This window comes from Nocardia stercoris, assembly GCF_003696265.1.
Classification (GTDB): domain Bacteria; phylum Actinomycetota; class Actinomycetes; order Mycobacteriales; family Mycobacteriaceae; genus Nocardia; species Nocardia stercoris.
On sequence record NZ_RFFH01000004.1, the window covers coordinates 515,985 to 613,345 of the forward strand.

General features: G+C 70.0%; 79 protein-coding genes and 1 pseudogene. 52 read left to right on the forward strand and 28 right to left on the reverse strand.

What is annotated here, in order from left to right; all coding sequences use genetic code 11:
- Positions 1–558: 558 nt before the first annotated feature.
- Entirely contained in the window at positions 559–1,278 is a 720-nt protein-coding gene (locus EBN03_RS13380; protein ID WP_122188290.1) for an SDR family oxidoreductase, read from the reverse strand.
- Between the two features lie 65 nt (positions 1,279–1,343).
- Here EBN03_RS13380 and EBN03_RS13385 point away from each other — a divergent pair, with 65 nt between their 5' ends.
- The 3 genes from EBN03_RS13385 (at position 1,344) to EBN03_RS13395 (ending at position 4,411) form a co-directional block, all read left to right on the forward strand.
- Positions 1,344–1,922, forward strand: a complete 579-nt coding sequence (locus EBN03_RS13385) for a TetR/AcrR family transcriptional regulator (protein WP_122188291.1) — start codon at positions 1,344–1,346, stop codon at positions 1,920–1,922.
- Between the two features lie 117 nt (positions 1,923–2,039).
- On the forward strand, positions 2,040–2,840 hold the full coding sequence (locus EBN03_RS13390; RefSeq protein ID WP_233608351.1) for an HAD family hydrolase: 801 nt from the start codon (positions 2,040–2,042) through the stop codon (positions 2,838–2,840).
- 215 nt (positions 2,841–3,055) lie between these two features.
- Positions 3,056–4,411, forward strand: a complete 1,356-nt coding sequence (locus EBN03_RS13395) for a hypothetical protein (RefSeq protein ID WP_122188293.1) — start codon at positions 3,056–3,058, stop codon at positions 4,409–4,411.
- A gap of 11 nt (positions 4,412–4,422) precedes the next feature.
- On the opposite strand, the gene EBN03_RS13400 is transcribed toward EBN03_RS13395, so the two are convergent.
- From EBN03_RS13400 to EBN03_RS35830, 7 genes are all read right to left on the reverse strand, one after another.
- Complete coding sequence (locus tag EBN03_RS13400; RefSeq protein WP_233608352.1) at positions 4,423–5,037, reverse strand: PDDEXK family nuclease; 615 nt, start codon at positions 5,035–5,037, stop codon at positions 4,423–4,425.
- Positions 5,038–5,050: 13 nt separating this feature from the next.
- Complete coding sequence (locus tag EBN03_RS13405; RefSeq protein ID WP_122188294.1) at positions 5,051–5,656, reverse strand: Uma2 family endonuclease; 606 nt, start codon at positions 5,654–5,656, stop codon at positions 5,051–5,053.
- A 281-nt stretch (positions 5,657–5,937) separates the two neighbouring features.
- Positions 5,938–7,227: a sulfate adenylyltransferase subunit 1 gene (locus EBN03_RS13410; protein ID WP_122188295.1), complete on the reverse strand. Its 1,290-nt coding sequence runs from the start codon at positions 7,225–7,227 to the stop codon at positions 5,938–5,940.
- Positions 7,227–8,135 carry a sulfate adenylyltransferase subunit CysD gene (cysD, locus tag EBN03_RS13415; protein ID WP_407671137.1) on the reverse strand — a complete coding sequence of 303 codons (909 nt, stop codon included), beginning with the start codon at positions 8,133–8,135 and terminating at the stop codon, positions 7,227–7,229. The genes EBN03_RS13410 and cysD overlap by 1 nt, the downstream gene beginning before the upstream one ends.
- The gene (locus EBN03_RS13420; RefSeq protein WP_122188297.1) at positions 8,132–8,848 is read right to left on the reverse strand and encodes a phosphoadenylyl-sulfate reductase; all 717 of its coding nucleotides are present in this window, start codon (positions 8,846–8,848) and stop codon (positions 8,132–8,134) included. The genes cysD and EBN03_RS13420 overlap by 4 nt, the downstream gene beginning before the upstream one ends.
- A gap of 16 nt (positions 8,849–8,864) precedes the next feature.
- Entirely contained in the window at positions 8,865–10,643 is a 1,779-nt protein-coding gene (locus EBN03_RS13425) for a nitrite/sulfite reductase (RefSeq protein ID WP_233608353.1), read from the reverse strand.
- Positions 10,644–10,776: 133 nt separating this feature from the next.
- Positions 10,777–10,869 carry an Ms4527A family Cys-rich leader peptide gene (locus EBN03_RS35830; RefSeq protein ID WP_407671138.1) on the reverse strand — a complete coding sequence of 31 codons (93 nt, stop codon included), beginning with the start codon at positions 10,867–10,869 and terminating at the stop codon, positions 10,777–10,779.
- Between the two features lie 175 nt (positions 10,870–11,044).
- On the opposite strand from EBN03_RS35830, the gene hemW reads away from it, so the two are divergent.
- The 11 genes from hemW to EBN03_RS13480 all read left to right on the forward strand — a co-directional run bounded on the left by hemW (position 11,045) and on the right by EBN03_RS13480 (position 28,202).
- Entirely contained in the window at positions 11,045–12,256 is a 1,212-nt protein-coding gene (hemW, locus tag EBN03_RS13430; protein WP_122188298.1) for a radical SAM family heme chaperone HemW, read from the forward strand.
- A 266-nt stretch (positions 12,257–12,522) separates the two neighbouring features.
- The gene (gene hrcA / locus EBN03_RS13435; protein WP_122188299.1) at positions 12,523–13,554 is read left to right on the forward strand and encodes a heat-inducible transcriptional repressor HrcA; all 1,032 of its coding nucleotides are present in this window, start codon (positions 12,523–12,525) and stop codon (positions 13,552–13,554) included.
- Positions 13,555–13,617: 63 nt separating this feature from the next.
- A complete protein-coding gene (gene dnaJ, locus EBN03_RS13440) occupies positions 13,618–14,766 on the forward strand; it encodes a molecular chaperone DnaJ (RefSeq protein WP_122188300.1) in 1,149 nt (382 codons plus the stop codon).
- A 6-nt stretch (positions 14,767–14,772) separates the two neighbouring features.
- A complete protein-coding gene (locus EBN03_RS13445; protein ID WP_122188301.1) occupies positions 14,773–15,513 on the forward strand; it encodes a 16S rRNA (uracil(1498)-N(3))-methyltransferase in 741 nt (246 codons plus the stop codon).
- Positions 15,514–15,678: 165 nt separating this feature from the next.
- Complete coding sequence (locus tag EBN03_RS13450; RefSeq protein WP_122188302.1) at positions 15,679–17,376, forward strand: LCP family protein; 1,698 nt, start codon at positions 15,679–15,681, stop codon at positions 17,374–17,376.
- Positions 17,377–17,597: 221 nt separating this feature from the next.
- Positions 17,598–19,322, forward strand: coding sequence for an LCP family protein (locus tag EBN03_RS13455; RefSeq protein WP_407671139.1), 1,725 nt, complete (start codon positions 17,598–17,600; stop codon positions 19,320–19,322).
- A gap of 187 nt (positions 19,323–19,509) precedes the next feature.
- Positions 19,510–20,565 (forward strand): PhoH family protein, encoded by a 1,056-nt coding sequence (locus EBN03_RS13460; RefSeq protein WP_233608374.1) that lies wholly within the window; start codon positions 19,510–19,512, stop codon positions 20,563–20,565.
- On the forward strand, positions 20,558–21,877 hold the full coding sequence (locus tag EBN03_RS13465) for a serine hydrolase domain-containing protein (protein ID WP_233608354.1): 1,320 nt from the start codon (positions 20,558–20,560) through the stop codon (positions 21,875–21,877). The genes EBN03_RS13460 and EBN03_RS13465 overlap by 8 nt, the downstream gene beginning before the upstream one ends.
- Positions 21,878–21,975: 98 nt before the next feature.
- The gene (locus EBN03_RS13470) at positions 21,976–22,683 is read left to right on the forward strand and encodes an aquaporin (protein WP_122188304.1); all 708 of its coding nucleotides are present in this window, start codon (positions 21,976–21,978) and stop codon (positions 22,681–22,683) included.
- A gap of 249 nt (positions 22,684–22,932) precedes the next feature.
- Positions 22,933–26,847 carry a Pls/PosA family non-ribosomal peptide synthetase gene (locus tag EBN03_RS13475; RefSeq protein WP_122188305.1) on the forward strand — a complete coding sequence of 1,305 codons (3,915 nt, stop codon included), beginning with the start codon at positions 22,933–22,935 and terminating at the stop codon, positions 26,845–26,847.
- On the forward strand, positions 26,778–28,202 hold the full coding sequence (locus EBN03_RS13480; protein WP_407671140.1) for a M1 family metallopeptidase: 1,425 nt from the start codon (positions 26,778–26,780) through the stop codon (positions 28,200–28,202). Before EBN03_RS13475 ends, EBN03_RS13480 begins: the two co-directional genes overlap by 70 nt.
- An 8-nt stretch (positions 28,203–28,210) precedes the next feature.
- Here EBN03_RS13480 and EBN03_RS13485 read toward each other — a convergent pair whose 3' ends face one another.
- Positions 28,211–29,434, reverse strand: coding sequence for a sensor domain-containing protein (locus EBN03_RS13485; RefSeq protein ID WP_158675613.1), 1,224 nt, complete (start codon positions 29,432–29,434; stop codon positions 28,211–28,213).
- A 276-nt stretch (positions 29,435–29,710) separates the two neighbouring features.
- Here EBN03_RS13485 and EBN03_RS13490 point away from each other — a divergent pair, with 276 nt between their 5' ends.
- The 7 genes from EBN03_RS13490 to EBN03_RS13520 all read left to right on the forward strand — a co-directional run bounded on the left by EBN03_RS13490 (position 29,711) and on the right by EBN03_RS13520 (position 35,514).
- Positions 29,711–30,730 carry an NADP-dependent oxidoreductase gene (locus EBN03_RS13490; RefSeq protein ID WP_122188307.1) on the forward strand — a complete coding sequence of 340 codons (1,020 nt, stop codon included), beginning with the start codon at positions 29,711–29,713 and terminating at the stop codon, positions 30,728–30,730.
- Positions 30,731–30,836: 106 nt separating this feature from the next.
- On the forward strand, positions 30,837–31,394 hold the full coding sequence (ybeY, locus tag EBN03_RS13495) for an rRNA maturation RNase YbeY (RefSeq protein ID WP_122188308.1): 558 nt from the start codon (positions 30,837–30,839) through the stop codon (positions 31,392–31,394).
- A 50-nt stretch (positions 31,395–31,444) separates the two neighbouring features.
- A complete protein-coding gene (locus EBN03_RS13500; RefSeq protein WP_407671146.1) occupies positions 31,445–32,725 on the forward strand; it encodes a hemolysin family protein in 1,281 nt (426 codons plus the stop codon).
- On the forward strand, positions 32,718–33,062 hold the full coding sequence (locus EBN03_RS13505) for a cytidine deaminase (protein ID WP_122188310.1): 345 nt from the start codon (positions 32,718–32,720) through the stop codon (positions 33,060–33,062). Before EBN03_RS13500 ends, EBN03_RS13505 begins: the two co-directional genes overlap by 8 nt.
- Positions 33,059–33,958, forward strand: coding sequence for a GTPase Era (gene era / locus EBN03_RS13510; RefSeq protein WP_122188311.1), 900 nt, complete (start codon positions 33,059–33,061; stop codon positions 33,956–33,958). Before EBN03_RS13505 ends, era begins: the two co-directional genes overlap by 4 nt.
- 103 nt (positions 33,959–34,061) lie before the next feature.
- Entirely contained in the window at positions 34,062–34,928 is an 867-nt protein-coding gene (locus tag EBN03_RS13515; protein ID WP_122188312.1) for an alpha/beta fold hydrolase, read from the forward strand.
- Positions 34,915–35,514: a TetR/AcrR family transcriptional regulator gene (locus EBN03_RS13520; protein ID WP_122188313.1), complete on the forward strand. Its 600-nt coding sequence runs from the start codon at positions 34,915–34,917 to the stop codon at positions 35,512–35,514. Before EBN03_RS13515 ends, EBN03_RS13520 begins: the two co-directional genes overlap by 14 nt.
- 6 nt (positions 35,515–35,520) lie before the next feature.
- Here the strand turns inward: EBN03_RS13520 and EBN03_RS13525 are convergent, their stop codons facing one another.
- The gene (locus EBN03_RS13525) at positions 35,521–36,936 is read right to left on the reverse strand and encodes an amidase (protein ID WP_122188314.1); all 1,416 of its coding nucleotides are present in this window, start codon (positions 36,934–36,936) and stop codon (positions 35,521–35,523) included.
- Between the two features lie 171 nt (positions 36,937–37,107).
- On the opposite strand from EBN03_RS13525, the gene EBN03_RS13530 reads away from it, so the two are divergent.
- Positions 37,108–37,665 carry a hypothetical protein gene (locus EBN03_RS13530; protein ID WP_122188315.1) on the forward strand — a complete coding sequence of 186 codons (558 nt, stop codon included), beginning with the start codon at positions 37,108–37,110 and terminating at the stop codon, positions 37,663–37,665.
- A 163-nt stretch (positions 37,666–37,828) separates the two neighbouring features.
- On the opposite strand, the gene EBN03_RS13535 is transcribed toward EBN03_RS13530, so the two are convergent.
- Together EBN03_RS13535 and EBN03_RS13540 are read right to left on the reverse strand one after the other, a co-directional pair.
- A complete protein-coding gene (locus tag EBN03_RS13535) occupies positions 37,829–38,683 on the reverse strand; it encodes an MBL fold metallo-hydrolase (protein ID WP_122188316.1) in 855 nt (284 codons plus the stop codon).
- Positions 38,683–39,237 carry a TetR/AcrR family transcriptional regulator gene (locus tag EBN03_RS13540; protein WP_122188317.1) on the reverse strand — a complete coding sequence of 185 codons (555 nt, stop codon included), beginning with the start codon at positions 39,235–39,237 and terminating at the stop codon, positions 38,683–38,685. The genes EBN03_RS13535 and EBN03_RS13540 overlap by 1 nt, the downstream gene beginning before the upstream one ends.
- Before the next feature lie 316 nt (positions 39,238–39,553).
- On the opposite strand from EBN03_RS13540, the gene recO reads away from it, so the two are divergent.
- From recO to EBN03_RS13555, 3 genes are all read left to right on the forward strand, one after another.
- Positions 39,554–40,324: a DNA repair protein RecO gene (gene recO, locus EBN03_RS13545; protein ID WP_122188318.1), complete on the forward strand. Its 771-nt coding sequence runs from the start codon at positions 39,554–39,556 to the stop codon at positions 40,322–40,324.
- Positions 40,325–40,507: 183 nt separating this feature from the next.
- Complete coding sequence (locus EBN03_RS13550) at positions 40,508–41,308, forward strand: isoprenyl transferase (RefSeq protein ID WP_122188319.1); 801 nt, start codon at positions 40,508–40,510, stop codon at positions 41,306–41,308.
- Positions 41,309–41,409: 101 nt separating this feature from the next.
- Positions 41,410–41,793, forward strand: a complete 384-nt coding sequence (locus EBN03_RS13555) for a YbjN domain-containing protein (RefSeq protein ID WP_122188420.1) — start codon at positions 41,410–41,412, stop codon at positions 41,791–41,793.
- 3 nt (positions 41,794–41,796) lie between these two features.
- On the opposite strand, the gene EBN03_RS13560 is transcribed toward EBN03_RS13555, so the two are convergent.
- Both EBN03_RS13560 and EBN03_RS13565 read right to left on the reverse strand, forming a co-directional pair.
- A complete protein-coding gene (locus tag EBN03_RS13560) occupies positions 41,797–42,213 on the reverse strand; it encodes a Fur family transcriptional regulator (protein ID WP_122188421.1) in 417 nt (138 codons plus the stop codon).
- Positions 42,214–42,232: 19 nt separating this feature from the next.
- On the reverse strand, positions 42,233–42,625 hold the full coding sequence (locus EBN03_RS13565) for an ArsR/SmtB family transcription factor (RefSeq protein ID WP_233608355.1): 393 nt from the start codon (positions 42,623–42,625) through the stop codon (positions 42,233–42,235).
- A gap of 169 nt (positions 42,626–42,794) precedes the next feature.
- On the opposite strand from EBN03_RS13565, the gene EBN03_RS13570 reads away from it, so the two are divergent.
- The 3 genes from EBN03_RS13570 to EBN03_RS13580 all read left to right on the forward strand — a co-directional run bounded on the left by EBN03_RS13570 (position 42,795) and on the right by EBN03_RS13580 (position 55,462).
- Positions 42,795–44,186, forward strand: a complete 1,392-nt coding sequence (locus tag EBN03_RS13570) for a glycine--tRNA ligase (RefSeq protein WP_122188320.1) — start codon at positions 42,795–42,797, stop codon at positions 44,184–44,186.
- 279 nt (positions 44,187–44,465) lie between these two features.
- Entirely contained in the window at positions 44,466–45,185 is a 720-nt protein-coding gene (locus tag EBN03_RS13575; protein WP_407671141.1) for a DUF6875 domain-containing protein, read from the forward strand.
- Positions 45,182–55,462 carry a non-ribosomal peptide synthetase gene (locus EBN03_RS13580; RefSeq protein WP_158675614.1) on the forward strand — a complete coding sequence of 3,427 codons (10,281 nt, stop codon included), beginning with the start codon at positions 45,182–45,184 and terminating at the stop codon, positions 55,460–55,462. The genes EBN03_RS13575 and EBN03_RS13580 overlap by 4 nt, the downstream gene beginning before the upstream one ends.
- 123 nt (positions 55,463–55,585) lie before the next feature.
- Here the strand turns inward: EBN03_RS13580 and EBN03_RS13585 are convergent, their stop codons facing one another.
- Positions 55,586–57,031, reverse strand: a complete 1,446-nt coding sequence (locus EBN03_RS13585; RefSeq protein WP_122188322.1) for an ATP-binding protein — start codon at positions 57,029–57,031, stop codon at positions 55,586–55,588.
- Positions 57,032–57,117: 86 nt separating this feature from the next.
- Positions 57,118–57,738 carry a YbhB/YbcL family Raf kinase inhibitor-like protein gene (locus EBN03_RS13590; protein WP_122188323.1) on the reverse strand — a complete coding sequence of 207 codons (621 nt, stop codon included), beginning with the start codon at positions 57,736–57,738 and terminating at the stop codon, positions 57,118–57,120.
- A gap of 138 nt (positions 57,739–57,876) precedes the next feature.
- Between EBN03_RS13590 and EBN03_RS13595 the strand changes: the two genes are divergently transcribed.
- The 5 genes from EBN03_RS13595 (at position 57,877) to EBN03_RS13615 (ending at position 62,189) form a co-directional block, all read left to right on the forward strand.
- Positions 57,877–58,740: a helix-turn-helix transcriptional regulator gene (locus EBN03_RS13595; RefSeq protein WP_122188324.1), complete on the forward strand. Its 864-nt coding sequence runs from the start codon at positions 57,877–57,879 to the stop codon at positions 58,738–58,740.
- A gap of 89 nt (positions 58,741–58,829) precedes the next feature.
- Positions 58,830–59,762, forward strand: coding sequence for an ABC transporter ATP-binding protein (locus EBN03_RS13600; RefSeq protein ID WP_122188325.1), 933 nt, complete (start codon positions 58,830–58,832; stop codon positions 59,760–59,762).
- 1 nt (position 59,763) lies between these two features.
- Positions 59,764–60,540, forward strand: coding sequence for an ABC transporter permease (locus EBN03_RS13605; protein ID WP_122188326.1), 777 nt, complete (start codon positions 59,764–59,766; stop codon positions 60,538–60,540).
- A gap of 117 nt (positions 60,541–60,657) precedes the next feature.
- Positions 60,658–61,842, forward strand: a complete 1,185-nt coding sequence (locus tag EBN03_RS13610) for a sensor histidine kinase (protein WP_122188327.1) — start codon at positions 60,658–60,660, stop codon at positions 61,840–61,842.
- 11 nt (positions 61,843–61,853) lie between these two features.
- Complete coding sequence (locus EBN03_RS13615; RefSeq protein WP_122188328.1) at positions 61,854–62,189, forward strand: hypothetical protein; 336 nt, start codon at positions 61,854–61,856, stop codon at positions 62,187–62,189.
- A 49-nt stretch (positions 62,190–62,238) separates the two neighbouring features.
- Here the strand turns inward: EBN03_RS13615 and EBN03_RS13620 are convergent, their stop codons facing one another.
- Positions 62,239–63,678 (reverse strand): MFS transporter, encoded by a 1,440-nt coding sequence (locus tag EBN03_RS13620; RefSeq protein ID WP_233608357.1) that lies wholly within the window; start codon positions 63,676–63,678, stop codon positions 62,239–62,241.
- A gap of 97 nt (positions 63,679–63,775) precedes the next feature.
- Between EBN03_RS13620 and EBN03_RS13625 the strand changes: the two genes are divergently transcribed.
- The 5 genes from EBN03_RS13625 (at position 63,776) to dnaG (ending at position 69,248) form a co-directional block, all read left to right on the forward strand.
- Positions 63,776–64,381: a response regulator transcription factor gene (locus EBN03_RS13625; RefSeq protein WP_122188329.1), complete on the forward strand. Its 606-nt coding sequence runs from the start codon at positions 63,776–63,778 to the stop codon at positions 64,379–64,381.
- Positions 64,382–64,442: 61 nt separating this feature from the next.
- Positions 64,443–65,117 carry an MBL fold metallo-hydrolase gene (locus tag EBN03_RS13630; protein ID WP_122188330.1) on the forward strand — a complete coding sequence of 225 codons (675 nt, stop codon included), beginning with the start codon at positions 64,443–64,445 and terminating at the stop codon, positions 65,115–65,117.
- A gap of 44 nt (positions 65,118–65,161) precedes the next feature.
- Positions 65,162–65,854 carry a YdcF family protein gene (locus EBN03_RS13635; RefSeq protein WP_122188331.1) on the forward strand — a complete coding sequence of 231 codons (693 nt, stop codon included), beginning with the start codon at positions 65,162–65,164 and terminating at the stop codon, positions 65,852–65,854.
- Positions 65,855–65,917: 63 nt separating this feature from the next.
- The gene (locus tag EBN03_RS13640) at positions 65,918–67,219 is read left to right on the forward strand and encodes a deoxyguanosinetriphosphate triphosphohydrolase (protein WP_267899286.1); all 1,302 of its coding nucleotides are present in this window, start codon (positions 65,918–65,920) and stop codon (positions 67,217–67,219) included.
- A 118-nt stretch (positions 67,220–67,337) separates the two neighbouring features.
- On the forward strand, positions 67,338–69,248 hold the full coding sequence (dnaG, locus tag EBN03_RS13645) for a DNA primase (RefSeq protein WP_122188333.1): 1,911 nt from the start codon (positions 67,338–67,340) through the stop codon (positions 69,246–69,248).
- A 158-nt stretch (positions 69,249–69,406) separates the two neighbouring features.
- On the opposite strand, the gene EBN03_RS13650 is transcribed toward dnaG, so the two are convergent.
- Positions 69,407–69,652, reverse strand: coding sequence for a hypothetical protein (locus EBN03_RS13650; RefSeq protein ID WP_122188425.1), 246 nt, complete (start codon positions 69,650–69,652; stop codon positions 69,407–69,409).
- Between the two features lie 1,951 nt (positions 69,653–71,603).
- Here EBN03_RS13650 and EBN03_RS13655 point away from each other — a divergent pair.
- Complete coding sequence (locus tag EBN03_RS13655) at positions 71,604–74,141, forward strand: MFS transporter (protein ID WP_158675615.1); 2,538 nt, start codon at positions 71,604–71,606, stop codon at positions 74,139–74,141.
- A 44-nt stretch (positions 74,142–74,185) separates the two neighbouring features.
- Here EBN03_RS13655 and EBN03_RS13660 read toward each other — a convergent pair whose 3' ends face one another.
- The 3 genes from EBN03_RS13660 to EBN03_RS13670 all read right to left on the reverse strand — a co-directional run bounded on the left by EBN03_RS13660 (position 74,186) and on the right by EBN03_RS13670 (position 76,177).
- Entirely contained in the window at positions 74,186–74,983 is a 798-nt protein-coding gene (locus EBN03_RS13660) for a hypothetical protein (RefSeq protein WP_122188335.1), read from the reverse strand.
- Positions 74,980–75,195, reverse strand: coding sequence for a hypothetical protein (locus EBN03_RS13665; protein WP_122188336.1), 216 nt, complete (start codon positions 75,193–75,195; stop codon positions 74,980–74,982). Before EBN03_RS13665 ends, EBN03_RS13660 begins: the two co-directional genes overlap by 4 nt.
- 118 nt (positions 75,196–75,313) lie before the next feature.
- Positions 75,314–76,177, reverse strand: coding sequence for a hypothetical protein (locus tag EBN03_RS13670; RefSeq protein ID WP_122188337.1), 864 nt, complete (start codon positions 76,175–76,177; stop codon positions 75,314–75,316).
- Between the two features lie 230 nt (positions 76,178–76,407).
- On the opposite strand from EBN03_RS13670, the gene EBN03_RS13675 reads away from it, so the two are divergent.
- From EBN03_RS13675 to EBN03_RS34105, 3 genes are all read left to right on the forward strand, one after another.
- Positions 76,408–78,891, forward strand: a complete 2,484-nt coding sequence (locus EBN03_RS13675) for an ATP-dependent Clp protease ATP-binding subunit (protein WP_122188338.1) — start codon at positions 76,408–76,410, stop codon at positions 78,889–78,891.
- Positions 78,892–78,951: 60 nt separating this feature from the next.
- The gene (locus EBN03_RS13680; protein WP_122188426.1) at positions 78,952–79,923 is read left to right on the forward strand and encodes an alpha/beta hydrolase family protein; all 972 of its coding nucleotides are present in this window, start codon (positions 78,952–78,954) and stop codon (positions 79,921–79,923) included.
- Between the two features lie 317 nt (positions 79,924–80,240).
- Positions 80,241–80,405, forward strand: a complete 165-nt coding sequence (locus EBN03_RS34105) for a hypothetical protein (protein ID WP_158675616.1) — start codon at positions 80,241–80,243, stop codon at positions 80,403–80,405.
- 142 nt (positions 80,406–80,547) lie between these two features.
- On the opposite strand, the gene EBN03_RS13685 is transcribed toward EBN03_RS34105, so the two are convergent.
- The 7 genes from EBN03_RS13685 to EBN03_RS13710 all read right to left on the reverse strand — a co-directional run bounded on the left by EBN03_RS13685 (position 80,548) and on the right by EBN03_RS13710 (position 86,216).
- Positions 80,548–82,206: an alkaline phosphatase family protein gene (locus EBN03_RS13685; protein WP_199742757.1), complete on the reverse strand. Its 1,659-nt coding sequence runs from the start codon at positions 82,204–82,206 to the stop codon at positions 80,548–80,550.
- 251 nt (positions 82,207–82,457) lie between these two features.
- Positions 82,458–83,093, reverse strand: coding sequence for a TetR/AcrR family transcriptional regulator (locus EBN03_RS13690; protein ID WP_122188339.1), 636 nt, complete (start codon positions 83,091–83,093; stop codon positions 82,458–82,460).
- A 124-nt stretch (positions 83,094–83,217) separates the two neighbouring features.
- Positions 83,218–83,640 carry a hypothetical protein gene (locus tag EBN03_RS13695; RefSeq protein WP_122188340.1) on the reverse strand — a complete coding sequence of 141 codons (423 nt, stop codon included), beginning with the start codon at positions 83,638–83,640 and terminating at the stop codon, positions 83,218–83,220.
- The gene (locus tag EBN03_RS13700) at positions 83,637–84,188 is read right to left on the reverse strand and encodes a hypothetical protein (RefSeq protein ID WP_122188341.1); all 552 of its coding nucleotides are present in this window, start codon (positions 84,186–84,188) and stop codon (positions 83,637–83,639) included. The genes EBN03_RS13695 and EBN03_RS13700 overlap by 4 nt, the downstream gene beginning before the upstream one ends.
- 34 nt (positions 84,189–84,222) lie before the next feature.
- Positions 84,223–84,930, reverse strand: a complete 708-nt coding sequence (locus EBN03_RS34545; protein WP_199742758.1) for a hypothetical protein — start codon at positions 84,928–84,930, stop codon at positions 84,223–84,225.
- A gap of 131 nt (positions 84,931–85,061) precedes the next feature.
- Positions 85,062–85,238 carry a hypothetical protein gene (locus EBN03_RS34110; RefSeq protein WP_158675617.1) on the reverse strand — a complete coding sequence of 59 codons (177 nt, stop codon included), beginning with the start codon at positions 85,236–85,238 and terminating at the stop codon, positions 85,062–85,064.
- A gap of 411 nt (positions 85,239–85,649) precedes the next feature.
- A complete protein-coding gene (locus tag EBN03_RS13710) occupies positions 85,650–86,216 on the reverse strand; it encodes a MerR family transcriptional regulator (protein ID WP_233608358.1) in 567 nt (188 codons plus the stop codon).
- Positions 86,217–86,467: 251 nt separating this feature from the next.
- On the opposite strand from EBN03_RS13710, the gene EBN03_RS13715 reads away from it, so the two are divergent.
- From EBN03_RS13715 to EBN03_RS34115, 10 genes and pseudogenes are all read left to right on the forward strand, one after another.
- A complete protein-coding gene (locus tag EBN03_RS13715; RefSeq protein ID WP_122188343.1) occupies positions 86,468–86,917 on the forward strand; it encodes a hypothetical protein in 450 nt (149 codons plus the stop codon).
- Between the two features lie 49 nt (positions 86,918–86,966).
- Positions 86,967–87,860 (forward strand): ROK family protein, encoded by an 894-nt coding sequence (locus tag EBN03_RS13720; RefSeq protein WP_122188344.1) that lies wholly within the window; start codon positions 86,967–86,969, stop codon positions 87,858–87,860.
- 53 nt (positions 87,861–87,913) lie between these two features.
- Positions 87,914–88,945 (forward strand): GAF domain-containing protein, encoded by a 1,032-nt coding sequence (locus tag EBN03_RS13725; protein ID WP_147471575.1) that lies wholly within the window; start codon positions 87,914–87,916, stop codon positions 88,943–88,945.
- Positions 88,946–89,073: 128 nt separating this feature from the next.
- Positions 89,074–90,111: a conjugal transfer protein gene (locus EBN03_RS13730; RefSeq protein ID WP_122188428.1), complete on the forward strand. Its 1,038-nt coding sequence runs from the start codon at positions 89,074–89,076 to the stop codon at positions 90,109–90,111.
- A 19-nt stretch (positions 90,112–90,130) separates the two neighbouring features.
- Entirely contained in the window at positions 90,131–90,406 is a 276-nt protein-coding gene (locus tag EBN03_RS13735) for a hypothetical protein (RefSeq protein ID WP_199742759.1), read from the forward strand.
- Positions 90,403–90,885 (forward strand): hypothetical protein, encoded by a 483-nt coding sequence (locus tag EBN03_RS13740; protein WP_199742760.1) that lies wholly within the window; start codon positions 90,403–90,405, stop codon positions 90,883–90,885. Before EBN03_RS13735 ends, EBN03_RS13740 begins: the two co-directional genes overlap by 4 nt.
- Positions 90,885–93,407, forward strand: a complete 2,523-nt coding sequence (locus tag EBN03_RS13745) for an ATP-binding protein (protein ID WP_122188346.1) — start codon at positions 90,885–90,887, stop codon at positions 93,405–93,407. Before EBN03_RS13740 ends, EBN03_RS13745 begins: the two co-directional genes overlap by 1 nt.
- A complete protein-coding gene (locus tag EBN03_RS13750) occupies positions 93,404–96,025 on the forward strand; it encodes a hypothetical protein (protein ID WP_122188347.1) in 2,622 nt (873 codons plus the stop codon). Before EBN03_RS13745 ends, EBN03_RS13750 begins: the two co-directional genes overlap by 4 nt.
- 9 nt (positions 96,026–96,034) lie before the next feature.
- On the forward strand, positions 96,035–96,985 hold the full coding sequence (locus EBN03_RS13755) for a hypothetical protein (protein WP_122188348.1): 951 nt from the start codon (positions 96,035–96,037) through the stop codon (positions 96,983–96,985).
- Positions 96,982–97,361: pseudogene (locus EBN03_RS34115) on the forward strand (hypothetical protein); the annotation flags it as partial. The gene EBN03_RS13755 and the pseudogene EBN03_RS34115, both read left to right, overlap by 4 nt.

A 97,361-nucleotide genomic window follows, 5' to 3' on the forward strand; every position in this document is an offset into this window, starting at 1 on the left:
GGCCGGTGGATGGGTGCGGTCGCGAAACAGACGCGACCGCACCCTATCCGCACCCCCGGACTCCCCGTCCGCCGAAGTGAAGCCGGGCGGCAACGGAAGCTGCTGTGCTTCAGGGTTTGCCGCACCCTTGCCGGCCAGTACTGCAACGCTGGTCAGCTGGCCCGCGGTGGCCCAGGTCAGGTCGCGCGGGTCGCGGTGCTCACGTGTTTGCCACCCAGCCGAATTCGGTACACACCTTTTGCCATCGGCCCGGGTTGGCGCGGCCTGCCAGCGGTTTCACCGGTGATACCGGATCGGCGTTCGGTCAGGAACCCGATGATCGCCGCGCTTGGCCACCCTGAACCGGGTATCGGCTCGGACCTTGATCGCCACCACCGAACTTCTGGTCGAGCGTGCCGGATACGTCGGCAAGGACGCCGACATCGCCGGCGCCGGCACTACGACGACCGGACAGCGCGGTGAGTTCGGACGTGATCGACGAACCCGGGTGAGCATCGCGAATACGCCACTGGGAGTGGGGATTCGGTGGTTCTCGCGTCTGCGGGCGATCGTCGGTTCTCAGGGCATCGAGACCAGGCGCGCCCCGCCGTCGGCTTCGATGATCGTGCCGGTGATGTTGGGGTTGGTGGCCGCGAGTGCCACTACCTCGGCCACGTCTTCGGCGGTGGCGATCCGGCGGGCCGGAAGTGCCTGTGCCGCTTGCTCGAAGTACGGCTGCTTGATCTCGGCCGGGAGTCCGCTCCACCACGGGGTGTCGACGAAGCCGGGGGAGATCGCGTTGACCCGGATCGGTGCCAGTTCGGCGGCGAGCGGGCGCACCAGGGCCTCGACGGCGCCGTTCACGGCTGCGATGCCGGCCGTGCCGGGCATGCCGGCTCGGGCGGTGACCGCGCCCAGCAGGGTGATCGAACCGGTGGGGCTCAGGTGGGGCAGAACCGCCTGGACGGTGGTGAGGTGGCCCCAGAACTTGGCCTCGAACGCGTTGCGCAGCATGGTCAGGTCCAGGTCGGCGATGGGGCCCGCGCCGTCGCTGCCGGCCAGCGTCACCACCAGCCAGTCGATGCCGCCGAGTTCGGTGGCCAGGGCCGTCATCGCGGCCCGGTCGCCGCCGTCGGCACAGTGGCCGATCAAGTCGGGATCGGTGGTCGCGACCGCGTCGAGTCGCTGCTTGTCGCGCCCGGCGATGTGGACGGTCGCGCCCCGGGCCCGCAGCTGCCGGGCGGTGGCCAGGCCGATGCCGGAAGTGCCGCCGACGACGAGGGCAGTGGGGTTGCTCATGACGAGTTCCTTCCGCTAATTCGAACCGGTACGTCTCGGTTCGAATTCAAGGTAGCATCGAAGCCGTGGACAGCCAACCCCCGCGGCCCGGCCGCAAACGCAGCGAGGAGTCCCGGCTCGCGATCCTGACCGCGGCCTTCGAACTCACCGCCGAACTCGGCTATGCCGGCCTGACCGTCGAGGGCATCGCCGCCCGCTCCGGAACCGGCAAGCAGACCGTCTACCGCTGGTGGCCGTCGAAGGCGGACGTCCTGCTCGACGCCCTGGCCACCAAGGCGGAGCTCTACGTCCCCGTCGACGACCACGGCAGCTATGCGGCCGACCTGCGCGCCTTCTTGCGGGCCAGCATTGCGTTGGGGCGCAACGAGACTGTCGTGGCGGCGCTGCGCGCGCTCATGGCGCAGGCGCAGGTGGACGCCGACTTCGGCGCCCGCTTTCGGGCCGATTTCCTGCAGCGCCGGCGGGACGCGCTCGCGGTGATCGTCGACCGGGCCCGCGCCCGCGGCGACCTGCCGCCGCTGATCGCACCGGATACCGTGGCCGACATCGTGTTCGGGGTCGCTTGGTACCGGATGCTCGCCACCGACCGGCCGCTGGCGGACTCCGTGGTGGACGAACTCGTCACCGTGCTGGTGCCCCGATAGCGCTGTGCCGCAGCCGGATTCGCCGGTAATGGCGGGTCGCGAACCGATTGCCCGGCTACCGAACGGTAGCGGCCGGACGATGATCGTGATCGGATAGCCGGCATGAACAATGGCCGCGTGGCGATCACCGTTGGCGCACCGCAGCTCATCGCGCTCGATGTCGACGGCACCCTGCTGGAGACCGGGGCATCGGTGTCGCCGCGCGTGCGGGCGGCGGTCCTGGCCGCGGCCGCGTCCGGCGCGCACGTCGTGATCGCCACCGGCCGCACCCTGGTGGCGACGCGGCAGGTGGTCGGTGAGCTGGGCTTGTCCGCGGGGCACGTGATCTGCTCGAACGGCGCGGTGCGCGCCGACCTCGCGACCTGGGCGCCGCTCGACGTCCACACCTTCGATCCGAAAGCCGCTGCGGTAGTGCTGCGTTCGCTGTTCCCGGAGATGGTGCTCGCGGTGGAGAAGGTCGGGGTCGGGGTGTGGGCGACCGACTTCTTCCCGGGCAGCATCCGCGGCGGCGAATTCCACCTGGTCACCGACGAGCAACTGGTCGCGGAACCGACTGCGCGCCTGAGTGGTTGGTGGCCGGCCGGTGACCTGGACCAGATGATCGCCCGGATGGCCGAGGTCGACCTGCCCGACGCCGGCTGGATCCAGGGCGACAACGAACCCTGGCTGGTCGCGACCAAGCCGGGCGTGAGCAAGAGTGCGGCCCTGGAACGGCTGCGCCGGCAACTCGGCGTGCCGCGGGAGGCCACCCTCGCCATCGGGGACGGCTACAACGATGTCGACATGATCGAGTGGGCGGCTCGCTCGGTGGCCATGGGTAATGCCGTACCGGAGGTCAAGGCGGCCGCGGACGAGGTCACGGCCGAGGTGAGCGCCGACGGAGTGGCTCAGGTGCTGGAGCGCTGGTTCACGCCGTAAGCCCCCGCGCGCCGTAAGCTCCCGTGCGCCGGAAGCTCCACCGCGTGCGGTAAGCCCCGCCGCGTGCGGTAAGCCCCGCCGCGTGCGGTAAGCCCCGCCGCGTGCGGTAAGCCCCGCCGCGCATTCTCACGGACGCCGCGAGCTGTCCCGCACAGCCGGATCATTCACCCGCGCCGATCGGTTCCATCGCAGGTCACAGGCCATACGATGACTGCGTGACGCAGGGTGCCGGTGTCCCGTCGGTCTCCGTAGCACCGGCTGCCGCCGGTCGGTGGCGGCGCGCCGCCGGATCCCGCCGCAATCGCGTGCTGGAGGCTTTCGCCTGTTTCTTCATCGCCGCCGCGGCCGGAACCGCCGTCTTCGTGCCGACCGACTTCCGCTGGGCGGGTCCCGACGTCTATGCCGGCTACGGGGCCCGGATGAACTCGGTGACCGAGGCGCCGTCGATCGGGGTGGTGGTCGCGGTACTGACTGCCGCGTCGCTGTCCGCGATGGCGGGGAGGCGGGCCGCGTGGACCACCGTCGCGGTCGCCACAACCGGACTGTTGCTCGATCACGTCGTCGCCGACTACCTGGTCCGGCCCGAATCCGGCACCTACGTCACCTACAACGCGGTCGAGGCCGTGCTCGGCGGTGTCGCGCTGGGTGCGTTGGGCGTGGCCGTGCTCGACCGGGGGATCGTGGCCGTCGGGTACGGACTCGGCGCGGTCGGGTTCTGGATCTTCGGTGATTTGAACCAGATCGTCGACCTGATGGCCGGTACCACCGACCACGATGCGGACATGCCGTCCCTGCTGCTCGTCGGCCCGGCGGCGATCCTGTCGATCCTGTGCCTGCTGCGCCATCGCCGGGACCCGCGGCCACTGTTGATCGAATATCCGCAGTCGCCGCGCGGGTCGACTCTCATCTCGGCCGCGATCCTGTCCGCGGCGATGCTGATCCTGAGCAGCTGGGTCGACGAGCACGCGCACGTGCCGAACGACCGCCACCTGAACACCATCGTCGTGACCGCGGTCGTCCTGACGGTCGGCGCCGCCCTGCTGTCGGCGCTGTTGCTGCCCGGCCGGGACGGGGTGGCGATCCTGCTCGTGGTGGCGCTGATCTCGGTCTGCGATTCGGTGGGGTACCGGTCCCTGTCGGAGTGGGGCGTCCTGCTGCTGTTCGCCGCGACCGCGTTCGGACTGTGGGCCGCAATCCGTTACCCGTCACCGCGATTCGCAATCCTCGCCCTGCTGGTGTTCGCCGCGATCCTGCCGATCATGGCCGGTGCCGACCTCCCGCGCAACGGCCTGCTCCACCTCCCGATCGCATTTCTGGTCGGCTACTACCTGTTCACCCTCCGCCCGGTCGACAACGCCGCCGCGGTCCTCGCCCTGGGCACCCTCTACCTGCCCTCCATCACCCACCCCCTGCACCCCCAAAGCCGCACAGCGCAATTCACCGAACCGTTCCGCGCCTACCCGGCCCTGGTCGCCCTGGCGATCACGGTCGGCTGCGTCACCGGAGTCGTAGCGCTGCTGGCCCTGCGCCCGGCACGGTCCGATCGAATGCCGGGGACCGCAGTCGGCTGAACCTACGCCGGTCAGAATTCGAGCTCGGTCCACGGGATGTGGATGGGGAACGGTTGGTCGACGGCGATGCCGTGCTCGTCGGCGGAGGTCCATTCGCCGACGAGCTTGTAGGTCAGGGTTGTTCGCTCGTATGCCTTTACCGCGGTGATCGATTCGCCGCTCGGTGCGATGACGATCTCCCAGTACCAGTGGATACCGGCATGCGCGTAGCGGGCCTTCTTGGCTTCGATGTAGCACGGGTTCGATCGGAACCGGACCTCTCCGACGAGGAGAGTGTCTGCGGCCCGAACGTATTCAGTGAGCGGCATGCGCCGGGTGACCACGATGTCGGGAGTCAGGAAATCGGACATCTGCTCGAGATCTGGGAACACGTCTACCCGGTGGCACACAAGCCAGCCTGCGATAGATGGGTTGAGCATTGTCGTCTCGTCCGCGCATCGCTCGATGGCATTGGTCGCACGGCGAATGAAGCGCGAATGTGCGCGCTGACCGCGTGGGTTCCAGACGACCTTCCCTTCCCACAGCTCGATTTCGCGGCCGATCTCTTGTGGGAGTAGCTCCAGTTCTGCCCAGGTCATGAATTCCGGCAGGCCGGTATGGCGCTCGCGTTCGACGGGGCAGTTCACAGTCGGTCCCGTGTCAGAGTTCGAGGTCGGTCCAGGGGATGCGGATCGGGAATGGATGATCGATGTCTACGCCGACCTCGTCGGCGGGCGTCCACCGTGCGACTTCGAAGTACCTGTCGGGATGCAATGCCTGTACGCCCGTGCGCATCTCGGCCGCGCGGCAGTGGACGTGGGCGACGATCGAGGTGATGGCCTGGCGGTCGTCGTCGAGTTCGACTTCCCAGTACCAGGGAATTCCCGCCTCGGCGTAGCGCTGCAACTTGGCGTCCTGGAGCTTCGGCGTATTACAGGGTGACAATACCTCGCCGACCATCAGAACGTCTTCGGCCCATATCTTTTCGGCTAGCGACTTACACCGGTACACATGGAAGTCCGGCTTGAGGAAGTCCGACAGGTTGTTCTTGTCGAGGTGGACGGCGTGGTCGGTGATCACGCGCCAGCATTCCTCGGGCTGTGGCGATTTCAGCAGCCGTGTCGCATGTTCGAGACTGTTCGCCATCCGCCGGAGGCACGTGTCGTGACCGGCCGAGGCGCTGGCCATCCACATTACTCGGCCGTCCCACAGCTCGATCCGGTCGGCGATCTCCTCGGGGAGCTGCTCCAGTTCCTCCCAGGTCATGGACCCCGGCAGGTCGGTGGGGCGGTCATAGGGGCCAGACACACCCCCAGAGTAACCGTCTGGGAATCTTACTGCACTCGACACGACACGCCCCTTCGATCGGAATAGATATTCTATGACTCATAGACTTAAAAGTCGTCTATGATTGGACTGCCCTCTGATCAAAGAGATACCCTCGTCGCATCGAGATGTCAACGCGCAGTGTGGAATGCCAGGATCTACCCCGGAAACGGCAACGGGGACGGATGCTTTCGCATCCGTCCCCGGTCAGGGCCGAAATGTCAGGCGGCGGTGCCGACCTCGACCGCGGTGAGGGCGTCGCCCACCAGGCCCGCGGCCAGCGTGTTGCCGCCGGCCGGGTCGATCAGCAGGAAGCTGCCGGTGTGGCGGTTCACGCTGTAGTCGTCGGCCACGATCGGGTCGGCGACCCGGATCGAGATGCGGCCGATGTCGTTGAGCGACAGCGACTCCGGGCTCGGATCCGAGGCCATGTGCTGCTCGTCGAAGCGCTCGACCAGGGCACCCACGATGGCCTGGGTGGTCTTGGTGCCGTGCTTGAGCAGCAGCCGGGCGCCGGGGCGCAGCGGCTTGTCACCCAGCCAGCAGACCGTGGCGTCGAAGGCGTCGATCGGTTCCGGGGCGTCGGCGGCCGCGACGATGGTGTCGCCGCGCGAGATGTCGACGTCGTCGGTGAGCAGCAGGGTCACGCTGCGGCCGGGCTGCGCGGACACCAGCTCCCCGTCCGGGGTGTCGATCTTCTCGACCGTGGTGCGGGTGCCCGAGGGCAGCACCACGACCTCGTCGCCCTTGGTCACCGTGCCGGCCGCGACCTGACCGGCGTAACCGCGGTAGTCGGGGTAATCGGCGGTGCGCGGGCGGATCACGTACTGCACCGGGAAGCGCAGCCCGACCTCGCGGCCGCGCTCGGCGTCGACCGGCACCGACTCCAGATACTCGATCAGCGACGGGCCGTCGTAGTACGGCGTGTTCGCCGAGCGCGACGCGACATTGTCGCCGTGCAGCGCGGAGACCGGGATCTCCACGACATCCTCCGGCGCCCAGCCGAGTTTCGCGGTGAGCGTGGAGAATTCGGCGACGATAGTCGCGAAGACCGAGGCCGGGTCGTCGACCAGGTCGATCTTGTTCACGGCGAGCACCAGCTTCGGCACGCCCAGCAGCGCCATCACCGCGGCATGCCGGCGGGTCTGCTCGATGACACCCTTGCGGGCGTCGACCAGCAGGATCACCAGGTTCGCGGTCGACGCGCCGGACACCGTGTTGCGGGTGTACTGCACGTGGCCGGGGGTGTCGGCCAGCACGAAAGTCCGGTTGGGCGTGGCGAAGTAGCGGTACGCCACGTCGATGGTGATGCCCTGCTCGCGCTCGGCGCGCAGGCCGTCGACCAGCAGCGACAGGTCCGGCGTGGCCAGACCGCGGTCGACCGAGGCGCGGGTCACCGCGTCGATCTGGTCCGCCAGAACGGATTTCGTGTCGTAGAGCAGGCGGCCGACGAGGGTGGACTTACCGTCGTCGACGCTACCGGCCGTAGCCAGGCGTAGTAGGTCGGACATCAGAAGTAACCCTCTCGCTTGCGGTCTTCCATGGCGGCCTCCGACACACGGTCGTCACCGCGAGTCGCGCCACGTTCGGTGAGGCGGGACGCGGCGACTTCGGCGAGGATGTCCTCGTTGGTCGCGGCCTCGGAAAGCACTGCGCCGGTAGTGGATCCGTCGCCGACGGTGCGGTAGCGCACCGACTTGGTCTCCAGCACCTCGTTGTCGGCGGGGCCGCCCCAGACGCCCGGGGTCATCCACATGCCGTCGCGCTGGTAGACCGGGCGCTGGTGGGCGTAGTAGATGCTCGCCAGTTCCACGTCCTCGCGGGCGATGTAGCGCCAGATGTCCAGCTCGGTCCAGTTGGACAGCGGGAACACCCGCACGTGCTCACCCGGCGCGTGCTTGCCGTTGTACAGGTTCCACAGCTCGGGCCGCTGCCGCTTCGGGTCCCAGCGGCCGAACGCGTCCCGCAGCGAGAAGATCCGCTCCTTGGCGCGGGCACGTTCCTCGTCGCGGCGGGCACCACCGAAGACCGCGTCGAAGCGGTGCTCGGCGATGGCGTCCAGCAGCGGCACGGTCTGCAGCGGGTTGCGGATACCGTCCGGGCGCTCCTGCAGCCGGCCGTCGGCCAGGTACTCCTCGACCGAGGCGACGTGCAGGCGCAGGCCGTACTTCGCGACCACGTGATCGCGGAAGGCCAGCACCTCGGGCAGGTTGTGCCCGGTGTCGACGTGCAGCAGCGCGAACGGCAGCGGCGCCGGCCAGAAGGCCTTGAGCGCCAGGTGCAGCAGCACCGTCGAGTCCTTGCCGCCGGAGAACAGGATCACCGGCCGCTCGAACTCGCCCGCGACCTCACGGAAGATGTGGATGGACTCGCTCTCGAGGGCCGAGAGGGTGTCGAATTCCGTTTCGAGAGATGTCATGACTGGTGCAACCCGCATTCGGTCTTGGCGAGGCCGGCCCAGCGGCCGCTTCGCGGATCGGATCCCGGTTCCGGCTTCCGCGTGCACGGAGCGCAACCGATGGACGGATATCCCTCTTCCACAAGGGGATTCACGAGGATGCCGTTGGCCTCGATGTAGGCCGCCATCTCGTCGTCGGACCAGGGCGCGATCGGGTTGATCTTCACCAGGCCGAACGCCTCGTCGAAGGAAATCAGGGGCGCGTTGGCGCGGGTCGGCGCCTCCACGCGGCGGATGCCGGTCACCCAGGCGTTGTAGCCGGCCAGCGATTTCTTCAGCGGCGCGACCTTCCGCAGGGCGCAGCACTGGTTGGCGTCGCGGGCGAACAGGTCCTTGCCGAGCAGCTGGTCCTGCTCGGCGACCGTGTGCTCGGGGGTCGCGTTGACGATGTTGACGCCGTAGACCATCTCGACGGCGTCGCGGGTGCCGATGGTCTCGGCGAAGTGGTAGCCGGTGTCCAGGAACAGCACGTCCACGCCGGGGTGGACCTGCGCGGCCAGCTGCACCAGCACCGCGTCCTGCATGTTGGAGGCGACGATGTAGCCGGAGCCGAAGGTGTCCTCGGTCCACTGCAGCAGCTCGAGCGCGGTGGCGTCGGGGCCCAGCTGTGCGGCGCCGTCGGTCGCGATCCGCCGGAGCTCGTCCTCGGACAGCTTTTCCAAAGTGGTTGCCATGCTTGATCTCTCCCGGTTACCTGAGGTCTGCCTCGTCGGCGCGGACCGCCCACTGCGCGAAACGCTCACCCTCGTTGCGGTTCTTGGCGAAGTTGCGCACCACACGCTCGATGTAGTCGCCCAGCTCGGTGCTGTTCACCTTGTGCTGGCGCAGTTTCCGGCCGAACGCGCTGTCCAGGCCGAGGCTGCCACCCAGGTGAACCTGGAAGCCCTCGATCTGATTCCCCTCACCGTCGTCCACCAGCTGGCCCTTGAACCCGATGTCGGCGATCTGGGACCGGCCGCAGGAGTTCGGGCAGCCGTTGATGTTGACGGTGATCGGCACGTCGAGCTGCGCGTTGATGTCGGCCAAGCGCTCCTCGAGCTCCGGCACGAGCACCTGGGAGCGCTTGCGGGTTTCGGTGAACGACAGCTTGCAGAACTCGATTCCGCTGCAGGCCAGCAGATTCCGCCGCCACGCCGAGGCGCGGGCGTGCAGGCCCAGCGGGCGCAGCGTGTCGATCAGCTCCTCGACCTTGTCGTCGGGGACGTCGAGCACGATCAGCTTCTGGTACGGGGTGAACCGGATCCGGTCGGAGCCGACCGCCGCCACCGCGTCCGCGACCTGGGTCAGGATGGTGCCCGACACCCGGCCGGCGATGGGGGAGAAGCCGACGGCGTTGAGCCCGTTGCGCAGTCGCTGCACCCCGACGTGGTCGATGGGTCGCTGCGGCTGTTCGGGGGCGGGGCCGTCGATCAGCTTCCGCTTCAGGTACTCGGTCTCGAGCACCTCGCGGAACTTCGCCACACCCCAGTCCTTGACCAGGAACTTCAGCCGCGCCTTGCTGCGCAGGCGGCGGTAGCCGTAGTCGCGGAACAGCGCGACGACGCCCTCCCACACATCCGGCACCTCGTCCAGCGGGACGAACGCGCCCAGGCGCTGGGCCAGCATCGGGTTGGTGGACAGCCCGCCGCCGACCCAAAGGTCGAGTCCCGGACCGTGTTCGGGGTGCACGACGCCGATGAAGGCGACGTCGTTGATCTCGTGCACCACGTCCTGCTGACCGGAGATGGCGGTCTTGAACTTGCGCGGCAGGTTCGAGTAGCGCTTGTCGCCGATGTAGCGCTTCACGATCTCGTCGATCGCGGGCGTCGGGTCGATGACCTCGTCGAGCGACTCGCCGGCCAGCGGGGAGCCGAGGATCACACGCGGGCAGTCACCGCAGGCCTCGGTGGTCTTGAGCCCGACCTCTTCGAGGCGGCGCCAGATCTCCGGGACGTTCTCGACCTCGATCCAGTGGTACTGGACGTTCTCGCGGTCGGACAGGTCGGCGGTGTCGCGGCCGAACTCGGTGGAGATGCCGGCGATGGTGCGCAGCTGCGCGACGTTGAGCGCGCCGGCGTCGCAGCGCACCCGCATCATGAAGTACTTGGCCTCGAGCAGGTCGATGTTCTCGTCGCCGGTGAACGTGCCGTCGTAGCCCTGTTCCCGCTGGGTGTAGAGGCCCCACCAGCGGAATCGGCCGCGCAGGTCGGCCTTGTCGATCGAGTCGAAGCCGCCCTTCGAGTAGATGTTCTCGATCCGGGCCCGGACGTTGAGCGGGTTGTCGTCCTTCTTGCTCTGCTCGTTCGGGTTCAGCGGCTCGCGGTAGCCGAGTGCCCACTGGCCCTCGGACCGCTTGCGGACCGGCTTGCCGGTGCGCTCGCGCGGACCGGTCACCTCGGCGCGCGGCCGGGCGCGGCGCTCGCGCGCCGCCTGTTCGCGGGCCGCGGCGACGGATTCACGACTGGAGTCGGCGTCGGTGCTCGACGTCATGAGAGGGTTGCTCCTGCACTGTTTTATGTTCGAACCGTTCCGGGCAGGAGGTACTGATCTCCAGCCAAATCGGTAGCGGTGGGATCGTTGAAGTCGGCGTCGCTCCGGCGACGCGGGACCAGGACAGACCGAACTACCGGACGATTCCTGGCAGACAGCAGGCGCTGCAGACGCGCTTGAAGTCGACGTGGCGGCGTGCCACCAATCGGACTCCGGATGCGCTCATGCTGCTTATTGTGCCATGTCAGAACGGGCATACCGACCCGGTCTCGGATATTTTCCGGAACTGTGGGGGAAATTACCTGGACGGACGACCCGGTGTGTGAGATGAGTCATAGCAATCGGCTTCCTTGCCCCGGACCCGCCCGCGCTCGGTCCGCGCGACAGGTCAGACTGGAAGGATGACCGCGATCGTCTCCCCGAGTTCCGCCGCACCCGACGCCGATCGGCCGGTGCTGCGCGACTTCGGCGGCGGGCCGTTCGGGATCTACGTGCACGTGCCGTTCTGCGCCACGCGCTGCGGCTACTGCGACTTCAACACCTATACGGCCGGCGAGCTGGGCACCTCGGCCTCGCCGCAGTCCTGGTTGACGGCCCTGAAAGGTGAGCTGGCCACGGCGGCGGCCGCGTTCGCCGCGCTGCCGACCGCGCAACCGGCGGTCGACACGGTGTTCGTCGGCGGCGGCACGCCCTCGCTGCTCGGCGGTGACGGGTTGGCCCAGGTCCTCGACGCGATTCGCGACACGTTCCCGCTCGCGCCGGGCGCCGAGGTGACCACCGAATCGAATCCGGAGTCGACCTCGCCCGAGTTCTTCGCCCGGCTGCTCGACGCCGGCTACACCCGGATCTCGCTCGGCATGCAGTCCGCGGCCGAACACGTGCTGAAGGTGCTCGACCGCACCCACACTCCCGGCCGGGCCGTGGCCGCGGCCGTGGAGGCCCGCGCCGCCGGATTCGAGCACCTGAACCTCGATCTGATCTACGGCACGCCGGGGGAGACCGACGCCGATCTGGATGCCAGCCTCGACGCGGTGCTCGCCGCCGGAGTCGACCATGTGTCGGCCTACTCGCTGATCGTGGAGGACGGCACGGCCCTGGCCCGCAAGGTGCGCCGCGGGGAACTGCCCGCACCCGACGAGGACGTGCTGGCCGACCGCTACCACCGCATCGACACCCGCCTGACCGCCGCGGGCCTGGGCTGGTACGAGGTGTCGAACTGGGCCGCAACCGATTCCGCGCGCTGCCGGCACAACCTGGGCTATTGGGATCGCGGTGACTGGCTCGGCGCCGGGCCCGGTGCGCATTCGCACGTCGGCGGCGTGCGCTGGTGGAACGTGAAACATCCGGCGCGCTACGCGGATCGGGTGGCCGGCGGCGGCCTGCCCGCGGCCGGCTGGGAGGCGCTGACCGCCGACGAGGCCTACACCGAACGGGTGATGCTGACCGTGCGCCTGCGCACCGGCCTGCCGCTCGCCGAACTGACCCCGGCCGGCCGGCGTGCGGCCGATCGGGTGATCGCCGACGGGCTGGCGGCGATCGACGCGGACCGTCTGGTGCTCACCGATCGGGGCCGGTTGTTGGCCGACGGTGTGGTCCGCACGCTGCTGGACTGAGCGGCGCCACGCCCGAGCCGCCGGGAGTCCGCTGTGCGTGAATGTGTGTCGTGTATCACGTGATCCGGTGGGTGTCGCCTGGTTCCCGGTACGCGCGGTACCGAATTGCCGGGTCTGTCGCGGCCGATCGCCCGAGTGCGCGGCGATCGCTGTCGCACCTGGCGGGACTGGGAAACCCTGAGCCGACCACACTCACCTAGAATGGATCCAAGAATGGCCCGTTTCTCCGCGCGGTGGGCCGAGCGCGATCACGAGGAGGTGGGCCGATGTCGACTACCGAAGAGCGACGGCTCGAGGTCCTGCGCGCCATCGTGGCCGACTACATTGCCACCAAGGAGCCGATCGGCTCGAAATCACTGGTCGAGCGGCACAATCTCGGCGTCTCCAGCGCCACCGTTCGCAACGACATGGCCGTGCTCGAGGCCGAGGGCTATATCGCCCAGCCCCACACCTCGTCCGGCCGCATCCCGACCGACAAGGGCTACCGGGAATTCGTCGACAACATCGCCGAGGTCAAGCCGCTGTCGCCGGCCGAACGCAAGGCGATCATGCAGTTCCTGGAGAGCGGGGTCGACCTCGACGACGTGCTGCGACGCGGTGTGCGGCTGCTCGCCCAGCTCACCCGCCAGGTCGCCATGGTGCAGTACCCGACCGTGTCCGCGTCCACCGTGCGCCACCTGGAAGTGGTGGCGCTCAACCCCGCCCGGCTGCTGCTGGTCGTGATCACCGACACCGGCCGGGTCGATCAGCGCCTGGTCGACCTCGGCGCGGTCGTGGACGACGACGACGTGAGCGCGCTGCGCGGCATGCTCGGCAAGGCCATGGACGGCAAGCGGCTGTCCGCCGCGTCCGCGGCGGTGTCCAGCCTGCCCGAAACGGTGCAGGGCCCGCTGCGTGACGTGCTGGTCCGGGTGTCGACCGTGCTGGTCGAAACCCTGGTCGAGCACCCCGAGGACCGGCTGGTCCTGGGCGGCACCGCCAACCTCACCCGCAATGTCGGCGACTTCGGCTTCCCGGGCTCGCTGCGGCAGGTACTCGAGGCGCTCGAAGAGCAGGTCGTGGTACTGAAACTGCTGGCCGCCGCGCAGCATCCGGGGACGGTCACCGTGCAGATCGGTGAGGAGACCCGGGTCGAGCAGATGCGCGGAACCTCCGTCGTCTCGACCGGGTACGGTGTGCCGGGTGCCGTCCTCGGCGGTATGGGAGTACTGGGGCCGACACGGATGGACTACCCCGGAACCATCGCGTCGGTCGCCGCGGTCGCGCGATACATCGGTGAAGTGCTCGCTGAACGATGAGCCTGCCGCAGCGGCGGCAGCTTTCGGCACCAAATTCGATTCGGAACAGGACTAGAGACAGAAGTGGCACGGGACTACTACGGAATTCTCGGCGTCGGCCGCTCGGCGACCGACCAGGAACTCAAGCGCGCCTACCGGAAGCTCGCCCGGGAACTGCATCCCGACGTCAACCCGGATCCGCAGGCCCAGGAGCGTTTCCGCGAGGTGTCCACCGCCTACGAGGTTCTCACCGACCCGGAGAAGCGGCGCATCGTGGACCTCGGCGGCGACCCGATGGAATCCGGTGGCGGGGGCGGCTTCTCGGGGGCCGGCTTCGGCGGTCTCGGCGACGTCTTCGAAGCCTTCTTCGGCGGCATGGGCAATGCCGCCAACCCGCGCAAGCCGCGCGGCCGCGTCCAGGCCGGCGCGGACTCGCTGCTGCGCACCCGGCTGTCGCTGGCCGAATGCGCGGTCGGCGTCACCAAGCACCTGACGGTCGACACCGCCGTGCTGTGCGACCTGTGCCAGGGCGCCGGCACCAACGGTGACTCCAAGCCGGTCCGCTGCGACACCTGTGGTGGTGCCGGTGAGGTGCAGTCGGTGCAGCGCTCGTTCCTGGGCCAGGTCATGACCTCGCGGCCCTGCCCGACCTGCCGCGGTGCCGGTGAGGTCATTCCCGACCCCTGCCGTAAGTGCGGTGGCGACGGCCGGGTGCGCGCCCGGCGCGAGATCGCGGCGCCCATCCCGGCCGGTGTGGCCAACGGCATGCGGGTGCGGCTGGCCGCCCAGGGCGAGGTCGGCCCCGGTGGCGGCCCGGCCGGCGACCTGTACGTCGAGATCGTCGAGCAGCCGCACGACACCTTCGTCCGCGACGCCGACGACCTGCACTGCACCATCCGGGTCCCGATGGTGGACGCGGCGCTGGGCACGACCGTGGTCGTCGACACCATCCTGGACGGCCCCACCGAGCTGACCATCCCGGCCGGCACCCAGCCGGGCGAGGTGTCGGTACTGCGCGGACACGGCATGCCGAAGCTGCGCAGCAACGCCCGCGGCGACCTGATCGCGCACCTCGACATCGTGGTGCCGACCAAGCTGGACTCCAAGCAGACCGGAATGTTGCGGCAGTACAAGGCCACTCGCAACGGCGAGCGCACCGAGGTGCTGACCGCGTCGTCGGAGCACAACAGCGGCCTGTTCGCCCGGCTCCGCGCGTCGTTCAGCGGGCGCTGAGATCCGTTGGCCGCCACCGTCTTCTATTGCGACCATATTCCGGAGCCGGGGCAGATCGCGGTGCTCGACGGCCCGGAGGGCCGGCACGCCGCGACGGTCCGGCGCACCCGCGTCGGTGAGCTGATCACGTTGTCCGACGGCGCCGGTCTGCTGGCGCCGTCGGAAGTGGTTGCCGCGCAGAAGGACCGGTTGGAGCTCCGGGTGCTGGACCGGCAGCCGGCAACGGCTCCGGCGCCGGCGGTCACGGTGGTGCAGGCGCTGCCCAAGTCCGATCGTTCCGAGCTTGCCGTCGAGCTGATGACCGAGGCCGGCGCCGACGTGATCGTGCCCTGGCAGGCGTCGCGTTGCGTGTCGAACTGGGAAGCCAAGGCGGGCAAGGGCGTCGAGAAGTGGCGTGCCGCGGCCCGCGGTGCGGCGCGGCAGTCCCGGCGGGCCTGGATCCCGGAGGTCACCGGCCTGCACCGCACCGCCGACCTGCTCGATCTGGTGCGAACGGTCAAGGCGGACAACGGGATCGTGGCGGCCTTGCACGAGTCGGGTACGTCCCGGTTCACCGAGCTGCCGTTCGCTCGGGCCGACCGCATCGTGCTGATCGTCGGCCCCGAGGGCGGCCTGGCCGATGCCGAGCTGGACGCGCTGCGGGACGCGGGCGCGGACATCGTCCTGCTGGGTCCGACCGTGCTGCGGACCTCGACGGCCGCCGCTGTGGCGCTCGGCGCGCTGGGAGCGCTCACGCCCCGCTGGTGAAACGGCCGCCCGGAGCGCACTCGTGGTGGCCATACTCACACCCCGGCGAGAACGCTTGCCGCGCTGGGACCGCGGTCCGGTCCACGCCGGGACCCACCGCTGGTAGACGGTGTGGGGCGGATACCGACTCGCCTCGACCGACGGCTGTGCCTATATTGAATTGTTATGAAGTACGCAGGGGACAGCCGTCAGGGCCGTCCGGTAGATCCGGATCCGGTCACGACTCGGTTACCTCCGCACCGGGGCGGGCGCGCGACCGGGCGGCGGGCGGCGCGGCAGCAGCAGGAGAAGCGGACGCTGTGGGCGGTCGGCCGGTCCCTGGTCGCGTTGTCGGCGGTGACCGTGCTGGTCGGTACCGGGGCCGCCTGGGAGGGCTACCGGCAGGCGGTGTCCGGGGTCACCAAGTCCAACGCCCTCGGTGACGGCCCGAAGTCGACGGGCGCGGCGCAGAACATTCTCATCATGGGGCTGGACAGCCGCCTGGACGAGAAGGGCAATCCGCTCCCGCAGGAGATGTACGACGCGCTGCACGCCGGTGACGACAGTGTCGGCGGTTACAACTCCAATGTGCTGATCCTGCTGCACATTCCGGGCGACGGATCGAAGGCCACGGCCATCTCCATCCCGCGCGACGACTACGTGACCCTGGCCCCGGCGTCCTGTGTCGGTGGCACCTCGCCGTGCAAGGACAAGATCAAGACGGCCTACGGCTGGGCCTACGTCGGCGCCAAGGACCGGCTGGCCAAGACGATCTCCGATCCGCAGGCTCTGGAACAGGCGGCCCGCGAAGAGGGACGCAAGGCGGAGATCGCGACGATCAAGTCCTTCCTCGGCAACAACGTTCCGATCGACCATTTCGTCGAGGTCACGCTGGTCGCGTTCTTCCAGATCGCCCAGGCCGTGCAGCCGATCACCGTCTGCCTCAACGAGCGCACCCAGGACGACTTCTCCGGCGCCGACTTCCAGAAGGGCGTGCAGGACATCGACGCCTCGCAGGCCATGGCGTTTGTCCGGCAGCGCCGCGACCCCGACGAATCGCTGAACTTCACCGACCTGGACCGCACCCGGCGCCAGCAGGCGTTCATTGTGGCGCTCGCCCACAAGCTCGCGCAGAGCGGCGCGGTCAGCAGCCCGAGCACCCTGCGCAACCTGCTCGACGTCGCCAAACAGAACATCGCCATCGACGACAAGCTGGACATGCTGCAGTTCGTGCAGCACGCCTCCACGCTGGTGTCGGGCGGCATCACCATGTACACGCTGCCGGTGCAGGACTTCGGTGACGCGCCGAACGTCAACGGCGACCTGGAGTCGATCAACATCGTCGACATGAACCAGATCCACGGCATCGTGAAGGACATCATGGCGGGCAGCGGTCCGCCGTCGCCGACCACCACCGCGGCGCCGACCTCGGTTCCCGCCGCGGCCGGTGTGACGGTGAACGTGATCAACGGTTCCGGTGAGCAGGGCCTGGCGGCCCGGCTCGAGACCGCCTTGGCCGGTAAGGGTTTCACGCCGGGGAAGCCCACGTCCGACGAGGCGCGCGCCACGAGTTCGCTGACCTACGGGGCCGGCGCGGAACAGGCGGCCACGGCGCTGGCGACCCAGCTGGGTCTCACCGCCAAAGCGTCCGCCGCCCGCGAGGACAACACGATCCAGCTGATCGTCGGCACGGAGGACGCGACCTCGGGTCCGATCGCGGATCTGGCCGGGCCCGCCCCGGATTCGAGTTCGTCCAGTGCCGCCACCACGACCGCTCCGCCGCCGCCCCCGGTGAACGCGACCGCCACGGGCGCCAACGCCCCCGCGCCGACGGACCTGTCGAGCATGGACGGCAACGCCAACGGCGTCCCCTGCGTGAAGTAGCGTCCGGCAACGACATTCGCCGGTGCGGCCGGTTTGCGGCCGCGCCGGCGGGCCACGGTGTGCGGCTGTAGGCCCCCTGACGAATCCGTGCCGGCCCGCGGAGAACGTGATTTTTCGGGCGCCTACCAGCGCTTTCGGCGGGCTCGGCCGGGAGCGGATCGCACGGGAGGCGCGCCGGTCAATTCTCGGATCGGCGTCGCCGGGTGCCTATATTCGGTCACATGACGTACGCAGGGGACAGCGGACGCTCCGAGCCGGGGGACCCGGATCCGGCCACCATGCCATTGCGCCCGCAGCAGGCGCAGACCGTGCCCGGCGCCACCGCGGGTGGGTGGCCGACCGCGGCCCGGCCGGTATCGGGTGGTCCGAGCGGCCCTCGCCGCACGCTGCTGACAGCGGGCCGGACGTTGATGGCCCTGCTGGCCGTGACGGTTCTGGTCGGCACGGGCGCGGCGTACAAGGGGTATCACGACGTGCTGGCGGGAGTCACCACCTCGCAGGCACTCGACGACGGCCCCAAATCCGCGAACGCCGACCAGAACATCCTCGTCATGGGGCTCGACAGCCGCCTGGACGAGAAGGGCAATCCGCTCCCGCAGGACATATACGACGCGCTGCACGCCGGCGACGACAGCGTCGGCGGTTACAACTCGAATGTGCTCATCCTGCTGCACATCCCGGGTGACGGATCCAAATCGACCGCGATCTCCATCCCGCGCGACGACTACGTCGCGCTGGACCCCTCGGCCTGTGACGTCGCGCCCTGCAAGGGCAAGATCAAGCAGGCCTACGGCTATGCCTACGAGCGGGCCAAGGTGAAGCTGGAGAACGCGAAGACGGTCACCGATCCGGTCACCATCGAACAGAAGTCGCGCGACGCCGGCCGCAAGGCCGAGATCGCGACCGTGCGCACCTTCCTCGGTGGCAACGTGCCGATCGACCACTTCGTCGAGGTCACGCTGGTGGCGTTCTTCCAGATCGCGCAGGCGGTCCAGCCGCTCACGGTGTGCCTGAACGAGCGGACCCAGGACGATTTCTCCGGCGCCGACTTCAAGAAGGGCCGTCAAGAGATCGACGCCGCGCAGGCCATGGCGTTCGTCCGGCAGCGCCGCGACCCCGACCCGTCGCTGAACTTCACCGACCTCGATCGCACCCGGCGCCAGCAGGCGTTCATCGTGTCGCTGGCCCGCAAGCTGAGCAACACCGGCGCCGTCGCGAGCCCGTCCACTCTGCACAGCCTGCTCGACGTGGCCAAACAGAACATCGCCGTCGACAGCACACTCGACCTGGTGGCCTTCGCGCAGCGCGCCTCGCAGCTGATGTCGGGCGGGATCACCCTCTACACCTTGCCGGTCAAGGACTTCGGCACCGACGATCTCGGTGAGGACATCAACCTGGTCGACCTGAGCCAGATCCACGCGATCGCCAAGAGCCTGCTCTCGGGCGGTTCGGTGCCGACCACCGCGGTCGCGCCGACCACGGTCTTCTCCGCTGCCGGGGTCGTGGTCAACGTGATCAACGGGTCCGGGCAGACCGGGCTCGCCGCCCGCCTCGAACAGGCGCTCACCGGAAAGGGATTCACGCAGGGCACGGTCGGCACCGGCACCATCCGCAGCGTCACCACCCTGAGCTACGGTTCCGGCGCCGACGCGGCCGCCACCTCGCTGGCCGAGACCCTGGGCCTGACCGCGACCAAGTCGGCCGCGCTGGACCCCGACACCATCCAGCTCATCGTCGGTACCGACGGCGCGTCCTCCGGTCCGATCGCCGAGCTGGCCGCCTCGATCCCCGACACCACGTACGCCGCCACCACGACCAGCGGCGGTTCGGCCGCCACCAGTACCGAGCCGCCGGCGCCGGTCTCGGCCACCGCCACCGGGGTGAATGCCCCCGAACCGACCGACCTGTCGAGCATGGACGGCGGCGACATCCCCTGCGTCAAATAGGTCCGCCGGACCGTGCGGACGGGTGGCCGGAATCCGGTCCGTGACCTGGTGGTAGCCCCTTATTCACTGGGCGTGGCCGAGCCCGCGAGCTAAACTTTGTGCACACAGACGTTCGAGAACGGAAAGCAGGCTCAGGCACCTATTGCGAACCCACGATGAATTCGGCGATCAGACCTCTACGTCAGGGATCGGCAACGGCGCGGGACCGGCCGCGCGGACCGTCCGTTCCAACATCGAACTCGCACCCGAATCCGTGTTCGGCTTTCTCGGTTCGGCGGACGAGAACCTCCGTGAACTCGAGCGCCTGCTCGACGCCGACATCCACGTTCGCGGCAATGCCGTCACCCTGACCGGCCTGGCGGCCGAGGTGGCGCTCGCCGAGCGGGTGGTCGAGCAGCTGGTGGCGCTCACCGCGCGCAACCGCGTGGTCACGGCGGAGGCCGTCCGGCACACCGTGCGCATGCTCACCGAGGGTTCGTCGGATTCGCCGGCCGAGGTGCTGAGCCTGGACATCCTGTCCCGCCGGGGCAAGACCATCCGCCCGAAGACGCTCAACCAGAAGCACTACGTCGACGCCATCGACAAGAACACCATCGTGTTCGGCATCGGCCCGGCCGGTACCGGTAAGACGTACCTGGCCGTGGCCAAGGCCGTGCAGGCGCTGCAGACCAAGCAGGTCAACCGCATCATCCTGACCCGGCCGGCGGTCGAGGCGGGCGAGCGGCTGGGCTTCCTGCCGGGCACGCTGAACGAGAAGATCGACCCGTATCTGCGCCCGCTGTACGACTCGCTGCACGACATGATGGACCCGGAGGCGATCCCGAAGCTCATGGCCTCGGGTGTCATCGAGGTGGCGCCGCTGGCCTACATGCGCGGCCGGTCGCTCAACGACTCGTTCATCATCCTGGACGAGGCGCAGAACACCACGCCCGAGCAGATGAAGATGTTCCTGACCCGGCTCGGCTTCGGCTCGAAGATCGTCGTCACCGGTGACGTCACCCAGGTCGACCTGCCCGGCGGCACTCAGTCGGGGCTGCGGGTGGTCAGCGAGATCCTGTCCGGTGTGGAGGACATCCACTTCGCGCAGCTCACCTCCAGTGACGTGGTGCGGCACCGGCTGGTGGCCGACATCGTCGACGCCTACGGGCGCTACGAGGCGGAGACCCGGCCGGTGGTGCAGGCGCACTACACCGGTAACCGGGCGCAGCGGCGGGCGGCGGATCGCGCCTCCGGGCGTGGCTGAGCCGCGATTCGTGTCCACGTTCGCCCCGGTGTTCTCGGGTCTCGCCATGCTTCCCGATCCAATTCGCCGGGTGCCGATCCCGCGCGATCTCGACTCGGTCGCCTCGATCGGCGCCGAGGTGGATGCCACCGACGTCGGGCTGCCGGCCGACTATCCGCAGCGGATCTGGCGCCGGATGCGCTGGTTGTATCGCAGCGGTGTGCATCCGGCGATCCAGGTGTGCATCCGCCGCCGGGGCGCGGTCGTGTTCGATCGGGCGCTCGGGCACGCGCGCGGGAACGGGCCCGGCGAGGCTCCCGGGACGCCGGTCGTGCCGGTCACGACCGATACCCGGTTCGCCGCGTATTCGGCGTCCAAGGGCGTGATGGCGTTCGTGGTGCATCTGCTGGTCGAGCGTGGCCTGGTCGAGCTGGACGCGCCGGTGGCCCGCTACATTCCCGAATACGGTTGTCTCGGTAAGGAATCCATCACCATCGGCCAGGTGCTGTCGCACCGGGCCGGGGTCGCCTGGCTGCCACGGCATGCTCTGGAACCCGCCGCGGTGGGGGACCGGGACCTGTTGGTACGCAACCTGTGTGCGGTGCGCCCGGCCACCACCCCGGGCAAATATCAGGCCTACCACGCGCTTTCGGGCGGGTTCATCCTCGGCGAGGTCGTGCACCGGGTGACCGGCAAGGATCTGCGCACGGTGCTGATCGAGGAGATCCTGGACCCGCTCGGGTTCACCGCCACGAACTACGGTGCGACCCCGGACGAGATCCCCGCCCTGGCCCGCAACTATCTGACCGGCCTGAACGTGCCACCCATGACGACCATGGTCGAACGGATCATCGGTGTCTCGCTGGCCGACGCGGTGGAGGCCGGTAACGGTCCCGCCCACCTCGGTATCCTGGCGCCGGCCGCGAACCTGGTCACCACCGCGCACGAGCTGTCCCGGTTCTACGAGATCTTCCGGCGCGGTGGCGAACTCGACGGCGTCCGGATCATGCGCCCGGAAACCGTTGCGGCCGCGCTGGTTCCGCAGTCCCGCATCGAACCCGACCTGATGCTCGGGGTGAACGCCGGCTTCGGCTACGGCCACATGCTCGGCGGCCGCCTGGTGAACCTGTTCGGTCCCGACACCCGGCTCGCCTTCGGGCATCACGGCTTCACCAGCATCGCCGCGTGGGCCGATCCCGAGCGCGCGCTCTCGGTGGCGGTCATGACCAGCGGAAAGGTGATCCTGCATCCGGAGCTCAACCGCTTCTTCGGCCTGCTGTGGGGAATCACCGCGGAGACACCGAAGGTGCCGGAGTCCGAGCTGTACTTCTAGATTGCGGTGCGGGTTCCGCCCCGGCGATTCGCTGCGGCCCTCGGGTCCGGACAACTTATACATTCTGGTTATCACTGGATAGACGACCAGGAGGAAGCATGTCCGATTCGCAGACCGATGCTCCGACCAAGTTCCCATCCACGGCCGCACGTCTGGGAGCCGAGACCCTGGGCACGTTCTGGCTGGTCCTCGGCGGCTGCGGCGCGGTCGTGTTCTTCGGTGGCGCCGAGCGGGTGGCGGTCTCGCTCGCCTTCGGTCTGACCGTGCTGACGGGTGCGTATGCCCTGGGCCACATTTCGGGCGCGCACTTCAATCCGGCCGTGACGGTCGGGCTCGCGACGGCCCGCCGGTTCGGCTGGCAGAACGTCCCGGGCTATGTCGCGGCGCAGGTCGTCGGCGCGACGTTGGGCGGCTTGGCGATCCTGATCATCGCCAAGGGGCAGAGCGGCTTCGTCGCCAAGGGGCACATGGCCACCAACGGCTGGGGCGGGGACAACTACTCGCTGTGGGCAGTGATCATCGCCGAGATCCTGCTCACCGCCATGTTCCTGTACGTGATCCTGGGCGTGACCTCGCCGCGCGCCACCCCGGCGACGGCCGGTGTGACCATCGGTCTCGCCCTGACGCTCATCCACTTGGTCTCGATCCCGATCGACGGCACCTCGGTGAACCCGGCCCGCTCGCTCGGTGTCGCCTGGTTCGGTGGCGGGCACGCCCTGGCGCAGGTGTGGGTGTTCCTCGTCGCGCCGCTGGTCGGCGCGATCCTCGCCGGTGTCACACACAAGTTGATCACCGGCGAGGACTGATCCGCCGGTACACGAGTGTCTTCGGGGCACCGCCCGGCGGCCCCTGCGGTCGTGCCGGCGGTGCCCGGGTCGGTACCGGTGACCGCGCGGCGCGAAGGTCATGGTGAACATCACGGCCGTGGGCGGCGGGGGCGCGGTTGTTCGGCGGGTACGGTTAACGGTCGAATCCGCGGGGTTCGCCGGGCGTTAACCCTGCTGTGAAACAACCTCTGACGAAGGGTCGGTGGGCAATCGAGAGGTGGGCCGGACATGTCTCCGCAAGCGCAGGCCGGTGACACGGTGCTCGACGCTCCGATGTGGCGCGCCGAGTTCGCACCGTCCGCCCGCACGTTGCCCGACATTCTGGCGGCGACCACCGCGGCCCATCCGGACGCGCCGGCCGTCGACGACGGCGAGATCGTCCTCTCCTACGCCGAGCTCCGCGACGAGATCGACGCCGGCGTGCGGGCGCTGGCCGCCGCCGGGGTGCGGCCCGGCGACCGGGTGGGTGTCCGCATGCCGTCGGGATCGTGCGCGCTCTATGTGACGATCCTCGCGGTGCTGCACGCGGGCGCCGCCTACGTCCCGGTGGACGCCGACGATCCCGACGAGCGGGCTCGGCTGGTCTTCGGTGAGGCGCGGGTCACCGCGGTGGTCACGGCGGCCGGGATCGAGCCGGTCGAGCGGGCCGAGCCGGCCGCGCCGGACGAGCCGCGCCTGCCCACACCCGCCGACGACGCGTGGATCATCTTCACCTCCGGTTCCACCGGCACCCCGAAGGGTGTCGCGGTGACCCACCGCAACGCGGCCGCATTCGTCGACGCCGAGTCCCGGCTGTTCCTGGCCGACGATCCGATCCGGCCGGGTGACCGGGTGCTGGCCGGGCTGTCGGTCGCCTTCGACGCCTCGTGCGAGGAGATGTGGCTGGCCTGGCGGCACGGCGCCTGCCTGGTGCCCGCGCCGCGTGCCCTGGTCCGCACCGGCGCCGACCTGGGTCCCTGGCTGATCCGGCGCGAGATCACCGTCGTGTCCACCGTGCCGACGCTCGCCGCGACCTGGCCGGTGGAGGCGCTGGAAGCGGTGCGGCTGTTGATCTTCGGCGGTGAGGCGGTGCCGCCGGAACTGGCCGAGCGGCTGGCCGGTGACCGGCAGGTGGGTCGCGAGGTGTGGAACACCTACGGCCCCACCGAGGCCACGGTGGTCGCCTGTGCCGCGCTGCTGGACGGTTCCTTCCCGGTCCGGATCGGCCTGCCGCTGGACGGCTGGGACCTGGTGGTGGTCGACCCGGCCGGAAATCCGGTGGGGGAGGGCGAATCCGGGGAATTGGTGATCGGCGGGGTCGGTCTGGCCCGCTATCTGGACCCGGCCAAGGACGCGGAGAAGTACGCCCCGCTGGAGTCCGTGGGCTGGGAACGCGCTTATCGCAGTGGGGATCTGGTCCGCAACGACGCGGCCGGCCTGGTGTTCCTGGGCCGCGCCGACGATCAGATCAAGATCGGTGGGCGCCGGATCGAACTGGGCGAGATCGACACCGCGCTACAGCACCTGCCCGGGGTGACCGGCGCGGCGGCGGCGATCCGAACCACCAAGGCGGGCAACAAGATTCTGGTCGGCTACCTCACCGGTCCCGAGCCCGGCAGTGATCTGTCGGCGGCCCGGGCCCGCTTGGCGGAGCAGCTGCCCAAGCCGCTGGTGCCACGTCTGGTGGCGGTGGAGCGGCTGCCGACCCGGACCTCCGGGAAGGTGGACCGCGACGCCCTGCCCTGGCCGCTGCCCAAGGCTGTCGACGCCGATCCCGGACTGTCCCCGACCGCGCAATGGGTTGCCGGACTGTGGGATTCGATCCTGGGTGCCGAAGTGACCGACCCCGGTGCCGATTTCTTCGATCTCGGCGGAACATCCTTGGCCGCAGCGCAATTGGTGGCCGCGCTGCGGGAACGGTACCCGCGCATCGCCGTCGCCGACCTCTACGACCAGCCGCGGCTCGGCGCGCTGGCCGACTTCCTCGACCTCAGCACACCCGCCGCGGCGGTCACCGAGCGCGCGGTGCGCCCGGTGGCGCGCCGGGCGCAGCTGGTCCAGATCCTGGCGACCGTGCCGCTGACCACCATGACCGGCCTGCAATGGTTCACCTGGCTGGCCGTCGTCGGCAATATCGCGGCTCGGTCGGGGAGGTTGCCGTGGCTGCCGCACCTGTCGTGGTGGTGGGTGCTGGTCGCGTTCGTGCTGTTCATTTCGCCGCCGGGCCGGATGGCGTTGTGCGTCATCGGCTCCCGGCTGCTGCTCGGCGGCGTGCGGCCCGGGACCTACCCGCGGGGCGGGGCCGTACACCTGCGATTGTGGGCGGCGGTGCGGCTGTCGGAGGCCAGCGGTGCCGAGAACCTGTCCGGCGCACCGTGGATGGTGCCGTTCGCGCGAGCGCTCGGCGCCCGCATCGGCCGCGGCGTCGACCTGCACACACTGCCGCCGGTCACCGGCATGCTCGAGCTCGGCGACGGATGCAGTGTGGAGCCCGAGGTGGACCTGTCCGGGTACTGGATCGACGGCGACCGGGTGCACCTCGGGCCGATCGAGATCGGGCCCGGCGCGGTCGTAGGTGCGCGGTCGATCCTGTTGCCCGGCACCAAGATCGGCCGCAATGCCGAGATCGCGCCCGGTTCGGCGGTCGCGGGCAAGGTGAAGGCCGAGCAGGAATGGGCGGGCTCGCCCGCGGTCAAGGTCGGCAAGGCGCGCCACCGCTGGCCCGACCAGTCGCCGCCGCGCGCCCGGCACTGGATCGCGATCTTCGGGATCAGCTCGATGCTGCTGGCCGCGGTGCCGGTCCTGGGCCTGGCCGCGGGCGGCGCCTGCGTCGCCTGGTGGATCCGCGACACCGCCACCCTCGGCGCCGGGCTCGGCCGCGCGTTCGTGATCCTGCCGGTCGCGTCGCTGGTGAGCCTCGGGGTGTACGCGGCCGTCACCATCGTCGCGGTGCGGGCACTGAGCATCGGGTTGACCACGGGACATCACCCGGTGCGCAGCCGGGTCGGCTGGCAGGCGTGGGCGACCGAACGCCTGCTGGATTCCGCGCGGACCTTCCTGTTCCCCATGTACGCCGGCCTGCTGACGCCGATCTGGCTGCGGCTGCTGGGCGCCAAGGTCGGCAAGCAGGTGGAGGCTTCCACCGTGCTGATGCTGCCCAAGTTCACCACCGTCGCCGACGGCGCGTTCCTGGCTGACAACACCATGATCGCCGGGTACGAGCTCGGCGGCGGCTGGATGCGGATCGGTGAATCCAAGGTCGGTAAGCGAGCCTTCCTCGGTAACTCGGGCATGACCGCGCCGGGCCGCCGGGTCCCGAAGAACGGGCTGGTCGCGGTGCTGTCGGCGGCGCCGTCGAAGGCGAAGGCGGGTTCGTCGTGGCTGGGCAGCCCGCCGGTGCGGTTGCGGCGGGCCGCGGGCGGCGGCGACCTCGAGCGCACCTTCCGCCCGCCGCTGCGGCTGCGAATCGCGCGGGCCGTCGTCGAGACCTGCCGGCTGGTCCCGGTGCTGGTGACCTTCGCGATCGGGCTCGGGGTGCTGTTCGCACTGGCCTGGCTCGCGCGCACACTGGGCCACCTGCCGGCGGCGCTGCTCAGCGGCGTGGTGCTGATGGCCGCCGGGGCGGTCGCGGGCGCGAGTTCGGTTGTGGCGAAATGGATTCTGGTCGGCCGGATCCGGGCCGGGGACCATCCGTTGTGGAGTTCGTTCGTGTGGCGGAACGAGGTCGCCGACACGTTCGTCGAGCATGTGGCCGCGCCCTGGTTCGCGCGTGCGGCCACCGGGACGCCTGTCCTGAACGTCTGGTTGCGGGGACTCGGCGCCACCATCGGCCGCGGGGTATGGTGCGAGTCCTATTGGCTTCCGGAGGCGGACCTGGTGACTCTCGGCGACGGCGCGACCGTGGAGCGTGGCTGCGTGGTGCAGACCCATCTGTTCCACGATCGGATCATGGCCATCGACACGGTGGTGCTGGAAGCGGGTGCCACGCTCGGACCGCACTGTGTCGCACTGCCGGCCGCGGTGGTCGGGGCCGGCGCCACCATCGGTCCCGCCTCGCTGGTGATGCGCGGCGACCGGGTTCCGGGCTCCACGCGATGGTGGGGCAATCCGATCGCGCCCTGGCCGGGCCACGCGGGATCGGGGCAGCCCGGATCGGGGACGTGATGCCGGGCAAGTTCTACGAGGACCCGATCGACGACTACCTGCCGCAGAACGGGAACCGGGGTTACCGGGTGTCGCGGTACGAGCTGGAGCTCGAGTACAAGGTGTCGAGCAACCGGCTCGCCGGGCGCGCCGAGATCGTCGCGGTCACGACGGGGACCCGGGATCGGTTCGCGCTGGACCTGTCTCAGGCGCTGACGGTGTCGAAGGTGTTCGTCAACGGCGCCAAGGCGGCCAAGTACACCCATCAGCGGGGCAAGCTGACGATCACGCCGCGGGACAAGGTGCCGGCGGGCGGGGTGTTGCGAATGGTGGTGCAGTACAACGGAACTCCGACGCCCACCCGGGGAGTGTGGGGTGAGGTCGGCTGGGAGGAGCTCGCCGAGGGCGCGCTGGTGGCCAGCCAGCCCAACGGCGCCGCCTCCTGGTTCCCCTGCGACGACCACCCGAGTTCCAAAGCCAGCTACCGCATTTCGATCACCACCGACAGCCCGTACTACGCGCTGGCCAACGGCACCCTGATGCGCAAGCAGGTGAAGGCCGCGCAGACCACCTGGGTGTACGAGATGCCGGAGCCGATGGCGAGCTACCTGGCCACCGTCCAGATCGGCCACTACGGCAAGCACCGCATCGAGGCGCCCCGCGCGACGCTGCCCATGCAAGCCGTTCTGCCGCAACGACTCCGGGCCGCCTTCGACCACGACTTCGCCCGGCAGCCGCAGATGCTGGCGGTGTTCACCGAGGCGTTCGGCCCGTACCCCTTCGAGGGGTACACCGTCGTGGTCACCGACGACGAACTCGAGATTCCGATCGAGGCCCAAGGCATCTCGGTCTTCGGTGCCAACCACTGCGACGGCAAGCGCGGCCACGAACGCCTGATCGCGCACGAGCTGGCGCACCAGTGGTTCGGCAACAGCGTCACCATCGCGAAGTGGCGCGACATCTGGCTGCACGAGGGCTTCGCCTGCTACGCCGAATGGATCTGGTCGGAAGCCTCCGGCGGCCCCAGCGCCGACCACCTGGCCCGCACCGCCCACCGCATGCTGTCGGTGCTGCCCCAGGACATCGTCATCGGCGACCCGGGGCCGGAGAAGATGTTCGACGACCGCGTCTACAAGCGCGGCGCCCTCACCCTGCACACCCTGCGCCTGCGCCTCGGCGATCCGTCCTTCTTCGACCTGCTGCGCGCCTGGACCACCCGGTTCCGCCACGCGTCGGTGACGACGGACGAATTCACCGATCTGGCCGGGCATTACAGCGAGGCGCCGCTGCGGGACCTGTGGGCGGACTGGTTGTACGGCATGCCGCTGCCGGCGCTGCCCGCGGCGGGAGTCGTTGCCGCAAAGGGTGATTCGTAGCGACCGGATCACTCGGCTCGGTCGGCCAGCAACTGCATCGCCTGCGGTGCGAGCTCCGGTCCGAACAATTCGGTTTTGACCTGCAATACGGTGGCGCCGACGCGGCGCAGTTCCCAGGAGTCCGCCGGCGCCGAGCCCGGATCGTATACGGGTCCGTGCCACTCGAGTCGTGCTGGAGCGTCGGTCGCCACCGTGACGCTCTTCCCGGTTGCGGCGCATTGCTTTACGGCCGCCGCGAGCCGGTCGTAGGCCGCCTGCGCGGACTGCTCGTCCCCGTACACCGCGACCACCTGGTGAAACGCGCTGTGCGGGCTGGCGAAGAACCCGCCGGCCCGGAAGGCCTGCCAGCCGGTGCCGTAGGTCGCCTTCTGGCTCAGTGCGGCGCCGCGGCTGCAGTCGGCTCCCGCGCCGTCCTGCGGCGCGGCGGTGAAGATCATCTGCGGGTCGATCCGGTGTCCGGTCAGGTCCGATACGTCTGAGCCGGTCAGGACAATGGCGTCGGCCTTCGCCGCGACCGCGCGCGGCGGTGCGGACCCGACCTTGCCGACCAGCCGTCGCGCCATTTCCGCGACGTACTTCTCGTCGCGGTCCGGCAGCGCCGCCCGCGCCTCGACCACCGTGCTGCCGACCCGGCGCACCTCCGCGACACAGCCGTTGTTCGCCCGGCCGTACCGATCACGCGGTGGGGCGGCGAAATCGGAGCATTGCCAACGGAATTGATCGGCGGCAGGCACGGTGACCGTCGCCGCGGCGCAGCCGCGCACCGCGGCCTCGATGCGGTCGACCACCGCGGCCGCCGCATCCTGGTCGGGATACACCGCCGCCACTTGCGTGGCCGCGGTGTCCGCGCCCTTCACGCTCGGACCGACCACCAGCAGCCGCTTCCGATACGACGCCGCACCGGTGCCGTACAGCCAACTGTCGTGATCGCGTCCCGCCCCTGTCGCGAACCCGCACGGACGCTGCGGAACGAACTGCGGGTCGCCCCGCCCGGTGTCGGCGAACGCGTCGTCGGGATCGGGCGCATACGTCACCTGGACGGAGGTGTTCCAGGTCAGCCCGGTGATCTGATCCAGCTCAGCGGGCGAGAGTCCGGTCCCGATATCCAGTTGCGCGTCCGTCGGATCACCCGGCGGCGGGACGGGCGACCCGACCGTGTCGCGCCCGCACCCCGCCGAACACAGTGCCACGATCGCCAAAATTGTTGCCGCACACCGCCGATAGCTGTTCACGCGCGCCCTCCCCGTCGTTGCGGACACGGTACGGGCGCCCGCGTTGCCGTTCGCTCAACGAACACTTGGACCCGGTGCGCGCCACGCTCGCCACCGGGGGCGTAGTCCACGGGTAGGTTCCGGGGGCGCGGGTGAACACGACTCGAAGGCGTTTCGCCGTACCGGCCGACCAGCTGGGCCTTCGACGGCGGCATCGGTCCGACGACGGGGGCCCGGACGGTCCTGTGGCAGACTCGGGAGCAGTCGTTCCGCAGGTTCGCCGACCGAGGAGGTTCGATGGTGCAGTCCACTCGTATCGTGCTGGCGTCGCGGCCGGTGGGGATGCCGGAGCCGGTGAACTTCCGGACCGAGACCGTCGAGTTGAAGGATCCGGTACCCGGCCAGGTGCTGCTGGAGACCCTGTACCTCTCGCTGGACCCGTACATGCGCGGGCGGATGAGCGACGCGAAATCATATGCGGCGCCGGTGCCGGTCGGCGGGGTGATGGTCGGCGCCACCGTCGGCCGGGTGCTCGAATCCGCCGATCCGGCGCTGTCGGCCGGGGATATCGTGCTCGGCTACGGCGGCTGGCAGACCCATTCGGTGGAATCGGTGTCCTACCTGCGGCGGCTCGATCCGTCCGTGGTGCCCGTCACCACCGCGCTCGGCGTGCTGGGCATGCCGGGCTTCACCGCGTACGCGGGCATGCGCAATATCGGCAGGCCGCGGCCGGGGGAGACCGTCGTAGTGGCCGCGGCGACCGGGCCGGTGGGCTCGATGGTCGGGCAGCTGGCGAAACTGTCCGGCGCCCGCGCGGTCGGGATCGCCGGTGGCCCGCGCAAGGTGGCCCTGCTGACCGACACCTTCGGCTTCGACGCCGGAATCGACCACCGCGCACCCGATTTCGCCGAACAGCTCGCGGCGGCCACCCCCGACGGGATCGATGTCTACTTCGAGAACGTCGGCGGCGCGGTATTCGACGCGGTGCTACCGCGATTGAACTCGTTCGCCCGAATTCCGGTGTGCGGCTTGATCGCCGGCTACAACCAGACCGAACTGCCGCCCGGCCCGGACCGGCTCGGCCTGCTGATGGGCATGATCCTCAAGCAGAGCCTGACCGTGCGCGGGTTCATCCAGGGCGAGTTCGCGCCGACCCAGACCGGCGAGTTCCTCACCGAGATCCAGCCCATGGTCGCCGACGGCCGCATCACCTATCTGGAGGACATCGTCGATGGCCTCGACCAGGCGGTCCCCGCCTTCCAGGGGTTGCTGACCGGCCGCAACCTCGGCAAGCTGATCGTCCGAGTCGCCGGCTGAATTCCGGCGGCCGGACACCCGGGCGCGGTAAACCGTGCGGTAAACCACGTGCTCAACGTGTCTGACCGGTGCCGGATCGGGGGCGCGACCCGTATAGGATTAGGCAGTGAGTATCGAGATCGCCAACGAGTCGGGTATCGACGTATCCGAGGAAGAGCTGGTCAGCGTCGCGCGCTTCGCCATCGGCAAGATGGACGTGCACCCCGCTGCCGAGCTGTCGATGGTGCTGGTGGATCTCGACACCATGGCCGATCTGCACATGCGGTGGATGGACCTACCCGGCCCCACCGACGTCATGTCCTTCCCGATGGACGAGCTGGAGCCCGGCGGTCGCCCCGACGGCGCCGAACCGGGCCCGTCCATGCTCGGTGACATCGTGCTCTGCCCCGAGTTCGCCGCCGGTCAGGCGGAGAAGGCGGGCCATCCCCTGGCCTACGAGCTGGCGTTGCTGACGGTGCACGGTGTGCTGCACCTGCTCGGCTACGACCACGCCGAGCCGGAGGAGGAGAAGGAGATGTTCGCGCTGCAGAACCAGCTCCTCGCGGCCTGGTACGAGAGCCAGCTCGAGGCCGAGCGCCGCGCCGCCGCCGCCGAACGGGACCGCAGCCTGCTGGGCAAGACCGGTTTCGACCCTTCCGCAGGTGACCCGCTGGGCCTGGCGTGAGTTCTCCGGTCCTGTTCGTCCTGGCGTGCGCGCTGGTTCCGATCGGCGGGATGCTGGCCGCCACCGATGCCGCCCTGATGACGATTTCGCCTGCGCGCGTGGAGGATCTGGTGCGGGCCGACCGGGCCGGTGCCCGCCGGCTGCTGCGGGTGACGGCCGACCGGCCCACCTACATCAATCTGGTCGTGCTGCTGCGGCTGGTCTGCGAGATCTCGGCCACGGTGCTGCTGGCGGCGGCGCTGAACGGGCCGCTCGGCTCGGGCTGGGCGCTGGCGGTGACCGCGGTCGCCATGGTGCTGATCGACTATCTGGTCATCGGTGTCGGGCCGCGCACGCTGGGCCGCCAGCACGCGTATTCGATCGCCCTGCTGGCGGCGTTGCCGCTGCAGGTGATCGGCACGCTGCTCAGCCCGCTGAGCCGGCTGCTGATCCTGATCGGTAATGCCATCACGCCCGGTAAGGGATTTCGCAACGGCCCCTTCGCTTCCGAGATCGAGTTGCGCGAAATCGTCGACATGGCACAGAAATCCGGTGTGGTCGACTCCGAGGAGCGCCGGATGATCCAGTCGGTCTTCGAACTCGGCGACACTCCCGCCCGCGCGGTGATGGTGCCGCGGACCGAGATGGTGTGGATCGAGGACGACAAGACCGCGAATCAGGCCATGTCGCTTGCGGTTCGGTCCGGGCATTCGCGAATTCCGGTGATCGGGGAGAACGTCGACGACATCCTGGGCGTCGTCTACCTGAAAGACCTTGTGCCCTACGCGGATCGGGGTAAGAAGGTGCAGGTGCGCGAGGTGATGCGCCCGGCGGTGTTCGTGCCCGACTCCAAACCACTGGATCACCTGCTGGACGAGATGCAGCGGCACCGCAACCACATGGCGTTGCTGGTCGACGAATACGGCGGCATCGCCGGCCTGGTCACCATCGAGGACGTCCTCGAGGAGATCGTCGGCGAGATCGCCGACGAATACGACACCGACGAGACCGCACCGGTCGAGGATCTGGGGAACGGCAAGTTCCGGGTCTCCGCGCGGCTCGAGGTGGAGGATCTCGGGGAGCTGTTCGGGCTCGACATCGAGGACGAGGACGTCGACACCGTCGGCGGCCTGCTGGCCCACGCCCTGGGCCGGGTGCCGCTGCCGGGGTCGAAGGCGGTCGTGCACGGCCTGCAACTGCGGGGCGAGGGCGGGGCCGATGCGCGCGGCCGGGTCCGGGTGCACACGGTGGTGGTGCGGCGAGCCAAGGACGCGGGCGACAAGACGGAGAACTACACCGGACAGGAACTCGACCCAGAGCTCCTGGAGGACGAGGGAGACAACGATGACTGAACTGGACGCCGAGGACACCAAGCTGGTCGTGCTGGCCCGGGGCGCGATGGGCCGCACCGGTGGCACCAGCGGTGCCGCCGTCCGCGACACCGACGGCCGCACCTACGCCGCCGGCCCGGTCGATCTGCCCTCGCTGCAGCTGACCGCCCTGCAGGCCGCCGTCGCGGCCGCGATCTCCAGTGGCGCAGAGGGATTCGAGGCGGCCGTGGTGGTCGAGGGCTCCTTCCGCGACGCCGGCGTGAGCGCCGTGCGCGAGGTGAGCGCGGGCGCCAAGCTGGTGTTCGCCGACCGCAGCGGCAACGTGTTCGACGCCGTTCGCAGCGAGGCCGCTCGATGACCGAATTCCGTTCGGGATTCGTCTGTTTCGTCGGCCGGCCGAACACCGGCAAGTCGACGCTCACCAATGCCATGGTGGGCCAGAAGATCGCGATCACGTCCTCGCGGCCGCAGACCACCCGCCACACCATCCGCGGCATCGTGCACCGGGAGCACTGCCAGCTGATCCTGGTCGACACCCCCGGTCTGCACCGGCCGCGCACCCTGCTGGGGCAGCGCCTCAACGATCTGGTGCGCGACACCTACTCCGAGGTCGACGTCATCGCGATCTGCATTCCGGCCGACGAGAAGATCGGTCCCGGTGACCGCTGGATCGTCGAGCAGATCCGGCAGATGGCGCCCAAGACGACCCTGATCGGCGTGGTCACCAAGATCGACAAGGTCGGCCGGGACGCCATCGCCCACCAGTTGATGGCGGTCTCCACGCTGCTCGGTCCCGAGGCCGAGGTGGTTCCGGTCTCGGCGGTCGCCGGTGAGCAGGTGGAAGTGCTGGTCGACGTGATCGCGTCGAAGATGCCCGAGGGCCCGGCCTTCTACCCCGACGGAGAGCTGACCGACGAGCCCGAGGAGACGCTCATGGCCGAGCTGATCCGTGAGGCCGCGCTCGAGGGCGTTCGCGACGAGCTGCCGCACTCGCTGGCGGTGGTGATCGAGGAGGTGCTCGAACGCGAGGAGAACGAGGACATGCTCGATGTCCACGCCATCCTCTACGTCGAGCGTCCGAGCCAGAAGGCCATCGTCATCGGTAAGAGCGGTGGGCGGCTGAAAGAGGTCGGCACCAATGCTCGGCACCAGATCGAGCGCATCCTGGGCAACCGGATCTACCTGCACCTGCACGTGAAGGTCGCCAAGGATTGGCAGCGCGACCCGAAGCAGCTGCGCAAGCTCGGGTTCTGACGTCGCGGAATCGCCTGCTCGACGCGGGTGGTTCCACGTCTCCCATAGACATACATTCGGTATGTATGTAAAACTGGGATGACCGCGCCACTCAGGAGGAACCATGGGAACCAGTGCAGAACTCGGTCCTACTCGCGACATCACCCTGCCCGGCGGCCGGATCCGCTACCACGAGACCGGCGACGGGGCCACGGTCGTCTTCGTGCACGGGCTGCTCGTCAATGCCGACGTCTGGCGCAAGGTCGTTCCCGCGATGGCGGCGGCCGGGTACCGCTGCCTCACGCCGGACTGGCCTCTGGGCGCGCACTCGATTCCGGTGCCCGAAGCGGACCTGACGCCCGCCGGTGTGGCCGACCTGGTCGCCGACTTCCTCGCAGAGCTCGACCTCGACGATGTCACCGTGGTCGCCAACGACACCGGCGGTGCCATCACACAGGTATTGCTGACCCGCAGGCCGCAACGGATCGGGCGCGTCGTGCTGGCCTCGGTCGACTGTTACGAGGCCTTCCTGCCGCAACCGTTCACCATGCTGTCCGCCCTGGCCCGAATTCCGGGATCGCTGCGGCCGATGACCGAGGCCCTGCGACTCCGCGCGCTGCACCGGCTGCCGATGGTGCTCGGCTGGGTCGCCAAATACCCTGTGCCGCCTCATATCACCGACTCCTACCTGCTGCCGAGCCGGCGGTCCGCCGCCATCCGCCGGGACCTGCGCCGGTTCCTGCGAGCCGCACGGCGGCGAGTGACCCTGGAGGCCGCGACCCGCTTCGGATCCGTCGACATTCCGGTGCTGGTGGTCTGGGCGCGCGAGGAGAAGCTGTTCCCGATCCGGCTCGCGGAGCGGCTGGTTCGCGACCTGCCGCGGGCGAGTCTCGAGTTCGTCGACGACTCGTACACCTTCCTGCCCGAGGACCAGCCCGAGTTGCTCACCGCGAAGATCTTGGAGTTCACTCGCATGCATGCCACGTCGTAGTCAGGAGGATCGCTCGCGTACCACGCGAGCCGCGCTCGAGCAGGCCGGTCGGCGGCTGTTCGTCGAGCACGGCTTCGCTGGGACCTCGGCCGAGTCGCTGGTGGCCCAGGCCGGCGTCACCCGGGGGGCGCTGCACCACCACTACGGCGACAAGCGCGGCCTGTTCCTGGAGGTGCTCGAACAGATCGAGGCCGAGGTCACCGCCGAGATCGAGGCCGCTGTCGCCACGGTCGGTCCCGACGATGTCCTCGGCGCGATGACGGCGGGGCTGGCCGCCTTCCTGGACATCTGCCGCCGCCCGGAGATGGTGCGCATCGTCCTCGTCGACGCCCCCACCGTCCTGGGCTGGCAGGCGTGGCGCGAACTCGAGGCCCGCCACGGCCTGGGGTTGTTGACCACACAGTTGGAGCGTGCGCGGGCTGCCGGCCTGATCGCCGACGCGCCCGTCCCCGTGCTGGCGCAGTTGCTGCTCAGCGCGATCGCCGAGGCCTCGCTGATCGTCGCGCACGCCGACGACCCGGTGGCCGCGCAGGCGCAGACCCAGCAGTCACTGTTGCAGCTGGTGGCGGGGCTGCTCAGAACCTGATCGGAGCTACTGTTCCCACCACGGGAGCGGGCGCAGCCGCTCCCAGTGCAGTTCGGACTCCAGTTGCGCGGCGAGCGCGACCAGCCGCGGTTCGGTGTTCGCGGCGCCCATCAGCTGGGCGCCCACCGGCAGGCCGGTGTCGGTGAATCCGGCGGGGACGTTGATCGACGGCCAGCCCAGCACGTTCCACGCGAAGGTGTAGGGGCAGGCCGCGGTGATCAGGGCGTCGGTGGCGGCGTGGCTCAGGCCGTCCATGGCGTGCACCCGTTCCGGCGGGCGGGCAGTGGTCGGGGCCAGGATCACGTCGAAATCCTGCAGGAAGGCGCCGATTCGCTTGTGCAGCAACGCTTCCAGGCTGCGGGCCACCGAGAGGACCGGGCCGCCGAGCAGGCTGCCGATCCGGGCATTGGCGCGGGTGCGGGGGTCGACGACGGCACCGGGCATGGCGGCCAGGGCTTTTCGCACACCGGCCAGGGAGCGGGGCAGGAAGCTGGCGCCGGTGGCCAGGCCGTAGGGCACGGGCGTCACTGTGACGGCGTGACCCAGCTCGGTCAGGACGGTGGCGATCGAGCGGACCCGCGCCTCGACCCTCGGGTCCAGTTTCGCCGGCACGGCGGTGAACGGAATGTTCAGGGCCACCGCGATGCGCAGCCTGCCCGGGTCGCGGCCGACATGGTCGGACAGGGTCACCGGCGGGGGAGTGTGCAGGTCGCCGGGGTGCGGTCCGGCCGCCACGTCCAAGAGCAGCGCGGCGTCGGCGACCGTGCGGGCCAGGGTGCCGTTGACGGTCAGGCCGTAGAACGACTCCGGCGGCGGCCAGGTCGAGATGCGTCCGCGCTGCGGCTTGATGCCGACCAGATTGGTCCAGCTCGCCGGGATGCGCACCGAGCCGGCGCCGTCGGAACCGATTGCGGCCGGGACCAATCCGGCGGCGACGGCCGCGGCGGACCCGCCCGAGGAGCCGCCGGGGGTGTGGTCGCGGTGCCAGGGATTGCGGGTGTAGCCGAAGGCGGCGCCGTCGGTGAACGGGTACTGGCCGATCTCGCAGGTATTGGTCTTGCCGACGACGATCGCGCCGGCGGCCCGCAGCCGGCGGACCACCTCGGCATCCTCGCGTGCGGCGGGGAAGTCGCCGCCGCAACCGAAAGCCGTTGGCGCACCGGCGATATCGGTGTCGTCCTTGATCGCGACGGGCACGCCGAGCAGCGGAAGCTCGACCCCGGCCGCGAGTCGGCGATCGGCTTCGGCGGCCTCGTCCAGCGCCTGTGTGCGGCGGACGACCCGGAAGGCGTTCAGGGTGGGTTGCGCGGCCTCGATCCGGTCCAGTGCGGACGCGGTCGCGAGGGCGGAGGTGGTCGTGCCGGATCGGATCGCGCCGGCGAGTTCGGCCAGGCCCAGGTCGCGGGTCGACGCCGTGGTCATTGTGATCTCCCTCTCGCGGTGCTGCTCCTCGACATTAGTTGGTCGCGTGTCCAGATTTGTTGGGTGAAACATCGGCGTTTTCAAATTGTGATGTCACCGTTCGGTGTCTTCGCAGGTCGCGCTTTCTGTTGCGGGTTCACGACGGCGACGGTTCCGCTTACGATGCGTCGGGTGAAGTGGATGTCCCGGGTATTCGCGTCGAACGACATACCGCCGCAATTGCGTTCGGCTCTCACAGCCGAAGGGGTCGTGGTCTCCGCCGCGGCCGGTGGTTCGCTGGCGCGGCGCAATACGCGCGCGCCGCTGCACTACACGTCCTCGGGCTGGGAGCACATCGCGGGCGGCGTCCTGACGCTCACCCAGCGCCGGCTGTTGATCTTCGGCAACCGCCAAGCCCTGATCGACGTGCCGCTCGGCCACCCCGCCGTCGTGCTGCAACAGCAGGACGCCGATCGGTTGCTGGTCGAAGTGGACAACGGCCGGCTCGCCGGCAAACCCGGCTGGACGACCGCCCTGCTGCGCTCGGATCCGAACCAGATCCGCACCGCCGTAGCACTTTTCGCCGAGGCGGCCCGCGCCTGGCCGGTACCGCTGGACGCCGCCCGCCGCCGCGGCCCGAACGCGGTGGGCGGCCGGCCTTTCCCCTCGCAGGGGCCCGCGGGGCAGCACCCCGGGCAGCTGCCGGGGCATCAGCCCGCCGCGCGGACGTCGGGGCCGGTGGCCTACTGAACCTGAGCCCGCGCCGTTCGATGGACCCGGCGGGCCGGTATTCGATGCGCCGGGCGGCCGCGCGGACCGGCCGCGCTGAACCTGGCTCTGGGGCCCGCCGGGTGGTATCCGGAGTGTTTGCCGGGGTGCCGGGCCTGCCGCGCGCATTTCGAGAGCCCGTGCCCTACGAGCCCTGCGGGCCGGGGGCCGGTTCGCGGTCGCGCATGGCTTGCAGTTCGGAGCCGTCGTGGGCGCAGAAGATCGTCACGGCGTCGCTGTGATCGCGCCGAAGCTGTTGCAGGCGTTGGAGATTCGCTCGACGCTCGGCGGGCAGGGCCTGCATGACATTCTCGAAGAAACGGGTCAGCGGGGGTGTGCGGGGGCGGTCGAGGTCGACCTCGCCCGCGTTCATGTACGCGTCGCCGGCGTGCAGCAGCCAGCCGTCACCGGTCTCGATCGCCACGCCGGTGTGGCCGCGGGTGTGACCGGCCAGCGGGATCAGCAGGATAGACGGCGGAAGTCCCTCGAGGTCACGGACCGCGTCGAAACCGAACCAGCTCTCCCCGGTCTCGGAGTAGGTGCGCCAATCCGGGCCGTGCGCGAATTGTGCTGTGACATAACGTTGCTGCGCGACCAGGCCGGAGGCGTTGCGTGCCGCGTCGAGTTCGGTGGCGTGCACGTGCACCCGGGCGTTCGGGAAGTCCACCAGACCGCCCGCATGGTCGAGATCCAGGTGGGTGAGCACGATGTCGCGCACGTCGGACCGGTCGAAACCCAGCGCCTCGATCTGGCGGCCGACGGTCTGCTCGACGTCGCGGACCGGGTTGGTCAGCACCGCGAACTGCGGGCCCAGCCACTGCGCCGGTGTGCGAGCGCCGCGCTCGCCGATGCCGGTCTCCACCAGGATCAGCCCGGTGTCGTGCTCGATCAGCAGGCAGTGGCAGACCAGTTCGGCGCGGCGCAGTAGCCCCGGACCGCCGTCGAGCAGGCCGCCGCCGACCGGGCGCATGGTGCCGCCGTTGAGATGGTGGACGCGCATCAGGGGATCTCCTTGCTCAGGGTTTCGATGAGGTAGGCGCCGACCGAGCGCAGCGGCGCGGCGTCGCGCCAGGTCTTGGCCAGCAGCAGCGCGCCCTCGATCGAGGCCAGCGCCATCGTCGAAAGCTGTTCGGCGCGAGCGGGTTCGACCTCATATGCGGTGAGATAGCCGGTGATGGCCGAACGCCAGGAACCCAGCTGGTCCGCGACGGCTCCGCGCAGCGCGTCGCTGCCGTCCAGCGCGATATTGGCCAGCGGGCAGCCGCGTTCGTAGCCGGATTGCTCGAGCACCTCGACGAGCGCGTCGATCACCGCCGGGAAGCCGCCGGTGTCCAGCAGGGTGGTGAGCATGACCCGCATCTGCTCGCCGGACTGGGACACCGCCTCGGTGGCCAGCTGTTCCTTACCGCCGGGGAAGTGGAAGTAGAACGAGCCTTTCGGTGCGCCACCCGCGCTGACCAGCTGATTGAGCCCGGTTGCGTGGTAGCCCTGGCGCTGGAACAGGTCCGCCGCCGCGTCGAGGAAGCGCTGCCGGGTCTCGGATCGGGGTGCCATGGCAGCAACGGTAGACGAACTATGACGACCGGTCTAGTAATTGACTGCAACTCTTGCTGCGCCGACCATCTGCCTCCGCCGCGGACCTCCGCTTCCGGCTGCCGGATTCGGCACTGGCGTTGGCTGCTCGCCGCCGCGACGGGCACCGCTGGCTTGCTCACCGCCGCCGTGACCAGCTCCGATGCGTGCCATCCGCCGTTGCGACCGGCCTGAGTGCTCAATCATCGGCTCGACCGGGCAGAAATTGCGTGTTCGAGCGCGACATTGTGCGCTGAGGCCGGTGCTTGTCGTCGGAGGGACGTGAAAGGATGGCCTCGTGCTTCTGTACCGGGACCAGGCGATCGTGCTGCGCCAGCACAAGCTGGGCGAGGCCGATCGCATCGTCACGCTGCTGACCAGGCAGCACGGGCTGGTCCGGGCGGTCGCCAAGGGGGTCCGGCGCACCCGCTCGAAGTTCGGGGCGCGGCTCGAGCCCTTCGCCTACATCGACGTCCAGCTGCATCCCGGCCGCAACCTCGACATCGTCACCCAGGTCGACACGGTCGAGGCGTTCGCCGCCGACATCGTCGCCGACTATCCGCGCTACACCATCGCCTGCGCCGTGCTGGAGACCGCCGAACGCCTCGCCGGTGAGGAGCGCGCCCCTGCGCCCCGGCTGCACACGCTCACCGCCGGCGCGTTACGCGCGATCGCCCAGGGCCGCCGCCCGCCGCAGCTGATCCTCGACGCATTCCTGTTGCGCGCCATGGCATTCGCCGGTTGGGCTCCCGCGCTCACCGACTGTGCCCGCTGCGCCACCCCCGGCCCGCACCGCGCCTTCCACGTCGCCGCCGGCGGCGCTGTCTGCGTCCACTGCCGCCCGCCGGGTTCGGCCACCCCGTCCCCGGGCGTCCTGGACCTGATGGCGGCCCTGCAAGCCGGCGACTGGACCGGCATCCACGCTGTTCCCGAGCCGATCCGCCGCCAGGCCAGCGGCCTCACCGCCGCCCACCTGCAGTGGCACTTGGAACGCCAGCTCCGCACCCTGCCCCTGATCGAACGGTCGAGCCCGCACGGCTCGACCCAGCTCCCCGCCGAGATCGGTTAGCTCACCCCCGGGTCGCGGCCGCCCCGAAATCGGCGGCAGCCCGCAGGAGTCCGGGCGCGTTCCGCGACGACGCGCTTCGAGCGCGCGACCGGCGGGCCTGGTCGACACGCCCCGGCCGTCGACCGCAGTTCCGGCAGCCGGTGCGTCGAGGTCGGCGCGGCGCGTTCGACTGCGTGCGGCAGGATGGTAGCCGTGATCGGTAATCGTGCTCAGTCCGCCGCCCGCGCTGTTCGGCCGCCGTCGCCGCATCCCTCGGGTGCCACGCCGCCCGCGATCCCGGCCGAGTTCGTGCCCAAGCACGTGGCGCTGGTGATGGACGGGAACGGGCGCTGGGCGCAGGAGCGCGGGCTGCCGCGGACCGCCGGGCACGAGCGCGGTGAAGCCGTGCTGATGGACGCCGTCGAGGGGTGTATCGAGATCGGGGTCAAGTGGCTGTCGGCGTACGCGTTCTCCACGGAGAACTGGCGGCGCAGCCCGGACGAGGTCAAGTTCCTCATGGGCTTCAACCGGGACGTGATCCGCCGGCGTCGCGACGAGATGCACGAGATGGGTGTGCGGGTGCGCTGGGCCGGACGGCGACCGCGCCTGTGGCGCAGCGTGATCAAGGAACTCGAGGTCGCGCAGGAACTCACGCAGGACAACACCGTGATGACGCTGACCATGTGCGTCAACTACGGCGGCCGGGCCGAGATCGCCGACGCCGCACGGGAAATCGCGCGTCTGGCGGCGGCCGGCAAACTCGACCCGGAGAAGATCACCGAGTCCACCTTCGCCCAGTTCCTCGACGAGCCGGATATGCCGGACGTGGACCTGTTCCTGCGCCCGTCCGGCGAGCTGCGCAGTTCGAACTTCCTGATCTGGCAGTCCGCATACGCTGAATTCGTCTATCAGGCAACGCTTTTCCCGGACTTCGACCGGCGCGACCTGTGGGCCGCCTGCCTCGAGTACGCCAAGCGTGACCGCCGCTTCGGCGGCGTGAAATGAGCGACGCCGTGCCCACGGATCCCGAGTCCGAGACCGCCGTGAGCGAAAGCGGTTCCGCGCCGGCGGAAGACAGCGCCGCGGACGAGGCCCGCGCCGGCGCGGTGCTGCAGGCCCGCGTGGCCGACTGCCTGGCCCGCTACGGCATCCCGGTCCGGACCGAGGACGAGGCGCTGGGCTTCGAATACGACGGCACGCTGTGCTCGCTGCGTGCGGTGACCCTGGTCCCGGGCCTGGACGTCCTCACCTTCACCGGGGTGCTGGCCTGGGACCGTCCCCTGAAACCACAGCTGCACAAGAAGGTCGCCGACCGCAACGCCGGACTGCAGTTCGGCACGATCACCGTCATCGCTCGCGCCAAGCAGCTGGCCGACATCGTGCTGCGCTACACCTTCCCGGCCGGTGGTCTCGACGACGAGGCACTCACCACGATGCTGCTGCTGGTGCTCTCCGGCGCCGGTCAAGCCCGCAAGGGCCTGATCCCGTAGCGGTCAGCGGCGCGCGGGGCAGGACGCGCAGGTGCCGAACACTTCCAGGGTGTGGCTGATGTCGGTGAACCCGTTCTCGGCGGCGACCGATTCGGCCCACGCCTCGACGGTCGGGCCCTCGACCTCGACCGTGCGCCCACAGTGCCGGCAGACCAGGTGATGGTGGTGGCCGGTCGAACACTGGCGGTACACCGATTCGCCGGTGTCGGTGCGCAGGACGTCCACCAGGCCGGCGTCGGCCAGTGACTGGAGGGTGCGGTAGACGGTGGTCAGGCCGATGCCCTCGCCGCGCCGGCGCAGTTCGTCGTGCAGATCCTGCGCCGAACGGAACTCGTCGATGTCCCCCAGCAGTGCGGTGATCGCGCTGCGTTGACGAGTACTGCGAACCCCGACGGTCTTCTCCGTTGTGCGCTCCGGCACGGTCACCCTTCCTGCCCGGTCATTCACCGGCGTGTGCGACGGCGTCGACCACGATACGCGCCAGATGGTCGTCCACCAGCTCGTAGATCACCTCGCGTCCGGTGCGAACCCCGCGGACCACGCCCGCGGACTTGAGGATCCGCAAATGCTGGCTCACCAGCGGCTGGGTCACGCCCAGCGTGTCGACGAGCTCGTGCACGCAGCGCGGTGACTCCTGCAACTGCAGCACGATCGCGATCCGGACCGGCGCGGCCAGTGCCCGCAGCAGCTCACCGGCGGACTCCAGCACGGTCCGGGTGGGGACGGCCGGTGCGGCCGGCGCCCGGTAGGGGTACGGGTCGTGCGGGATCGCGGTGGGTGCCTCGAAGGCGGTGCGGCTGCGCGCCCGGGGCGCACCACTGTCGGCGGTCATGAACCAACTCCTAATTGGAAACCGATGCCAATTGTGGTATGCACAGGTGCGCATGTCAACCGTGGCGCGCGTGTGTCGCGCCGCGCGCGGATACTGCTTCGACCCGTGCCGCCCGGCCTCGATAGGCTGGACGGAACAGCCGATCCACAGCCAGAGGAGAACGTCAGCCGTGGCACCCAAGTCGAAGGTCGACACTGTCGCCAATCTCGCCAAGCGTCGCGGCCTGGTCTATCCGTGCGGTGAGATCTACGGAGGCACCAAGTCGGCGTGGGACTACGGCCCGCTGGGTGTGGAACTCAAGGAGAACATCAAGCGGCAGTGGTGGCGGGCCAACGTCACCAGCCGCGACGACGTGGTCGGCCTGGACTCCTCGATCATCCTGCCCCGCCAGGTGTGGGTCGCCTCGGGTCACGTCGCGGTGTTCAACGACCCGCTGGTCGAATGCCTCAACTGTCACAAGCGCCACCGGCAGGACCACCTGCAGGAGGCCTACGCCGAGAAGCACAACCTCGACGACCCCGACTCGGTGCCGATGACCTCGATCGCGTGCCCCGACTGTGGCACCGTCGGCCGCTGGACCGAGCCGCGCGACTTCAACATGATGCTCAAGACCTACCTCGGCCCGATCGAGTCCGAAGAGGGTCTGCACTACCTGCGCCCGGAGACCGCGCAGGGCATCTTCATCAACTACAAGAACGTCTCCGACACCACGCGCAAGAAGCCGCCGTTCGGCATCGGCCAGATGGGCAAGAGCTTCCGCAACGAGATCACCCCCGGCAACTTCATCTTCCGCACCCGCGAGTTCGAGCAGATGGAGATGGAGTTCTTCGTCAAGCCGGGCGAGGACGAGCAGTGGCACCAGTACTGGATCGACACCCGACTCGCCTGGTACACCGACCTCGGCATCGACCCGGAGAACCTGCGGCTCTACGAGCACCCGAAGGAGAAGCTGTCGCACTACTCGACGCGCACCGTCGACATCGAGTACCGCTTCGGCTTCCAGGGCAGCGAATGGGGTGAGCTGGAAGGCATCGCCAACCGCACCGACTTCGACCTCAAGACCCACTCCGAGCACTCGGGTGTCGAGCTGGCCTACAAGGACCCGGTCACCGGCGAGAAGTACACCCCGTACGTGATCGAGCCGGCCGCGGGCCTGACCCGTTCGCTGATGGCGTTCCTGTGCGACGCCTACGCCGAGGACGAGGCGCCCAACACCAAGGGCGGGGTCGACACCCGCACGGTGCTGCGCCTGGACCGCCGCCTCGCGCCGGTCAAGGCCGCGGTGCTGCCGCTGTCGCGCAACGCCGACCTGTCGCCGGTGGCCGGCAAGCTGGCCGCCGAACTGCGCCAGGCGTGGAACGTCGAGTACGACGAGACGCAGAACATCGGCAAGCGCTACCGCCGCCAAGACGAGATCGGTACCCCGTTCTGTGTCACCGTCGACTTCGACACGCTCGAGGACCAGGCGGTCACGATCCGCGAGCGCGACACCATGGCGCAGGAGCGGGTGGCGCTCGATCAGGTCGCGGGCTATCTGGCGCAGCGGTTGATCGGCTGCTGATCGACTGAATTTTCCGGCGAGGGCCCCGGCGCGATCGCGCGCCGGGGCCCTCGTTCGTCGGCGCCCTCGACGCGAAACAATCTTGCGTGCGGAATAGGCCGCACGGCCGAACCGATACCCCGGAAATACCGTCTGTACCGTCTCGGGCCTGAAAACGGTTGACCGGAAAACTAGGGTTTTCACCACTCGTGAAACGATTCTTGCGCGACGCACAATATTGAGGCAAGGCATCGCAAAGGACCGTCTGCCATCGACAGCGGTGCCCCTGCGAGGTGAAAGATGAGTGGAGCAGTGGTCGGCCTTCGTTCCGGTGCGCGGTGGATTCCCTTCGCCGGTGCCGACGAGACCCCCCCGGGCCACGGTGCGGCGACGGAATCGCTTCGCACCTGGGCCGAGTCCTTCCTGACGCGCCCCAACCCCGACCTCGGGCGGGACGGTTCGGTGTGCCCGTACGTGCGCCCGGCCCTGGATCGCGGCCTCATGTGGGTGTGTTGTATTTCCGGCCACAGGCCTGATATTCGACAGCTGCGTGAAACGATGTACGACGCATTGGATATATATCCGACGCTGACGCAAGGACACGCTTCCGCCAAATCCGTGCTGTGCGCGATGGTCACCTTGTTCCCTCAAGTGACCGACTATCGGATGGTCGACGACTTGCACGAGGAATTCAAGAGCAGTTTTGTCGATCAAGGCACGATGCTCGGTCAGTTCTATCCCGGCTGTGCGCAATCCGGATTGTGGAACAAGGAATTTCGGCCGTTGAACTCGCCGGTGCCGATGCTGGTGGTGCGGTCGATGATGTCGACGGACTTCCCGTTCCTGCTGGAGCGCCCGGAATGGATGAACGCCTACGTCCGCAAGTTCGCGCCGCAACTGCCGGCGCACGTGCGCGCCGCGGTGGTCGGGCGCCTCACAGCACAGCCGGAGCACGAGGTTCCGGCCTATATCGCGCAGCCGGAACCCGCCGGCGCGCCCGTCCCCGGTGGTCGATCATGAACCCAACCCTTGCCACACCGTCCGCGGTGCAGACCTTCCCGCTCTCGCCGGCCCAGCTCGGATTCTGGTACGCCCAGCAGCTCGACCCGGCGGTCCCGCTGACCGAAGCCCAGTACATCGAGATGCGCGGCCCGCTCGAGGTCGCGGCGTTGATCCGGGCGGCCCGGCAGGCGGGCGTGGAGTTCGGTTGCGGGATCCTGCGACTGCGGGAGACCGCCGGCGGGCCGGTGCAGGACATCGACCCGGCGATCGAACCGGAGGTGGGGTACCTCGACCTGAGCGACCGGCCCGACCCGTTCGCCGCGGCCCAGGAATGGATGCGGGCCGACGTCGCCGCCCCCATGGATCTCGCGGTCGGCGCGCCCGGCGTCTCGACGATCATCCGGCTGGGGACCGACCGGCACCTCTGGTACTCCCGGCTGCACCACATCCTGATCGACGGGTTCGGCGCGATGACCATGGTGCGCCGGATCGTCCAGCTGTACAACGCGGAACTGGGTGGCCCGGCGGCACCGCCCTCGGCCGCGGCGCCGCTGCGCGAGCTGTACGACGCCGAACTGGCCTACCGGGCGTCGGGCCGCTACACCGCCGACGAACAGTACTGGCGCGAGCACACCGCCGGCATGCCGCAACGCTGCAGCCTGGTCGCCGCCGACGCGCCCGCGGTGGCGCTGGCCCGGGAGGAACGCTACGAACTCGATCCGGCGACCACCGACGCTCTGGACGCCGCCGGCCGGCTGTACGGCACCGGTTCGGCGTCGGTCGTGATGGCCGCGGTCGCGCTGTACTACGCCCGGCTCACCGCACAGCCGGAGGTGGTCCTCAACCTGGCCGTTTCCGGCCGGACCACCGCGGTACTGCGGCGCTCGGGCGGGATGATGGCCAATATCGTCCCGCTGCGCATCCGGGTGCCCGCCGGCGCGACGCTGGCGGACCTGCTCGGCGCGGTGCGGCAGGCGGCGTCGGGTGCGTTGCGGCACCAGCGTTTCCGCTACGAGGACATGACGGGACCGCAGCCCGACCATGCCGGCACCGAACCGGAATTCGGGCGCGGGATCGTCGGGCCGGTGCTCAACATCATGACCTTCGGCGACGAGATCGAGCTGACCGGAATCGAATCCCGGCTGCACGTGGTCACCTCGGGCCCGATCGAGGACCTGTTCGTGAACTTCTACCAGCACGGGGCGAGCGCGCCGATCCACCTCGACTTCGCGGCCAATCCGCGCCTGTACGACCAGGATTCGCTCAGCCGCCACCATGCCCGGTTCCTGGTGCTGCTGGAGTCGATGCTGCGTGCGACCCCCGAGACACCGGTGTCCGACCTCGAACACCGGCTGCCGGACGAGGATTCGATCGCCGGCCCGATCCACGGCCCGCGAGCCCCGGCGCCGCGGCTGCTGCCGGATCTGCTCGCGGCGGGCCGCGCGCTCGCCGGTGACGACGCGATCGCCGTCGTCGAGGGCGACCTGCGCCTGACCTACCGGGAGCTCGACGAGCGGTCGCAGCGGCTGGCGCACACCCTGGCCGCAGCCGGTGCCGGGCCGGAAACCGCTGTTCTGGTGGCACTTCCGCGCTCGACCGCCGCCATGGTCGCGCTGTGGGCGGTCGCCAAGACCGGTGCCGCCCACGTGCCGGTCGGCACCGGTACCCCGGCCGAGCGGCTCACCCGGATCGCGGCCACCAGCGCGTCGGTGCTCGGTGTCACCGATGCCGGACTGACCGGAGTGCTGCCGCCGGTGGTGCGCTGGCTGGGGATCACCGGCGAGGGGCAGCCACGCCCCGGCGGCGACGGTTCGGTGACAGCCGAGGCGAGAGCCGTTCCGGGCGAGGCGAACCCGGAGGACCGCACCGACTGGCGCGCCGACCCGACGGCACCGGATCACGTGGCCTACATCGTGTTCACCTCCGGGTCGACGGGTGTGCCCAAGGGCGTCGCGGTGACCCACCGCGGCCTGGCCGCCCTGACCGACGCGGTCGGCACGGCCTATCGGCCCAGCGTCGGCTCCCGCGTATTGCAATGCCTGAACCCGAGTTTCGACGCGGCGGTGCTGGAGTGGCTGTCCGCGTTCGGGCACGGCGCGACATTGGTCGTGGCACAAGGCGATCCGGTGGTCGGTCGGGCGCTCGCCGCGCAGATCAAGGAACACGGTGTGACACATCTGTGTTCGACACCCGCCGTACTGGCCACCCTCGGACCCGCCGCGCTGGCGGGCGTGCGCTCGGTGTCCACCGGCGGTGACACCTGCCCCCCGGATCTGGTGTCGCGCTTCGGCATCGGCCGCACCCTGCTCAACTCCTACGGACCCAGCGAGGCCACCGTCGCGGCCACCTTCACCGGTGCGCTGGTGCCGGGCCGGCCGGCGCACCTCGGTGACCCGGTGCCGGGTATGGGCCTGGTCGTGCTGGACCGGCTGCTGTCCCCGGTCACCGCGAGCTCGGCCGGCGAGCTGTACATCCTCGGGGCCGGCCTGGCGCGCGGTTACGCGGGCCGCCCCGGCGCTACCGCCGAGCGATTCGTCGCCTCGCCCTACGGTCCGCCGGGAAGCCGGATGTACCGCACCGGCGACGTGGTGCGCTGGACGCCGGACGGCCGGACCGGCCAGGTGGCGGCCCCCGGCTGGGGTCTGGAATACGTGGGCCGCAGCGACTTCCAGGTCAAACTGCACGGTGTGCGGGTCGAACTGGGTGAGGTCGACGCTGTGCTCGCCCAGCACCCCGGCGTCGAGATCGCGGTGACGGTCGTGCGGCAGGCGGCCGCGGGCTCGGTGCTCGCCGCCTATGTGGTGCCGGTCGCCACCGTCACCGTCACCGAGGCCGCGCTGCTCGACCACCTCGCCCGGCAGCTGCCGCCGGCCGCCGTCCCCGCGACGGTGACGGTGCTGTCCGCGCTGCCGCTCACCGTGAACGGCAAGATCGACCGCACGGCCCTGCCCGAACCCGAGACCGGGCGGCGGGACCGGCCGGCCGACACCGTCGCCGAACGCGTGCTGTGCGGGGTCTTCGCCCAGGTCCTCGGGCTGACCGAGATCGGTGTCGACACATCCTTCTTCGCGCTGGGCGGCGATTCGGTGGGCGCCATCGCCCTGGTCGCCAAGGCCCGCGCGGTCGGTTACGCCTTCTCCGCCCGCGACGTCTTCGAGCAGCGCACGCCGGCGCGGCTCGCCGCGATCGCCACCACACCGGAACCCGTTGCGGCACTGCCGGAAGGGCCACTGGTCGAGTTGCCGCCGGACGAATTCGCCGACTGGACCGAACATTTCGGCAAGATCGAGGACGTCCGGCCGGTGACCCCGCTGCAGCGCGGGCTGTGGTTCCAGAGCCGGCTCACCGCGGGCGCGCCCGATCACTATGTGGTGCAAGCGGTACTCGACCTGGAAGGTGAGCTCGATCCGGCTCGGCTCGCGGCCGCCGCCTCCGCTCTGGTCGCGCGGCACGACGTGCTGCGCACCGCCTTCGTGGCCAGCGGGGAATCGGTGGTACAGCTGGTGGTCGAGGACGTCGCGGTCCCGTGGCGGACCGTGCACCGCACCGGCGAACACCCGGACGAGGAACTGGACCGGCTCGCCGCCGCCGAACTGCGGGCACCGTTCGCCGTGGACGCACCGCCGCTGATCCGCTTCCTGTGTATCGTGCGCGGCGACAACAGGTTCCGGCTGGTCATCACCAACCACCACCTGATCCTGGACGGCTGGTCGATGCCGCTGCTGTTCGCCGAACTGATCGCGCTCTACGGATCCCGGGACTGGGACTCGCTGCCCGCTCCCGTGTCCTTCCGCGCCTTCCTGCACCGGCAGAGCGCCGTCGACGGTGACGCGGGCCGGGCGGCCTGGGCCGAGGCGCTGCGTGGTCTGGCCGGTCCCACCCTGGCGGTGCCCGGGGCCGCGCGCGGTGCGGTCACCGCGGGCACTCGGGAGCTGGAAGTGCCGCTGCCGCAGGCGATCTCCCAGCAGTTGCCGGTATTCGCGGCCGACTACGAGCTGACCCTGAACACGATCGTGCAGGTGGCGTGGGCGCTGGTGCTGGCGGACCTGACCGGTTCCGCGGATGTCGTGTTCGGTGGCACTGTCTCGGGCCGGCCGGCGGATCTGCCCGGCGCCGAGCGCATGGTCGGCATGCTGATCAACACGATCCCGGTGCGGATCCGGCTGGACGCGGGCGAGCCGGTGTCCGACCTGCTGGCCCGGGTGCAACAGGAACAGTCCGCGCTGAGCGACTTCCACTCCGTCGGGCTGGACGAGATCCAGGCTGTCACCGGGTTCGGGCCGCTGTTCGACACCACCACGGTGTACGAGTCCGCGCCGACCGACGCCGAGGCACTCACCGCCGCCCTCGGCCGGGGCGGCATGACGGTCGCGAAAGCGTTGTGGCGCAACGGAACCCACTATCCGCTGGCCCTGGCCGGCTACGCCGGGCCGCGATTGGTGGTGTCCCACGCCGCGCCGCAGGTCGATGCCGAGACCGCCGAGCGGGTGGTGCGCCGGCTGGTCACGGTGCTGACCGGCATGGTGACCGATCCCGCCTGCCGGACCGCGCGACTGCTGGCCGCCGATCCCGCGCCCGGCGACGCGCGCTGGGCCGGTCCGGCCGCCGAACCCGTGCGGTCGCTGGCGGAACTGCTCACCGAGCACTCCGACAGCACGGCGGCCGCGCTGCTCGACGGGGACACGGAGCTCACCTACGCCGAGCTGGATCGGCGCTCGAACCGGTTGGCCCACAAGCTGATCGAGCGGGGCGCCGGTCCGGACACGACCGTCGTGGTGGCGCTGCCCCGCTCGGCGGAGTGGTTCGTGGCCGCGACCGCGGTCGCCAAATCCGGCGCGGCGTTCGTGCCGGTCGACATCACCGCGCCCGCCGCCCGGATCGCCGCCGTCGCCACGGAAAGCGGTGCCCGGCTGGGCGTCACACTCGCGACCGTACGAAACGGCCTGCCCGACAGCCTGTCCTGGCTGGACGTCGACGAACTGTTCGAAACCGGTTCGGCCGCACCGGTCACCGATGCCGACCGGATCCGGCCGCTGCGTCCCGAGCACGCCGCCTATGTGGTGTTCACCTCCGGTTCCACGGGCACCCCGAAGGGTGTGGTCGTCACCCACGGCGGCCTGGCGAATCTGGCGGCCGATACCGCCGACCGGCTGGGACTGCGGCCCGGCGCGCGCGTGGTGCACTGCCAGAACCCCGCCTTCGATGCCGGGATCCTGGTGTGGCTGGGCACCCTGGTGGCGGGCGGCACCCTGGTGATCGCGCCCCAGGGCGTGAACGCAGGCGCCGAACTCGGCGCGATCCTCACCGGACACGGTGCGACACACCTGATCTCGACGCCGTCGGTGCTGGGCACCCTCGACGATCGCGCGCTGGCCGGACTGGAGTCGGCGTGTGTCGGCGGCGAGGCCTGCCCGCCGGCGCTGGTCCAGCGCGTCGCCGCGGATCGGGCACTGATCAACTCCTACGGACCGGCCGAGACGACCGTGGCGGTCACCTTCGGCGAACCTCCTTCTCCCGGTTCGCCGCTGCCGCTGGGCACACCAGGCCGGGGCGTACGGCTGGCCGTGCTGGATCGCTGGCTGCGACCGGTGCGATCCGGCGCGACCGGCGAGCTGTACGTGGGCGGGCCCGGGGTGGCGCGCGGATACGCGGGCCGGGCCGGACTGTCGGCGCAGCGCTTCGTCGCCGACCCGTTCACGCCCGGACAGCGGCTGTACCGCACCGGCGACCTGGTTCGCTGGCGGGTCGGCCCGGACGCCGCCCCGGCGCTGGAATACCTGGGCCGCAGCGACTCTCAGGTCAAGGTCCGCGGTGTGCGGGTGGAACCCGAGGAGATCGACGCGGTGCTCACCGCCCACCCCGGGGTGGCGGCGGCGGTGACGGTGCCGCGCACCGTCGGCGGCGCGGTCGCGCTGTGCTCCTACGTGGTGTCGGTCGACGGTACCGGTCCGGCGCAGCTGCAGGCCTGGGCGGCCGAACACCTGCCGCGGTACCTGATTCCGGGCGTGATCCAGCTGGTGCCGGCGCTGCCGCGGACCGCCAACGGCAAGGTCGATGTGCGTGCCCTGCCGGAACCCGAACTGGGCGTGGCCGATTACGTGCCGCCCAACGGCACGGCCGCGGTGGTCGCCGCCGTGTTCGGGGAGGTCCTGCACCGCGATCGGATCGGAGCGCCCGACGAATTCTTCGCTCTCGGTGGCGATTCGCTGTCCGCGACGCGAGTGGCGGCGCGGCTGGGCTCGGCACTGGACACCGAGGTACCGGTGCGGATGCTGTTCGAGACCCCGGTGGTCGCCGACCTGGCGGCCGCGCTGGACCGCCTCGCCGGGCGCGGTAGCGGCCCGGAGCTGCGGCCCGGACCCCGGCCCGATCCGGTACCGATGTCGCCTGCGCAGCAACGGATGTGGTTCGTCAACCGGTACGAGCCGCAGTCGCCCGCCTACAACCTGCCCGCCGTGATGTGGCTGCGCGGCGACCTCGACGTCGCCGCACTGCGGGCCGCGCTCGGCGATGTCGTCGCCCGGCACGAGACGCTGCGCACCCGCTACCCCGAACACGACGGAGTAGGTTGCCAGGAGGTGCTGGACCCGGCCGAGGTGCTGCCCGCGCTGGAGCCCGTGCCGGTCACCGCGGAAGAGCTGGAGGCCGCCGTGACCGAGGTGGTCTGCACCGGATTCGATGTCACCACCGAGGTACCGGTGCGGGTGCGGCTGTTCCGGCTGCCCACCGGCGAACACGTGCTCGCCTCGGCGACGCACCACATCGGGACCGACGGGTTCTCGATGGGCCCGCTGGCCCGTGACGTGGCCGTCGCCTACGCCGCGCGTCGCGCCGGTCAGCAGCCCGTGTTCCCGCCGCTGCCCGTGCAGTACGCCGATTACGCGGTCTGGCAGCACGCCCGGCTGGGTCCGGACGGTGAGGCGGATTCGCTGCTCGCGGAGCAACTTCGGTACTGGAAGCACACCCTGGCCGACCTGCCCGACCACCTCGAACTGCCGGTGGACCGGCCGCGTCCCGCCCGCGCCACCCACGATGCCGCCGATGTCACCATCCGCATCGAACCCGAGATCGTCACGCGTGTCGGCGATCTGGCGCATCACCAGCAGGCGACGCCGTTCATGGTGCTGCACGCGGCGCTGGCCGTGCTACTGGCCCGCACCGGCGGCGGATCCGATATCGCGCTCGGCACGCCGGTGGCCGGCCGCGGACACCCCGATCTCGACGACGTGGTGGGCATGTTCGTCAATACCCTGGTGCTGCGCACCGGGATTCGCGCCGACGAGAGCTTCCGGTCACTGCTGCGCCGGGTACGCCGCACCGACCTCGACGCATTCGCCAACGCCGACCTGCCCTTCGAGCGACTGGTCGAGGTGCTGGCGCCGACCCGGTCGGTGGCCCGCCATCCGCTGGTCCAGGTGATGCTGATCTTCCAGAATCTGGCTCCGGTCCAGGTCACGCTGCCCGGGGTGACCGTGGAGGCGCTGCAGTTCAGCCAGACCACCAGCCGATTCGACTTGCACCTGACGGTGCAGGTGGAGGACGGCGGCTGGTCGGTGCGGATCGGCTACGCCACCGATCTGTTCGACGAACCGACCGTACGCACCCTGGGCCGACGGCTGCGGCGGCTGCTGGCCGCGGTGGTGGCCGACGACTCGATGCCGGTGGGGGACATCGAGATTCTCGACGCCGCCGAGCGGGCCGAGCTGCTGACCCGCAACACGCTCCCCGCCGCGCCGCCGGTGCTGTTGGCCGACGTGCTGGCCACGGCCGTCGCGTCGAATCCGGACGGCACCGCGATCGTCTGTGGTTCGGATCGGCTGACCTACCGGGAACTCGACGAACGTTCGAGCCGGCTGGCGCAGTCGCTGGTCCGTGCCGGCGCCGGTCCGGAAACACTGGTGGCAGTTGCCATCCCACGGTCGCTGGAATCAGTCTTGGCAGTCTGGGCGGTCACCCGTTCCGGTGCGGCCTTCGTGCCGGTCGATCCGGGTTATCCGGCCGAGCGGATCGAGCGGATTCTGGCGGTGTCGGGTGCGGGCCTCGGCCTGACCACTACCGCGGTGCGGGAACGGTTCCCGGACACCGTGCGGTGGATCGAGATCGATGCCGCGGCACCCGATGGGGCGCCCGGGGTGCTCCCGGCCCTGGCCCCCGGGCACCTCGGGGGGAGCGCCGATCCGGGGCGCGTCGCGCGGGTGGACAACCCGGCCTACGTCCTGTTCACCTCCGGATCCACCGGAGAGCCGAAGGGCGTCGTGGTCACCCACGCCGGCCTGGCCAATCTCGCTGTCGCGCAACGGGAGCGGGATCCGATCACCGCGCGGTCGCGGGTCCTGCACGTGGCCTCGCCCAGCTTCGACGCGTCGGTGTTGGAAATGCTGATGGCCGTCGGCGCGGGTGCGTGCCTGGTGGTGGCGCCCGCGGATGTGGTCGCGGGGGAGGACCTGACCGAGCTGATGGTCCGCGAGCGGGTCACCCATATCGCTTGCACGCCTTCGGTCTTGGCCACACTCGAGGTCGGCCGGCTGGACGCGGTCGAGGTGGTGGTGACCGGTGGCGAGCCCTGCCCGCCCGATCTGGTCGCGGCCTGGGACACGCCCGGGCGGCGGTACTTCAACGACTACGGCCCGACCGAATCCACCGTGTGGGCAGCGGGTTCCGAACCGCTGCGGACCGGGGATCCGATCACGATCGGCACCGCGGCGCCGGGTATGCGGGCCCGGATCCTCGACGCCCGGATGCGGCTGGTGCCCGAGGGGATGGTCGGCGAGCTGTACCTGTCCGGAATCGGCTTGGCGCGCGGATACTTCCGGCGCCCGGCGACCACCACGGGCAGTTTCGTGGCCGACCCGTACGGTGCGCCGGGGCAGCGGATGTACCGGACCGGCGACCTCGCCCGGCTGCGCGACGGCCGGATCGAATACGTGGGCCGCACCGACCACCAGGTGAAGCTGCGCGGGCTGCGGATCGAGCTGGGTGACATCGAGGCCGCGCTACTGGCCGACCCGGCGATCGCGCACGCGGTGGCGGTCGTGCGCGACGACGGGCACGGCGCCCGCCTGGTGGCCTACGTCGTCGCCGCTGCCGGTGAGCTCGCCGTCGGCGCGGTGAAACAGGATCTGGCGCAACGCCTTCCGGCCTACATGGTGCCGGGCGCGATCATCGAGCTGCCGGCCCTGCCGCGCACCGCCAACGGCAAGCTGGACCGTGCCGCCCTGCCGGTGCCCGAACCCGTTGCCCAGCAGGCATACCGGGCGCCGACCACGGATCTGGAACGGGCGGTGGCCGCCGCTTTCGAGTCCGTCCTCGGCATCGGGCGCGTCGGCGCCGACGACAACTTCTTCGACCTGGGCGGGACCTCGATGGTCGCGATCCGGCTGGTCTCGACGGTCAAGGCGGCAACCGGTATGGCGCTGCCGGTGCACTGGATGTTCTCCGATCCCACCCCCGCCGCACTGGCCGCCCGGCTGAGCGAACTGCGCGACCAGCCCGGGCTCGACCCGGCGCTGCGGGTGCTGCTGCCGCTGCGGACCGACGGCGACCGCACACCGGTGTTCTGCGTCCATCCCGCCATCGGATTGGCTTGGTGCTATACGGGTTTCGGGCAGTATCTGCCCGGGCACCCGGTGTACGGCCTGCAGTCGCCGGGCATCGCGGACGGCGGTTCACCCGGTCGCACCGTGACCGAACTGGCGGTGCGGTACGCGGCGGAGATCCGGCGGGTCCGCCCGCACGGACCCTATGTGCTGCTGGGCTATTCGGCCGGTGGCCCGATCGCGCAGGCGGTCGCGGTGGAACTGCGCCGGCAGGGCGAAGCGGTGCCCGCGCTGGTGATGCTGGACAGCCGGGCCGGCGGCGGCGCCGTCGACGTTGACGAGTCCGACATGCCCACGGCGGCGGATCTGCTGGCCGAGTTCGGTGGGGTCGAGGTGCCCGAGGGCGAGGATGTCGGCTACGAGCGAGCGGCGGAACTGCTCGCCCAGGGCGGCGGCCTGTTCGGCGCCCTGGGCGCATCCGACCTCGAGCACCTCTACCGCGACTTCCGCAACCTGGCCGGTGCGTCGACGCGGCACCAGCCCGAACTGTTCGACGGGCCACTGCTGATGATCCGTTCCAACGACACCTCCGACGACGATCTGGCCGCCGGGTGGGGGCCGTACATCGGCGGTGCGGTCACCCAGTACCGGGTCGACTTCGACCACAACCATCTGACGACTCCGGACGCGCTGCGGTCGATCGGGCCGGTGCTGGCGCAGTATCTGGACGCGGGTGCTGGGAGTGTCGTCGTCGAGTAACCGGTCGGCGGTGCAGCACGTCCATGGCAGTGGGCCGTCATCGGCTCCCAGCTTGCGGCGCGGTGCACCGTGGACCGCTCCCCGGAGCTGTCCCGCCTGTTCGGATGGTCGTCCGCGCGGCAGTCAGGTTTGCCACGCGCCGACGATATCGGTTGCGCCCCAGATCAATCCGATTCCGGCCGCGGCCACCGAGTCGGTGACTCCGCTCCTGCTGACCGCTACCAAACCTGTTGTCCCGGGATCGAATCCGGGGATCTGTACGGCCGCCCGCTGCAGTTCCGTCAGATCGTGATCATCGAATGCGGTGCCCAGCCACTTGACCGAGCCGGCGAAGAACACCTGGTTCGCCACCGGACCACGGTCGGCACCGACCAGGTCGATTTCGGGGTTGAACTGGCGATTCCACCAACCGCCGACCCGCTCCACCTCGCCCCACGGCAATCGGCCGCTGAGGGCGGACAATTCGAGTGCCTCTCGGACCAGCGGCTCGATCGCCCGACCACGCCATCCCGACCAGCGACGTTCCACCAGCCGGAATGCCATGTCCGGCCGCCCGCGGCGAGCGAAGTCCTGTGCCGCACGAGTGATCGACAAGTGAAGTCGAAGGTTGCTGTCGGCAACGTGATAGAGCGCCGGCCTGCCGGGGCGGGTGGACAGCGGCTCGTCGAGAGCCAGGATGCGCTTCTCGGTGGTGAGACGACGAAGCAACGGGGACAGGCTGCCCGACGCGAGCGGACCCTCGCGACCGCCTGCCGCGGCGGCGATGGTGGCGTGCGTTCGGTCGCCGCCGCCGACTGCTTCCAGCACGCGCCGTGATTGGTCGGGACCGGGGAATTCCGCGAGCAGGGTCGACTCCGGAATGCTGAACACCGGTGCCGCGGGGTCGGAGCACTGGTCGCGCAGGAATTCGAGTGGTTCGCGGCCGCGCGGCCAGCTGCGGAGGATGCCGGGCAGGCCGCCGGTGATGAGATGGGCATCGAGGGCTTCGGCCGCCGCGAGGCCCGTTGCCGATGCGATGTCCGCCGGATTCAGCGGGCCGAGAACCAGGTTGTCGGCGCGGCCGAAGAACGGACGGTCGTAGGAGGTCAGCCGTTCCATCATGTGCAGGTCGCTGCCCAGCAGCAGGAGCAGGACCGGTTTGCGCGACAGCAGTCGATCCCACGCCGCCTGCAATGCGCCGTCGAAGGTTCCGTCCTGTTCGGCCAGCCACGGCACCTCGTCGAGCACGACGATGCTCGGAGTCTGCGGCAGTGCCGTATTCAGTACGCGCAACGCATCGAGCCAGCTCGCGGCCTGAACGACCGTGTTCTCCGACGCGCCAGGCAGCGTGGACTCGCGGATATCCCGCAGTAGCCAGCCGATCGATTCGGTCGGTGACGCGCCCTTGGTCGCGGTGCTGTAGACGTACGGAACCGCAGCGCGATCGCAGAACTCCTGGACCAGTCTCGACTTGCCGACCTGACGGCGCCCGCGGACAGCTACCGCGATGCCGCTTCCCGACGACTCGATCCGTTCGAGTCGGGACTCGAGCATTGTGAGCTCGGTCTTTCGTCCGACGAAATCAGACATGGCAGCTCCGATCCGCGGTCCGAGGGCCTGTTTTGTGTAGACTGTATCTATGTAGATTGTATCTACATAGATACAATCTACCATTGTCAGCGTTGGGCAGTCGCGGTCAGGTGGCCTTCGCCGACGACGTGGTTGTGCATGGCGAAGGTGGCGGCCGCGGGCGGGGTGGCGGCGGGTAGGCCCAGGGTGGGGACGTCCAGGGCCAGGACGCTGATCTTGTAGTGGTGGGCCGGGTCGCCGGTGGGCGGGCACGGGCCCACATAGCCGGTGGTGCCGGCGTTGTTGGTGCCGGCGACCGCGCCGGCCGGTACCGGGTCGGTGGCCGAGGTGGCGGTGGCGGGGATGTCCCAGATCATCCAGTGCCAGAAGCCGGAGCCGGTGGGTGCGTCGGGATCGAACATGGTCAGCGCGAAGCTCTTCGCGGTCGCCGGCGCGCCCGACCAGGTGACGGTGGGGGCGTGGTTGGCGCCGCTGCAGCCGAAGACGTTCGCGTAGCCAGCGGCCGGGAAGGCTTGACCGTCGGCCAGATCCGGGCTGGCGACCGCGAATGTCGGTGTACCGGGTGGTACTTCGGACCGGACCGCGGTACCGGGGGTGGTCGCCGGGGTGGACGGCGAGGTGGGCGAGCTGTTGCTGCCGCAAGCGGTCGCCAGCAGGACGGCTGCGGGCAGGGCGACGCTCGCCAGGGTTCGTGCTACGACGCTCATGATCGGCTCCTTCGACGCGATTTCGATGTGGTCACCACGTTCGCCGGTGCGCCGGCCGGTAGGGAGAGCCTGCGCACCCTGGTATGCCGCGTACCACGATAATTCGCCGCCTGCCCGAAGCCGCGTCATGATCGTCGGATGAGTACTGCGGCGCGAAGCGGCGAGCTGGGAGCGTTCCTGCGGGCCGCGCGGGAGCGGCTCTCCCCGGCCGCGGTGGGGTTGCCGGATACCGGGCGGCGGCGGACTCCGGGCTTGCGGCGGCAGGAGGTGGCGCAGCTGGCGGCGGTGAGTGTCGACTGGCTGATCCGGTTGGAACAGGGGCGGGCGGGGACGCCGGGGTCGGCGGTGCTGGACGGGATCGCGGACGCGCTGCGGTTGGCGCCGGACGAACGGACCCACCTGCATCTGCTGGCGCGCGGGGAGGCGCCGCCGGTGGCGCGCACGCCCGGGCCGGTGCGGTCCTCGCTGCGGCTGATTCTCGACAGTCTGCCGTGGCCGGGCTATTTGATGGATCACCGGTACGAGATCCTGGCCCGCAACGACGCGGCGGCGGCGCTGTTCGGTGCGGACTTCGGCACCGGTGCCGCGAGCAACTCCGCACGGTTGATCTTTCTGGCACCGGATGTGCGTGCGGTGCAGCTCAATTGGGAACAGATCGCCCGGGAGACGGTGGGGTACCTGCGGTTGACCGCCACCCGCTACCCGGACGACGCCGAACTCGCCCGGCTGATCGCCGAACTACGCAGCGAGAGCCCGGAATTCGCGGCCTGGTGGGACGACCACACGGTTCGCGAACGCAACTTCGGCACCAAGGTGATCCGCCACCGGGACGTCGGTGACATTCCTGTGGCCTACGACATGCTGGCCGCCCCGGACGGTTCCGGCCAGATCCTGGCGGTGGTGACCCCGGTCGGACCGGCCGCCGCCCGGGCGTTGCAGACACTGATCGTCGCACGCGCGGATCGCCTGGGCGCGACCACCTTGCGTGCCGCGAGCGCCTGAATCGTGCGCCGCATTCCATGACAGATGTCACGGCCAGGTCGTGACGCTCGCCCCAGGTCCGGGCCCCCGCCGCGAGCCACAGTTGATCCATGACTTCCACACGGATCGGTGCGGTGGACCGGGTCGCCACCGCACCGGCCATCGAAATGGCCGGGATCACCAAGACCTTCACCAGCGGCTCCGGGACCGTCCGCGCGGTCGACGGCCTCGAGCTCACCGTCGGGCCGGGCGAGGTGGTCGCCTTCCTGGGCCCCAACGGAGCCGGCAAGTCCACCTCGATCGACCTGCTGCTCGGGTTGCAGCGGCCCGACACCGGGCAGGTGCGGGTGTTCGGGCGCAGCCCCGCCGAGGCGATCGCCGCCGGGACGGTGTCGGCCGTGCTGCAGTCCGGCGGGCTGCTGCCGGACGCGACCGTCGCCGAGACCGTGCGGATGGTGGCTGCGCTGCACCGCAATCCGCGCCCGGTCGTGGAGGTGCTGGAACGGGCCGGGATCGCCGACATCGGTGACCGGCTGGTCGGCAAGTGCTCCGGCGGACAGCAGCAGCGGTTGCGGTTCGCGCTCGCGCTGCTGCCCGAGCCGCGGCTACTGGTGCTCGACGAACCCACCACCGGCATGGATGTCGAAGGGCGGCGGGACTTCTGGACCGCGATTCGCTCCGACGCCCGGCACGGGCGCACGGTGTTGTTCGCCACCCACTACCTCGACGAGGCCGACGCGTACGCCGACCGGATCGTGTTGTTGCGCAACGGGTCCGTGGTCGCCGACGGCAGTGCCGCTGCGATCAAGAACCTGGCCTCGGGACGCACCGTCAGCGCCACGCTGCCCGGCGCCGACCAGGCCGCGCTGGCGGCCCTGCCCGGCGTCGACAGCGTGGAGCAGCGTGGTGACCGAATCCTGGTGCAGGCAAAGAACTCCGACACCGTCGCGCGTTACCTGCTGACCCGGACCCCGGCCGTCGATCTGGAGATCACCGGGCACAACCTCGAGGACGCGTTCCTCGCCCTGACGGGAGACAACTGACATGGACACCCTGACCCCCACCCCGGCCGCGGTCCATCCGCTGGCCGGCTTCAGCCTCACCTTCCTGCGGCTGGAACTGCGCCGGATGCTGCGCAACAAGCGCACCCTGATGTTCACGCTGATCATGCCGCCGCTGTTCTTCGCCATCTTCGGCCTGCAATCCGATTACAAGTCACAGCAATTCGGTTCCGGGAACGTCACCGCCTACGTCATGGTGTCGATGGCGGTCTACGGCGCGATGCTGGCCAGCACCAGCGGCGGAGCCATGGTGGCGGTCGAACGAGCGCACGGCTGGAGCCGGCAGTTGCGCCTGACGCCGCTGAGCCCGCTGGCCTACGTCGCCACCAAGGTCGCGGTCGCGATGACGCTCGGATTGATCTCGGTGACAGCCGTTTTCGCCGTCGGAGCGGTAGCCGGCTCGCACCTGCCGCTGACCGCTTGGGTGAGCTGCTTCGTCATCGCGTGGCTGGGCTCGCTGGTGTTCGCCGCCTTCGGCCTGTTCATGGGCTATCTGCTGCCGTCGGAGAACGTCATGCAGATCCTCGGCCCCGTGCTCGCGGCCCTGGCGTTCGGTGGCGGGCTGTTCGCGCCGTTGCACGGCTGGTTCGAGACCGTCTCGAAGGCGTTCCCCACCAACGGAATCGCCACGCTCGCGCGGATACCGTTCGCCGACGCCTCGGCCGGGTCGGTCGCCGCGGCGCTGCTGAACTTCGTCGTGTGGGCGGCGCTGTTCGCGGTCGGCGCGGCGTACCGGTTCCGGCGCTCCACCGCCCGCTGATCCCGCTCCACCGCCCGCTGATCCGCGACCGCGGCGGCGCTCACGAGGGGTGAGCGTCGCCGCATCGGTCCGACGCCGGCATCCGGTACCGTCCGGACCGGTGGAAGGAGTTCCGAGATGGGTGTGACCGCACGTTTCGCCACGGCCACCGAGTCGGTGTCCGGTCTGCTCGACCGGGCGGCGGCCGCCGGCCAGACACCGCAGGGCTTGGTTCGCCGCAACTGGATGGGCGGCATGTTCGCCGCCATGTGGCTGCTGTACCTGATCGGGCCGGTCAGCGATGTCCTGTCGAAGGGGCATTTGCTGCGCGGTATCGCGGGTGCGGTGGCGGTGGTGGGCTACGGGCTGCTGATCACCGTGGCGTTCGCGCGGTTCCGCCGTCCGGACGTGGAGGACCATCTGGAGCCGCCGGCCCGCAACCCGGTGGCCTGGTCGCTGCTGGCGGGAATGGCCGTGGTGGTGGTCGCGGTCATGGTGCTGCTCGGGCCCAGTGCGCTGCCGGCGGTCATCTATCTCGCCGCGACGGCCGTGTTCGTGATGCCGCTGGACGAGTCGGCGCTGATCGTGATCGCCGTCGTCCTCGTGCTGGTGATCGTGTCGACCGTGGTACCTGGCTGGTCGCTCGGAGGCGCGCCGCTCTTTTTGACCACGGTGCCGATCGGCATCTGGATCGGCCGGGCGATGGGGCTGCGGGTGCAACGGCAGCGGGTGTTGTTGCGGCAGCAGCGCGCCGAGCTCGCGATCGTCGACGAACGCAACCGGGTGGCCCGCGACGTGCACGACATCCTCGGCCACTCGCTCACCGTGATCACCGTGAAAACCGAACTGGCGCAACGACTCCTGGACATCGACCCGGAGCGGGCACGCGCCGAGATGGCCGATGTGGAGCGGCTGGCGCGTGAGGCGCTGGCCGGGGTACGGGACACGGTCGGCGGACTGCGCGAGATGTCGCTGACCCGGGAGCTGGCCAATGCGCGGTCCGCGCTGGGTGCCGCCGACATCGCCACCGAGCTGCCGCCGGCCGTCGTGGCCACCGAACACGACGAACTGTTCGGCTGGGTACTGCGCGAGGCGGTGACGAATGTGGTGCGGCACAGCCGGGCCCGCACCTGCACCGTCGAGATCGGCCCGAATTCGATCGTCATCACCGACGACGGTGTGGGCCTGCCCACCACCGCCGCCAGCGGCAGCGGCCTCACCGGCTTGCAGGCGCGGGTCCGGGCCGCCGGTGGGTCGTTGACGCTGTCGACGCCGGCCGGCGGTGGCCTGCGGCTCGCGGTCGCCATGCGCGACCAGCGGTAAGGTCGGACGGCATGGCCGAGACGCAACGGATCAGCTGGGGTAAACCGCGTCGTCCCAGCGACGAGGACCGCGCCGCCCTGCGCGCCGAACTGCTCGCCCAGGCCCGGGCCGTGCGCGATCAAGGCTGGTCGGGCCCGCGCGCGGAGTGGCCGGCCGGCCGGGCCGCCGTGGTCGCCTACCTGCTCGACGACGCCGACGTCCTCGCCGAACTGCAGGAGACCGAGCACACCGTACTGAGCCGCTTCGCCGCCGACCTGTACGGCTTCGCGGGCGGCCGCAAGGACAACGAGAAGGGCCTGGTCGACACCCAGGCCTGGTTCGCCGCCGTGCGCTCGGACCTGGGCTGAAGCCGGCTCGCCGTTTCCCGGGTCTGCTGCTCGGTGCGCGGTTCCGGAGTCACACTCTGCCTTCTTGTTTCGAGTTCGTCGCGGCGCTGCGGGCGTGCGGCCGGATGCCGAGGGAGGTGGCGGCGGCCAGCACCGCGGTCAGAGTGATGAACCACCAGCCGTGCTGGAACGCGGTGCGTGCCTGTTCGGGTGCGACGTCGATCGCCCCGAGCACGGCTACCAGGATCGCCACGCCGACCACGTAGCCGAGCTGGCGGCTGGTGTTGACCACGGCGCTGCCGGTGGCTGCCTGCGCCGCAGGAAGGTCCGCAGTGGCGGTGGCGATCAGGCTGGGCAGGGCCAGGCCGATGCCGGCGCCGATGACCAGCCAGCCCGGGAGCACCTGCCACGCGAAGTCGACGTGGGTGCGGGCGCTGAAGGCCAGCATCGCGGCACCGGCCGCGAACACCAGATTGCCCAGGCCGACGAGCACGCCGACCGGCAGCACCCGGCCCAGCCGCTGGCCCACGATCGCGAAGACCGGCACCATCAGCGGGCCGGGCGCGATGGCCACACCCGTGGTGAGCGTGCCGAATCCGGCGAAGTTCTCCAGCCACAGCACGACGCTCGGGAATACCGCACCGAACGCCGTGCAGAACAGCAGCGCGGTGACGTTGGCCCAGGCGAAGGTCGGTACCCGCAGCAGCCGCGGATTCACCACCGGCGCCGGATGACCGAAGATCCGCACGACGAACACGACCGCACCGAGGATCGCGACAGCGAACGCGCTGAGTGACGCGGCCGAGCTCCACGACCAGTCGGCGCCCTTGACCACGCCCAGCGCGAGCGCGCCGACAGCTACGGCGAGTACCGCCGCGCCCAGCAGATCCGGTGTGCGAGTGATCGATTCGTCACGCGAGTCGGGGACCAGACGTAGCGCGGCCACGAAGGCGACGATTCCGATCGGCAGATTGATCAGGAACACCCACTGCCACGACAGCTGGACCAGCGCGCCCCCGACGACCGGGCCGACCGCGCCCGCGAAGGAAGTCGCTGTCGCCCACACCTTCACGCCTCCCGCTCTGCGTTCCATCGGCAGCGCGGTCAGCAGCAGGCCCAGGCTGGCAGGAGTCAAGGCGGCCGCGCCGACCGCCTGCAGTGCCCGGAAGCCGACCAGCCACCAGAGGCCCGGCGCCAGAGCGCAGGCGGCACTGGCCAGCGTGAAAACCGCAAGGCCCACCAGGAATCCGGCCTTTCGACCGTGCAGGTCGGCCAGGCGACCGGCCGGAATCAGCAGCGCCGCATAGATGATGGTGTACCCGTTCAGCACCCAGCTCAGGTTCGACAGCGGCGCGTGCGCGAAGCTCCGGCCGATATCGGTGAAGGCCACGTTGACGACGAAGACGTCGAGCATGGCCATGAAGGCCGCCGTGCACAGAACGGCTGTGATCGCGCGGCTGCGCCGGCTGTCCGGCGACGGTGCGACCGCTACGAGAAAGGTTTCACTCACAGGAATCTCCCTTGGATCTCTGACTAGAGATATCTATAGCCAACCAAGGTGACTTTATCAAGGACGAGTCAGGTCTCGTCCGTGTCAGACTGAGGGCATGATCAGGTTGCTGCTTGCCGACGACCAGGCGCTGGTTCGCGGCGCGCTGGCCGCACTGCTGAACCTGGAGGCGGACCTCGAGGTGGTGGCCGAGGTGGGGCGGGGGGACGAGGTGCTCGCGGCAGTGGAGCGGACCACACCGGACGTGGCGCTGCTCGACGTGGAAATGCCGGGGCTGGACGGGATCTCGGTAGCGGCGCAGTTGCACGAACGGTTCCCGCGGGTGCGGATCCTCATGGTGACCACGTTCGGGCGGCCGGGATATCTGCGCCGGGCGATCGACGCGGGCGCCGGCGGCTTCGTCGTGAAGGACACGCCCGCACGGGAATTGGCCGACGCGGTGCGGCGGGTGCACATGGGTTTGCGCGTGGTGGACCCGGCACTGGCCACCGAGACGCTCACCGCCGGAACGTCACCGCTGACCGCGCGGGAGGCCGAGGTGCTGGCCGCGGCGGCCGACGGTTCCACCGCCAAGGTGATCGCCGCGCGACTGCATCTGTCGGAGGGCACAGTGCGCAACCACCTGTCCGCGGCGATCGGCAAGACCGGGTCGAGCACCCGAGTGGAGGCCGTGCGCACCGCCGAACGTCTCGGCTGGCTGTGAGCCGCGAGGGCCCGGCTCGGGTGGCCCGGCCGGTGTCGGTGCCCCGGGCTAGGATCGGCGCATGATCACCCTCGACACGCCGTATACCGGCCATGTCTCGCCGGGATCGAATCCGCAGCTCCGGGAGCTGCCGGGGGCCCGCATCGTCAAGATGTCCGTCGGCCCGATGGACAACAACTGTTATCTGGTGCAGGACACCGCGACCGGCGCCGCGGTGTTGATCGACGCCGCCAACGAGGCGGACCGCATTCTCGAGCTGATCGCCGCGCAGGCGCCGGGCGAGGTGGTCGACGTGGTCACCACACACCGTCACGCCGACCACTGGCAGGCACTCGAAGCGGTCGCCGCCACCGGTGCGCCCACCGCCGCGCACCCGCTCGACGCCGACGGTCTGCCGGTGCGGCCGCACCGGCTGCTCTCCGACGACGACACGGTCGTGGTGGGCGAGCTGACGTTGCAGGTCATCCATCTGCGCGGGCACACGCCGGGGTCGATCGCGCTCGAGCTGACCGATGCGAGCGGCGGCGTGCACCTGTTCACCGGCGACTCGCTGTTCCCCGGCGGCGTCGGCAAGACCGGGTCGCCGGCCGACTTCGCGACCTTGATCGACGACGTCGAGACGAAGCTGTTCGACCGCTACCCGGACAGCGCCACCGTCTACCCCGGTCACGGTGACGACACCACCCTGGGCGCGGAACGGGCCGCGATCCCGGCGTGGCGCGAGCGCGGCTGGTGACCGTCGCAATCGACACGTGATCCGGCGCTGGCAGACTCGGGGACATGTCTTCGGCCTCCGCATCCACCGTCCCGCTCGGCCGGCCGCTCGTACCGTCCCGGTCCACGGTCGGCGGCGTGCTGCGCTGGGCGGGCCGGATCGTGGCCGGTACCCTGCTCATCGCGCTGGTACTGGTGGCCGGGACCGCGGTGCGGGTGTGGCAGGTGGCCCGCATCGACGACGAGCGGCACGCCGACGCGATCCTGGTGCTGGGCGCGGCCCAGTACAACGGTGTCCCGTCGTCGGTCTTCCAGGCCCGCCTGGACCAGGCCGCCGCGCTGTACGGCAAAGGGGTTGCGCCACTGATCATCACAGTCGGCGGCAAACGGGTCGGCGACGCCTACACCGAGGCCGCGGCGGGCCGGAACTACTTGAGCGCCAACGGAGTTCCGGCCGATCACGTGCTGGCGGTGGAAACCGGCTCGAACACCTTGCAGAGCATCGAGGCGGTCGCCACGGCCATGCACGCGCGCGGGCTGTCCTCGGTGGTGATGGCCAGCGACCCGTGGCATTCGCTGCGCACCCGCACCATGGCCCGCGATCAGGGGCTGCAAGCCTGGACCGCGCCGACACGCACCGGACCGGCGGTCTACACCCGCGAGTCGCAGGCGCACGGCATCGCGCGGGAAACCGGTGCGCTGCTGTGGTATCGGATCACCCACTATTCCGCCGACTTCAAGTACACCGCCGAACAATGAGGCGCACCCGCGGGTGTGCGGGAAAGGACGGGGCCCGGTGACGAGCGCCGATGAGCGAACGAAGTGAGTGAATCATGTGCCGGCGCGCACGGCGCATCCCGCAGCGATGAGCCGTACACCGGAGACGACCGGGAACGCATGGTCACCGAGACCGCCGCCACCGCCGGTTCCAGCTGGTCGGCGAGCCCGATGCGACGCAGCGACTTCGCGCGTGACCGCGCCCGGGTGCTGCACTCGGCCGCGCTGCGCCGCCTGGCGGACAAGACCCAGGTCATGGGTCCGCGCGAAGGTGACACGCCCCGAACCCGTTTGACGCATTCGCTCGAGGTGGCGCAGATCGGGCGCAGCATCGCCGAGGGCCTCGGCTGCGATCCGGACCTGGTGGATCTGGCCGGGCTGGCGCACGACATCGGGCATCCGCCCTACGGGCACAACGGGGAACGGGCGCTGGACATCTTTGCCGACGCGCACGGCGGGTTCGAGGGGAACGCGCAGAACCTGCGCATTCTGACCCGGCTGGAGCCCAAGGTGTTCGACGAGGCGAGCGAACAGAGCTTCGGCCTCAACCTGACCCGCGCCGCCCTCGACGCCTGCGTGAAATATCCGTGGGGGCGCACCGGGCCGAACAGCAAGTTCGGTGCCTACGACGCCGATCTGGACCGGCTCGACTGGGTGCGCAAGGCGGCGCCCGAACGGCGACAGTGCCTGGAATCACAGGTGATGGACTGGTCCGACGATGTCGCGTACTCGGTGCACGACGTCGAGGACGGGGTGATCGCCGGGCGGATCGACCTGCTGGCGCTGGGCGATCCCGCCGAGCAGCGCGCGCTCGCCGAACTCGGGCACAGCCAGCACCCGGGGCTGTCGACCGACGACCTGATCGACGCGGTGCGCCGGCTGTCGCGGCTGCCCGTGGTGGCCGCCGCCGCGCGCTACGACGGCACCTTGCGCGCGTCGGTGGCCTTGAAGCGGCTGACCAGCGACCTGGTCGGCCGATTCGCCACGGCCGCCGTGGAGGCCACCCGCGCGGTGTGGGGTGATCTTCGGTTGTCGCGCTACGCCGCGGATCTCGAGGTGCCGCAGCTGGTGCAGGCGGAGGTCGCGTTCCTCAAAACCGTCGCGCTGCACTATGTGCTCTCCGATCCCGAGCACCGGCGGCGGCAGGCCGACCAGCGGGAACGGATTCTGGCTGTGGCGCAGCACCTGCTGGCCACCGCGCCGTTCGGGCTGGACCCGGTGCTGCAGCCGTGGTGGCACGCCGCGGCCGACGACACCGAACGGGTGCGGGTGGTGGTGGACCAGATCGCGTCGTATACCGAGAGCCGGTTCGAACGCGTGGCGCGGTCGCTGCCGGGCAACCGGTAGGCTCGGAAGCTATGGCTGGACGACTCCCTGATCGCGATATCGCGGCGATTCGCCATGTCGCCAGCCGCATCGATCGCGTGGCTCGGTCGCTGCCGGGCAACCGGTAGGCTCGGAAGCTATGGCTGGACGACTCCCTGATCGCGATATCGCGGCGATTCGCGAGCGCGTGCGCATCGAGGACGTCGTCGGTGAGTACGTGTCGCTCAAGCGGGCCGGGGTCGACTCCATGAAGGGGTTGTGCCCCTTCCACGACGAGAAGTCGCCGTCGTTCCACGTGCGGCCCAATCACGGTCATTTCCACTGTTTCGGCTGCGGCGAGAGCGGTGACGTCTTCGGCTTCCTGCAGAAGATCGATCACATCGGTTTCGTGGAAGCCGTCGAGCAGCTGGCCGATCGGATCGGCTACCAGATCAACTACGAGGGTGGCGGCACCTCGGTGCAGCGCGACCGCGGCACGCGGGCCCGGCTGGTCGCGGCCAACGCGGCCGCGCACGAGTTCTACACCGCGCAGCTGGCCGGCTCCGGTGGCGAGGTGACGGTGGCGCAGAAATATCTGACCGACCGCAACTTCGATGCCAACGCCGCCAAGCAGTTCGGCTGCGGCTTCGCGCCCGGCGGCTGGGACACCCTCACGAAACACTTGCTGCGCAAGGGTTTCGACGTCAAGGAACTCGAGGCCGCGGGCCTGTCCAAGCCGGGCCGGCACGGTCCGATCGACCGGTTCCATCGCCGGCTGCTGTGGCCGATCCGGAACCTGTCCGGTGAGGTCATCGGGTTCGGTGCGCGCCGGTTGTTCGACGACGACCAGATGACGGCCAAGTACATCAACACCTCCGAGACCGCGCTGTACAAGAAGTCCGGCGTGCTGTTCGGGTTGGACCTGGCCAAGCGGGAGATCGCGAAGAGCCATCAGGCCGTGGTCGTCGAGGGCTACACCGACGTGATGGCCATGCATCTGGCGGGCGTGAAAACCGCTGTGGCAGCGTGCGGTACGGCCTTCGGTGACGAACACCTGGGCATCCTGCGGCGGCTGCTGTCCGACGACAACTTCTGGCGCGGCGAGATCATCTTCACCTTCGACGGTGACGAGGCCGGGCAGGCCGCGGCGCTGAAGGCGTTCGCCGGCGACAACAAGGTGGCCGGGCAGACCTTCATCGTGGTGACGCCGGACGGGCAGGACCCGTGCGAGCTGCGGCAGGCCAAAGGTGATGGGGCACTGCGGGATCTGGTGGCACGCCGGTCGCCGCTGTTCGACTTCTTCATCGACCGGGAGATCGAGAAGTTCACCGACAAGCGGTCGGGGGAGCTGTCGCCGGAGGGGCAGACCGCGGTGTTGCGCTGGGCGGTGCCGATCGTGGCGCAGCTCAAGGACCACGGTTCGCGCAAACGGTACGCGGTGAAGCTGGCCGAGCGCACGGGCTGGCTCGACGTGCAGACGGTGATCCGCCGGGTCGACGAGGAGGCGCGGCGCAACCGGACCGGCGGGGCATCCGCACCGGCCGGGCGGGCACAGGCGGAGCCGGCCGCCGACCAGCCGGCGGCCCGGCCGGCCCCGAACGATCCGGTGCTGCTGCCGCAGCGGCAGGCGCTGGCCGCGGCCCTGCAGTACCCGGCGCTGGCGGGTCCGGTGTTCGACTCGCTGGAGCCGGAGGCGTTCACCCATCCGGCCTATGTCGCGGTGCGCGGGCTGATCGCCGCCGCCGGTGGCACGGCCGCCGGACTGGGCGGGGCGGAATGGGTGAGCCGGGTCTCCGACGAGGCCGACGATCTGACGTTGCGCGCGCTGGTCTCCGAACTGGCGACCGAATCGCTGCCGGTCAAGTCGGTGGACGCGATGGCCGCCTATATCTCCGCGGTGCTGGCCCGCACCCAGGAGGCCTGGGTAGGCCGACAGATCGCGGAACTGAAGTCGCGGTTGCAGCGGGTGTCCTCGACCGAGGAGACCGACGCGTACATGGCACTGTTCGGCGACCTGGTCGCGTTGGAGCAGTACCGCAAGAGCCTGCTGGCCCTCGCCATGGGGAACTGAGTCTCGCCGATCCCGCAGCGTGGGCTGGTCGAGCCTTGCTCATGGTCTGAGGTGGCGGACCGATGGTGGTGGCGGGGGTTACTCGAGCGTCGGTATTCCGTTGGACATGGTGGCGATGCCATGGGGAACTAGGCCGAGCCGGAGCTCTGGCGCCGCGCTCAGCGGCGCAGCTGGTCGTGCGGGATGAAGACCGTGGTGCGCTCGTCGATGGGCTTCATCGGTTCCAGCTGGGGCCGGGTGTTCAGCGAGTCGGAGAGTTTCTGCCGGCCGGCCTGGACCAGCTTGCGGGTGACCGGGCTGCCGGCGATGGCGCGGGTGGTCTTGCTGATCTGCTCGTACCGGGCCCGGCCGGCCTTGGTGCCGAGTACGTACCCGGCCGCCATGCCGATGATCAACCGCAGCATGTGACTACGCTCCTCCCGCTGGAATGTGCCCATCCATCCTGCCCGACGGGGGATCGCGCTGTCGATCGGGGGGAAGAGAGCAGTGCGGCCACGGCTGGGAAGTCGGCAGGTGTGGCGGGTTGCACAATGGGGCATGGCAGCAGCGGACGCCAGGAGGCCGGGAGGTGGCGAGGTGATCGGCGAGTCGCGCGGGGGCCGTTCGGATGCGGTCCGGGCGGCACTGGATCCCGTGGGCTGAGTCGTGCCGGGACCGGCCGGGGAGCTGAGCGAGACCATGGTCGCACTGGCCGAGGGTCTGGTCCGATCCTCGGCGACGGTCGGTGAACGGTGCAGCTTCGAAGTCGATTCGGTAGCAGGGCAATTGCGGTCACAAGCGCCGCACTGGCACACGATCGACAGTGCCACCTGGCAGACCGGGGTCACCTCGCTCGGCCGCTCGGCGGACCACCAGGCGTGGGCGGCACTGCGTGGGCTGGGCATTCGAACCTGGTCCGCTCCAACCGGTCTCGCCGAGCGTGACACTGCCGGCCTGCTCGGTGCGCGACCGGCCGCGGAGCCGGAGCTCGCTCCCGGCCGGCCGCCTGCCTCCGGAGCCGAACTCCCGGAGCCGGTTTCGGGCTCGACCGGATCGGTCGTGCCCGAAACCGTCGATGTGCCAACGAATCCCGAGCCACCGTCGGGTAGCAGCGACACGGGGACTCGCGCTGGCATCGTCGGTCTTGCGGTCCCCGCTGCCGTGGCGCTGTGGGCGGGTGGCGCAGGCGCAACCGGCAGCACTCCGGCCCCGGTCCATGGACTGGCGGCGGGTCCCGATGTGCCGGTTCGGACCAGCACCGTCGGTGATTCGGTACCCACCGCTCCCCAGCTGCCACCGGAATTCACACCGCCCCAACCGGATACGATCCGGCCGCCCGCTCCCGCGCAGGTGGTGCGGGGCACCGGGCCGAACGTCGGGTGGCCGCGTGACGGGGCTCGGGTCGTGCAGCCGGGCGGGGATCAAATCGTGCTGCCCGGGCCGGCCGCGGACCCGGTGCCGACAGCCCCGGGTCGGCGCGTGGTCGATCATCTGCCGGCGACGAATCCGCCGGCACGGGATCTGCCGATCCGCTGGCGGCCGTCCGTGCCGTCCGCCGAGAACCCCTGGACGGCAACCGGATCCGATTCCGAACGAGCCTCAGGCTCGGACGTCACGGACTTGCCGGTCACTACCCGGCCTCCGGCGGCACCGGCGACGCACCTTCCCGCTGATCCGATGCGGTTGCCGGACTATCGATTTCCGGCGCACCAAGAGCCGGCGCTTGATTCGTCGCCGCCCGATGCCGCAGGTGGCCAGGAGCTTGTGCGTGCGCGAGTGGTGGCCGGCACCGACTCGCCGTCGCTCGATACCGCAGTGGCCGGCCGGCCGCCGGATGCCGGTCCGGCGTCGGTCACTGCGGGGCTGCCGGTCACCGAGACGGCCCCGAGCCCACCCGTCATCGAATCGCCCGGTGGCATGGTGCGGGCCGAAGCCGGTGGCCTACCGGGCCGTTGGCGGCGACGGGGCGCGAAACCGAGCCGGCCGCGGACCGGCGCGCCGGGTCCCGCTGCCGTGCCGGCCCCCGGTCTCTTGCCGTCGCCCGACCCAGCGAGGCTGCCACAGAGCGGCCCGGTGCCCGGCGATATTCCCGTGCCGCCGCGAATCACGGTGGTGCCGAAGGTAATCGGTCCGAACGGAGAGACCACGGCCGGATGGGCGGTCGTGCCGGCGCCGCCCTCGCCATCCGAACCTGTCGCACCACAGGCACCTCCGGCGCAGTCCACCCGTAAACCATGGTGGGCCCGTGGCTCCCGCAAGAGCCCGACGGCACCCACGCCGACTGAGCCACCACCACAGACCGGGTCCCGCTCACCGGAATCCGCTCACGTCCGCCGCATCGCGACCTCCATAGCCGTATCCACCGGGTTCGGCCAGATGCAGTCGACCTGGGATCCGCTCCTGTTGTTCCACGACACCGGCTCGCCGCAGGCGATGGCCTGGGCGATCGCGGGTGGGAAACTGATCGAACTGGCCACCGTGCCCGCCGCCGGGTGGCTCACCGACCGGTTCGATCCCTATCGCGTGATGCTGGCGAGTTCCGCGGGCGGGGTCGTGTTGTCCGGGACGGTCGGCGGCTTGATCGCCGCCAACGCGCCGGGCGCGATGGGCTATCTGATCGGCGCGCAATTGGGGCAGGCGGTCGTCGATCGGATCCTGGCGTCGAGCGGCGGACAGTATCTGCGGTCGGTGACGGCACCGGGCGAGGAGAAACAGGCGAACAGTCTGCTCGTGGGCGCGAATATGATTCCCGGCCTGGTAGGCGGCTCGCTGGCTCCGATGCTGGGTAACCTGCTCGATGCGACTCCGTATCTGATGAACGGTGCCAGCTACCTGGCCTACTGGCGTCTGCTGGGCCGGTCGCCGGCGACGGCGGCACCGCGAGGCGGGCAGGCTGCCACTCCGTACCGGGAGGCGCTGGCCGCGCTGCGCGCGGACCCCTACCTATTCCGGGCCACACTCGGCATTCTGCCCTGGTCGGTCGGGAGTGCGTTGGTCCGGCTCGGGCTGATCGATGTCGTCACCCACGCCGGCCTGTCCGGGGTCGAGCAGGGAATGTTGCTCAGCGCCAACGGCATCGGCTCGGCTACCGCATGGGTGACGCAGAAGCGGTGGCTGGACCGGCTCGATCTACGTCGCGTGTATCCGCTGTCGATGAGTCTGTGGGCAGCGTTGGCCGCGGAGCTGCTGTTCACCTCCGACCCGGTGGTGTTGGCGTCGACCTTCGCCGTCCAGGGCGCCGCGAACTTCGCGTTGAACGTGCGCCAGAACTTCGAGGTCACCCAGGCGGTACCCACTACGGTCCGCGGGCGGGTCGGGGCGATCTCCGCGCTGTTGGCCTCGGGCGGTGCCATGGCCGGGAGTACGGCCGGCGGACTGTTGCTCGGCCTGGGACGTGACGATATCGCCGGACCGGCGCTCGGGGTCCTGGTGGCCAACGCGCTACTGACCTACCGGCTCGCCAAGCGGTATCCCAGCGTGCCCGAGGAAGCGAGTCCCGCGCCCGCCGAACCGTCGCCCCCCGACCCCGCACCGGGCGCACCCGCTCTTCGGGAGCCTGCCCCGAACAGTGCGGTGCTGTCCGCGCCGCGAACCGACCCACTTCCCCTCGCGGGCCTCGAGCCCGGTCGGACCTTGCTGGACGGCCTCGATCCGCGAGAGTTCATTCGTGACCGTCGAATGGAGCGCATGGCCCGCGATCCTGCTGTCTTTTTCGCCCGGACTCCTGGCGGCCGATTCCCCGACCCCGCAGCCCGCCGGATCGACGATCTGCCGTCTCCGGACGGCAAGGTTCGACGACCACTGGGTCTCGGCCCGGGAACGGTGAAACCGGGGCCGCCGCCGCAGCGCAGCAAACGCATGCTTCAGGTCGTTCCGCCTTACTACGATGTCCCGGCGATCGACTACGGCGGGATCGAATCGGTGGCAGAGGGCTTGGCGAACGGGTTCGTCGGCGACGGGCACGAGGTACTCATGCTGGGTGCCGGTCGGGATGGCACCCGAGCCGAATTCCGATCCCTGTGGGCGGAAACGCAGTGGTCACGACTCGGCGAGGCCGACCCCGAGCTGCAGCACGCCGCAAAGGTACGGCGGGCGGTCGAACGGCTGGTCGCAGCCGGTCGAAGATTCGACCTGGTCCACGACCACACCATGTCCGGACCGCTCAATGCGCGCTTCTTCGCCCGAGAGCTGGGGATACCGACGTTCGTGACCGTGCACAACTTGGTCGACCCGCACCGCAGCAACTACTACCGGGATCTCGGAGCCGACTTGCACCTGGTGGCCATCAGTGACCGCCAGCGGGCACTGAATCCGGATCTCGACTGGGCCGGCCGGGTCTACAACGGATTGCGGGTCGAGGACTGGCCGTTCCGGACCGAGAAGGAGCGGTATGTGGCATGGCTCGGCCGGTACAGCGCCGGGAAGGGGCCGGCGACCGTCCTTCGCGCCGCGCACGCTGCGGGCCTGCCGGCGATACTGGCCGGAAAATGTACCGAGCCCGGTGAGATCCGGTATCGCACAGACGAGGTGTATCCCCTTGTCGGGCCGCAAGATCGGGTTCTCGACACGCTCGGCACCGCCGCCAAGCAGGAGCTGCTGGCCCGGGCCGGCTGTGCCGTGTTTCCGGCCGGCATCGAGGACCCCGAATGGGAGGAGCCGTTCGGGCTGACCGTCATCGAAGCCATGGCCTGCGGCACGCCGGTGGTCGTCTCGGACAAGGGCGCGCTGCCCGAGCTGGTGATCGACGGCGTGACCGGCCGGATCGTGCACAGCGCGGACGAGATCCCGGAAGCGATCCGAGAGGTGCTCACCTACGATCCATCGGCTTGCCGGGCGCATGTCGCCGAGACGTTCGGAGTGGATCGGATGGTCGCCGGGTACGAGCGGATCTTCCGAAACGTCATGAACTGGTGACGGTTACCGAATATCGCTGTGCCCGAATATCTTCCGTGCCTCCGTCATCCCGCTGCGGGGAGACCCACGATCGCGGCCAACGGCCCGGTCAACCGCCCGTCGGCCACGGCCGCCGCATACGCGTCGCGGACCGGCGCCGGTGCGGCCGCCACCCGGGCCGCCATTCGCCGCAGCTGGGTGTCGTCGATCTGCGCCGACAGATCCGAGACCGCCTCCCACTGTCCGCCCGACGCGACGGACCGGGTCACCTTGTCCAGCACCGGATCGTTGAGCCGGGCGATGAGCGTGCTCGTGGCCTTCGGCGGATCGATCTCGAGCGCCAAGCGCAACAGTGCCGCGCCGTCGAGAGCGTCGGCGAGCTGGGTGACGGCCTGCGGCGGCAGGTGCGGTGCGAATTCGCCCGCCGTGGCCAGGGCGTCGCGGCCGAGCAGGTCCAGGGTGACGTCCTTGACCACGCGCGCGGGCATGGCCCGCAGGATCGGGCCGAGGGCGCTGGGGTCGGAGTTGCGCGCGATGGCGCTGATGTAGCCGACCGGCAGCTTGTCGGCCATGGCGACGGCGAACGCCGGGTCGACCGCCTCGACCACGCGGGCGGCCAGCGACGGCGGCACCAGCCGCTCGGTCAGCTGCGCGACCAGCTTCGCCGGGAGCTTGGACGCCAGCTTGGCCAGTCGCTGGAAGCGGTGCTGCTCGGCGGCGCGCAGGTGGGCGACCAGCTGCACCCGGAAGGCGCGTAGGTCGGCGTGCGGCAGGGTGGCGAGGTCGGCGAGTTCGGCGGCCCCGACCCCGAGGATCTTGCTCAGGCGGTCGAGTTCGCGTGTGACGTAACGGGTTTCACTCACGAGAACAGCACTTTCTTCACCACGCCGCGCAGCGGCAGCGGCATCGCCGACAGTGTCTGGTCGAATGCCTGGTCCAGCAGTTCGGACTGACGGGAGCGGGCGGCCCGCACTCGGGCGGCCAGCAGGGCGACCGCTTCCGGCGGCAGGGTGGCGAACGCCGGCGGCGGGGTGCCGCCGAGTTCGGCGGTCAGGGACCGGAGCTGATCGTCCACGGCCGGAACTCCCTTCGGGGGTGGGCCGGGGACGGCCCTTGTCGATCTTCCCAACCATATCTTACTGCGGAGTCAGTTGGACTCCGGGGGGGCGGTGGATCGACGCGGGCCGGGCGGCTCAGCGCACGTAGGAGCTGTTGTAGGTGACGCCGGTCGGTGCCTCGACGACGCACTCGATGCGGCGGTCACCGCTGGCGAAAGCGCCGGCCCGCGGGAAGAAGTAGGCGACATTGGCGTCGCCCGGGACCGCTTCCATGTCGACCCGGCTCTGGTTCACCGCGTCGTTGCACTGGCTCTTGGCGTCGCCGACCACACCGTCGGCGGTGTCGGCCCGCGAGGTGAGGATGGCGAAGATCTGGTCGGTGTGCTCGGCGGTGCACGCGGCGGTCTTCACCGTGCCGCTGCCGTCGATGGTGAAACAGTCACCGATATTGAGGGATTCGACGGCGAACCGGTCGAAGTCGGTGGTGTCGCTCGGCGCGCCGGCGGCGCTCGTGGTCGAGGTGCCGGCGGCACTCGCGGTGGTGGTCTGCGCGGCAGCGCCCGTCGAACGATGGCCGGTCACCACGACCAGGACACCGATCGCCGCCGCGGCCACCACCACGGCGCCGATCACGGCGGTGAGCCAGACGGCGTTGTTGCGCGGAGGCCGCGGGTAGCCCGGCTGGGAGAAGGCCGGCGGCCGCGCCGGCGGATAGCTCGGCGGGACCTGGTACTGCTGCCCGGTGGCATAGGGCTGCTGCCCGGTGGCATAGGGCTGTTGCCCGGTGACGTACGGCTGCTGCCCGGTGACGTACGGCTGTTGCCCGGTCGGATACTGCTGTGCGTCCCGATATTGCGGCTGTTGCCCGGTCGGATACTGCTGCTGACCGGGGTACTGCGGCGGCCCGCCGTACGGCGACTGCCCAGGATAGGGCTGCTGCGGTGGATACGGCTGAGACCCGTCACCCGGCTCGGGTGGAAACGGTGGAACCGACGACATGACCGTCCCCTCCGAGCGTCCTACGCCAAGTCGGACAATGCGTGCAGAACAACCATTCTGACCGAAGCGTGGGCTCGTCGACAAGGGAGGGTGGCGGCGCGGGGGTCAAGGTGACAATCCGGATACAGCACACGAACCACCCGGTCGGTTCGTCCGGATTCGGGAGTAGCGTCGCGAGAGGTTTCGTCGGCGCGCCGGCAGTACCGGCGCTGATCAGATGAGGTGTCCGGATGACCGAGTGGCCCGGTTCGATCGGCAGTTCCTTCGACGACATCCTGGAACGGTTCTTCGGTTCCGGCATGAGTTCGCGGCCGCCGGTCCAGCGGACCGACCTCGGCCGATTACTCAGTGACAACGCGCGGCAGCTGGTGGCGACCGCGCGCGAGGCCGCCCACGACTGGGGCAGTCCGGAGATCACGCCCGAACATCTGCTGTACGCCGCGGCCGAGATCGAGCCGTCCCGGTCCATCATCAGCGAGATCGGCCGCGACCCCGACGAGGTCGCCGAACAGATGCACGAGGCGGCCCACGGCGACCACAAACACCAGGCCGCGCACGCCATCGAAATGAGCCCGGCCACCAAGACCGCGTTGCGGACCGCGCAGCGCAGCGCCGCCGAGGCCGGCAGCAGCTACATCGGACCCGAACACATCCTGGTCGGCATCGCGTCCAGCCCGAATCCCGCGGTCGCGCACGCACTCGCCGGCGCGCAGATGCCCGCGACCGCCGGTGGCCAGGCCAAACAACAGTCCGACACCCCGACCCTGGACGAGTACGGGCGCGACCTCACCGCCGAGGCGCGGGCCGGCAAGGTCGACCCGGTGGTCGGACGGGCCGAGGAGATCGAGCAGACCGTCGAGATCCTGTCCCGCCGCCGCAAGAACAACCCGGTGCTGGTCGGCGACCCGGGTGTCGGCAAGACCGCCATCGTGGAGGGGCTGGCCCAGCGCATCGTCAACGGCGACGTGCCGTCCACACTGGCCGACCGCCGGGTCATCGCCCTGGACGTGGGTTCGCTGGTGGCGGGCAGCAAGTATCGCGGCGAGTTCGAGGAACGGCTGACCAAGATCCTCGACGAGGTGCGCGCACACTCCGACGAACTGGTGCTGTTCATCGACGAACTGCACACCATCATCGGCGCCGGCAGCGGCGGGGAGGGCTCGATGGACGCCGGCAACCTGCTCAAACCGGCGCTCGCCCGCGGTGAACTGCACGCCATCGGCGCCACCACCATGGACGAGTACCGCCGCTACATCGAGAAGGACGCCGCCCTCGAGCGCCGGTTCCAGCCGGTGCTGGTGTCGGAGCCGTCGGTGGCCGACACCATCGAGATCCTGCGCGGCCTGACCGACGTCTACGAGGAACACCACCAGATCCGCTACGACGACGACGCGCTCGTCGCCGCGGCCGAGCTGTCGGACCGCTACATCACCGACCGCTTCATGCCGGACAAGGCGATCGACCTGGTCGACCAGGCCGGCGCTCGGGTCCGATTGCGCACCCGCACACCGGATTCGGGAACCCGCGAGGCCGAGGAGCGGCTGGCCCGGCTGCGCCGGGAGAAGGACGCGGCCGTCGCCGCCGAGGACTACCAGAAGGCCAACGCCATGAAGGCCGAGATCGCCGCGGCCGAACGCGACACCGAGCAGGAGAAGGCCGAGCAGGTGCCCCACGTAACGGTCACCGATGTGGCCGAGGTGGTGTCGCGCCGCACCGGCATCCCGGTCGCCGACCTCACCCAGGAGGAGAAGCAGCGGCTGCTGAAACTCGAAGAGGTACTGCACAAGCGGGTCATCGGCCAGGAGGACGCCATCGTCGCGGTGGCCGAGGCGGTGCGCCGGGCGCGTGCCGGGATGAAGGACCCCAGCCGGCCGATCGGCTCGTTCCTGTTCCTCGGCCCGACCGGCGTCGGCAAGACCGAACTCGCGAAAGCGTTGGCGGAGGCCGTGTTCGGCGACGAGGACCGGCTGATCCGGTTCGACATGAGCGAATTCCAGGAAAAGCACACCGTCTCGCGACTGGTCGGTGCGCCGCCCGGATACATCGGCTACGACGACGCGGCGCAGCTCACGGACAAGGTTCGGCGGCAACCGTATTCGGTGATCCTGTTCGACGAGATCGAGAAGGCGCACCCGGACGTGTTCAACGTCCTGCTGCAACTGCTCGACGACGGCCGGGTCACCGACGCCAAGGGCCGCACCGTCGACTTCAAGAACACCATCGTGATCCTCACCAGCAATATCGGCTCCGATCTGATCATGGCGGCGCCGGCCGGCGAGACCGTCGAGGAGCTGACCCCGAAGCTGATGGAACGGCTGCGCGCGCACTTCCGGCCGGAGTTCCTCAACCGGATCGACGAGACCATCGTGTTCCACAAGCTGGACAAGCAGGAGCTGCGATCCATCGTGGATCTGGTGCTCGACGCGACCCGACGCCAATTGCGGGCCCAGGACATCGGTTTCGACGTCACCGACTCCGCGATGGACTGGCTGGCCGACCATGGCTACCAGCCCGAGTTCGGGGCCCGGCCGCTGCGCCGGACCGTGCAGCGGGAGCTGGACAACAAGCTGTCGCGGCAGCTGCTCGACGGCGCGCTGAGCCCGGGCGACACCGTGCATGTCGACGCCGACAGCGACGGCCTGGTGCTCGAGGCCGAACATCCGCTCGTCGAGGGGAAGAAGTCGAAGGGCAAGAAGGAGAAGGCGTCCGTCTGACGGGTACCGCTGCGGCCGGTCGACCGCCACCGGCTGCCCGTGCGTGCGAGGATGCGCGACATGGGTGGCCGGTGGCGTTTACGGGTGGTCGGTGCGGTCGCGAGCGTGCTCGCGGCGACAGTGGTTGCGGCACCGGCGGTTTCGAGCGCACCGCCCGACGGCGTGGTGGTGCGCCCGGTGACGTTGACCGTGGACGGCGAGACCGCCACCGGCCGGGTGTACGAGCCCGAGGGTGACGTGCGGGGGCTCATCGTCGCCGTGCACGGTCACGACGGCAGCGCGAGCGACTTCCCCGAGTACCTCACCTCGATCGTCCGGCAGACCGGTGCCGCCCTGGTCACCATGGATCAGCGGTCCGACACCGGAACCTGGAGGACCGGGGAGTGGAACGTGTGGGCGGGCTGGCGCGACACCGTCGCGGCCACCCAGTGGTATCGCGGCGAGCATCCCGGCATCGGGCCGACCGTGCTGTGGGGCTGGAGTCAGGGCGGTGTGACCAGCGGGCTGGCCGCCGCGTACGCCCCGCCCGGCACCTACGACTACTGGGTCGACACCTTCGGGCACGCCGGCGACGTCACCGCCTGGCTCGAATCCGGGCTCGGCGGACCGAGATTGCGGCCGGAGATCGAACGGGACGCGGGAAACTGCACCCCGCTCACCTGTCTGCGGTCGTATCTGGACCGGTCACCGGTGCTCATGACCGATCGCATGGACGTGCGGCGCGCGATCCTGTTGCACGGCACCGCCGATCCGATCGTGCCCTACACCCAGTCGCTGGAGATGCGCGCCTCGCTCACGCTGTCGGGGCATCCGGTGTCGATGTACACCGTGGTCAGCGGCCGTGATCTGGCGGGCAACGTGGTGCCCGGCGACCACGGCATCAATCCGGTGTTCTTCGAATCCGGTTGTGTGGTCCAGCGGTTGCTGCTCGGCAGTGAGCCGCTGGGCAGCGACCACGACTACCTGGTCGATGTGGCGGCCGGGGTGAACACCGCGCCGCCCGCGCCGCCGAACGCGAAGTGCGCGGCCTGAGCCGGTCGCGGTAGTAGACAGGAATTCAACACCTCGTAACCGGAATTCAGGTTGTGTGGGGTTCGAATTTCCCTGCGTGGCCTTTTCGGTATGCTGAAGAAGTTCCGTTTCCGCCTGCCGGAAATCGCGAACGGAAATGATAGCGACAAGGGCGTTACCATGATTCGGGCTACCCGGCGTCCTTTTCGGAATAAGCGCAGGTCGCTGAATTCCCGAGGTGTTCGTGGTCGCATTGCCGGGTCCACGACTATTGGACCGTCGGCCGCGGAGCCGATTGACTGAATCCGACACAGAACATCGTTATCCAGGGAGTTCTCATGGGTTCCAGCGCCGACTTTCTCAGTACTCTGCTCGCCGACACGTTCCTGAAGATCGCCGCCGGCAGCGGCAGCACCGGGGTCACCACCACGCCCGCGCCGGTCACCACGACGCCGCCGGCTGTGACCGGGACCACCCCGGCCACCGGTCTGAGCGCCTACTGACCGCTCGGTCCACACCGACGGCCCGTCGATCGATCCGATCGGCGGGCCGTCGGCGTTCCGACCGGTATCGCGAATGCCGAAGGGGCGCTCCGGATTCGGAGCGCCCCTCCGGGTCGTGCGGCGGGCCGGTGGGCCCGCGGGATCACTTCGCCAGGTTCGGCAGCACGTTCACGCCGTTGCCCTTGGCGGCGTCCAGCTTCTGGGGGTTCTCGTCCAGCAGCTTCAGGATGGTCGGCGCGATCTGGGTGGTCTGGACGTCGTCGTTGAAGACACCCTTCTTGGCGCCGGGGCCGGCGATGACCAGCGCGACGTCGCGGTCGGCCGGGTTGGCGCCACCGTGCTCGGCGATCTTGCCGTGGCCGCCGGTGAACACGGTGCCGACCTGCGCGACACCGACCAGGTCGGGGTGCTTGCCGTCGTCGGCCGGCGCACCGAAGTACGCGGCGGCGTCGGCGCCGGCGTGGATCTCGGTCAGACCCGACTTGGTGTACGGCTTGGCGGCGCCGGCGATGTCGTTACCGGTGCCGTTGTTCGCCAGCAGCCACTGCTTGGCGAAGTCGGCGGCGGCCTGCGAACGGTCGTTGAACCACAGCAGCATGGCGTCGTCGTCCACGCTGAACGCGACCAGCGGCGCGGTGGCCTCGGGGTGGGCGGCGGCCCAGGCCTTGTTCAGGCCGTCGATGATCGGGCCGTCGTCGATGCGGGTCAGGTCGCTCGGCTTGGTGGGCGACTGGCCGTGCTTGGCCGACACGATGATGGTGGTGTTCTTGTCCTCGCCCTTGGCCTTCAGCTCGGCGACCAGCTTGCCCAGCTGGGCGTCGACGGAGTCCAACGCGCCCTTCAGCAGCGGGCCGGGGGTCACGCCGTCGGCCTGGTAGCCGCCGGTCATGCTGTCGGAGGTGGGCAGCTTCTGCGCGACCGACACCGACTGGAAGTTCATGCCGAAGACGGCGGGCTCACCGACCTGCTTGGTGCCGCTGTGGTCCTTGCCGTCGATCTCGTTCAGTACGGCCTGGACCTTGTAACCGTCGTACTGCTGGGTGTACTTCTCGTCCTTGGTCCAGTCCGAGCCGTCACCCTTGGGCGAGAGGGAGTTGATCTCCGGGGTGAACAGGTCGTCGATCGCGTCGCCGTTGCGGCCCTCGAGGATCGAGTAGGCGGCGTGCTTGTCGGACCACGCGGTCAGCCGGCCGGCCTGGTGCAGGACGTCGAAGACCGAGTTCACGGCCAGTTCCTGGCTCGGGTAGATCGGCTTGCAGGTGGCCGGGTCGACCGGCATGGCGGCCGGGTTCAGTACCGCGGCGGGCTTGCCGGTCATCTGGAGGATGCTGCCGGGCAGGCCGGCCAGGCCCTGGCCCGCGTCGAGGGCGTTCTGGTCGATGTCCATGGACTCGGTCATCGAGACCTCACCGCCGGGTGCGGTGCCGCTGCAGTCGGTGGTGCCGGCCGGGAAGACGTTGTGGTTCCAGGTGTCGTCGTAGTAGACGCCGGTCCGGCCGGCGGTGGCGCCGGTGAACTGCGCGATCATGCCGGGGAACGAGTCCGACGGGTTGGTGGTGTGCGCGTGGGTGTACTGCGCGCCGTTGCCGGCCAGGTCGGCCAGCGTCGACTTCGGGTTGTTGGCGACGTACCAGGCCAGGTCGGACTGGTGCAGGCCGTCCACCGAGATCAGCAGTACGTGGTCGCTGTCGTTCTTCTGGCCGTTGTTGTTGCCGGGGTCGGCGCCGGCGATACCGGTCGCGGTCGCGGCGACGGCGACGGCACCGGCGGCGGCGGCCAAGCGCATGTTCTTGCGGGACACGAATCCTCCTCATCGCACGGTGCGACGTCTCCGCACCGCAGCTGGGCTATTCGTAGTGACCGAATGTGTCCGGGGTATCGACCGAATTCCGAATAGGTGGTAAACGGTAATATCGGATCGGTTGAACAGTGGCTGTGAACCGTGGTGCGGCAGTTTTGGGCAAATGACCAGGTGTGTCGCACGGCCGTAACGGACGACCAGCGGTTCGCCATTACCGGAGATGGCCGGAATTCAATGCTGAGAGCGTGTTTTCAGGCGTCCCGATATACCGCGGTGGTGAGCCAGCGATGCACCACCGGCCGCAGATCGGCGATACCGGCGGCGGTGCCTGCCCGGAGTCCGAGGGTGCTGCGATTGCCGTGCAGGCGATCGAAGAGCAGGCCCTCCAGCAGACTGATCAGATCCTGCGCCGCCTGAGCGGGATCGCCGGCACCCAGCCCGGCCAGCAGCTCGGTCGCGGCAGGCACCGAGAACAGGCAGCCGGCCAGCGCGGGGCGCACGGTCTCGTCCACGGCGCTGTCGGCCGCCAGCGCGTACCGGGCCAGCGCGTCGCTGCGGCGGGGGCCGAGCAGTTCGTCCAGATAGGCGGAGATGAAGTCGGCGGCGGCATCCAACGGCGCGGACGCCGCGGCCGACGGCGGCACCGGTGCGGAGTCCAGCGCCGCACGGGACCGGGCCGCGAGGCGAGTCACCGTGGCCTGCAACAGATCCCGGCGAGTGCGGTAGTAGTACGAGGTGGAGCCGCGGGCGATCCCGAGCCGGTCGTCGACCCCGTGATGGGTCACCGCCCGATTACCGCCCGCCGCGGCGAGTTCCACCGCGGCATCGCAGATGGCCTCCCGGCGGTCCTGCCGGGCCGGTGCGGATCCGGCTGTACTGCTGGTCATCTGGTCCGGCCTCCTGTGCGTCGCGGCACGAGTATCTCGCGGCTGTCCGGCGGGGCCGGAAACGGGTGTGGCACCCCGCGGAACACAACGGGGTGCCACACCGGCGTGGTCGAATTCGTGCCGACTAGAACGCGGATCCGGACGGGATCAGGCTCGTGGCCGAGCCGGTACCGCCGGGCGGGGTCACCGGCGTACACGGGTCGACCGTGACCGTGGTCTGCTTGCTGGTCAGCAGCTGCGCGCCCACCAGCGTGTGGGTGCCCGCGGTGGCCGGGGTCCAGGTGAAGGTCACCGAGGTCGCCAGGATCCCCGGGGTCTTCTGGTCGACCTGGGTGCCGTCGACGCTCAGCGTGACCGGGATCAGGCTGGTGATCGGGTCGACGTCGACCTGCACCGTGAACGGGGTGTTCACACAGCTCTTCGAGCTGCTCGGCATCACCGCGATACCGAGCACCACCGCGCTCGCGCTCGGCGCGGTGAGCGCCGCCACCGCGCCCAGCACGCCGAATGTGGTCAGGCCGAGACCGGTTCGGGCCGCGAGCCTCATCCGAGCGCCGATCCGCTGGGCAGCGCCGAGGACAGGCCGCTGAGGATGCCGCCCAGAATGCCGCTCGCCGAACCGGTGTCCGACGGGGTGCCGGTGGTCGTGGTGGCGCCCGAGGTGGTGGTGACCGGCGCCGTTGTGGTGGTGGTCGGCGGCACGGTGGTCGTGGTGGTCGGGGGCACCGTGGTGGTGGTGCAGGAGCCGACCGTGACGGTGCCGACGGTGGTGTTGATCAGGTCCTGGTTCACGACCAGCGTGTGGTTGCCGACCGTGGCCGGCGTCCAGTTGAACGTGGTGGACGTGGCGAAGAAGCCGGGGACCTGCGACACCGCGTTGCCGCCGTTGTCGGTGAACTTGACCGGCAGCAGGTCGGAGGTCAGATCGACGTTGACCTTGAGCGCGTAGGTGTGGCCGACGCAGTACGGGCCGGCGGCCAGGTTCGTGCTGAGCACGAAGGCGTTGGCGGCGGGAGCGGTGACGATGGACGCGGCACCCGCGGCGACGGCGCCCAGTACGGTGACGCCGAGCGCGGAACGCTTGGTGAGTTTCATTGTGCTGGTTCTACTTTCGCGATGTCGGGCCGGATCAGTGGCCGGCGCTGAGTGCGCTCATCAGACCGGAGAGGATGTCGCCGTTGGACGAGCCCAGGCCGCCGCCGGACGGCGGAGTGGTGACCGTGGTGGTGGTGACCGGAACCGTGGTGGTGACCGGAACCGTCGTGGTCGTGGTCGTGGTCGGCGGCACGGTGGTCGTGGTGGTCGGATCCGTGGTGGTGGTCGGCGGGACCGTGGTCGTGGTCGTCGGCGGCACCGTCGTGGTGGTGGTCGGCGGCACGGTGGTCGTGGTCGTCGGGGGCACCGTGGTCGTGGTGGGCGGGACCGTGGTGGTGGTCGGGGGGACCGTGGTCGTGGTGGTCGGCGGCACCGTGGTGGTGGTGCAGGAACCGACGGTCACGGTCGCGACGGTGGTGTTGATCAGGTCCTGGTTGACCACCAGGGTGTGCGATCCGGTGGTGGTCGGGGTCCAGTTGAACGTGGTCGAGGTGGCGAACACACCGGGGACCTGGCTCGCGAGCTGAACCCCGTTGTCCTTGAACAGCACCGGGAGCAGATCGGAGGTCAGGTCGACGTTCACCTTGACCTGGTAGGTGTGGCCGGTGCAGTACGGGCCGGCGCTCAGGCTGGTGCTGAGCACGAAGGCGTTGGCGGCGGGGGCGGCGGCGATGGACGCGGCGCCCGCGGCGATGGCGCCCAGAGCTGTGACGCCGAGGGCGGAACGCTTGGTGAGGTGCATGGGGGTGGATCTCCTACTGGGTGGAACGGTCCGGCGGCCGGAACGGAGACGGCAGCCGGATCTGTTGTGCTACTTGCGAATCGGACATCTTCGGCGATCGGATGGGGTCGCCTGGACTTCGCGGGAGCCGATCACCGTGCCCTGGTCGTCGAGATCGGGCGGGCGTGCGGTGCGGCAGGGGTGGCGCCGGCGACGCGGTGGTGCCGGGGTGAGGTGGGGGCGACCGCGGCGGTGACCGCGTCCGTCGCCGGGGCGGCGTCGAGGATGCCCGGTGCAGGACCGATCGAGGCGCTGCGCAGGGTGGTCATGACTGGAGCTACTTCTCTCTCGCGGGGGCCTCGTCGCCGAGTGGTCTGAAACGTTAGTGCTTCATCGGCGGAATGTAGCCCGTTTCGCGGAAGTGACACAACCGTGATTCGGACAATCGTCCAGGTCAGCGCGGGTGCCACGGGTGCGTCGCCGCCGGGCAAGTACCTGTTACCAGCGGTTCTGTCGTGTTCGTGCGCCTTTGTGTCGCGTTCGGTCCTTCCCGCCCGGACACGGTGCGCGGGATGCTCGGGTTTCGGCCATCTCCACCGGGTTCGGACCCGACGGAGTTCGCCGTGACCGCCCGATCGACCGTCGACGCGAGAAACGAGGTGTGCATGCCCGCCCCGGAACCCGGACGAGTTACGTCGCCGGGTCGAGACCGTCGTGGGGGAGCAGTGCGGGCCGAGCGCTCAGCGCTCGGTGCCGGTGGTCGCGGTGCCGCCGTATTCGGCCAGCGCCCGGTCGACCAGTTCGGCGACCGCGCGGGTCGCGATCACGCGGGTCAGATCGACGTCGGCGCCTGCGGGCGCCGGGTGGCGGAACAGCGCGGCCGCGTGGTGGCGGGCCAGCGCGTCGCACTCGGTGCGCAGTTCGTCGATCACCGCGTGGGCCTCGGCCTCGCCCGCGCCGAGCTCGACCAGGCGGGCGGCCAGATCGCCGCAGCGCGGATTCGGGTCGGGCGCGGTGGCCGGCTCGGCGGGCGGGGCGGCGACGCCCAGCAGCTGGGCCAGCCCGTCGCCGCGGTCCCAGGCGTCGAGCAGTTCGCGAATGCCGTTGAGTTTCATGCCCCGGCTGAGCAGGCGCTGGATCGTCTGCAGCCGGTCGATGTGATCGGTGCCGTAATACCCGGTGCGCCCGCGCACGTCGGGCGGCGGCAGCAATCCGCGTTCGTGGTACACGCGAACACTGCGCACGGTGGAGCCTGCGGCGCGGGCCAGTTCGTCGATCGTGTACTCGTCCGCCACTTTCACCGTCACCGTCCTCCATGAGATGAAGCCAGGGCAGCACGTTGTTTAACGTGCCGTTATACAACGATGCATCAAGGATGCCTCCGCGGTCAACGGTACGTTACATAGCGGCAAGGTGCTTGCTCTGGGAAGAGTGACGGTTTACGCTCGGTTCAGCAGCCGAAATCGGCTGCCTACCAGGGTCTGTGGAGCAGCCCTGACGACCGCCCGAAACAGTGGGCGCGCGGCAGTCGCGTGTCCTGGCACTTCCGGAGACGGCCATGAATATCACCCGCATTTCTGCCATCGGCAGTACTTCCACCGAGTCCGCAACCGGCGCAACGGGTTCGGCGAAATCTGTGCGTCCGCCGTGCGCGGACGCCCCGCACGACTGGGATCTCGACGTCGGCACGCCCGAATCGTGGCGTACCGCGGTGGCCACCTGCGCCGCCTGTCCGCTGCTGGTCGGATGTGCCGAGCTGGCACGGCAACTCATCGCCGACAGCGACGCGCCACGCGCCATGATCTGGGCGGGGATCGCCTACGACGCCGCGGGGCGGGTGGTCGAGGACCTCGACCGGGTCCGCGTCGCCCCGATCGACCACAAGCGGCCCATCCGGATCATCCGCACCGGCGAGCGGCAGGTCTGCGCCGCGCCGGTCGCCGCCGCGCCGCGCCGCCATTTCGTCCTGGGCAGGCCACTGGCGCCGACGGGCACGGACGGGTTCTGACCGTGAACATGAATCCTTACGTGAACAGCGGTGTGGTAGTAGGACTTCCATGACTGCACTGGCACTGGAGATCAGCCCGTCCGGCTTCGCCGCCGGACGGCCCGACGAAGACAACGACGACGATTCCGACATTCGGCGGGTCCCGATCCTCGCCCGGGACCCGTGGGACGACTGCCGGAAACTGTTGCTGGAGGTCGCCGGTGGTCGCGATGTGACCACGGTGGGCATCGGCTGCGCCGGGCCCATCGACATGGGTGCGGGAGTTGTTGCCCCGCCCGATATCGCCAGGTGGCGTACCGGTTTCGAGATCGTGTCGGCCACCAAGGGCTTGTTCCCGCGCGCCACGGTGCTGCTCGCGCTCGACGGAGTGTGCGCCGCGCTCGCGGAACGGGCCTTCGGGGCCACGGCCGAGGTGATGGACTCCCTGGTGCTGACGCTGGGGGATCGGATCGCCGGCGGTGCCACCGCCGGCGGTTTCGCGATGGTCGGCCGCACCGGCAACGCCGGCAATATCGGGCACCTGCTGGTTCCGGGATTCGACGAGCCGTGCGACTGCGGCGGCCGCGGCTGTCTGGAGGCGGTGGCTGGTGGCCGGTCGGTCGTGCGCTGGGCGCGGCAACAGGGCTGGGGCGGGCAGTCGGTGATCGAGCTGGCGGCCGCCGCGGCGGCGGGTGACGAGCCTGCGGTGGCAGCGGCCCGGCGGGCCGGAACGGCTCTCGGCCTGGCGATCTCGTCGGCCGCCGCCCTGCTGGACGTCGATCTGGTGGTGCTCGGCGGCCCGCTGTCCGAGGCCGGTCCCGCACTGTGGCGGCCGCTCGGCGATGCGGTCGCGGCGCACGCCCGGCTGGGCAGTCTCACCGGCCTGCGTGTGGTGCCGTCGCCCCTGGGGCAGATGTCTGTCCTGGCGGGTGCCGGTCTGCTGGCTATGCGGGCAACCGGATGAGCCGTTGTTCGACGGCACGTAGATCGGGTGGGTGACGGTATGCAGGTGAACCGGTGACAGTGAGCCCGGAGCCGGATCTACCCTGGCTGACCTTCGAAACGCTTGCGCCGCAGACCATGTCGGTGGTCTCGGTCGGCGTGGCGGCCCGGGACTTCGCCGGCTGGCAGCGGGTACTGCAGCGTCAGCTGGCGAAGACGCCGGCGCTGTACGACGGGACGAGTACGGCGACCATCGCCGAACTGCTGTCGTCGGTGCACCAGCGTGCCGAAAGCATCGACCGGATCATCGGAACCCGTTCGGGCCCGCACCGCATCGTGGCGCGGCCCGTCTTCGGGCCCACCGCCGACGTGCACGCCGTGCAGTTGTGGCTGGGTCCGGCGGCCGGTGGGCCGCCGGACCCGCCCGCCGCGGTCGGGGCCGTGTGGGATCTGGCCTCGCAGACCATGTCGGTCCCGGTCGGCAGCACCCGGCTGCCCGGCATCGCCGTGACCGACTACTCGCCGCGGATGTCGATCGCCGAACTGTTCCACCGCATCTCGGCCTTCGACCGGCACGCCGAGGTGCTCGACCTGCTCTACGACCCGCACCCCGAGGATCGGATCAGCTTCGACGCCACCGTGACCGATGGGCCCGGTCGCTGGCGGGTGTCCATTCGCGGTCGGCACGGCGCCGACGGCAGCCGCGGCGCCTGGTGCCTGATCGAGGACGTGACCCCGGCCGAGATGCCGGCGCAGTGGCCGGGACTGGAGTGGGTGGGCCTGCGCGAGGCGCACCGGCGGGCCGGAACTCACTTGGCGATCGTGCAACTCGAGCACGCCAATATCGCGCACTGGCTGACCGATCCGGCGCCGTGGATTCGCTGGGACCACCTCAATCGGCCCGCCGACGTGTTCCACGCCGACGATCGCGGGCGTCTGACCGAGCTCGCCGACAGTTTGCGCACCGTCGACACCGCCGGGGTCACGGTCCGCACCCTCAACGACAGCGGCGGGCACAGCCCGACCGCGATGGTGATCTACCCGTATCCGGGGTTCTCGAACCGGCCCTTGGCCATCGCCCAGTTCCTGCGCGTCGCCGACCGCTGAGCCGGTCTGGTTTTTCTCACCGCTGGGAACTCGCGGGAATCATGAAATCGCCCGGGATCTCTACCATTTCGAGTGTGCGGACAGTTGCCGGCGGGTCAGGGAATTCGGGCGAGGAATTACTTCGCCGGATGGTTGCCCGGCGCCGTCGGGACAACATTCTCGTCGGGGTGCTGGCCGTACTGGCGATTCTCGGCGGCGGTCACGCCGTCGCCGATTTCTTCTCCGGGCCGCCGCCCGGGCCGTCGGAGAACTCGACGCTCGGCATCGTCGGAAATGCCCAATTGGTGGGCTCTTTCGCCGAGACCTTCGTAACCTCCTACCTGGGCGCCACCAGCGGCCAACAGGAACGGATCGCCGACTTCGTCGGCGGCGCACAGCAACTCACGCTGCCCAGCTCTCCCCGGCAGGTGTCGGACCCGCAGGTCGTCTTCGCGACCCGGACCGACGGCAACTCCGCGGTCGAGGTCTGGGCGGTAACCGTATCGGTGCGGATCGCCAAGAGCGGCACCATGATCCCCGCCTCCAGCGCGGCCGGCACGAGCACCGCGGCCCCTCCCGGCGCCGGTACGACCACCACCGCCGCGCCCATTGCCGCCGACCTGCGCCAGTACTACCGGGTCGGTATCGACGTGGTCGGCGGCCGGCCGCGCGCCCTGGCCCCGCCCGCCCAGGTACCGCCGCCCGAACGCGGTTCCGACCTGTTGCTGGCCTATTCCGCGACCTGCCAGACCGATACACCGCTGGCACAGGTCGCCACCGGCTTCATGCAGGCCCTGCTGACCGGCTCGGCCGACATCGCCCGCTACACCACACCGGATTCCGGTATCACGGCACTGCGGCCCGCGCCGTTCACGACGGTCGACTCGGTGACGGTCGGCGCGGACGACAGCCACTGCGGTGCCAGCGGGGACAGTGCCCGAGTGCTGGTCTCGGTCAACGTGAAGGGCGACGCCGGTGGCGTGCCGACCCTGGCCTATCCCTTGGCGATGGTGCGCGCCGCCGGCAGCTGGCAGGTGCGCGCGATCGAATCCGTTCCGGCACTGCGGTATCCGATGACCGTGGTCACGGGCCAGAACTCCCGGAACGCCGTGGCGACCACCACCGCCCCGGTCACCTCGACGACGACGGCCGCTGCGGCCCAGATCCCGGCGCCCACTCAGCACTGACCCCGAGAAGGGACACCCCATGGGTACGAGCCTCTACAACATCCTCACCAACGTGATGTACGCGTTCCGGTACATCGGCCTGGCGATCCTCACCATCGCCAGCATGGCGATCCTGATCTCCGAGGCGGCCAAGAGCAAGCTGTCGCCCGGCAAGGTGCTGGCCGTCGCCGGGTCGGCGATCGTGGCCGCGGTGGTCTTCTGGATCCTGCCGACCATCGTCAGTGACGCCACCTCGGACTCCGGGCAGGTAGTCGGCAGCACCTCCGGGTGCGCCTATCAAGCGGTCTGCCGATGAGTGAGGTGATCAAGGTGTTCACCCCGGTCAAGCGGGTGCCCACCATGATCGGCAAGGCGCAGAACGGGCAGAAGCTGCCGTTCGGCCCCTACACCCTGCCGCAGGTCGCGGCCACCGCGGTGCTGCTCACGATCACCTCGGTCGGTGCGATGACGCTGCCGGCCAATCCGGCGGTCACCTTCATCGGCGGGGTGCTGGTCACCGCGCTGGTGGTGTTCGCGCTCGGTCTGGTGCCCTACACCGGGGTGCGGCTGTCGTCGCGGGTGTGGTGGGTCGGCCGGCTGCTGGTGAGCCGCAAGCCGGTCTCGGCGTCGGGGATGCCGGTCGGCGTCGAATCCGGCAACCGGACCTGGTTCGTCGAGGAAACGGTGGTGGTCCTGCTGCCCGACAGCGGTGACATCACGGCGCCCGCGGCGGCGCCACTGGGAGTACTGGATCGGATCGGCGGCGCGTTACGGGCCGCCGGAGGTGCGCACTGATGGCATTCGACCGAGATCTGCAGCCCACCGCGGCAATTCGCGGGAATCTGCAATTCACCCACGCGGGATTGGTCACCGCCACCTATTTCGTCGACCCGCTGGGCTACGGACTCCGCAAGGCCAGCGACAAGCACGACGTCAAGATGGCCCATCACTCGCTGATCTCCAACCTGCCCGACGGCTCGCTGCTGCTGGGAATCCAGGCCCGGCACAACACGATCGACGTGCTCAGCAAGATGGTGGAGGGCGTCGATCTCGACACCTGCGACGACTACGCCGCCGAGGTGGTCGCCGCCTACGAACGGGTCTGTGCGATCGCCCCGCAGACCCGGATCTTCCTGCTGTCCATCCCGGTCGGCTCCACGAACCCCACGATGTCGGCGATCGCGCGGCTGTGGCGCGGCGGCACCACGACCACCGACGCCGCGGCACTCTCGCGCGCCGAACTCGAGGGTTTCGAGCAGACGGCCGCGGAGATCCTGTCCCGTATCGGTGGCGACTTCGATCCGGTGCCGGTACCGGCCGCGCTGTTCCAGTGGCTGTGGGAGCACTATCTGTCGCGCGGCGCGGCCGGCGACCCGGTCGCCCCGACCCGGGTGGGCGCGCTGGACGACGCGACCGCGGCCGTATTCCGTTCCGCCGCACTGGACGAGGGGGCGCAGGCCGACCAAGGCCGCCGGCTTCGGCCGTCCTTCGTGCCCGTGATCAAGGTCGTGCAGCCGGATTTCGAGTTCCGGCCCTCGTATCAGTCCATGCTGACCCCGCATTCATTCCCCTACGCCGGCATGACCTTCCCGGGCGGCAGCGAATTCCTCACTGTCATAGACGGTTTGCCGGACGTGACCGTGGACTGGGGGATCCGGGTGTCCACCCGGTCCGCGGACGCGGTGCTCAAGAGCAACGAGACCAACCTGCGCCGGCTGGGCGAGCAGATGGACCAGCGCGACCAGGAGGTGTCGTTCGCGCAGAACACGCTGCTGTCCAAGGCGCAGATGCTCGGCGAGTACAACCAGCACTTCGAGGTCAACGGCGGCGAGTCGGAGGTCTCGTTCACCACGGTGATCGCGGTCGGCGGCGCGTCCCGCGAGCAGACCATGGACGCGGTGAACACGCTCAAGCGGCGCTACAAGCGGTTCCAGATCGAGCTCACCGCACCGCTGGGCGCGCAGGTCGACCTGTGGTCGATGCTCATTCCGGGTTCCGCCCCGCGCCGCGCCTACGACGATTTCGCGCATATCGTGCCGTCGGACATGTGGTCGGGTTTCGTGCCGTTCACCACCAGCCAGATCGGCGACGACAGCGGGCCGGTGATCGGGGTGAACCTGATGTCGGGTCATTTCGAGCCGATCCACTTCGGCATCATGGAGGCGGCGCTGCACGACCTGTCCGCCTCGTTCGCGGTGACCGGCGAACTCGGTTCGGGCAAGTCGTATTTCCTGAAACTGATCGCGGCCCTCGTGCACGACATGGGCGGCCAGTTCCTCGCCATCGACCGCAGTCAGGTCGGGGAGTGGGAGCATTTCGCGTCCGCCATCGACGACGCGGTGGTGATCGACCTGGCGAACCCGATCGTGTCGCTGGACCCGCTGCGCATGTTCGACCCGCGGATCGCGGGTGAGCGGGCGCTGGATTCGATTCTGCCGCTGCTGGATCTGTCGCCGACCTCGGGCGCCGGTGCGGCGGCGAGTGCCCTGCTCTCGCCGCGCGGTGTCGCCGAGTACGGGATCACGAGCATGCTGGACCTGATCACCGTGGTCCGGAAGCTGCGCGACGATCCGGCGGTCGGCGCCGACTGCGCCGACCTCGCGGCCCGGCTGGGCACGGTCGCCGACCGGATGCCGGTGCTGTTCGACCCCCGGCTGCCCACGCTGCGGCTGGACGCCGCCGCGACCGTGGTCCGCACCCATCAGCTGGCGCTGCCGACCGCTGAGGAACTCACCACCCCGCACCTGTACAGCCGGCTGCCGCTCACCAAGCGGCTGGGCACCGCGCTGTACGAGCTGGTGGGTGTGGCCGCGCGCGAGGCGTTCCTGGCCGACAACGGCCGGTTCGGTCTGCTGGTCGGGGACGAGGCGCACCACTTCACCCAGACCCAGGTGGGCGCCGCGGTCACCTCCGACTTCAGTCGCGACGGCCGAAAGCACTTGGCCGCCATCGGTTTGGCGTCGCACGACCCGGCCACCGACTTCCAGGGCGCGGCACACAACCTGATCCCGAACCGGTTCGTGTTCCGGCAGCGGGACGAGACCCTGGCTCGCAACAGCCTCGAGTGGCTCGGTGTCGATCTCACGGAAGCGCCGTTCCTGCTGCAGATTCTGCGCGAGGACACCTCGCCGCCGGTCGGGGCCGGACGACAGGTGCCCGAGGAGCGGCGCGGCGAGATGTTCATGCGGGACGCGCTGAACCGGATCGGCCGCGGCAAGGTGCTCGGCCCGGCCCGCGCCGACCGGGCGGCGGCGATCGGCTCCACGCCGGGCAGTACCGGCCGCGCGGTGGTGGCTCAGCGGCAGGTCCGGTCGTGACCGCGCCCGTGCTCGACGCACCGCGGGAAACCGCGGACCCGGCGCCGACACCGTCGGCGCACAGCGAAGTTCGGCTCTCGCCACTGGAATCCGGTGCGTGGCACTGGGATCTGGTGCGCTGGCGTCCGGCGGTCGTGGTGCTGCGCTGCCGCAGCTGGATTCGTGCGTCGCGGCGGCGGCGCGCGACGGTGTGGGTGACCGGACTGCTCTTCGTGTTCGTGGTGTTCCCCGGTCTGGTGGGCGCGGTGGCGACCGCCTCGGCCGGTGGCAGCGGCTCGTCGGTCAACTCGGGCCTGAGCTGGATGGACATCCGGGACTCGTCCGGTCTGACCCTGTCCAGCTATGTCTTCGCCACGAACAACGGCAGTGTGCTGCACCCGCTGACCGGCGGCAAGGCGCTGGTGCTGAACCTGGAGTTCGCCGGCTGGCTGGTCATCGTCACGACCGGGGTGTGGCTGATCGGCTACGTGCTCGGATTCCGCTGGATGGACCTGTTCGCGGCGCCCCTGCACGGCGTGGCCCAGTCGCTGACCGGGCAGCTCACCGTCCCGATCGTGCTGACCACGGCCGTCACGATCGGCGCCTTCTTCGTGGCCTGGTTCTGGCTGCGCGGATACCACGCCAAGGCGGCGGTCCAGGTCGCCACCATGTTCGGTGTCGTGGTGCTGGGCGGCGTGTTCCTGTCCGATCCGCTGGGTGACGTGCTGTCCTCCGACGGCTGGCTGGCCCAGGGCCGCGATCTGGGCATCTCGATCTCGGCCGGCCTCAACGGCGACAGCAATCCGCAACCCGACCGGCTGGTGGCGTCGATGCAGGCCCAGCTGGCCGACAACTTCGCCCGCCGTCCGCTGCAGGTGTGGAACTTCGGGCACGTGATCGACGACCAGCCCGCCTGCAAGGCCGCGTGGACGGCCGCCGAGGCCGCCGGCGACGACGACGGGGTGCGGGCCGCGGTCCACAACTGCGGTGACTCCGCGGCGTTCGCGGTGGCGAACAATCCCAGCGCGGGCCAGCTCGGGGCCGGAATTCTGTTGCTGGTGGCGGGAACTCTGCTGCTGGCGTTCGGCGCGGTGCTGGCGATCCGGATCGTCCGGTCGGCGCTGGACTCGATCTACTACGGCATCGCCGCCATCTTCGGTTTCGCCGCAGGCGGATACATCTACGGACCCACGCAGAACTTCCTGATCCGGTGCGTGGTGCACGCGTTCTTCTCCGCCGCGCGGATGACCGCCGAGATCACCTTTCTCGGCATCTACGTGCTGTTCCTGGGCGATCTGTTCGAGCAGGCCCGCGGGCAGGTGATGGCGGTCTTCGTGATCGGCGCGATCGTGGAGATCATCGCGATCGGGCAGTCGCGGAAACTGTCGAAGAGCCTCGAGCACGGCAACGAGTGGATCGCCAACCGGTTCGCGCTCGCCATCCAGAACGGCGGTGCGCGAGCGGTTTCCGGTTCCGGCGGTTCCGGCGGGTACGCGCTGGGCATGGGGCACGCGTCCGCCGCGCGCCACGGGCTGGGTTTCCTCGGCACGGTCGGCGCGATCAGCACCCTGAACTCCTCGCCGGCCACCGCGTGGCTCGCGGGCGGGATCCGCAGTCCGCTGAATCCCAACGCGGCCAAGGAGAAACGGTCGCTGCTCGCCCAGTGGACGATGTGGGGCCAGGACGGTTTCGGTGGCCCGACCGGCTGGTACGCGCAGTCGTACCTGCACCGCCGGGTCTACGGCGAGGCGGCCCGCGACGCCGCGAGAAAGGTCGGCGGCATCGGCACCGCGCGAGGTGCGGCGGCCGCCATCCAGGCCATGGTCGACGAGGGCGCCAGCCGCAGCGACTGGAACAACGGCCTGATGGAAGCCGGGTTCCTGGACGCGAAACTGCGTGCGGACGCGGTCGATTCGTGGGGTGTGGTGGCCGACAACGCCGACGACTACACCAGCGACGACAAGCGGCTGGGCTTCGCGCTGGCCGCCGTGAACCGGGTCCAGACCACGGTGTCGCGACTGACGAAGCCGGGATCGCTCGACGGCGACGAAGACAAGGCCGCCGCCGACCTGGCCACCCTGCAGGGGGCCGCGTTCCGCTATCGCCGGGCGCACGAGCGCGGAGTCACGCTCGACCACGGTGCCGCCGGCGGGCCCCAGCGCGAGTACCTCGACGCGTACATGCGCATGGACGAGACCTCACAGTCGCGAGAACGCTTGCAGGCGTTGATGAATGTCATGCACGGCGACAAGAGCAACCTGATCTCGGACGCGAGCGGGGTGTGGGCGCCGACGGTGGCGACGGACAGCAACGACTACGCGACCGCCGTCCATATGGCGACTCTGCGCAGTCTCGACATCGGCGAGCACGAAGCGTCGCGGATGTACTCCTGGATCGGCACCGAGCACGCACGCGAGTTCTACGAGGCCACCGAGGGCCTGCTGGAGAACGTGCAGAGCGGTGCCGCCCTCGACCGGGTGCGCGACGTCGCCTACAAAGCGCAGCAGACCGAGAGCTGGTCGACCGGGAAGAAGCCGTCGCCGTGGAAACGGATGTCGCCGCCGGCCGGCACCCCCAAGCCCGCCGACTACGGCGACAACCTGTCGGGCGTGGCGCAACGCATGCGCAGCCGGACGTGAGGCCGGCCGATGATCAAGCGATTGATCGTCCTGGCCGTGCTGCCGACCTGGCTGCTGGTGGGGCTGGGCCTGATCGGCAGTCTCGGAACGGTTTTGGCGGTCGTGGTGCTCGCGTTCGGGAGCTGGACGTCGTCGGTGTCGTCGGATCTGCACTATCAGTGTGAGAGCGCGGTCGGGCCGGAGGCGGGGGTGACGGTGACGTCGGAGCCGGAGTCGATCACCGCCCCGATGACATTCGGCGCGCCGGGTGTGCCAGGGGTGCCGGGGGTGGCAGCGGCCCCGCAGCCCACGGCCGAGACGCCGACCACCAACCCGTTCGCCGATCTCACGCTCGGGCCACAGGACACCGGCGTCTCGGATTGGCAGCGGGCCTGCCTGCAGGCCATGCGGACGGCGCCGTACCAGCAGCCGCCGCTGCGCTCGGCCGCCGCCGGCGCGATCGGCGAGTGCGCGCGGCAGCTCGCGCTGGCCCAGGTCGGCCGGCCGGCCGCGCCGGGAACGGTGGCGGGGGATCCGGCGGTGCTGCCGAGAACCGTTGTGTACCAGGCATCCGGCAGCGCGGTGACGGGGCAGTGCCTGGTGCAGGCGGCGAGCGTGCCGTCCGGCGGGATGCTGCCCGACGGCGTGCTGCCCGGTGTGGCAGTGCCCGACCCAGCGCTGAACTCGGCCGCCCAGGCAGGTGGGTCGGAATGTCCCGGCACCGCAACGAATTCGGTCTTAGTGCTGCCGAATACCGTTGCGGCGCAAAGCTTGTGTGGACAGCGTGTGGATCCTGCCGCGATGTCGCCCGGTGATCTGGTGTTCTGGGACTACCGCGGTTACGTGCCGACCCGGGCCGGAGTCGCGGTGGACGCGATCGAACTGGTCGGCACCGATCCGGACACCGGCACGACAGCGGTGTGGCGGCTGCCCACCGGACCGGACGTCCGGATCAAGCGAGTGCTGGCGGGTGCGGGATGAGTACGCCCCGAACCGAATCGTCCTCGGTGACACCGTGGACCGGCCGCGCCGCGCGCATCGTCGCGGCACCCGCCGAGGAGGACCAGGGCGGTGACGACGACGGCGAGGTGATCTTGGCCGACGGCCCCGTGCAGCCGGGAGTGTCGACCGGCGGCGGACCCGCGCAGCCGGGGGTGAACCCGCCGCCCGCGCAGCCGGGGGTCACTACCGGGCCCGGTGCGCCGCCGGCGCCGCCGGACTCCGGTCAGGATCACGCGGTGCCGGACAACGGTGGCGCCGCCGCGGTACCGGCGCCGCCGCCGAATGCCGCTGTGCCACAGGCGCCGAACAGCACCGCGGCCCCGCCCGCACCCGCGGCGCCGGCCACCCCCGCGGC

What these genes read in the sequence shown, in the direction of transcription:
- EBN03_RS13380 (WP_122188290.1), bottom strand. Translation starts at nt 1,278, where the DNA reads ATGAGCAACCCCACTGCCCTCGTCGTCGGCGGCACTTCCGGCATCGGC.
- EBN03_RS13405 (WP_122188294.1), bottom strand. Translation starts at nt 5,656, where the DNA reads ATGACCTGGGAGGAACTGGAGCAGCTCCCCGAGGAGATCGCCGACCGG.
- EBN03_RS13410 (WP_122188295.1), bottom strand. Translation starts at nt 7,227, where the DNA reads ATGTCCGACCTACTACGCCTGGCTACGGCCGGTAGCGTCGACGACGGT.
- cysD (WP_407671137.1), bottom strand. Translation starts at nt 8,135, where the DNA reads ATGACATCTCTCGAAACGGAATTCGACACCCTCTCGGCCCTCGAGAGC.
- EBN03_RS13420 (WP_122188297.1), bottom strand. Translation starts at nt 8,848, where the DNA reads ATGGCAACCACTTTGGAAAAGCTGTCCGAGGACGAGCTCCGGCGGATC.
- EBN03_RS13425 (WP_233608353.1), bottom strand. Translation starts at nt 10,643, where the DNA reads ATGACGTCGAGCACCGACGCCGACTCCAGTCGTGAATCCGTCGCCGCG.
- EBN03_RS35830 (WP_407671138.1), bottom strand. Translation starts at nt 10,869, where the DNA reads ATGAGCGCATCCGGAGTCCGATTGGTGGCACGCCGCCACGTCGACTTC.
- hemW (WP_122188298.1), top strand. Translation starts at nt 11,045, where the DNA reads ATGACCGCGATCGTCTCCCCGAGTTCCGCCGCACCCGACGCCGATCGG.
- hrcA (WP_122188299.1), top strand. Translation starts at nt 12,523, where the DNA reads ATGTCGACTACCGAAGAGCGACGGCTCGAGGTCCTGCGCGCCATCGTG.
- EBN03_RS13450 (WP_122188302.1), top strand. Translation starts at nt 15,679, where the DNA reads ATGAAGTACGCAGGGGACAGCCGTCAGGGCCGTCCGGTAGATCCGGAT.
- EBN03_RS13455 (WP_407671139.1), top strand. Translation starts at nt 17,598, where the DNA reads ATGACGTACGCAGGGGACAGCGGACGCTCCGAGCCGGGGGACCCGGAT.
- EBN03_RS13470 (WP_122188304.1), top strand. Translation starts at nt 21,976, where the DNA reads ATGTCCGATTCGCAGACCGATGCTCCGACCAAGTTCCCATCCACGGCC.
- EBN03_RS13475 (WP_122188305.1), top strand. Translation starts at nt 22,933, where the DNA reads ATGTCTCCGCAAGCGCAGGCCGGTGACACGGTGCTCGACGCTCCGATG.
- EBN03_RS13480 (WP_407671140.1), top strand. Translation starts at nt 26,778, where the DNA reads ATGGTGGGGCAATCCGATCGCGCCCTGGCCGGGCCACGCGGGATCGGG.
- EBN03_RS13490 (WP_122188307.1), top strand. Translation starts at nt 29,711, where the DNA reads ATGGTGCAGTCCACTCGTATCGTGCTGGCGTCGCGGCCGGTGGGGATG.
- EBN03_RS13500 (WP_407671146.1), top strand. Translation starts at nt 31,445, where the DNA reads ATGCTGGCCGCCACCGATGCCGCCCTGATGACGATTTCGCCTGCGCGC.
- EBN03_RS13505 (WP_122188310.1), top strand. Translation starts at nt 32,718, where the DNA reads ATGACTGAACTGGACGCCGAGGACACCAAGCTGGTCGTGCTGGCCCGG.
- era (WP_122188311.1), top strand. Translation starts at nt 33,059, where the DNA reads ATGACCGAATTCCGTTCGGGATTCGTCTGTTTCGTCGGCCGGCCGAAC.
- EBN03_RS13515 (WP_122188312.1), top strand. Translation starts at nt 34,062, where the DNA reads ATGGGAACCAGTGCAGAACTCGGTCCTACTCGCGACATCACCCTGCCC.
- EBN03_RS13520 (WP_122188313.1), top strand. Translation starts at nt 34,915, where the DNA reads ATGCCACGTCGTAGTCAGGAGGATCGCTCGCGTACCACGCGAGCCGCG.
- EBN03_RS13525 (WP_122188314.1), bottom strand. Translation starts at nt 36,936, where the DNA reads ATGACCACGGCGTCGACCCGCGACCTGGGCCTGGCCGAACTCGCCGGC.
- EBN03_RS13535 (WP_122188316.1), bottom strand. Translation starts at nt 38,683, where the DNA reads ATGCGCGTCCACCATCTCAACGGCGGCACCATGCGCCCGGTCGGCGGC.
- EBN03_RS13540 (WP_122188317.1), bottom strand. Translation starts at nt 39,237, where the DNA reads ATGGCACCCCGATCCGAGACCCGGCAGCGCTTCCTCGACGCGGCGGCG.
- EBN03_RS13550 (WP_122188319.1), top strand. Translation starts at nt 40,508, where the DNA reads ATGGTAGCCGTGATCGGTAATCGTGCTCAGTCCGCCGCCCGCGCTGTT.
- EBN03_RS13565 (WP_233608355.1), bottom strand. Translation starts at nt 42,625, where the DNA reads ATGACCGCCGACAGTGGTGCGCCCCGGGCGCGCAGCCGCACCGCCTTC.
- EBN03_RS13575 (WP_407671141.1), top strand. Translation starts at nt 44,466, where the DNA reads ATGAGTGGAGCAGTGGTCGGCCTTCGTTCCGGTGCGCGGTGGATTCCC.
- EBN03_RS13580 (WP_158675614.1), top strand. Translation starts at nt 45,182, where the DNA reads ATGAACCCAACCCTTGCCACACCGTCCGCGGTGCAGACCTTCCCGCTC.
- EBN03_RS13585 (WP_122188322.1), bottom strand. Translation starts at nt 57,031, where the DNA reads ATGTCTGATTTCGTCGGACGAAAGACCGAGCTCACAATGCTCGAGTCC.
- EBN03_RS13590 (WP_122188323.1), bottom strand. Translation starts at nt 57,738, where the DNA reads ATGAGCGTCGTAGCACGAACCCTGGCGAGCGTCGCCCTGCCCGCAGCC.
- EBN03_RS13595 (WP_122188324.1), top strand. Translation starts at nt 57,877, where the DNA reads ATGAGTACTGCGGCGCGAAGCGGCGAGCTGGGAGCGTTCCTGCGGGCC.
- EBN03_RS13600 (WP_122188325.1), top strand. Translation starts at nt 58,830, where the DNA reads ATGACTTCCACACGGATCGGTGCGGTGGACCGGGTCGCCACCGCACCG.
- EBN03_RS13605 (WP_122188326.1), top strand. Translation starts at nt 59,764, where the DNA reads ATGGACACCCTGACCCCCACCCCGGCCGCGGTCCATCCGCTGGCCGGC.
- EBN03_RS13610 (WP_122188327.1), top strand. Translation starts at nt 60,658, where the DNA reads ATGGGTGTGACCGCACGTTTCGCCACGGCCACCGAGTCGGTGTCCGGT.
- EBN03_RS13615 (WP_122188328.1), top strand. Translation starts at nt 61,854, where the DNA reads ATGGCCGAGACGCAACGGATCAGCTGGGGTAAACCGCGTCGTCCCAGC.
- EBN03_RS13625 (WP_122188329.1), top strand. Translation starts at nt 63,776, where the DNA reads ATGATCAGGTTGCTGCTTGCCGACGACCAGGCGCTGGTTCGCGGCGCG.
- EBN03_RS13630 (WP_122188330.1), top strand. Translation starts at nt 64,443, where the DNA reads ATGATCACCCTCGACACGCCGTATACCGGCCATGTCTCGCCGGGATCG.
- EBN03_RS13635 (WP_122188331.1), top strand. Translation starts at nt 65,162, where the DNA reads ATGTCTTCGGCCTCCGCATCCACCGTCCCGCTCGGCCGGCCGCTCGTA.
- dnaG (WP_122188333.1), top strand. Translation starts at nt 67,338, where the DNA reads ATGGCTGGACGACTCCCTGATCGCGATATCGCGGCGATTCGCGAGCGC.
- EBN03_RS13650 (WP_122188425.1), bottom strand. Translation starts at nt 69,652, where the DNA reads ATGCTGCGGTTGATCATCGGCATGGCGGCCGGGTACGTACTCGGCACC.
- EBN03_RS13655 (WP_158675615.1), top strand. Translation starts at nt 71,604, where the DNA reads ATGCAGTCGACCTGGGATCCGCTCCTGTTGTTCCACGACACCGGCTCG.
- EBN03_RS13670 (WP_122188337.1), bottom strand. Translation starts at nt 76,177, where the DNA reads ATGTCGTCGGTTCCACCGTTTCCACCCGAGCCGGGTGACGGGTCTCAG.
- EBN03_RS13675 (WP_122188338.1), top strand. Translation starts at nt 76,408, where the DNA reads ATGACCGAGTGGCCCGGTTCGATCGGCAGTTCCTTCGACGACATCCTG.
- EBN03_RS13680 (WP_122188426.1), top strand. Translation starts at nt 78,952, where the DNA reads ATGGGTGGCCGGTGGCGTTTACGGGTGGTCGGTGCGGTCGCGAGCGTG.
- EBN03_RS34105 (WP_158675616.1), top strand. Translation starts at nt 80,241, where the DNA reads ATGGGTTCCAGCGCCGACTTTCTCAGTACTCTGCTCGCCGACACGTTC.
- EBN03_RS13690 (WP_122188339.1), bottom strand. Translation starts at nt 83,093, where the DNA reads ATGACCAGCAGTACAGCCGGATCCGCACCGGCCCGGCAGGACCGCCGG.
- EBN03_RS13695 (WP_122188340.1), bottom strand. Translation starts at nt 83,640, where the DNA reads ATGAGGCTCGCGGCCCGAACCGGTCTCGGCCTGACCACATTCGGCGTG.
- EBN03_RS13700 (WP_122188341.1), bottom strand. Translation starts at nt 84,188, where the DNA reads ATGAAACTCACCAAGCGTTCCGCGCTCGGCGTCACCGTACTGGGCGCC.
- EBN03_RS34545 (WP_199742758.1), bottom strand. Translation starts at nt 84,930, where the DNA reads ATGCACCTCACCAAGCGTTCCGCCCTCGGCGTCACAGCTCTGGGCGCC.
- EBN03_RS34110 (WP_158675617.1), bottom strand. Translation starts at nt 85,238, where the DNA reads ATGACCACCCTGCGCAGCGCCTCGATCGGTCCTGCACCGGGCATCCTC.
- EBN03_RS13715 (WP_122188343.1), top strand. Translation starts at nt 86,468, where the DNA reads ATGAATATCACCCGCATTTCTGCCATCGGCAGTACTTCCACCGAGTCC.
- EBN03_RS13720 (WP_122188344.1), top strand. Translation starts at nt 86,967, where the DNA reads ATGACTGCACTGGCACTGGAGATCAGCCCGTCCGGCTTCGCCGCCGGA.
- EBN03_RS13730 (WP_122188428.1), top strand. Translation starts at nt 89,074, where the DNA reads ATGGTTGCCCGGCGCCGTCGGGACAACATTCTCGTCGGGGTGCTGGCC.
- EBN03_RS13735 (WP_199742759.1), top strand. Translation starts at nt 90,131, where the DNA reads ATGGGTACGAGCCTCTACAACATCCTCACCAACGTGATGTACGCGTTC.
- EBN03_RS13740 (WP_199742760.1), top strand. Translation starts at nt 90,403, where the DNA reads ATGAGTGAGGTGATCAAGGTGTTCACCCCGGTCAAGCGGGTGCCCACC.
- EBN03_RS13745 (WP_122188346.1), top strand. Translation starts at nt 90,885, where the DNA reads ATGGCATTCGACCGAGATCTGCAGCCCACCGCGGCAATTCGCGGGAAT.
- EBN03_RS13755 (WP_122188348.1), top strand. Translation starts at nt 96,035, where the DNA reads ATGATCAAGCGATTGATCGTCCTGGCCGTGCTGCCGACCTGGCTGCTG.